The sequence below is a fragment of the Pantoea sp. X-Soil-ISGK-421 genome (assembly GCF_059730785.1).
This window is the reverse complement of record NZ_AP035979.1, coordinates 2,814,528-2,927,406: the sequence shown is the minus strand read 5'-3', so window position 1 is coordinate 2,927,406 and position 112,879 is coordinate 2,814,528. Positions and strand designations below refer to the sequence as shown.

At 54.9% G+C, this 112,879-nt stretch carries 107 protein-coding genes and 7 tRNA genes (1 of these 114 running past the window's edge); 64 read left to right on the top strand and 50 right to left on the bottom strand.

The window, feature by feature from the left end:
• Positions 1-10: 10 nt before the first annotated feature.
• The gene (ypfM, locus tag AC6I8K_RS13620; RefSeq protein WP_137386901.1) at positions 11-70 is read left to right on the top strand and encodes a protein YpfM; all 60 of its coding nucleotides are present in this window, start codon (positions 11-13) and stop codon (positions 68-70) included.
• A 177-nt stretch (positions 71-247) separates the two neighbouring features.
• On the opposite strand, the gene acrD is transcribed toward ypfM, so the two are convergent.
• From acrD to narQ, 3 genes are all read right to left on the bottom strand, one after another.
• Complete coding sequence (gene acrD / locus AC6I8K_RS13615; protein WP_483815942.1) at positions 248-3,364, bottom strand: multidrug efflux RND transporter permease AcrD; 3,117 nt, start codon at positions 3,362-3,364, stop codon at positions 248-250.
• A gap of 194 nt (positions 3,365-3,558) precedes the next feature.
• Complete coding sequence (locus AC6I8K_RS13610) at positions 3,559-4,191, bottom strand: response regulator (protein WP_064739510.1); 633 nt, start codon at positions 4,189-4,191, stop codon at positions 3,559-3,561.
• 163 nt (positions 4,192-4,354) lie between these two features.
• Positions 4,355-6,043 (bottom strand): nitrate/nitrite two-component system sensor histidine kinase NarQ, encoded by a 1,689-nt coding sequence (gene narQ / locus AC6I8K_RS13605; RefSeq protein WP_483817860.1) that lies wholly within the window; start codon positions 6,041-6,043, stop codon positions 4,355-4,357.
• A gap of 243 nt (positions 6,044-6,286) precedes the next feature.
• Here narQ and AC6I8K_RS13600 point away from each other — a divergent pair, with 243 nt between their 5' ends.
• The 8 genes from AC6I8K_RS13600 (at position 6,287) to nudK (ending at position 13,559) form a co-directional block, all read left to right on the top strand.
• On the top strand, positions 6,287-6,559 hold the full coding sequence (locus AC6I8K_RS13600) for a YdgH/BhsA/McbA-like domain containing protein (protein ID WP_064739508.1): 273 nt from the start codon (positions 6,287-6,289) through the stop codon (positions 6,557-6,559).
• Between the two features lie 278 nt (positions 6,560-6,837).
• Positions 6,838-8,340 carry an L-asparagine permease gene (ansP, locus tag AC6I8K_RS13595; protein ID WP_064739507.1) on the top strand — a complete coding sequence of 501 codons (1,503 nt, stop codon included), beginning with the start codon at positions 6,838-6,840 and terminating at the stop codon, positions 8,338-8,340.
• A 163-nt stretch (positions 8,341-8,503) separates the two neighbouring features.
• Positions 8,504-8,974, top strand: coding sequence for a ferredoxin-type protein NapF (gene napF, locus AC6I8K_RS13590; protein WP_483817859.1), 471 nt, complete (start codon positions 8,504-8,506; stop codon positions 8,972-8,974).
• Positions 8,964-9,242 carry a chaperone NapD gene (locus AC6I8K_RS13585; protein WP_483817858.1) on the top strand — a complete coding sequence of 93 codons (279 nt, stop codon included), beginning with the start codon at positions 8,964-8,966 and terminating at the stop codon, positions 9,240-9,242. Before napF ends, AC6I8K_RS13585 begins: the two co-directional genes overlap by 11 nt.
• Positions 9,239-11,725, top strand: coding sequence for a nitrate reductase catalytic subunit NapA (gene napA / locus AC6I8K_RS13580; protein WP_483817857.1), 2,487 nt, complete (start codon positions 9,239-9,241; stop codon positions 11,723-11,725). Before AC6I8K_RS13585 ends, napA begins: the two co-directional genes overlap by 4 nt.
• 11 nt (positions 11,726-11,736) lie before the next feature.
• A complete protein-coding gene (gene napB / locus AC6I8K_RS13575) occupies positions 11,737-12,168 on the top strand; it encodes a nitrate reductase cytochrome c-type subunit (protein ID WP_064739503.1) in 432 nt (143 codons plus the stop codon).
• 7 nt (positions 12,169-12,175) lie between these two features.
• A complete protein-coding gene (gene napC / locus AC6I8K_RS13570; RefSeq protein ID WP_064739502.1) occupies positions 12,176-12,760 on the top strand; it encodes a cytochrome c-type protein NapC in 585 nt (194 codons plus the stop codon).
• Between the two features lie 220 nt (positions 12,761-12,980).
• Positions 12,981-13,559: a GDP-mannose pyrophosphatase NudK gene (gene nudK, locus AC6I8K_RS13565; protein WP_064739501.1), complete on the top strand. Its 579-nt coding sequence runs from the start codon at positions 12,981-12,983 to the stop codon at positions 13,557-13,559.
• A gap of 95 nt (positions 13,560-13,654) precedes the next feature.
• On the opposite strand, the gene AC6I8K_RS13560 is transcribed toward nudK, so the two are convergent.
• From AC6I8K_RS13560 to AC6I8K_RS13525, 8 genes are read right to left on the bottom strand one after another with little or no spacing between them, the layout of a single operon-like run.
• Complete coding sequence (locus AC6I8K_RS13560; protein ID WP_064739500.1) at positions 13,655-14,617, bottom strand: ribokinase; 963 nt, start codon at positions 14,615-14,617, stop codon at positions 13,655-13,657.
• Complete coding sequence (gene alsK / locus AC6I8K_RS13555) at positions 14,617-15,510, bottom strand: allose kinase (RefSeq protein ID WP_064739499.1); 894 nt, start codon at positions 15,508-15,510, stop codon at positions 14,617-14,619. Before alsK ends, AC6I8K_RS13560 begins: the two co-directional genes overlap by 1 nt.
• Positions 15,507-16,199, bottom strand: coding sequence for a D-allulose 6-phosphate 3-epimerase (gene alsE, locus AC6I8K_RS13550; protein ID WP_064739498.1), 693 nt, complete (start codon positions 16,197-16,199; stop codon positions 15,507-15,509). Before alsE ends, alsK begins: the two co-directional genes overlap by 4 nt.
• Entirely contained in the window at positions 16,199-17,248 is a 1,050-nt protein-coding gene (locus AC6I8K_RS13545; RefSeq protein WP_497826896.1) for an ABC transporter permease, read from the bottom strand. The genes alsE and AC6I8K_RS13545 overlap by 1 nt, the downstream gene beginning before the upstream one ends.
• Before the next feature lie 17 nt (positions 17,249-17,265).
• Positions 17,266-18,255 (bottom strand): ABC transporter permease, encoded by a 990-nt coding sequence (locus AC6I8K_RS13540; protein WP_497826895.1) that lies wholly within the window; start codon positions 18,253-18,255, stop codon positions 17,266-17,268.
• A complete protein-coding gene (locus AC6I8K_RS13535) occupies positions 18,248-19,753 on the bottom strand; it encodes a sugar ABC transporter ATP-binding protein (protein ID WP_483817910.1) in 1,506 nt (501 codons plus the stop codon). The genes AC6I8K_RS13540 and AC6I8K_RS13535 overlap by 8 nt, the downstream gene beginning before the upstream one ends.
• 2 nt (positions 19,754-19,755) lie before the next feature.
• The gene (locus AC6I8K_RS13530) at positions 19,756-20,739 is read right to left on the bottom strand and encodes a substrate-binding domain-containing protein (RefSeq protein ID WP_064739495.1); all 984 of its coding nucleotides are present in this window, start codon (positions 20,737-20,739) and stop codon (positions 19,756-19,758) included.
• A 12-nt stretch (positions 20,740-20,751) separates the two neighbouring features.
• Entirely contained in the window at positions 20,752-21,582 is an 831-nt protein-coding gene (locus AC6I8K_RS13525; protein WP_064739494.1) for a DeoR/GlpR family DNA-binding transcription regulator, read from the bottom strand.
• Between the two features lie 491 nt (positions 21,583-22,073).
• Here AC6I8K_RS13525 and AC6I8K_RS13520 point away from each other — a divergent pair, with 491 nt between their 5' ends.
• Entirely contained in the window at positions 22,074-23,147 is a 1,074-nt protein-coding gene (locus AC6I8K_RS13520) for a DUF1176 domain-containing protein (RefSeq protein WP_497826894.1), read from the top strand.
• 88 nt (positions 23,148-23,235) lie between these two features.
• Here AC6I8K_RS13520 and ampH read toward each other — a convergent pair whose 3' ends face one another.
• The 3 genes from ampH to tal form a co-directional block, all read right to left on the bottom strand.
• Positions 23,236-24,405 carry a D-alanyl-D-alanine-carboxypeptidase/endopeptidase AmpH gene (ampH, locus tag AC6I8K_RS13515; RefSeq protein ID WP_064739492.1) on the bottom strand — a complete coding sequence of 390 codons (1,170 nt, stop codon included), beginning with the start codon at positions 24,403-24,405 and terminating at the stop codon, positions 23,236-23,238.
• Positions 24,406-24,551: 146 nt separating this feature from the next.
• A complete protein-coding gene (tkt, locus tag AC6I8K_RS13510; RefSeq protein WP_497826893.1) occupies positions 24,552-26,561 on the bottom strand; it encodes a transketolase in 2,010 nt (669 codons plus the stop codon).
• Positions 26,562-26,630: 69 nt separating this feature from the next.
• Positions 26,631-27,581, bottom strand: a complete 951-nt coding sequence (tal, locus tag AC6I8K_RS13505) for a transaldolase (protein ID WP_064739490.1) — start codon at positions 27,579-27,581, stop codon at positions 26,631-26,633.
• A gap of 341 nt (positions 27,582-27,922) precedes the next feature.
• On the opposite strand from tal, the gene maeB reads away from it, so the two are divergent.
• Positions 27,923-30,202: an NADP-dependent oxaloacetate-decarboxylating malate dehydrogenase gene (maeB, locus tag AC6I8K_RS13500; RefSeq protein ID WP_064739489.1), complete on the top strand. Its 2,280-nt coding sequence runs from the start codon at positions 27,923-27,925 to the stop codon at positions 30,200-30,202.
• Positions 30,203-30,707: 505 nt separating this feature from the next.
• On the opposite strand, the gene hemF is transcribed toward maeB, so the two are convergent.
• Positions 30,708-31,619 (bottom strand): oxygen-dependent coproporphyrinogen oxidase, encoded by a 912-nt coding sequence (gene hemF, locus AC6I8K_RS13495; RefSeq protein WP_497826892.1) that lies wholly within the window; start codon positions 31,617-31,619, stop codon positions 30,708-30,710.
• Between the two features lie 48 nt (positions 31,620-31,667).
• Positions 31,668-32,525, bottom strand: a complete 858-nt coding sequence (gene amiA, locus AC6I8K_RS13490) for an N-acetylmuramoyl-L-alanine amidase AmiA (RefSeq protein WP_497826891.1) — start codon at positions 32,523-32,525, stop codon at positions 31,668-31,670.
• Positions 32,526-32,736: 211 nt separating this feature from the next.
• Here amiA and AC6I8K_RS13485 point away from each other — a divergent pair, with 211 nt between their 5' ends.
• The 10 genes from AC6I8K_RS13485 (at position 32,737) to AC6I8K_RS13440 (ending at position 41,468) form a co-directional block, all read left to right on the top strand.
• Positions 32,737-33,162 (top strand): GNAT family acetyltransferase, encoded by a 426-nt coding sequence (locus tag AC6I8K_RS13485; protein WP_007889032.1) that lies wholly within the window; start codon positions 32,737-32,739, stop codon positions 33,160-33,162.
• Entirely contained in the window at positions 33,162-33,623 is a 462-nt protein-coding gene (locus AC6I8K_RS13480) for a DUF2919 domain-containing protein (protein WP_064739487.1), read from the top strand. The genes AC6I8K_RS13485 and AC6I8K_RS13480 overlap by 1 nt, the downstream gene beginning before the upstream one ends.
• Positions 33,624-33,686: 63 nt before the next feature.
• Positions 33,687-34,307, top strand: a complete 621-nt coding sequence (locus AC6I8K_RS13475) for an RpoE-regulated lipoprotein (protein WP_064739486.1) — start codon at positions 33,687-33,689, stop codon at positions 34,305-34,307.
• A gap of 192 nt (positions 34,308-34,499) precedes the next feature.
• Positions 34,500-35,516 (top strand): sulfate ABC transporter substrate-binding protein, encoded by a 1,017-nt coding sequence (locus AC6I8K_RS13470; RefSeq protein ID WP_497826890.1) that lies wholly within the window; start codon positions 34,500-34,502, stop codon positions 35,514-35,516.
• Complete coding sequence (gene cysT, locus AC6I8K_RS13465; RefSeq protein ID WP_064739484.1) at positions 35,516-36,349, top strand: sulfate/thiosulfate ABC transporter permease CysT; 834 nt, start codon at positions 35,516-35,518, stop codon at positions 36,347-36,349. Before AC6I8K_RS13470 ends, cysT begins: the two co-directional genes overlap by 1 nt.
• Positions 36,349-37,221 (top strand): sulfate/thiosulfate ABC transporter permease CysW, encoded by an 873-nt coding sequence (gene cysW / locus AC6I8K_RS13460; protein WP_497826889.1) that lies wholly within the window; start codon positions 36,349-36,351, stop codon positions 37,219-37,221. Before cysT ends, cysW begins: the two co-directional genes overlap by 1 nt.
• Complete coding sequence (gene cysA, locus AC6I8K_RS13455; RefSeq protein ID WP_483817848.1) at positions 37,211-38,299, top strand: sulfate/thiosulfate ABC transporter ATP-binding protein CysA; 1,089 nt, start codon at positions 37,211-37,213, stop codon at positions 38,297-38,299. Before cysW ends, cysA begins: the two co-directional genes overlap by 11 nt.
• 72 nt (positions 38,300-38,371) lie before the next feature.
• Complete coding sequence (gene cysM, locus AC6I8K_RS13450) at positions 38,372-39,253, top strand: cysteine synthase CysM (RefSeq protein ID WP_497826888.1); 882 nt, start codon at positions 38,372-38,374, stop codon at positions 39,251-39,253.
• Between the two features lie 176 nt (positions 39,254-39,429).
• The gene (locus tag AC6I8K_RS13445; protein WP_483817846.1) at positions 39,430-40,110 is read left to right on the top strand and encodes a response regulator transcription factor; all 681 of its coding nucleotides are present in this window, start codon (positions 39,430-39,432) and stop codon (positions 40,108-40,110) included.
• On the top strand, positions 40,107-41,468 hold the full coding sequence (locus tag AC6I8K_RS13440) for an ATP-binding protein (RefSeq protein WP_483817845.1): 1,362 nt from the start codon (positions 40,107-40,109) through the stop codon (positions 41,466-41,468). The genes AC6I8K_RS13445 and AC6I8K_RS13440 overlap by 4 nt, the downstream gene beginning before the upstream one ends.
• Positions 41,469-41,588: 120 nt before the next feature.
• Here the strand turns inward: AC6I8K_RS13440 and crr are convergent, their stop codons facing one another.
• The 5 genes from crr to cysZ form a co-directional block, all read right to left on the bottom strand.
• Positions 41,589-42,092: a PTS glucose transporter subunit IIA gene (gene crr, locus AC6I8K_RS13435; RefSeq protein ID WP_007889056.1), complete on the bottom strand. Its 504-nt coding sequence runs from the start codon at positions 42,090-42,092 to the stop codon at positions 41,589-41,591.
• Positions 42,093-42,133: 41 nt separating this feature from the next.
• A complete protein-coding gene (gene ptsI, locus AC6I8K_RS13430; RefSeq protein WP_497826887.1) occupies positions 42,134-43,861 on the bottom strand; it encodes a phosphoenolpyruvate-protein phosphotransferase PtsI in 1,728 nt (575 codons plus the stop codon).
• A gap of 157 nt (positions 43,862-44,018) precedes the next feature.
• Positions 44,019-44,276 (bottom strand): phosphocarrier protein Hpr, encoded by a 258-nt coding sequence (gene ptsH / locus AC6I8K_RS13425; RefSeq protein WP_007889063.1) that lies wholly within the window; start codon positions 44,274-44,276, stop codon positions 44,019-44,021.
• Between the two features lie 388 nt (positions 44,277-44,664).
• Positions 44,665-45,636 carry a cysteine synthase A gene (gene cysK / locus AC6I8K_RS13420; protein WP_064739477.1) on the bottom strand — a complete coding sequence of 324 codons (972 nt, stop codon included), beginning with the start codon at positions 45,634-45,636 and terminating at the stop codon, positions 44,665-44,667.
• A 140-nt stretch (positions 45,637-45,776) separates the two neighbouring features.
• Positions 45,777-46,535: a sulfate transporter CysZ gene (gene cysZ / locus AC6I8K_RS13415; protein WP_483817843.1), complete on the bottom strand. Its 759-nt coding sequence runs from the start codon at positions 46,533-46,535 to the stop codon at positions 45,777-45,779.
• 217 nt (positions 46,536-46,752) lie between these two features.
• On the opposite strand from cysZ, the gene zipA reads away from it, so the two are divergent.
• The 3 genes from zipA (at position 46,753) to AC6I8K_RS13400 (ending at position 50,031) form a co-directional block, all read left to right on the top strand.
• Positions 46,753-47,724, top strand: a complete 972-nt coding sequence (zipA, locus tag AC6I8K_RS13410; protein WP_497826886.1) for a cell division protein ZipA — start codon at positions 46,753-46,755, stop codon at positions 47,722-47,724.
• Positions 47,725-47,792: 68 nt separating this feature from the next.
• Positions 47,793-49,811 carry an NAD-dependent DNA ligase LigA gene (gene ligA / locus AC6I8K_RS13405; protein ID WP_497826885.1) on the top strand — a complete coding sequence of 673 codons (2,019 nt, stop codon included), beginning with the start codon at positions 47,793-47,795 and terminating at the stop codon, positions 49,809-49,811.
• A gap of 1 nt (position 49,812) precedes the next feature.
• Complete coding sequence (locus AC6I8K_RS13400; RefSeq protein WP_497826884.1) at positions 49,813-50,031, top strand: DUF3820 family protein; 219 nt, start codon at positions 49,813-49,815, stop codon at positions 50,029-50,031.
• 31 nt (positions 50,032-50,062) lie between these two features.
• Here AC6I8K_RS13400 and AC6I8K_RS13395 read toward each other — a convergent pair whose 3' ends face one another.
• The gene (locus AC6I8K_RS13395) at positions 50,063-51,064 is read right to left on the bottom strand and encodes a bile acid:sodium symporter family protein (protein WP_064739473.1); all 1,002 of its coding nucleotides are present in this window, start codon (positions 51,062-51,064) and stop codon (positions 50,063-50,065) included.
• Between the two features lie 102 nt (positions 51,065-51,166).
• Here AC6I8K_RS13395 and AC6I8K_RS13390 point away from each other — a divergent pair, with 102 nt between their 5' ends.
• On the top strand, positions 51,167-52,087 hold the full coding sequence (locus AC6I8K_RS13390; protein ID WP_064739472.1) for a LysR family transcriptional regulator: 921 nt from the start codon (positions 51,167-51,169) through the stop codon (positions 52,085-52,087).
• Here the strand turns inward: AC6I8K_RS13390 and AC6I8K_RS13385 are convergent.
• The 5 genes from AC6I8K_RS13385 to AC6I8K_RS13365 all read right to left on the bottom strand — a co-directional run bounded on the left by AC6I8K_RS13385 (position 52,084) and on the right by AC6I8K_RS13365 (position 53,081).
• Positions 52,084-52,416 carry a FlxA-like family protein gene (locus AC6I8K_RS13385; RefSeq protein WP_483817840.1) on the bottom strand — a complete coding sequence of 111 codons (333 nt, stop codon included), beginning with the start codon at positions 52,414-52,416 and terminating at the stop codon, positions 52,084-52,086. The two genes, AC6I8K_RS13390 and AC6I8K_RS13385, sit on opposite strands and share 4 nt — an antisense overlap.
• Positions 52,417-52,681: 265 nt before the next feature.
• Positions 52,682-52,757, bottom strand: a tRNA-Lys gene (locus tag AC6I8K_RS13380).
• A gap of 4 nt (positions 52,758-52,761) precedes the next feature.
• Positions 52,762-52,837 (bottom strand) — tRNA-Val (locus AC6I8K_RS13375).
• Between the two features lie 41 nt (positions 52,838-52,878).
• Positions 52,879-52,954 (bottom strand) — tRNA-Val (locus AC6I8K_RS13370).
• Between the two features lie 51 nt (positions 52,955-53,005).
• Positions 53,006-53,081, bottom strand: a tRNA-Val gene (locus tag AC6I8K_RS13365).
• A gap of 273 nt (positions 53,082-53,354) precedes the next feature.
• On the opposite strand from AC6I8K_RS13365, the gene gltX reads away from it, so the two are divergent.
• A complete protein-coding gene (gene gltX, locus AC6I8K_RS13360; protein ID WP_497826883.1) occupies positions 53,355-54,776 on the top strand; it encodes a glutamate--tRNA ligase in 1,422 nt (473 codons plus the stop codon).
• A gap of 35 nt (positions 54,777-54,811) precedes the next feature.
• On the opposite strand, the gene AC6I8K_RS13355 is transcribed toward gltX, so the two are convergent.
• Both AC6I8K_RS13355 and AC6I8K_RS13350 read right to left on the bottom strand, forming a co-directional pair.
• Positions 54,812-55,165 (bottom strand): YfeC-like transcriptional regulator, encoded by a 354-nt coding sequence (locus AC6I8K_RS13355; protein ID WP_064739469.1) that lies wholly within the window; start codon positions 55,163-55,165, stop codon positions 54,812-54,814.
• A 111-nt stretch (positions 55,166-55,276) separates the two neighbouring features.
• Entirely contained in the window at positions 55,277-56,065 is a 789-nt protein-coding gene (locus tag AC6I8K_RS13350) for a formate/nitrite transporter family protein (protein WP_497826882.1), read from the bottom strand.
• A gap of 363 nt (positions 56,066-56,428) precedes the next feature.
• Here AC6I8K_RS13350 and AC6I8K_RS13345 point away from each other — a divergent pair.
• Together AC6I8K_RS13345 and AC6I8K_RS13340 are read left to right on the top strand one after the other, a co-directional pair.
• A tRNA-Ala gene (locus AC6I8K_RS13345) sits at positions 56,429-56,504 on the top strand.
• A gap of 45 nt (positions 56,505-56,549) precedes the next feature.
• A tRNA-Ala gene (locus tag AC6I8K_RS13340) sits at positions 56,550-56,625 on the top strand.
• A 145-nt stretch (positions 56,626-56,770) separates the two neighbouring features.
• Here the strand turns inward: AC6I8K_RS13340 and AC6I8K_RS13335 are convergent.
• The 4 genes from AC6I8K_RS13335 to AC6I8K_RS13320 all read right to left on the bottom strand — a co-directional run bounded on the left by AC6I8K_RS13335 (position 56,771) and on the right by AC6I8K_RS13320 (position 61,447).
• The gene (locus tag AC6I8K_RS13335) at positions 56,771-58,387 is read right to left on the bottom strand and encodes a rhodanese homology domain-containing protein (RefSeq protein WP_497826881.1); all 1,617 of its coding nucleotides are present in this window, start codon (positions 58,385-58,387) and stop codon (positions 56,771-56,773) included.
• Positions 58,380-58,970, bottom strand: coding sequence for a cysteine dioxygenase family protein (locus tag AC6I8K_RS13330; RefSeq protein WP_497826880.1), 591 nt, complete (start codon positions 58,968-58,970; stop codon positions 58,380-58,382). Before AC6I8K_RS13330 ends, AC6I8K_RS13335 begins: the two co-directional genes overlap by 8 nt.
• A gap of 5 nt (positions 58,971-58,975) precedes the next feature.
• A complete protein-coding gene (locus AC6I8K_RS13325; protein ID WP_497826879.1) occupies positions 58,976-60,064 on the bottom strand; it encodes an LLM class flavin-dependent oxidoreductase in 1,089 nt (362 codons plus the stop codon).
• A 192-nt stretch (positions 60,065-60,256) separates the two neighbouring features.
• On the bottom strand, positions 60,257-61,447 hold the full coding sequence (locus AC6I8K_RS13320; protein WP_064739464.1) for a NupC/NupG family nucleoside CNT transporter: 1,191 nt from the start codon (positions 61,445-61,447) through the stop codon (positions 60,257-60,259).
• A gap of 369 nt (positions 61,448-61,816) precedes the next feature.
• On the opposite strand from AC6I8K_RS13320, the gene AC6I8K_RS13315 reads away from it, so the two are divergent.
• On the top strand, positions 61,817-63,058 hold the full coding sequence (locus tag AC6I8K_RS13315; RefSeq protein WP_064739463.1) for an Nramp family divalent metal transporter: 1,242 nt from the start codon (positions 61,817-61,819) through the stop codon (positions 63,056-63,058).
• A 45-nt stretch (positions 63,059-63,103) separates the two neighbouring features.
• On the opposite strand, the gene AC6I8K_RS13310 is transcribed toward AC6I8K_RS13315, so the two are convergent.
• Together AC6I8K_RS13310 and mgrA are read right to left on the bottom strand one after the other, a co-directional pair.
• The gene (locus AC6I8K_RS13310; RefSeq protein WP_064739462.1) at positions 63,104-63,460 is read right to left on the bottom strand and encodes a DUF2502 domain-containing protein; all 357 of its coding nucleotides are present in this window, start codon (positions 63,458-63,460) and stop codon (positions 63,104-63,106) included.
• 159 nt (positions 63,461-63,619) lie between these two features.
• Entirely contained in the window at positions 63,620-64,609 is a 990-nt protein-coding gene (gene mgrA, locus AC6I8K_RS13305; RefSeq protein ID WP_497826878.1) for an L-glyceraldehyde 3-phosphate reductase, read from the bottom strand.
• A 214-nt stretch (positions 64,610-64,823) separates the two neighbouring features.
• On the opposite strand from mgrA, the gene AC6I8K_RS13300 reads away from it, so the two are divergent.
• Both AC6I8K_RS13300 and glk read left to right on the top strand, forming a co-directional pair.
• Positions 64,824-66,476 (top strand): thiamine pyrophosphate-binding protein, encoded by a 1,653-nt coding sequence (locus tag AC6I8K_RS13300; RefSeq protein WP_497826877.1) that lies wholly within the window; start codon positions 64,824-64,826, stop codon positions 66,474-66,476.
• 160 nt (positions 66,477-66,636) lie between these two features.
• Positions 66,637-67,602 (top strand): glucokinase, encoded by a 966-nt coding sequence (gene glk / locus AC6I8K_RS13295; RefSeq protein WP_483817833.1) that lies wholly within the window; start codon positions 66,637-66,639, stop codon positions 67,600-67,602.
• 31 nt (positions 67,603-67,633) lie between these two features.
• Here the strand turns inward: glk and AC6I8K_RS13290 are convergent, their stop codons facing one another.
• Together AC6I8K_RS13290 and AC6I8K_RS13285 are read right to left on the bottom strand one after the other, a co-directional pair.
• Positions 67,634-68,359: a LytR/AlgR family response regulator transcription factor gene (locus tag AC6I8K_RS13290; RefSeq protein ID WP_497826876.1), complete on the bottom strand. Its 726-nt coding sequence runs from the start codon at positions 68,357-68,359 to the stop codon at positions 67,634-67,636.
• Positions 68,356-70,047 carry a LytS/YhcK type 5TM receptor domain-containing protein gene (locus AC6I8K_RS13285; RefSeq protein WP_497827249.1) on the bottom strand — a complete coding sequence of 564 codons (1,692 nt, stop codon included), beginning with the start codon at positions 70,045-70,047 and terminating at the stop codon, positions 68,356-68,358. Before AC6I8K_RS13285 ends, AC6I8K_RS13290 begins: the two co-directional genes overlap by 4 nt.
• 316 nt (positions 70,048-70,363) lie before the next feature.
• Between AC6I8K_RS13285 and AC6I8K_RS13280 the strand changes: the two genes are divergently transcribed.
• Entirely contained in the window at positions 70,364-70,888 is a 525-nt protein-coding gene (locus AC6I8K_RS13280; protein ID WP_064739456.1) for a GNAT family N-acetyltransferase, read from the top strand.
• Positions 70,889-71,006: 118 nt separating this feature from the next.
• The gene (gene alaC / locus AC6I8K_RS13275; protein WP_064739455.1) at positions 71,007-72,245 is read left to right on the top strand and encodes an alanine transaminase; all 1,239 of its coding nucleotides are present in this window, start codon (positions 71,007-71,009) and stop codon (positions 72,243-72,245) included.
• Between the two features lie 41 nt (positions 72,246-72,286).
• Here the strand turns inward: alaC and ypdK are convergent, their stop codons facing one another.
• The 3 genes from ypdK to AC6I8K_RS13260 form a co-directional block, all read right to left on the bottom strand.
• Positions 72,287-72,358, bottom strand: a complete 72-nt coding sequence (gene ypdK / locus AC6I8K_RS13270; RefSeq protein ID WP_099686956.1) for a membrane protein YpdK — start codon at positions 72,356-72,358, stop codon at positions 72,287-72,289.
• 202 nt (positions 72,359-72,560) lie between these two features.
• Positions 72,561-73,589, bottom strand: a complete 1,029-nt coding sequence (locus AC6I8K_RS13265; RefSeq protein ID WP_064739454.1) for an HlyD family secretion protein — start codon at positions 73,587-73,589, stop codon at positions 72,561-72,563.
• A gap of 5 nt (positions 73,590-73,594) precedes the next feature.
• Complete coding sequence (locus AC6I8K_RS13260) at positions 73,595-75,196, bottom strand: MFS transporter (RefSeq protein ID WP_497826875.1); 1,602 nt, start codon at positions 75,194-75,196, stop codon at positions 73,595-73,597.
• A 150-nt stretch (positions 75,197-75,346) separates the two neighbouring features.
• Here AC6I8K_RS13260 and AC6I8K_RS13255 point away from each other — a divergent pair, with 150 nt between their 5' ends.
• From AC6I8K_RS13255 to AC6I8K_RS13240, 4 genes are all read left to right on the top strand, one after another.
• Positions 75,347-76,132: an IclR family transcriptional regulator gene (locus tag AC6I8K_RS13255; RefSeq protein ID WP_483817829.1), complete on the top strand. Its 786-nt coding sequence runs from the start codon at positions 75,347-75,349 to the stop codon at positions 76,130-76,132.
• Positions 76,133-76,139: 7 nt separating this feature from the next.
• Positions 76,140-76,592, top strand: coding sequence for a universal stress protein (locus tag AC6I8K_RS13250; RefSeq protein WP_064739451.1), 453 nt, complete (start codon positions 76,140-76,142; stop codon positions 76,590-76,592).
• A gap of 9 nt (positions 76,593-76,601) precedes the next feature.
• Positions 76,602-77,405 carry a hypothetical protein gene (locus AC6I8K_RS13245; RefSeq protein ID WP_064739450.1) on the top strand — a complete coding sequence of 268 codons (804 nt, stop codon included), beginning with the start codon at positions 76,602-76,604 and terminating at the stop codon, positions 77,403-77,405.
• A 254-nt stretch (positions 77,406-77,659) separates the two neighbouring features.
• Positions 77,660-77,941, top strand: coding sequence for a membrane lipoprotein lipid attachment site-containing protein (locus AC6I8K_RS13240; protein WP_064739449.1), 282 nt, complete (start codon positions 77,660-77,662; stop codon positions 77,939-77,941).
• A 512-nt stretch (positions 77,942-78,453) separates the two neighbouring features.
• Here AC6I8K_RS13240 and AC6I8K_RS13235 read toward each other — a convergent pair.
• Positions 78,454-79,671, bottom strand: a complete 1,218-nt coding sequence (locus AC6I8K_RS13235) for an L-lactate MFS transporter (protein WP_497826874.1) — start codon at positions 79,669-79,671, stop codon at positions 78,454-78,456.
• A gap of 269 nt (positions 79,672-79,940) precedes the next feature.
• On the opposite strand from AC6I8K_RS13235, the gene AC6I8K_RS13230 reads away from it, so the two are divergent.
• Entirely contained in the window at positions 79,941-80,180 is a 240-nt protein-coding gene (locus AC6I8K_RS13230) for a hypothetical protein (RefSeq protein WP_007889156.1), read from the top strand.
• A gap of 38 nt (positions 80,181-80,218) precedes the next feature.
• Here the strand turns inward: AC6I8K_RS13230 and AC6I8K_RS13225 are convergent, their stop codons facing one another.
• On the bottom strand, positions 80,219-81,118 hold the full coding sequence (locus AC6I8K_RS13225; protein WP_483817826.1) for a DMT family transporter: 900 nt from the start codon (positions 81,116-81,118) through the stop codon (positions 80,219-80,221).
• Positions 81,119-81,298: 180 nt separating this feature from the next.
• Here AC6I8K_RS13225 and AC6I8K_RS13220 point away from each other — a divergent pair, with 180 nt between their 5' ends.
• Positions 81,299-82,168 (top strand): helix-turn-helix domain-containing protein, encoded by an 870-nt coding sequence (locus tag AC6I8K_RS13220; protein WP_064739446.1) that lies wholly within the window; start codon positions 81,299-81,301, stop codon positions 82,166-82,168.
• 186 nt (positions 82,169-82,354) lie between these two features.
• On the top strand, positions 82,355-82,606 hold the full coding sequence (locus AC6I8K_RS13215; RefSeq protein WP_483817825.1) for a hypothetical protein: 252 nt from the start codon (positions 82,355-82,357) through the stop codon (positions 82,604-82,606).
• Between the two features lie 19 nt (positions 82,607-82,625).
• Here the strand turns inward: AC6I8K_RS13215 and AC6I8K_RS13210 are convergent.
• Both AC6I8K_RS13210 and AC6I8K_RS13205 read right to left on the bottom strand, forming a co-directional pair.
• Positions 82,626-82,700, bottom strand: a tRNA-Arg gene (locus AC6I8K_RS13210).
• An 87-nt stretch (positions 82,701-82,787) separates the two neighbouring features.
• A complete protein-coding gene (locus AC6I8K_RS13205; protein WP_497826873.1) occupies positions 82,788-83,708 on the bottom strand; it encodes a formate/nitrite transporter family protein in 921 nt (306 codons plus the stop codon).
• A gap of 243 nt (positions 83,709-83,951) precedes the next feature.
• Between AC6I8K_RS13205 and ccmA the strand changes: the two genes are divergently transcribed.
• Genes ccmA through mlaA form a run of 10 tightly spaced genes read left to right on the top strand, consistent with a single transcriptional unit; the run spans position 83,952 to position 91,711 of the window.
• Positions 83,952-84,566: a cytochrome c biogenesis heme-transporting ATPase CcmA gene (gene ccmA, locus AC6I8K_RS13200; protein WP_497826872.1), complete on the top strand. Its 615-nt coding sequence runs from the start codon at positions 83,952-83,954 to the stop codon at positions 84,564-84,566.
• A complete protein-coding gene (gene ccmB / locus AC6I8K_RS13195) occupies positions 84,566-85,225 on the top strand; it encodes a heme exporter protein CcmB (protein WP_008101298.1) in 660 nt (219 codons plus the stop codon). The genes ccmA and ccmB overlap by 1 nt, the downstream gene beginning before the upstream one ends.
• A gap of 58 nt (positions 85,226-85,283) precedes the next feature.
• Positions 85,284-86,024 carry a heme ABC transporter permease gene (locus AC6I8K_RS13190; RefSeq protein WP_497826871.1) on the top strand — a complete coding sequence of 247 codons (741 nt, stop codon included), beginning with the start codon at positions 85,284-85,286 and terminating at the stop codon, positions 86,022-86,024.
• The gene (gene ccmD / locus AC6I8K_RS13185; protein WP_064739375.1) at positions 86,021-86,254 is read left to right on the top strand and encodes a heme exporter protein CcmD; all 234 of its coding nucleotides are present in this window, start codon (positions 86,021-86,023) and stop codon (positions 86,252-86,254) included. Before AC6I8K_RS13190 ends, ccmD begins: the two co-directional genes overlap by 4 nt.
• Complete coding sequence (gene ccmE, locus AC6I8K_RS13180; protein ID WP_497826870.1) at positions 86,251-86,736, top strand: cytochrome c maturation protein CcmE; 486 nt, start codon at positions 86,251-86,253, stop codon at positions 86,734-86,736. The genes ccmD and ccmE overlap by 4 nt, the downstream gene beginning before the upstream one ends.
• The gene (locus tag AC6I8K_RS13175; protein WP_497826869.1) at positions 86,733-88,691 is read left to right on the top strand and encodes a heme lyase CcmF/NrfE family subunit; all 1,959 of its coding nucleotides are present in this window, start codon (positions 86,733-86,735) and stop codon (positions 88,689-88,691) included. The genes ccmE and AC6I8K_RS13175 overlap by 4 nt, the downstream gene beginning before the upstream one ends.
• Positions 88,688-89,245: a DsbE family thiol:disulfide interchange protein gene (locus AC6I8K_RS13170; RefSeq protein ID WP_483817820.1), complete on the top strand. Its 558-nt coding sequence runs from the start codon at positions 88,688-88,690 to the stop codon at positions 89,243-89,245. Before AC6I8K_RS13175 ends, AC6I8K_RS13170 begins: the two co-directional genes overlap by 4 nt.
• Positions 89,242-89,697, top strand: coding sequence for a cytochrome c-type biogenesis protein (locus tag AC6I8K_RS13165; protein ID WP_483817819.1), 456 nt, complete (start codon positions 89,242-89,244; stop codon positions 89,695-89,697). The genes AC6I8K_RS13170 and AC6I8K_RS13165 overlap by 4 nt, the downstream gene beginning before the upstream one ends.
• Positions 89,697-90,908, top strand: coding sequence for a c-type cytochrome biogenesis protein CcmI (ccmI, locus tag AC6I8K_RS13160; protein ID WP_497826868.1), 1,212 nt, complete (start codon positions 89,697-89,699; stop codon positions 90,906-90,908). The genes AC6I8K_RS13165 and ccmI overlap by 1 nt, the downstream gene beginning before the upstream one ends.
• A 35-nt stretch (positions 90,909-90,943) precedes the next feature.
• Entirely contained in the window at positions 90,944-91,711 is a 768-nt protein-coding gene (gene mlaA, locus AC6I8K_RS13155; protein ID WP_064739369.1) for a phospholipid-binding lipoprotein MlaA, read from the top strand.
• A gap of 50 nt (positions 91,712-91,761) precedes the next feature.
• On the opposite strand, the gene fadL is transcribed toward mlaA, so the two are convergent.
• Positions 91,762-93,045 carry a long-chain fatty acid transporter FadL gene (fadL, locus tag AC6I8K_RS13150; RefSeq protein WP_497826867.1) on the bottom strand — a complete coding sequence of 428 codons (1,284 nt, stop codon included), beginning with the start codon at positions 93,043-93,045 and terminating at the stop codon, positions 91,762-91,764.
• Between the two features lie 359 nt (positions 93,046-93,404).
• Between fadL and AC6I8K_RS13145 the strand changes: the two genes are divergently transcribed.
• The 4 genes from AC6I8K_RS13145 to sixA all read left to right on the top strand — a co-directional run bounded on the left by AC6I8K_RS13145 (position 93,405) and on the right by sixA (position 97,985).
• Complete coding sequence (locus tag AC6I8K_RS13145; RefSeq protein WP_073991668.1) at positions 93,405-93,701, top strand: YfcZ/YiiS family protein; 297 nt, start codon at positions 93,405-93,407, stop codon at positions 93,699-93,701.
• Between the two features lie 166 nt (positions 93,702-93,867).
• Positions 93,868-95,178 carry an acetyl-CoA C-acyltransferase FadI gene (gene fadI / locus AC6I8K_RS13140; RefSeq protein ID WP_483817817.1) on the top strand — a complete coding sequence of 437 codons (1,311 nt, stop codon included), beginning with the start codon at positions 93,868-93,870 and terminating at the stop codon, positions 95,176-95,178.
• Entirely contained in the window at positions 95,178-97,295 is a 2,118-nt protein-coding gene (gene fadJ, locus AC6I8K_RS13135) for a fatty acid oxidation complex subunit alpha FadJ (RefSeq protein WP_497826866.1), read from the top strand. The genes fadI and fadJ overlap by 1 nt, the downstream gene beginning before the upstream one ends.
• Positions 97,296-97,502: 207 nt before the next feature.
• Positions 97,503-97,985 (top strand): phosphohistidine phosphatase SixA, encoded by a 483-nt coding sequence (sixA, locus tag AC6I8K_RS13130; protein ID WP_483817815.1) that lies wholly within the window; start codon positions 97,503-97,505, stop codon positions 97,983-97,985.
• A gap of 156 nt (positions 97,986-98,141) precedes the next feature.
• Here sixA and smrB read toward each other — a convergent pair whose 3' ends face one another.
• Positions 98,142-98,690 (bottom strand): endonuclease SmrB, encoded by a 549-nt coding sequence (gene smrB, locus AC6I8K_RS13125; RefSeq protein ID WP_483817814.1) that lies wholly within the window; start codon positions 98,688-98,690, stop codon positions 98,142-98,144.
• Between the two features lie 158 nt (positions 98,691-98,848).
• Here smrB and prmB point away from each other — a divergent pair, with 158 nt between their 5' ends.
• The 6 genes from prmB (at position 98,849) to AC6I8K_RS13095 (ending at position 103,602) form a co-directional block, all read left to right on the top strand.
• Entirely contained in the window at positions 98,849-99,781 is a 933-nt protein-coding gene (gene prmB / locus AC6I8K_RS13120) for a 50S ribosomal protein L3 N(5)-glutamine methyltransferase (RefSeq protein WP_497826865.1), read from the top strand.
• Positions 99,782-99,827: 46 nt separating this feature from the next.
• Positions 99,828-100,913: a chorismate synthase gene (gene aroC / locus AC6I8K_RS13115; RefSeq protein ID WP_497826864.1), complete on the top strand. Its 1,086-nt coding sequence runs from the start codon at positions 99,828-99,830 to the stop codon at positions 100,911-100,913.
• An 8-nt stretch (positions 100,914-100,921) separates the two neighbouring features.
• Positions 100,922-101,746, top strand: a complete 825-nt coding sequence (mepA, locus tag AC6I8K_RS13110; RefSeq protein ID WP_483817908.1) for a penicillin-insensitive murein endopeptidase — start codon at positions 100,922-100,924, stop codon at positions 101,744-101,746.
• Between the two features lie 133 nt (positions 101,747-101,879).
• Entirely contained in the window at positions 101,880-102,677 is a 798-nt protein-coding gene (locus AC6I8K_RS13105; protein WP_064739671.1) for a sulfite exporter TauE/SafE family protein, read from the top strand.
• Positions 102,678-102,744: 67 nt separating this feature from the next.
• Entirely contained in the window at positions 102,745-103,290 is a 546-nt protein-coding gene (locus tag AC6I8K_RS13100) for an elongation factor P hydroxylase (RefSeq protein WP_497826863.1), read from the top strand.
• 30 nt (positions 103,291-103,320) lie between these two features.
• Positions 103,321-103,602 (top strand): YfcL family protein, encoded by a 282-nt coding sequence (locus tag AC6I8K_RS13095; RefSeq protein WP_008101252.1) that lies wholly within the window; start codon positions 103,321-103,323, stop codon positions 103,600-103,602.
• Between the two features lie 29 nt (positions 103,603-103,631).
• On the opposite strand, the gene mnmC is transcribed toward AC6I8K_RS13095, so the two are convergent.
• Positions 103,632-105,644 (bottom strand): bifunctional tRNA (5-methylaminomethyl-2-thiouridine)(34)-methyltransferase MnmC2/FAD-dependent 5-carboxymethylaminomethyl-2-thiouridine(34) oxidoreductase MnmC1, encoded by a 2,013-nt coding sequence (gene mnmC / locus AC6I8K_RS13090; protein WP_497826862.1) that lies wholly within the window; start codon positions 105,642-105,644, stop codon positions 103,632-103,634.
• 154 nt (positions 105,645-105,798) lie between these two features.
• Between mnmC and fabB the strand changes: the two genes are divergently transcribed.
• Together fabB and AC6I8K_RS13080 are read left to right on the top strand one after the other, a co-directional pair.
• Positions 105,799-107,019 carry a beta-ketoacyl-ACP synthase I gene (gene fabB / locus AC6I8K_RS13085; RefSeq protein WP_064739360.1) on the top strand — a complete coding sequence of 407 codons (1,221 nt, stop codon included), beginning with the start codon at positions 105,799-105,801 and terminating at the stop codon, positions 107,017-107,019.
• Between the two features lie 260 nt (positions 107,020-107,279).
• Positions 107,280-108,461 carry an MFS transporter gene (locus AC6I8K_RS13080; RefSeq protein ID WP_497826861.1) on the top strand — a complete coding sequence of 394 codons (1,182 nt, stop codon included), beginning with the start codon at positions 107,280-107,282 and terminating at the stop codon, positions 108,459-108,461.
• Here the strand turns inward: AC6I8K_RS13080 and pdxR are convergent.
• Positions 108,424-109,860, bottom strand: a complete 1,437-nt coding sequence (pdxR, locus tag AC6I8K_RS13075) for a MocR-like pyridoxine biosynthesis transcription factor PdxR (protein WP_483817809.1) — start codon at positions 109,858-109,860, stop codon at positions 108,424-108,426. The genes AC6I8K_RS13080 and pdxR overlap by 38 nt on opposite strands.
• Before the next feature lie 86 nt (positions 109,861-109,946).
• Here pdxR and AC6I8K_RS13070 point away from each other — a divergent pair, with 86 nt between their 5' ends.
• Entirely contained in the window at positions 109,947-110,390 is a 444-nt protein-coding gene (locus AC6I8K_RS13070) for a rhodanese-like domain-containing protein (protein ID WP_497826860.1), read from the top strand.
• On the opposite strand, the gene flk is transcribed toward AC6I8K_RS13070, so the two are convergent.
• Positions 110,387-111,418, bottom strand: a complete 1,032-nt coding sequence (gene flk / locus AC6I8K_RS13065) for a flagella biosynthesis regulator Flk (RefSeq protein WP_497826859.1) — start codon at positions 111,416-111,418, stop codon at positions 110,387-110,389. The two genes, AC6I8K_RS13070 and flk, sit on opposite strands and share 4 nt — an antisense overlap.
• A gap of 112 nt (positions 111,419-111,530) precedes the next feature.
• Positions 111,531-112,436, bottom strand: coding sequence for a DMT family transporter (locus tag AC6I8K_RS13060; RefSeq protein ID WP_064739355.1), 906 nt, complete (start codon positions 112,434-112,436; stop codon positions 111,531-111,533).
• Positions 112,437-112,530: 94 nt separating this feature from the next.
• On the opposite strand from AC6I8K_RS13060, the gene AC6I8K_RS13055 reads away from it, so the two are divergent.
• Positions 112,531-112,879 carry the start of an AraC family transcriptional regulator gene (locus AC6I8K_RS13055; RefSeq protein ID WP_497826858.1) on the top strand. Its footprint extends 431 nt past the window's final position, so 349 of the gene's 780 nt are visible here — the first part of the coding sequence; its start codon is at positions 112,531-112,533; its stop codon lies beyond the right edge, outside the window.

The window sequence follows — 112,879 nt, the reverse complement described above, 5'->3', positions numbered from 1 at the left end:
AGAGGGTTTTATGGTCGACACCGAAATGGGAAACTGGAAAGAATTCATCGAAGCGATGTTACGTAAGTAACGCGTGAAGAGAAAAGCAGGGCATTTCCCAACTTGCTGTAATTCTTACCACACACAACAATAAAGCCGCCTGGCATGCTATGGCGGCTTTTTTATTACGTCGTCACCGCGGCTTTAAAACGGTCGCCATAAATGGCGACCCTACATTCTTTCATATTGCACGGTGCGGAATGGCAGGTTAATCGTGCGGCTTCTCCTTCAGCGGGAAGCGGCGACGCACCACCACAAAGAACAGCGGGACGAAGAAGATCGCCAGCACGGTGGCCGAGATCATCCCGCCCATCACGCCAGTGCCCACCGCGTGCTGGCTGCCGGAACCGGCGCCGCTGCTGATGGCCATTGGCAGCACGCCGAAGATAAATGCCAGTGAGGTCATCAATATCGGGCGCAGACGCTGACGAGAGGCTTCCAGCGTCGATTCCAGCAGTTCGCGACCTTTGCTGTTGATCTCATTGGCAAACTCCACAATCAAAATGGCATTCTTCGCCGACAACCCGATTACCGTTAGCAAGCCAACCTGGAAATAGACATCGTTTTCCAGCCCGCGCATCCAGGTTGCCACCAGCGCGCCGACTACACCGAGTGGCACCACCAGCATTACGGAGAACGGAATTGACCAGCTCTCGTACAATGCCGCGAGGCACAGGAACACCACCAGCAGCGAAATGGCGTACAGCGCCGGCGCCTGCGAACCGGACAAGCGCTCCTGATAAGATGCACCAGTCCACTGGAAGCCGACGCCAAGCGGCAGTTGCCCCACCAGTTTTTCCATCACATCCATCGCCGTACCGCTGCTGACACCGTTCGCCGCTTCACCCACAATCTCCAGTGCAGAGTAACCGTTATAACGCTCCAGACGCGGTGAACCGGTTTGCCAGTGACTGGTGGCGAACGCGGAGAACGGCACCATACCGCCGCTGTTGTTGCGCACGTACCATTTATTCACGTCTTCCGGCAGCATGCGGAATGCGGCGGCAGCCTGTACGTAGACTTTCTTGACGCGGCCGCGATCGAGGAAGTCATTGACGTAGGTTGAGCCCCACGCGGTGGTTAAGGTGTCATTGATGGTATCCAGCGACACCCCAAGTGCCTGTGCTTTGCGCTGATCGACATCAATCTGCAACTGCGGACTGTCGTCGAGGCCGTTGTGACGCACGCGCGACAGCGCCGGATTGCTGTCAGCCAGCTCCAGTAATTTATCGCGCATCGCCATTAATTGCGTATGGCCGATGCCGCCGTGATCCTGCAGCTCCATATCGAAGCCCGACGAGCTGCCCATGCCGGTAATCGCTGGTGGACTGCTGGCGATAACGCGCGCTTCGTTGATCTTATGGAAGGCTTTGGTCGCGCGCTCAATGATAGCGAAGGAGGTGCGATCACTGCCCGGACGCGCTTCCCAATCTTTCAGGCGCACGAACAGACGCGCCACGTTCTGCCCGTTGCCGCCGGGGCCAGCACCGATAGTAGAGAATACCGAGACCACATTGTCTTTCTCCTGGGTCATATAGTAATTCTCGACCTTCGCCACCACGTCCGAGGTTTGTTGCAGCGTTGAGCCGGCGGGTAGTTGCACCTGCGTCAGGAACACGCCGCGATCCTCCAGCGGCAGGAACGAAGTGGGCAGACGGATAAACAGGAACGCCATCAGGCCGATAATGGCGAGATAGAGCAGCAGCCAGCGGCCGCCTTTGCGTAAAATTTTGGCGACGCCACGTTCATAGCGTTCGGCGCTGGCGTTGAAGGTACGGTTAAACCAGCCGAAGAAACCACGACGGCCGTGATGATGTCCTTGCTCCAGCGGTTTCAGCAGCGTGGAACAGAGCGCGGGCGTCAGAATCATCGCGACTAATACTGAAAGCACCATTGCCGAAACGATAGTGATCGAGAACTGACGATAAATGGCACCGACGGTGCCGCCGAAGAAGGCCATCGGCACAAACACCGCCGACAGTACCAGCGCAATGCCGACCAGCGCGCCCTGAATCTGGCCCATCGATTTGCGCGTGGCAGCGCGCGGCGACAAACCTTCCTCACTCATAATGCGCTCGACGTTTTCTACCACCACGATGGCGTCATCCACGAGCAAGCCGATGGCGAGCACCATGGCGAACATCGTTAAGGTGTTGATGCTGTAGCCAAAGGCATACAGCACTGCAAAGGTGCCGAGCAGCACCACCGGCACCGCAATGGTCGGAATCAGCGTGGCACGGAAGTTTTGCAGGAACAGATACATCACCAGGAACACCAGCAGGATCGCTTCCAGCAGGGTTTTCACCACGTCTTTAATCGAGGCCTTAACGAACGGCGTGGTTTCATAGGCGACTTTGGCTTCCAGCCCGTGCGGGAAATAGTGCGACAGCTCAGCAATTCGCGCACGCACCAGTTTGTCGGTGTTCATCTCATTGGCGCCGGAAGCCAGCTTAATGCCGAGCCCGGAGGCCGCCTGGCCATTGTAGCGGCTGAGGAAGTCATATTTTTCCGCGCCCATCGCGACATCCGCCACATCGCCAAGCGTCACCACCGAGCCGTCGCTGTTGGTTTTCAGCGTCACTGCTTTGAACTGCTCGGGGGTTTGCAGCATTGACTGCGCATTCACCGTGGCGTTAAGCGCTTGCTTGTCCACCGACGGTAATCCACCCACTTGACCGACCGCCACTTGGGCGTTCTGCGATTCAATGGCGCTGACCACGTCTTCGGTGGTCAGCGCGTAGGCAATCAGCTTGTTGGGATCGAGCCAGATGCGCATAGCATATTGCGAGCCGTAAGCATCAACCTGGCCGACGCCATCAATACGGCTGAGCGGATCCTGAATGTTACTGGCGACATAATCTGAAATATCCTGTTTGTCCATACTGCCGTCGGTCGAGACAAAGGCAATCATCAGGATATTGCTATCACCGGTTTTATTAACCGTCACGCCTTGTGACTGTACCGCAGCGGGCAATTTACGCAGCGCACTCTGCAGCTGGTTTTGCACCTGCTGGCGCGCTTCATCGGGATTGGTGCCAGCGGTAAAGGTGAGGGTGATTTGTGCCTGGCCGGTATTACTGCTGTTGGAGGACATGTACATCAAATTATCGATGCCGGTCATGTTCTGTTCGATAACCTGCGTAACGGTATTCTCCAGCGTTTCCGCGGATGCGCCGGGATAATTGGCGGTGATACGTACGTTAGGCGGCGCGAGGTCAGGATACTGCTCAATCGGTAGCGAGATGATCGCCAGCGTGCCGCATAGGCAGAGCAGAATAGACAGCACCCAGGCAAAAATAGGGCGGTCGATAAAAAAATTCGACATGGAACCGACACTCCTCAACTGCGTATTTTTTACTTTTATTATGATGAGCGCGATGCGCGGACGGCGTCACGCTGGCGGAGTGCAAGGTGCTCTCTCGAAAACTCCTGCTGCCGTTACTCTACGCGGCACAAATTAGAGAATCGTGAGTAAATTATGGAGAAAGTGTAAATATGGTGTCGGTTTTTTGTGCGCCACTACACATGACGGCTCTCTAGCCACAACACCGTGGCGGCAACGCGCGAACGTACATCCAACTTGCGCAGCAGATTACGAATGTGCACTTTTACCGTCTCTTCAGAGATATGCAAGGTGGCGGCGATCTCTTTATTAGATAAGCCGCGCGCCACTTCCTGCAGCACATCCAGTTCACGTTCGGTCAGCTGTTTGAACGGATTCGACGTCGGCTGACGCGTAGCGAGATAATGGCTCACCGCTTCGCTAAACACGTTTTCACCCTTAGCGCCGCGCATCACTTGCGCGAGCAGCAGTTCGGGTTCGCTGTCTTTCAGCAGGTAGCCGTCGGCACCCGCATCCACCATCGCATAAATATCATTGCGCGCGTCGGAAACGGTTAACACCAGAATGCGCGCGGCGATGCCTTCGTTGCGCAGCGCTTTTAGCGTATCCAGCCCGGACATGCCTTTCATGTTGAGATCCAGCAGGATGACATCTGGCGACAAACGACGCGCTTCAGCCAGCGCTTCGGTGCCGTTATTGGCTTCGGCCACCACTTCCAGCCGAGGCTCCAGTGCCAGCAACTGGCGAATGCCACGGCGCATCAGCGGATGATCGTCAACAATCATAAGGGTTAGGGTTGGGTTAGCCATAACATCTCCAGTATCAAATTTCGTAAGGGCGCCATTTATGGCGTAATGCCGCTCACTTAGGCAATTAATTGCGTATCTATGCAGGTGCGCATGAATGCGCACCCTACGAAAATCCAGCGCAATAAATGTAGGGGCGCCATTTATGGCGACCTCATGTGCATTGTTAATTCAGCCGATGTACCGGGCGGGGCGGAAAACGCAGCGTGACGCGCGTCCCTTGCGCCTGCGGGGTAATCAAAATCGTCCCGGAGAGCCGCGCGGCACGTTCCGCCATAATAGTCAGACCGTAATGTCCCGGTGGCTCTTCGAGGCTGCTAATACCACAGCCATCGTCTTCGATTGTCAGCAAGTGGTCCTCATCAGCGACACGCTGATAGTGAATCTGAATATTCTGCGCCTGCGCATGGCGAATCGCGTTGAGTAACGCTTCGCGCGCAATCTGCAGCACATGTACTTGCTGCTGGGCATCCAGCATCTGCAGACCAGGCTGATAATTGAAGTCGATTGCCGCCTGCGACTGCTCCTGCAGCGGCGCAATCATCGCCTGCATCGCCTGCACCAAATCGGCCTGTTCAATAGTCAGGCGGAAGGTGGTCAACAGTTCACGCAGTTGCTGATACGCTTCGGCCAGCGCGCGATCAAAGTCAGCGATAATCGCCAGCGCCTGCGGTTGCGATTCATCGACATTCCGTCGTAACAGCGTCAGCTGAATGCGCAGGAAAGAGAGCGACTGCGCCAGCGAATCGTGCAGTTCACGCGCAATGGTGGCGCGCTCTTCTATTAATAGCATCTGCTGATACTGCTTTTGCGTCTGCCAAATCCACAGGGCGCGCGCCAGCATATTCGCCAGGCTCTGCATCAGTTCGTCGGCAGGCGGTGCGCGGCGAGTTTGCCAGCTTAGCTCGCCCAGTTGCTGCTCTTCCTGCATCAACGGCAAACGCTGCCAGTTCACATCATCCGCCGCCACACCGGCCTGAAACTCAATACCCTCGCTGGCAATGTGCAAAACCGTCAGCGCTTCGCGCTGCTGTACCAGACGCAGCAATCCCTGAAACAGTTCGGGATTGGGCGGGCTGCTGGTGAGAATTTGTGAGCTTTCATACAGCAGGGATAGCGTGCGATTGGCTTGAGTGAGATCTTCAGTTTTCTCGCGCACCGCGCACTCCAGCAGGCGATAATGCGAATGCAGCCGTTCTGCCATGGTAGTAAAGGCTTGCGCCAGCACACCGAGTTCGTTCGGCTGTTGCACCGGCAACGGTGGAAAAGCGAAATTTGCCTGCTCAACGTATTGGCTGGCGGTCACCAGCGCGTTGAGCGGTCGCACCACGTTGCGGCGGATAAAAAGAATGGTCCACAGCGCCAGCGCCACGATCGCCAGAAAACCAAACAGACTGCTGGCGGCCACCAGATGCATTTTCAGCTCGGCGTAATGTTGCAATGCCAGCACAAAGCGGTCGATCTCGCTGACGTAACCCGCGACGCGTTGCTGGTAGATTTGTGCCCGTTCGGGCTGCAGAGTCTCTTGCAGCATTGGCCAGCTGTCACGCAGATAGCGATAGCGGCTGCTCACTTCAACCGGCACCCACACCCGCTCCAGATGCTGCAGCGCCGGCGATTCCAGCGTTTGCCGGTAGAGCTGCATATGATGTTCCAACTGCTGTGGATCGCGCGTGCTGTCCCACGCCAGACGATAGATTTGCATGCGCAAAGAGCCAGCGACATTCACCGCTTCGGCATCGCGCAGGCTGCTGGAGAGCGTCATCAACGCCAGCCCGGTGGTCAACAGCGACAGCAGCACGATCGCACTGAGTGCGCGAGCAATGGTGCGCGTAACGGGACGTTTCACAATCACAGTAATAACCCTTTTAAGAGCGGGGATTATAAGGCAGCCGTGTGCTTACGGCGAGTTAGATCTCGTCACATCAAGTTACTTTTAACAGAGAAATCCATTTCCCTTTACCTTTCCCTAAATAACCCGTGATGAGCTGGCGAATTATTAAACGGCTTTACGGCTTGCTCAGCCTGGTTTTCATTCCCTGCGTGATAATAAGTTTCGTCACGCTTAACCCTTAACGGAAGACAACAGGAGCATCACATGAAGACACGTTATGCCGTTCTGACTGCTGCACTGCTGGCCACCGCAAGTTTCTCAACGTTGGCCGCTGAGCCTTTAAGCGCTGCACAAGCGCAAAACCTGCAAAGCGCGGGCACAGTTTCAATCAGCGGCGTACGCGGCTCGCTGGATGATGCAACCCGCCATCTGTCGCAAAAAGCGCAAGAGCAAGGTGCCAGCAGCTATCGCGTTATCGGCGTGCAAACCCCGGGTGATTCCAGCCTGTGGAGCGGCACCGCAGAGATTTACCGTTAATTCCCTCCAGTAGTTATCCCTGTAGCAATCCCTTTACCGGTCAGCCCTCTGGCCGGTTTTTTTGTGCACCGCGACGGATTATTACAATTCATGTTGTGCAGCCTGGCGGTATTTTTTGCTTCGTTCTTGCAGAACGGGTAGGATTCATCGCCGTAAATTCCCACCCCGCCACGCGACATCGTTCCGCTGCGTGACACCGGGTTTTTACCCCATTTCGCACCGCCATACGCAATCGTTTGGTTACGCGGTGATTGATGGTCAGGACAAACAGGATAGCTATGAAATCAACTAAAAAAACCGCAGCCGAACAACGCGCTGCGAAAAGACGCTGGCTCAACTCGCACGACAGCGGTTACCACAAAGCAATGGGTAATCGCCAGGTACAAATGATCGCCATCGGCGGTGCTATCGGTACCGGTCTGTTCCTCGGTGCTGGCGCGCGCCTGCAAATGGCCGGTCCTGCACTGGCGCTGGTTTATCTGGTGTGCGGTATCTTCTCCTTCTTTATCCTCCGTGCGTTGGGCGAACTGGTGTTACACCGTCCTTCCAGCGGCAGCTTTGTTTCTTATGCACGTGAATTCCTTGGGGAAAAAGCGTCTTATGTGGCGGGCTGGATGTACTTCGTTAACTGGGCGATGACCGGTATCGTCGATATCACCGCCGTAGCGCTTTACATGCACTATTGGGGCGCGTTTGGTGATGTGCCGCAGTGGGTGTTTGCCCTCGGCGCACTGGCGATTGTCGGTACCATGAACATGATCGGCGTGAAGTGGTTCGCCGAGATGGAGTTCTGGTTCGCGCTGGTAAAAGTGCTGGCGATTGTGGTGTTTCTGATTGTTGGCGTGGTGTTCCTCGGCAGCGGCAAGCCGCTGGACGGCAATACCACCGGCTTCCATCTGATCACCGATAACGGCGGTTTCTTCCCCCACGGCTTGCTGCCGGCGCTGGTATTAGTGCAGGGCGTGGTATTCGCCTTCGCCTCGATTGAGCTGGTAGGCACGGCGGCAGGGGAGTGTAAAGATCCTAAAACCATGCTGCCAAAAGCCATCAACAGCGTGATCTGGCGTATCGGCCTGTTCTATGTCGGTTCCGTGGTGCTGCTGGTGCTGCTGCTACCGTGGAATGCTTATCAGGCGGGGCAAAGTCCGTTCGTGACCTTCTTCTCCAAACTGGGCGTGCCTTATATTGGTAGCGTGATGAATATCGTGGTGCTGAGCGCCGCGTTGTCGAGCCTCAACTCGGGCCTTTACTCGACTGGCCGAATTCTGCGTTCGATGTCGATGGGCGGCTCTGCGCCACAGTTCATGTCGAAGATGAGCAAGCAGCAGGTGCCGTTTGCCGGCATTCTGGTGACCATCGCCGTGTACGTTATTGGTGTGGTGCTGAACTACTACGTGCCGTCGCAGGTGTTCGAAATCGTACTTAACGTGGCGTCGCTCGGCATCATCTCGTCGTGGGGCTTTATCGTGGTGTGCCAGATGCGTCTGCGTAAAGCGATCAAAGAAGGCAAAGCGGAAGATGTCAGCTTCAAGCTGCCGTGGGCACCGTTCACCTCATGGTTGACGCTGCTGTTCCTCGTGAGCGTATTGGTGTTGATGGCGTTTGACTATCCGAACGGCACTTATACCATCGCGTCGATTCCACTGATTGCCGTGGTGTTGGTTCTGGGCTGGTTTGGCGTGCGTAAACGCGTCAATGCCGAAGCGATGAAAGAGCATGAGCATCATGCTGACGATGAGGATGATGCACCGCACACGCTGGCGGACGATAACGCGCGTTAATCTTAGCGATTCTCATCTGCGGGGGCCTTTTGGCCCCCGTTTTTATTTCAATTCCCCTTCACTTGATCCCACGTCGGGATTTACCCCTTTGGGGTGATATAGCCCTCATTAGCGTCAGGTTATTTTACGCACCATCTCTCTTTCCCCCGTATAAGGTGAACCGATGGCGCTGTCGCGACGTGAACTCTTTACCGGGCAGCGCGTAGCGTCTGCTGACGGCATCGCTTTGCCCTGGTGGCGAGGGGAACACGGCTGTGATGGTTGTGGTGAATGCGTAGCGGCCTGCGAAACGCAGATCATCCGTCTGCGAACGGGGGAAGTGCCGCAGCTCGATTTTCTGCAGGGCGAATGTACTTTTTGCGGCGCCTGCGCGGAGAGCTGCCCGCAGTCGCTGTTTCACGCGCGCGATACCCAGCCTTTTCCACAACGCATTCGCATCGACAACCGCTGCATCACTTTTCTCGGCGTCAATTGCCGCAGCTGTCAGGAGAGTTGTGAGCAGCAAGCTATCCGTTTCCATCTGATGCCCAACGGCATCGCTCAGCCTGAAACCCTTCCGCAGCATTGCACCGGTTGCGGCGCATGCATCGCGCCTTGTCCGGTCTCAGCCACAGGATTACACCATGAACCATGAAAGCAGTTGGCACGTCTGCGGCCTGGTGATTCAGGCGCGACCGGCCTCGATTCCCGCCGTGAAAAGTGCGTTGCTGACCTTTGCCGATTGCGACATCGCAGCCGAAGACGCCGCACGCGGCACGCTGGCCGTGACGCTCGGTGCGGCAGATAGCGCTGCACTGCTGCGCAATATTGAAGAGACCCGCAACATCGCTGGTGTGTTGGCGGTATCGCTGGTTTATCACCAGCAAGATGAAATTGAAGAACCTTGTAAGGAAGCATCATGAGTATAAGTCGTCGTGATTTTATGAAGGCCAATGCGGCGGCTGCTGCTGCAACGGCTGCAGGACTCACCATTCCCACCGTCACCCAAGCCGCGACCTCGCTGGCTGCGCCGATTCGCTGGGAAAAAGCGCCGTGCCGCTTCTGCGGCACCGGCTGTGGCGTGCTGGTTGGCACCCAGGATGGCCGCGTAGTGGCGTCGCAGGGCGATCCGCAGGCAGAAGTGAACCGTGGTCTGAACTGTATCAAAGGCTATTTCCTGCCGAAGATCATGTACGGAAAAGATCGCCTGACGCAGCCGCTGCTGCGCATGACCGACGGTAAATATGCTAAAGAGGGCGAGTTCACGCCAGTCAGCTGGGATCAAGCCTTCGACATCATGGAAGAGAAGTTCAAAGCGGCGCTGAAAGCCAACGGTCCGGATTCGGTCGGTATGTTCGGTTCCGGGCAGTGGACGGTATGGGAAGGCTATGCGGCTTCCAAGCTGATGAAAGCCGGTTTCCGCACCAACAACCTCGATCCGAATGCGCGTCACTGCATGGCGTCAGCGGTGGTGGGTTTTATGCGCACCTTCGGCATGGACGAACCGATGGGCTGCTATGACGATATCGAGCAGGCTGATGCGTTCGTGTTGTGGGGCTCGAACATGGCCGAGATGCACCCGATTCTCTGGTCGCGCATTACCGCGCGGCGTCTCAGCAATGAAAACGTTAAAGTCGCGGTGCTTTCAACCTATCGCCATCGCAGCTTTGAGCTGGCGGATAACGGCATGGTGTTCACGCCGCAGAGCGATCTGGCAATCCTCAACTTCATCGCCAACTACATTATTCAGAACAACAAGGTCGATAAAACCTTCCTGCAGAACCACGTAACGTTGCGCAAAGGTGTGACTGACATCGGTTACGGCTTGCGTCCCACCGATCCACGTCAGGCTTCGGCGAAGAACCCGGACAGCGGCGAATCCACGCCGATGAGCTTCGACGAGTTTGCGAAGTTTGTCTCTGAGTACAGCGTGGAAAAAGCCAGCGACATGAGCGGCGTGGAAAAAGATCAACTGATCGCGCTGGCGGAGCTGTATGCCGACCCAAAAATTAACGTGGTGTCGTACTGGACCATGGGCTTCAACCAGCATACGCGCGGCGTGTGGGCCAACAACCTGTGTTACAACCTGCATTTGTTGACCGGCAAAATTTCGCGTCCGGGCACCGGTCCGTTCTCGCTCACGGGGCAGCCGTCAGCGTGCGGTACGGCGCGAGAAGTCGGCACGTTCTCACACCGTTTGCCGGCGGACATGGTGGTCAACAATGACAAACACCGCGCCACCGCGGAGAAACTGTGGAAGCTGCCGCAGGGCACGGTGCCGGCCAAAATTGGTTTGCATGCGGTCGCGCAGGATCGCGCGTTGAAAGATGGCAAGCTCAACGCCTATTGGGTGATGTGTAACAACAACATGCAGGCCGGTCCAAACCTGACGCAGGAGCGGATGCCGGGCTGGCGCGATGAGCGCAACTTTATCGTGGTGTCCGATCCTTATCCAACCGTTAGTGCTTTATCGGCTGACCTGATTCTGCCAACCGCGATGTGGGTAGAGAAAGAGGGCGCCTACGGCAACGCTGAGCGTCGCACCCAGTTCTGGCATCAGCAGGTGAAAGCGCCGGGCGATGCGAAATCCGATTTGTGGCAGCTGGTGAATTTCTCCAAACGTTTCAAGGTGGCGGAAGTGTGGCCGGAAGCGCTACTCGCGCAGCATCCTGAACTGCGCGACAAAACGCTGTTTGATGTGCTGTACGCCAACGGCCAGGTCAACCAGTTCCCGCTGAGCGAAGTGGCGGATGACCAGTTGAATGATGAAGCGCGTGAGTTCGGCTTCTATATTCAGAAAGGCTTGTTCGAGGAGTACGCCAGCTTTGGTCGCGGCCACGGTCACGATCTCGCGCCGTTCGATGTCTACCACCAGGCGCGCGGTTTACGCTGGCCAGTCGTTGATGGCAAAGAGACGCGCTGGCGCTATCGCGAAGGTTACGACAGCTACGTTAAAGCCGGTGAAGGCGTGCGTTTTTACGGCAAGCCGGATGGCAAAGCGACCATCTTCGCGCTGCCCTACGAAGCGCCAGCCGAATCGCCGGATGAAGAGTATGACCTGTGGTTCTGTACCGGTCGCGTGCTGGAGCATTGGCACACCGGTACCATGACGCGTCGCGTGCCGGAGCTGCACCGCGCGGTGCCGCAGGCGCTACTCTATATCCATCCGCTTGATGCCAAAGATCGCGATTTCCGCCGCGGTGAAAAGGTCCGCGTGGTGTCACGCCGCGGTGAAACCATTGCCACCGTAGAAACGCGCGGTCGCAATCAGCCGCCAAAAGGTCTGGTGTTCATGCCGTTCTTTGACGCGGGCGTGCTGGCCAACAACGTTACGCTGGACGCGACCGATCCGCTGTCGAAGCAGACCGATTACAAAAAATGCGCCGTCAAGCTGGTTAAAATTTAAGGCAGGATGCAATGAAACCCTTAATCACACTCATTACCTTGGCCGCCCTGATGCTGGGCGGCGCGGTTTACGCTAATAACGGCGTCGATCTTAATCAGTCACCGGAAGTGACGGCTACGCAGCAGGGCACCATTCATCAGCCCAAAGAGCAGAGCCGCAAGCCGTTGAACTACGTAAACCAGCCGCCGGTGATCCCGCACAGTGTGGATGGCTATCAGGTAACGAAAAACGTGAATCGCTGCTTGCAGTGTCACGGCACGCAGAGCTATCTCACCACCGGCGCGCCGCGCGTCAGCCCAACGCACTTCACCGATCGCGATGGTCTGGTGAGCAGCACCGTGTCGCCGCGTCGCTACTTCTGCCTGCAGTGTCATGTGCCGCAAACCGATGCCAAACCGGTGGTGGAAAACACCTTCAAACCGGCTGACGGCTTCGGTAAGTGAGGAAAAGATGAAAGAGAAACTTCTGCGCATCTGGCGCTGGTGGCGACGTCCAAGTCGCCTGGCGCTCGGCACCTTGCTGATTGCCGGTTTTGCCGCGGGTATTATTTTCTGGGGCGGCTTTAACACCGCGATGGAGATGACTAACCGCGAGCAGTTCTGCATCGGCTGCCATGAGATGCGCAATAACGTCTATCAGGAGTATATGCAGACGGTGCATTACAACAACCGCAGCGGCGTACGCGCCACCTGCCCGGATTGTCATGTGCCGCATGAATGGGGCCCGAAAATGCTGCGTAAGATCCAGGCGAGCAAAGAGGTGTATGCCAAAATTTTCGGCATCATTGATACGCCGCAAAAGTTCGAGGATCACCGTATTGAGCTGGCGCAAAACGAGTGGCGCAGGATGAAAAACAACAATTCGCAGGAGTGTCGTAACTGCCACAACTTCGATTATATGGATTTCACCGCGCAGAAAACCGTGGCGGCCAGGATGCACAGCAAAGCGATTGAGGAAGGGAAAACCTGTATCGATTGCCACAAAGGCATCGCGCACCATTTGCCGGATATGAAAGATCAGCCAAACGGTTTTTGATAGGTAAACCGGTCGCCATGCATGGCGACCTACATCGGGGCACGTCTCAACGTAGGGTCGCCATTTATGGTGACCTGGTTTTTATCAAACGTCCCAATGTAGGGTCGCCATTTATGGTGACCTGGTTTTTATCAAACGTCCCAACCTCACAATTCAGATAGTTTTCCCTGCCGCTTCGGCCTATTATCTCAGGCTCCCTCAAATAAGCAGCGGAGCGGCTATGTCGTTAAAGATCAACATCATCAAAGATAAGTTGCTGTCAGAGAACTGGTTTGTACTGCGCAACTTCACCTACGAACTCACCCGCAATAACGGCGAAGTGATACGCCACAAGCGCGAAGTCTATGATCGCGGCAACGGTGCCACCATCCTGCTGTATAACACTGAAAAAAATAGCGTTTTGCTGGTGCGTCAGTTCCGCATTGCCACTTATGTGAATGGCAACGAAACTGGCGAGCTGATTGAGACCTGCGCAGGACTGCTGGATGATGATTCGCCGGAAGATTGCATCCGCAAAGAAGCGATTGAAGAGACCGGCTATCAGGTAGGCAAAGTGGAGAAGATTTTCGAAGCTTATATGTCACCGGGCGGCGTGACGGAGCTGATTCACTTCTTCGCGGCGGAATACAGCGATGCGCAGCGCGCAAATAACGGCGGCGGCGTTGAGGATGAAGAGATTACCGTGCTGGAGCTGAGTTTCCCTGAAGCATTGGCGATGGTGAAAGATGGTCGTATCCGCGACGGTAAAGCCATTATGCTGCTGCAGCACGCGCAGATCGCCGGTTGGTTGCAGGCGTAATTCTGGCTTGGTCGCCATGAATGGCGACCCTACAGCGTGGGCGTTTTAATCGTAGGGTCGCCATTCATGGCGACCTGGTCAATCCCCGCACGACATCAAACACACTCCCCCAACGCTTCCGGCACGCACTCCGGATACGCCTGCAATCTTGCCAATGCTTCGGCATAAGAAGGCATCGAGTGTGCCGCGCCGGATCGTTCCACACACAGCGAAGCGTAAGCTGAAGCAAACAGCGCCGCCTGCGGCAGTTCATCGCCAGAAGCCAGCCGTGCCGCCAATGCGCCGTTAAATGCATCGCCCGCGCCGGTGGTATCCAGCGGCTGAGCCGGGAACAACGGGATGCGCAGCGGTGTCTGGTCTGCTACCGAAAGCAACGCCCCGGAAACGCCCAACGTAATAATGACCTGCCGCGCGCCTTTGCGGTGCAGCTTTTCAGCGGCGTGCTGCGCGCTGGCGAAGTCGGTAACCTTCACGCCGGTCAACTGCATCGCTTCAGTGCTGTTCGGCGTTAGCAGATCCACTTTTGCCAGCAGCGCATCGGTGACTTTCTGCCACGGCGCGGGATTCATAATCACAAACGTGCCGCCGGCGCGCGCATTATCAATCATGCGCTGAATGGCGCTGAGATTGTTCTCCAACTGCACCAGCAGAATATCAGCAGCGGCGACGGTAGGTTGGCAGCGCGTCACCTCGGCAGCGGTCACGGTGGTGTTAGCGCCGGGATAGACCGAAATCATGTTTTCGGCATCGTCACCGGCAACATAAATCAGCGCATTGCCGGTCGGTTTCTCCTTGCAAGTAAACAAGGTAATCGCGTCGAAACCGGTCTTTTCCAGATGGCGACGTGCAAACATGCCGAAGTCGTCATTACCAATCTTACCAATGTAGTGCACGCGCGCCCCGGCACGCAGCGCGGCCGTGGCCTGGTTGGCGCCTTTGCCGCCCGGTCCCATCATGCTGGTATGGGCGGTGAGCGATTCACCCGGCATCGGAAAGCGGTTCATCACCGCAACCACGTCGAGGTTAAACGAGCCAAACACACACACTTTTCCTTTCATCATGCACTCCTGAACAGACGTTCGGCGGCTAAACAGGCTCCGCGACAACCGGTGTGATCGGTGGATTGGCTAAACACGATCTTCAAACCGTCACGCGTGGCGGGTGGACGTAAATGCTGTTGGATCTGGCTGCGTAACTGTGCCAGCGGAAAGTCTGCCATCGCCAGCACGCCACCGCCCAGAATCAGGTATTGCGGATCGAGGATATTCATCTCGGTGGCAATCAGCTGCGCCAGTCGCTGCACAAAAGCCTGCAGCTCCGGATGTTCGCGATGCTGGGTAAACAGCGCCGACATGCCGGTTTCCGGCACGTTCGCGCTCGCCCAGCGGCTTAGCCAATGGCCGGACGTCACGGTTTCCGCACAACCACGATTGCCGCACGGGCAGGGCAGATCGTTGCCGGCAATCGGCACATGGCCGAGTTCACCAGCGCCGCCATGCTGACCATGATAAAACTGGCCGTTAAGCCACAAGCTGTTGCCCATGCCAGTGCCGGGATACAAACCGACAGCGCTGTCCGGCAGCTGTTCCAGTTGCAGTAAATCCCACAGCATCAGATGGTTAACATCTTTGTCCATCGCCACCGGCACGCCAAGACGTTCGGTGAGCAGTGCGGCAACCGGTTGCTGATCCAGCGCCTGAATAAACGGCAGCGAAATCACCTGCTGGCGGTCGCGGCTGAGAATGCCCGGTAATCCCAGCATCACGCCGCTAACCGGCTGCTGCTCCAGCGTTTCGCTGATTAACTGGCCTAAAGCGCTTAACGCATCAGGCTGCTGCGCCCAGCTGGCCGTCGGCACTTTACGGAAGCTCGACCATTCGCGGCCATCTTCCATCAGCTGCAGACGTGTGCCGGTGCCGCCAATGTCGATACCGAGCCAGCATTTTTTCATGCGGATACCTGCGCCAATCCCTGAGCTTCGTCGATGCTTTCACGCATCATGTTCCACGCGGTTTCCAAATCATCATGAATATTGAATAGGCCGGAGGTGCCGACAATCAGCACTTCTGCGCCCGCGCCAACCAGTGTGTTGTAAGTGCGGGTGTTGCAGGAGCCGTCAATCTCAATCAGGTAGTGATAACCGTTGGCCTGCTTCAGCGCTTTCAACTCCTGCACCTTTTGCACCATTTCCGGAATAAACGGTTGTCCGGCATAGCCCGGATCCACCGTCATCACGGTGATCTTATCCACCAGATGAATGTAATGATGAATAAAGGAGACCGGCGTCGCGGGGTTGAGTACCACGCCCACTTTCTTGCCGAAGCTGCGGATCATATTGATCACGCGGAACGCATCGCGATTGATGGTTTCGGCGTGCGGACAGATGTAGTCGGCACCGGCTTTAGCAATCACCTCGATGAAATCAGTTGGCTGCTCGACCATCAAATGCACATCCAGCGCCACCTGGGTAAACGGGCGGATCTGCTCAATAAAGAACGGCGACAGCGTGATATTTTTCACGTAGTGACCATCCATAATATCGATGTGCAGGAAGTCGGCGCGGGAGTCCAGCACGGCGAGCTGGTGCTTGATCTCCATCAGATTCATACACATCAACGACGGGGAGACTTGAATACGCATCATACTTCCTTTTTTTCGGTCAAGGGGTTAAGCGCCGCAGCCAGCTTGCTGAGCTTGACGGCGCGATGTTCGTTAAAGCGGGTTTTAAATTGTTTGAAGGCCAGCACCACAATCAGTACCGCGCCCCACATCGCCAGGCTGACGTGCTGGCTGATGTTCATCAGGTTGAAACCGGTGGAGAGCACCTGCAGCGCGATCAGCGCCAGCACCACGCCGGTGACGCGACCAAATCCGCCGTTGGGATCGGTGCCGCCCAGAATGATCGCCAGCACCGTCAGCAGCAGATACGCATCGCCGTAGCCCATGCGCGCCGAGTTGAAGCGCGCCATCATGATCAATCCGGCTAACACGCACAGCAGGCTGGAGATGACGTACACCAGAATCACCATGCGATGGGTGTTGATGCCGCTGAACCAGGTGGCGTTGATGTTGCTGCCGCCCATGTAGATGCATTTACCGGCGCGGGTTTTGCCAAGGAACAGCGCCAGCAGCGCGGCGGCAAACAGGAACACCCAGAGCGGCAGCGGCACGCCAAGCAGCGTATCGGAGCCGAGCGCCTGCACTACCGAAGGCATGCCGCTGACCGCCGCACCTTTGGTCAGCCAGATACCGATACCGTTGAGCGTCATCATGGTGGCCAGCGTCACCAGAATCGGGTGCGCACCGATGCGCGTCACCATCACGCCGGTAATCACGCCAATCACTGCGGCGATCAACATCGCGCCGATAATTGCTATCAGCAGCCACAGCAGTTGCATGCCGGTGCCGGCATCCGCGGGCAGGGCGCTCATCAGTGTCCAGGCGATAAACAGCGCCGTCAGGTTGGCGGTGGCGATGATCGCCAGATTAAGGCCGCCGCTGAGAATGGCGATAAACATCGCTAACGTCAGCAAGCCCAGTTCGGGTAGCTGGAACGCCATGCTCATAAAGGTTGAATCAGTGAGAAAGCGGCCCGGCAACATCACGGTGAACAGCGCCAGCGCCAGTGCAATCAGCAGCATCAAACCGATATTGGTGCCGTCAGGACGCAGAGCAGAGAGTGATTTCATATTTTTTGCCCCTTCGGTCATACGAAACTGACGTCAGTTTCTTTACGTTTTTTGTAGTGAGTCACGGCGATAGCCACCATGATCACGCCGCCCACCACGATGTTCATGAAGTAGTTGGAGACGCCAATCAGGTTGAGGCCGTTCTTCAGGATGGCGATAAGGAACACGCCCATCAGCGTACCGCTCACTGTGCCTTTGCCGCCCATCAGGCTGGCGCCGCCCAGCACGGTGGCAGCCAGCACATCCAGCTCGCCGCCGACCAGCGCATTCGGTACCACTTCACCCATGCGATACACCTGCACCAGTCCGCCAATCGCGGCCATCGCGCCCAGCCAGCCGTAGGCAAAGAGATTAATCAGACCCACGCGAATACCAATACGGCGCGCCGATTCCGCATCGCCGCCCACCGCATACAGCTGACGGCCGAGATTGGTTTTGTTCAGTAGCAACGCGGTGAGTCCGGCAATCACCAGCATGGTCACCAGCGGCAAACCCAACTGGAAGCTGTTGCCTTGCCAGGTAAATGGCAGCACGCTGCGCAAGGTGATCCACCAATCCGGCAGCGAATAGAGGCTTTTGCCGCCGGTTACCCACATCAGCAGACCAAACAGCAGCGACTGCATGCTAATGGTGATGATGATCGACACCACCCGCAGCGTGGTGATCAGTAGGGCGTTAATCACGCCAAACAGCGTGCCGCACACCACTGCCAGCAGAATGCTGAGCAGGGCATTATCAAACTGGAATTGCACAAACAGCGACGCGATCAGGTATTGCACCACCGACGCCACCGCGGCAAAGGAGATATCAATGCCGCCGGTGACCAGCACCACAAACAATCCGAGCGCAAAGATGCCGGTCACGGCGTAGCTTTCCGCCAGATCCAGCAGGTTTTGTACCGTCAGGAACTGGTCGCTGGCGGTAGAGAAGAACAGGATAAAAGCCAACAAAACCCAGGCGAGCCAGCCCTGGCTGGAGTGCGGCCGTAAACGAGAGAAGTCAGGCATTGATCACCTCCGCCAGCTGGTGTTGCTCAACGGTATCGGGTTGGTATTCGGCATGAACGGTGCCATCACGGAAGTGCAGGATGCGGTCGCAGTTGTACCAAACCTCGGGCACTTCATCGGAAATCAGGATGATCGACAGACCTTCTTTCGCCAGCGCATGAATAAGCTGATAGATGCTGGCTTTAGCGCCGACATCCACGCCGACGGTGGGCGAATCAAGGATCAATATGCGCGGCTGGGTCAGCACCCACTTCGCCAGCACGATTTTCTGCTGGTTGCCGCCGGAGAGCGTGGAGATCGCCAGATTGGGATCGGCGACGCGCACGCCAAGCTGCTGAATCCATTGCAGGATAAGCTTGTTCTTGCGGTATTCATCGATGATGTGAAAACGGTTTTGCAGCTTGTCGAGGATCGGCAGCACCATGTTGTCGGCCACCGATTGCTGCTGCACCAAACCCAGGGTTAAGCGATCTTCAGAGACATAGCCAATGCCCGCTTTGATGGCATCTTCGTGTCCACGAAAGCGCACCGGCTTGCTGTCGAGCCAGATCTTGCCGCTATCCGGTTTGGTCATGCCAAACAGCGACAGCGCCAGTTCGGTACGGCCAGAGCCAAGCAGGCCGCACAAACCCAGTACTTCGCCCTGATAGAGTTTGAAATTAACGTCGTGATATTGGCCGGCACGCGTCAGTTTCTCGACTTCGAGAATCAAGCGATCGTCATTGCGCGTCGGCGTTTTCAGCTGATAGTCGAGCTTCAGCCCGGTCATCAGTTCGGTGAGATGGTGCGGCGTCATCTCTTTAGCGGGCCAGCAGCCCATTTTGCGCCCATCGCGGATTACCGTAACGCGGTCGGAGATCTCCAGCACTTCATCCAGACGGTGACTGACAAACACCACGCAGATGTTTTTGTCTTTCAGATAACGCACGGTACGCAGCAGCTGATTCACTTCGGTACGCGTCAATGAAGCCGTTGGCTCATCCATAATCACCAGTCGCGCATCGGCCACCAGGGCGCGGCAAATCGCTACCTGCTGACGCTGCGCAATCGACAGCGACGCCACTTTCGCGTCGAGATCGAGTTCAAACATCAGTTCGTCAATAATGCGCTGTGCGGTTTCACGCAGTTTGGCTTTGCGGTGCCAGCCGAGCAGACTACTCAGGTTGTGCTCGAAGGCGATGTTTTCCGCCACGCTGAGATTGGGGAACAGCGACAGATCCTGGTAAATCACCTGAATGCCGAAGTCACGCGCCTGACGAGTGGTCAGACGCGGGAAGCTCGGGCCTTCACCTAGCGTGATACGGCTGCCGCTGTCCGGGGCATGCACCCCAGAAATGACTTTGATTAAGGTGCTTTTGCCACAGCCGTTGGTGCCAGCCAGACAGTGCACTTCGCCAGCCAGTAAGGTTAGCGAGATATCGCTCAGTGCGCGGTTACCACCAAATGTTTTCGACAGATTGTCGAGCGCTATCAGCGTCTGTGGGATCACCTCATTCATCATCACAGCCCCATTTTCACCAGTTTTGGCAGGTTCGCTTTGTCCAGGCTTTCGGTGTTGTTACCGAGGATGGTGTGGGTCGCCTCGTCAACTTTCACTTTGCCCAAACCTTCGATGGTCATTCCGTCGGTGATGGGCTCTTTCTTCTGCATCATGTCGGCGATACGCACGAACACTTCACCGGCGGTCTGTGGATTCCAGATATAGCCGCCTTTTATCGCGCCGCGCTGCACCAGCGATGCGCCCTGGCCAGGACTGAAGGCACCAATTACGCACACCTGGTCAATCTTGTTGCGGTTCATCACCGCGCGACCGGCACCAATCGGACCTTGCGAACCGAAGGCCATAATCCCCTTCAAATCCGGATACTTAGACATCAGCTCGTTGGTGGTGCGAATCGAGTCATCCAGCGATTCGCCGACGCCAAATTTGTCGGTGACCATTTGCATCTTCGGATAGTGTTCTTTCTGATAGTTCAGTGCGGCGTCGGTCCACTGCTGATGCAGCGGCACGGTCAGGCTGCCGACGTACATGGCGTATTTGCCCTCTTCATGCATGCACTTCGCCAGCGCCTTCATATGGTTGATGCCGTGCGTGGGCGCATCCACCAGTTCGAAATCCCAGTTGGCACCTTTCTGATCTGGCGATTCGTGGGTGATCACTTCAATGCCAGCATCACGCGCGCGTTTCAGCACCGGTTCCAACACTTTCGGGTCATTGGGCACCACGCCAATGATGTCGACCTTCTGGGCAATCAAATCTTCGATAGCACGCACCTGCAAAGCCGGATCGGCCGCCGTTGGGCCAACCATCCACGCATCAATGCCGCGTTTTGCTGCTTCACTCTTGATGCCCGCTTCCATGGCGTTGAACCACGGAATACCGCCAATTTTTACCACGATGCCCATGCGTAATTTATCAGCAGCGTGCGCGCCGGTGGCGGCAAACAGCGCGAGTAGAGAACAGGCGATAAGATGTTTTTTCATAAAGACTCCGATTTAATTTTTTATTAGCTGCATAGAATGGCTGCGCTGGGAGCAATCAATGATATTGACGCCGTTCCACGCTAATTCTTGTTCCAGCTCTTTGTCTTTTAATTGGTCAGTAATGAGAAAGTCCACATCGCGATAATGACAAATACGTGCGAATGAGGGCTGCAGAAATTTACTTCCGTCCAGCAGTAGATGTTTTCTTTCTGCTGCTAATAACATTTGTTGTTTTAGATGTGCGTTGTTTTCATTACCTTCACGTAAATAGCCGTCATTACCTAAACTGCTACAGGAAAAAAATATCTTATTAATCTGAAATTCCCTGAGCGGTTGCTCGGCGACGACACCATGGAAATCTTCATAACGGTCTGAATATTCTCCCCCCAGACAGATGGTGCGGATACTGCCGCGTGCCGCAAGGGTTTGCACTATCCTGATAGAATTAGTTAATACCGTTAATTCAATATCCGGGAGTTGTCGCGCTAAATACCAGCATGTAGTGCTGCTGTCGAGTAATATACAATCTCCGGGACTAATGAAATCGAGTGCGCGTTTGGCGATAGCCATCTTTGCATCAACATTTTCATTTATTCTCTGGCGAAATGATAATTCATACTCGTTAATGCCTCGTGTATTTCCCTGAATGTTGGCGGCCTGTCGCTTTGCTGGAACCGCACCACCATGACTGCGTTGTAACAGACCACGTTTCTCCAGTTGCGTTAAATCACGCCGTATAGTTTCTTGTGAAACCTGACATAACGTGACTAATTCAGCGACAATGACCCGACCATTTAAATTTAATTCGTCAATAATTCGCTGCTGTCTTTCAATCGGCAACATAACTCACCTCCGATGGATATAAATTACTGGATAGCGCAATGAGAAAGTGTGGGCTGCGCACGAGTCCACAGTCGCCAAAACGCCGTAACTGATTAGAGTGATTTGGATCTGTCTTTGATGTAAATGAGATGTCTGGTTATCAAAATTAAGTGATCTGTATCACGTAAAAGGGCGTGTGGCAGCGACTTCCCCGTTCTACGCGCGTTGAATAAGCGCAACATGGATTTAACCTAGCATGACCGAGTGTGACCGTTTGTGTGTATTTGACCGTTTTGTGATTAGGCATCAAGAGTCCGACGAATCCGATTGAGCCGCTATCGGCCAAAACGGATGATGGAGCTAATGCGCCATCCAGTACCCGATCGCCACAAGGTGACTGCTTTTTAAGCAGTTAACCCCGCTTTTAGGGCCGGCTCACAGTTTAGGCCTGCTTACAGCGTTCCCGTTGCGCTATCATTTTCTTTCCAGGAATTTGGGGACCGATTTTTTTAATGTCGTATTGGATGAAGTTACTGCTTTTATTGCCCTTTCTTTTTGTCGCGTGCGTACAGGCTCAGCCACTGCAAAAGTCATTTTCTGACTGGCAACTGACCTGTAACAATGCGGCTTTTTGTGTGGCACGCAGTTTTCCCGGAGATAACGGCTTAGTGATGACGCTCTCACGTCATGCTGGCGTCAACGATCGACCCTTGCTGCGTATTGATTACGGCAGCGGCTATAGCGGGGAGCTGCCGGGCGCACCGCTCAAGGATAATCTGCTGCTCGACCAACGCCGTCTGACGCCTGACCTCAAACACTGGACGGTGGAACCCCATCATCTTGCGACCAGCAATGCTATCGCCATCGACGAGTTTCTGGCGCAGACGCTGGATGCGCAAAATCTGCAGCTAACCTATAAAGCCGACGCCACCATCCCGCTCAGCGGCATGAAAGCGGCGTTATTGTTAATGGACGATGTGCAGGGCAGGGTGAACGGTGCCAGCGCTTGGGTAAAACGCGGGGATCGCGTGTTATGGGATGTACCGCCGCAGCCAGCGTTGCCGACGTTACCTGCGCCGTTACCCTCGCCGCCACCGCTAACTCAGGAAGAAACCAGCGGCTTAATCGATTTCGGCACCTGGCGCGTGAACACCGATAACTGCTCGCTCGATCCGCTGCGGCGTGAAGTGAGCGTATCGCCGCTGACCGACAGCAAGGCGCTGCTGCTGATCAGCTGTGAAACCGGTGCCTATAACGTTATCGATCTGGCATTTGAAGTGACGCGCAGTGCGCCTTATGTGTCGCGAGGTTTGAGTTTGACGTTGCCGTTTACCCCCGCATCACGCAGCGATAATCAGCTGGAGTTGGTGAACGCGGAATTCGATGCCAGCAATGGATTGCTCTACACCTTCAGTAAAGGACGTGGGTTGGGCGATTGCGGCGTGGCGACGCGCTGGCAGTATGACGGCAGTGAGTTTGTGCTGGCAGAATATGCGGAAGAGAAAACCTGCGATGCCTGGCACAGCAGTGACGACTGGCCAACCCTTTGGGTTAGCCAGTCACAGAATGCAGTGCAATCGCGTTAAGGTCATGCACAGAATCCAATCATCGCACATTCCGTAGCGGCGCGATTTATCGCGCAATGAATTGCGCCGCTACGATCTGTGGCACTGATTACCGAATCGCTTGCACCGTCATTGGTGAACCGGACTGATTGCCCACCAATTCTGTCAGCATATTATTCACGCCATCACTCATCGGGGTGAAACGCGTTAACGGCGATCGCGTGACCACCACAAACACGCCGACGTTATGCTGCGGCACCATTGCCATATAGGTAATGAAGCCGCCGCCGCCGCCGGTTTTCTGAATAATCCCCGGACGACCTTCCTTCGGCCCCATATACACCCAACCCATGCCCAACGCATCAGCGCGGCCCGGCACATCCATGCCTTCCACTTTGGTCAGCTGATCGCGACGGTAAATCAGGGTTTGCAGGCGATCAATTTGCGGCGTGCGATGACTCACCGCCGAGTTAAGGAACTGCTGCATCCAGCGGCCCATATCGTCTGGCGTTGAGTAAACGCCGCCGCTGCCGATGGCGGCCAGCGTGTTGTTACATGGACTGGCGCCTTTCTCCGCAATCATCAAACGCTGACACTGATCGGGTGATGGCGTGAAGGTGGTGTCTTTCATGCCCAGCGGACGTGTTACCAGTTGCTGCAGCAGCGCGGGATAAGGCGTACCCGCCGCTTTGGCTAACGCATCGCTCAGCAAATCAAAACCGAGATTAGAATAGGCGGCGCGCGAGCCGGGCGTCGCTTTTAACTGCGCGCCGCTCAGCCACTGCCAACGATCGGATTTGGTCGGCCAGACAAACACCGGACGATGCGGTTTCCCGCCCGGCTGCTCGCGCGGCAGGCCGCTGGTGTGCGTTGACAGGTTAATCAGGCGAATCGGTTGACCGTTATAACTCGGCACGCGTGCGCCAGGCGGCGCGTATTTGCTGAGTGGATCGTCAAGACGCAGTTGACCGCGTTCAGCCATCTTCACCATCACTTCGCTGGTCATCAGCTTGCTGAGCGAGGCAATACGGATCACCGAGTCGGGCTGCGGACGCACGTTGTTGCCAGGGCGCGTATCACCAAAGCTGGCGAAGACCCGCTGATTGCCATCAATCGCTACCAGCGCCATGCCGGTTGCGCCGCTGCCATAGAAAATATGCTCGGCATAGCGATCGACGATTTGCGATGCCAGCAGCGGATCGGGCGACGACTGCGCCATGCTTTTTAATGGAAGCACTGTAACCATTAAGGCCAGTAAAAAAGGAGTACGTTTTTTCAACGGGAAAGCGTCCGCTATAAGAATCGGAGGAAAGCTTATAGTAATCAGTTTGAGCGAGGCGTGAAGGGGGCAGGGCGGATTTTTTTCTGTATCAGGCTGTGATCAAAAAATGGCCCTTACGCCAAAAAGACGCAGGGCCAGATCGATTAGTGCGGCTTGAGTAAGGCTTCAGTGTGGCTGACGATGTTCTCGACGGTGAAACCGAATTCCGGGAACAGTTTGCCGGCCGGTGCAGACTCACCAAAGGTGGTCATACCGACGATCGCGCCATCCAGCCCGACATATTTGTACCAGTAATCAGCAATACCGGCTTCAACCGCCACGCGCGCTTTCACGCCGGATGGCAGCACAGATTCGCGATAGGCGGCATCCTGCTTATCAAACACGTCAGTGCTCGGCAGCGAAACCACGCGAATTTTATGGCCGCCGGCGGTGAGTTTATCCGCCGCGCCCAGCGCGATTTCAATCTCTGACCCGGTGGCGATGATGATCGCATCCGGCGTGCCATTGCTGTCCTGCAGCACATAGCCACCGCGCGCGATATTCGCGACCTGCTCTTTGCTGCGTTCCGGCTGCAGCAGATTCTGACGCGACAGGATCAGCGCCGTTGGCCCATGATGGCGCTCAACGGCAGCTTGCCACGCCACGGCCGTTTCGACCTGATCGCACGGACGCCACAGGCTCATGTTCGGCGTGAGGCGCAGGCTGGCAATCTGCTCAACCGGCTGGTGGGTCGGACCATCTTCGCCGAGGCCGATGGAGTCATGCGTATACACCAGCACCTGACGTGCTTTCATCAGCGCCGCCATACGTACCGCATTACGCGCGTACTCGACGAACATCAGGAAGGTGGCGGTGTACGGTACGAAGCCGCCGTGATGCGCGATGCCGTTACCGATCGCCGTCATGCCGAACTCACGCACGCCGTAGTGAATGTAGTTACCGGCGGTATCCTCTTTGATCGATTTGGAGCCCGACCAGATAGTGAGGTTACTTGGTGCCAGATCGGCAGACCCGCCAAGGAATTCCGGCAGCAATTTACCGAACACTTCCAGCGTATTTTGCGACGCTTTACGGCTGGCGATTTTCTGTGGATTAGTCTGCAGCTCTTCAACAAATTTCTGCACTTCGCTGTTCCAGTTCGCCGGCATTTCGCCATTCAGACGACGCTTAAACTCTTGTGCCAGTTCGGGATGCGCCTCGTTGTATGCGGCAAATTTCTCATCCCAGGATTTCTCACGCTGCGCGCCCGCTTCTTTGGCATCCCACTGCTGATAAATCTCTTTCGGGATCTCAAACGGCGGATAGTGCCAGCCCAGTTTCTGCCGCGTCAGTGCCACTTCTTCTTCGCCCAGCGCCGCGCCATGCGACTCCTCTTTACCGGCTTTATTCGGCGAGCCGAAGCCAATAGTGGTGCGACAGATAATCAGTGACGGTTTGTCGGTGACGCTTTGCGCCTCTTTAATCGCGGCAGCGATCGCTTCAGAATCATGTCCGTCGATACCTTCCGCGCTGCCCACGACGTGCCAGTTATAGGCTTCGAAGCGTTTATGCGTGTCGTCGGTGAACCAGCCTTCGGTTTCACCATCGATAGAGATGCCGTTGTGATCGTAGAAACCAATCAGTTTGCCGAGACCGAGCGTACCGGCCAGCGAGCTCACTTCGTGCGAGATGCCTTCCATCAAACAGCCATCGCCCATAAACACGTAAGTGTGGTGATCGACGATGTCATGTCCGGGACGGTTAAACTGCGCCGCCAGCGTGCGTTCGGCAATCGCTAAACCCACTGCGTTGGCTAAACCCTGACCGAGCGGACCGGTAGTGGTTTCCACGCCTGGCGTATAACCCAGTTCGGGATGTCCTGGCGTTTTTGAATGCAACTGTCGGAAGTTTTTCAGCTCTTCCATCGGCAGGTCATAGCCGGTGAGATGCAGCAGGCTGTAAAGCAGCATTGAGCCGTGACCGTTGGAAAGAATAAAGCGGTCACGATCGGCCCATGCCGGGTTGTTCGGGTTGTGTTTCAGGACATCGCGCCACAATACTTCGGCGATATCTGCCATGCCCATCGGCATGCCGGGGTGGCCGGAATTTGCTTTTTGTACCGCATCCATGCTGAGTGCACGAATTGCGTTAGCCAACTCTCTGCGTGAAGACATAAGGTTCTCCCTTGTGATTTGGCGATAGCGGATGAGGCAATGCCCATCCGCCATAAGAGTGATTGCGGATTACAGACGTGACGAGAGGACGTCTTCCAGCTTCTGCTGGTCAATGGCGAACTGGCGGATGCCGTCTGACAGTTTTTCTACTGCCATCGGATCCTGATTATGTTCCCAGCGGAATTCGGCTTCTGACAGTGACGCCGGCTGATGGAAACCTTCGGTTGATGGCTCCAGTTTGCGTTCCAGCGGCGCATCGCTGTTCGCCAGCTCTTCCAGCAGGTTTGGCGAAATGGTCAGGCGGTCGCAGCCGGCCAGCGCCTGGATTTGTTCCACTTTACGGAAGCTGGCGCCCATGATGACGGTGCTATAACGGTGCTTCTTGTAGTAATCGTAGATGCGACGCACAGATTTTACGCCCGGATCTTCATCCACCACATACGGGTCAATCGGCTTACGTGAGTTGTACCAGTCATAAATACGGCCAACAAACGGTGAAATCAGGAACACACCGGCTTCGGCACAGGCTCGCGCCTGGGCGAAGGAGAACAGCAGCGTCAGGTTGCACTGAATGCCATTTTTCTCCAGCTCCTCGGCGGCTTTGATGCCTTCCCAGGTGGACGCCAGTTTGATCAGAATACGTGAGCGATCGATGCCGTTCTCTTCGTACATACGTACCAGTTTCTCGGCTTTGGTGACACACATGCCACGATCGAAGGAGAGGCGCGCATCCACTTCGGTCGAAACACGGCCCGGCACGCTTTTCAGAATTTCCATACCGAGGTTGATCGCCACTTTATCGCTGGCGTTAATGATTTGCGTCTCTTTGCTGCCGCCCTGTTTTTTCGCGTAGTCGATGGCGTCATCAATCAGGTGCTTATAAGCGTCGAGACCGGCGGCTTTGAGAATCAATGATGGGTTAGTGGTCGCATCTTCGGGATGGTAATGGCGAATAGATTCGATATCGCCGCTGTCGGCCACCACGGTGGTGTACTGTTTTAATGCATCTAGCTGGTTCATCGCTTAACTCCTTGATGAGCAATAATGTGGGCAAGGGTGTTGCACCCATTCCTGTTAAGTTGTGGTCCAACACAGTGCTACAGACGTTGCACGAAGAAAATGCGTTTTCTCTGATTGTGCCGTCGTGGCGCTTAAGAGGTGCGATAGTGAAAGGAGGACTTGCCTAAACGGTTCAGCTACGCTTTTTGCCATCAATAAGGATAGCAGGCTGTGGCAAAGCCGCAGGCGAAACGGTAGCAATCCGTGCCTTTCAGACTGTGCGTTCTTTGAGCGCCTTCACCCTCTTTTATGCTGCACATTCCTATACTGAACGCTCATTTAGCGGCGCCAAAGGATGCCTAATGGACGATCAACTCAAGCAAAGCGCTCTCGATTTTCACCAATTCCCCACTCCCGGAAAAATTCAGGTTTCCCCCACCAAGCCGTTAGCCACACAGCGTGATTTGGCGCTGGCTTACTCGCCTGGCGTGGCCGCGCCTTGTCTGGAAATTGCCGCCGATCCGCTGGCGGCACGCAAATACACCGCGCGTGGCAATCTGGTGGCGGTGATCTCCAACGGCACCGCGGTGCTTGGTCTCGGCAACATTGGCGCGCTGGCGAGTAAGCCGGTGATGGAAGGCAAAGGCGTGCTGTTCAAAAAATTTGCGGGTATTGATGTATTTGATATCGAAATCGATGAACGCGATCCCGACAAGCTGATTGAAGTGATTGCCGCGCTGGAACCCACTTTTGGCGGCATCAATCTGGAAGATATCAAAGCGCCCGAGTGTTTCTATATTGAGAAAAAGCTGCGCGAGCGCATGCAGATTCCGGTGTTTCACGACGATCAGCACGGCACCGCTATCATCTGCACTGCTGCGGTACTCAACGGTTTAACCATCGTCAAAAAAGCCATCGGCGATGTGCGGCTGGTGGTATCCGGCGCGGGCGCCTCGGCGATTGCCTGCCTGAACCTGCTGGTGGCGCTCGGTATGCAGAAGCACAACATTGTGGTGTGCGATTCCAAAGGTGTGATTTATCGCGATCGCGAGCCGAATATGACGCCGACCAAAGCCGAGTACGCGGTGGCCGACAGCGGCGCACGCACGCTGGACGAGGTGATTGGCGACGCGGATATCTTCCTCGGCTGTTCCGGTCCCAAAGCCTTAACACCGGAGATGGTGCAGAAGATGGCGCAAGACCCGCTGATTCTGGCGCTCGCCAATCCCGAACCGGAAATCATGCCACCGCTGGCCAAACAGGTGCGGCCTGACGCAATTATCTGTACCGGGCGTTCCGATTTCCCCAATCAGGTAAACAACGTGCTGTGCTTCCCGTTTATTTTCCGCGGTGCGCTGGACGTGGGTGCGACAGCGATCAACGAAGCGATGAAGCTGGCGGCGGTGCACGCGATTGCGGCGCTGGCGCAGGCGGAACAAAGCGATGTGGTGGCCTCGGCGTATGACGATCAGGACCTGAGTTTCGGCCCGGAATACCTGATCCCTAAACCCTTCGATCCACGTTTGATTGTGCAAATCGCGCCGGCGGTGGCCAAAGCGGCGATGGCATCGGGCGTTGCCACGCGACCGATTGAAGACTTTGATGCCTATCGTGAGCAGCTCACCGAGTTCGTCTATAAAACCAACCTGTTCATGAAGCCGATCTTCTCGCAGGCGCGCAAAGATCCGAAACGCGTGGTGCTGGCCGAAGGTGAGGAAGTGCGCGTACTGCACGCCACGCAGGAGCTGGTGACGTTGGGGCTGGCGAAGCCGATTCTGATTGGTCGCCCGAATGTGATCGCCATGCGCCTGCAAAAACAGGGTTTGAAGATCGAGGCGGGCAAGGATTTTGAGATCGTCAATAACGAGTCCGATCCGCGTTTCAAGGCGTACTGGAACGAGTATTACCAGATCATGAAACGGCGCGGCGTGACGCCGGAAACTGCCCAGCGCGCGGTGATTGGTAATCCCACGCTGATTGGCGCGATCATGGTGCATCGTGGTGAAGCCGACGCGCTGATCTGCGGCACCATCGGCGATTATCAGGAACATTACGACGTGGTGGAGAAAGTGTTTGGCCTGCGCGATGACGTGAAGGTGGCGGGCGCGATGAATGCGCTGTTGCTGCCGAGCGGCAATACCTTTATTGCCGACACGTATGTCAATGAAGATCCCAGCGCGGAACAGCTCGCGGATATCACGCTGCTGGCGGCGGAAACGGTGCGGCGCTTCGGCATTGAACCGCGCGTGGCGCTGCTATCGCACTCCAGCTTTGGCACCTCGAACGCGCCGGGCGCCCGTAAAATGCGCGAAGTCCTGGCGCTGATTCAGCAACGCGCACCCGATCTGGAGATCGATGGTGAGATGCACGGCGATGCGGCGCTGGTCGAGAGCATTCGCCGTGAATTGATGCCGGACAGTCCGCTAAAAGGCACCGCGAATTTGCTGATTATGCCCAACGTCGAAGCGGCGCGTATCAGCTATAACCTGCTGCGCGTTTCTTGTTCCGAAGGTGTGACGGTGGGGCCGGTGTTGATGGGGATCAGCAAGCCAGTGCATGTGTTGACGCGCATCGCCTCGGTGCGGCGCATTGTGAATATGGTGGCGTTAGCGGTGGTAGAGGCGCAGACCGAGCCGTTGTAATACCAGGTCGCCATGAATTGCGCCGCTACAATGTGTGCGCTCGGTAATTAGGGTTTTCATCTCTTAAATGACGAGGATTAGCCATTTATGGCGACAAGGACATCACTATTGTGCGGCCCTCGAAACGGTCGTCATTAATGACGACCCTACAATTCAGGCAGCGATTACACGGTTTAATATGCACTGCCGTAGCAGCGTGGGTGTTGAGGCGACATCCTAACCCGCTGAGCGAGAGAGGGATTCCAGGGCGAACCGCAGGGATGCGGTGAGAGGCGGCGCTGAGCAGGAGCGAATCGCCGCCGGTCCGTCAGGAATCGCGATCGAGTGAAGGCACCGCGCAGCGGCGGGTTGGGCTGGCGCAGGGCCCGGGAGTGAAGAGGGCGTGGCCAGACGCCCTCTTCTCGGTCGCCGCACGGCTGAACTGCAACTGCCACAGCCAATGGCGAACGAAAGTCGCTTTGCGCTCAACTGATCGGCATTACGCCATAAATGGCGCCCCTACGTGTTATTTCAACCAATCCTTCACCGGCAGGAAATCGCGGTACAACGCGGCTTCGGGCGAGTCGGGTTCTGGCTGATAATCGTATTCCCAACGCACCAACGGTGGCATCGACATCAAAATGGACTCGGTGCGACCGCCGGTTTGCAGGCCAAACAGCGTGCCGCGATCCCACACCAGATTGAACTCGACATAGCGACCACGACGGTAAAGCTGGAACTGACGCTCGCGATCGCCCCACGGCAGCGCTTTGCGCTTTGCCACAATCGGCAGATAGGCTTGGGAAAAACCATTGCCGATGGCTTGCATGAAATCGAAGCAGTAATCGAAATCGGGCGTGTTCAGGTCGTCGTAGAACAGACCGCCGATGCCGCGCTGCTCGTCGCGATGCTTCAGATAGAAGTAATCGTCGCACCACTTTTTGTAGCGCGGATAAACGTCTTCACCAAACGGCTGGCACAGATCGTGAGCGGTTTGATGCCAGTGCAGCGCATCCTCTTCGAAACCGTAATAAGGCGTGAGATCGAAACCGCCGCCAAACCACCATACCGGGTCGGCACCCGGTTTTTCCGCAATAAAGAAGCGCACGTTGGCATGGCTGGTTGGTACGTAAGGATTGGATGGATGTACTACCAGCGACACGCCCATTGCTTCAAAACTGCGGCCGGCCAGTTCGGGACGATGCGCGGTAGCGGAAGCAGGCATTTGATCGCCGTGGACGTGCGAGAAGTTTACGCCAGCCTGTTCAAACACCGCGCCATCACGCAATACGCGACTGCGTCCGCCGCCGCCGCCGGGACGCTGCCACTCATCTTCGGCAAAGCTCGCCTTGCCATCTTCCGCCGCTAATTGGGCGCAAATATCATCTTGCAGCGCCAGCAAAAAGGCTTTGACGCGGGAAATATCGGGATTGCTCATCTGTCACTCGTTCCGGAAATTTGCCGCGATTCTACCACAGGATAAAGCCTATGCTTCGCGGCGATCGACCTCATCAAAGTAGCGGGCGATACCGTCGGCAATGGCGCTGGCAATTTTCTGGCGGAACGCCTGTGTGCCGAGCAACTGTTCCTCACGCGGATTGGTAATAAAGGAGGTTTCCACCAGTACCGAAGGAATCGACGGCGATTTCAGCACCGCAAACGCCGCCTGTTCGGTGTGCTGGCTGTGCAGATGATGCACCGGACGAATCTGGTCCAGCACGTGTTTACCGAGCGTCAGACTGTTGCGGATGGTATCGGTTTGCACCAAATCGAACAGAATCTGGTTGAGATAATGATCTTTATCCTGCACCTCGGCGCCGCCCACTTTGTCGGCGTCGTTTTCGCGTTGTGATAAATAGCGCGCCATCGCGCTGCTGGCACCGCGATTGGAGAGGGCAAACACCGATGCGCCGTTAGCATCCGGGCTGGTATAGCCGTCGGCGTGGATCGACATAAACAGGTTAGCGCCGTGCTGGTGGGCAATTTCGACGCGCTGATAGAGCGGAATAAAGTGGTCGCTGTCGCGCGTCAGGCGCACTTCAATGCGCGGATGCGACTGCAGCAACGTCTTCACGGTGTTGGCGATAGCCAGCACGATATGTTTCTCTTCCGAACCCTCTTCGCCCACTGCGCCGGAATCGATGCCGCCGTGGCCAGGATCGATCATTACGATGCGTTTGCCGTTGGTAGACGGTTTCGGTGGCGTGTGGCGTGGGCTGACACGCACATCGTTATTTTGCTCTTTAGCCTGCACGGCGCGCGGTGACAACACCGCCAGCGCTAAACCGGAAAGAATCAGTTGGCGACGATTGGTAAGGCGCTTTAGCAGTGAAATCTTCTTCATTAACGGGTCCATGGCAGGTAAATCCTGCCCAGTGTTATAGCGTAACAATCGCAAGGCGGCGACCTCGTAACTATTTCAAGTGTTTACTTTCTATTGCAACTGACTAACAACCCTGTCGCGCTTTTTTTGCACCGTTGTCGCGCGTGAGGGTTGCGCCTGGCAAAGAATGCGTGATAATCAGCGAATTGTGCCAAACAGCAGGGTAACGTCGATGGAAATCCGTTCTTTCCGCCAGGAAGATTTTGAAGAAGTGATCACGCTCTGGGAGCGTTGTGATTTGTTACGTCCATGGAACGATCCCGAGCTGGACATCGAACGCAAAATGAATCACGACCCGGAACTGTTTCTGGTGGCGGAAGTTGGCGGTGAAGTGGTCGGTACGGTAATGGGCGGCTACGACGGCCACCGTGGTTCAGTCTACTATCTGGCGGTGCATCCTGATTATCAGGGACGTGGCTTTGCCAATGCACTGATGAATCGACTGGAGAAAAAGTTGATTGCGCGTGGCTGTCCCAAAATTAATTTGATGGTGCGCGAAGAGAACGATCAGGTCGTCGCGTTTTATGAAAAGCTTGAATACGAGCCGGTGGATTCACTGCTGCTGGGTAAGCGTCTGATTGAAGATCGCGAATATTAATGGTCGGTTTGAAATACCTTCCCGAAGAGTACGATGCGAAAGGGCAGCTGCGGCTGCCGTTTCTTTTCTGGCTGATCCTGTTGTTGCAGGCGCGCACCTGGCTGCTGCTGGTGATGGCGGGAGCATCGCGTCAGCAGGGCAATGATTTGCTGGCGCTGTTCTATCCCGATCGCCAAAGCTTCTGGCTGGGACTGGCGTTAGGCATCCCTGCGGCGATGGGGATGTTGCTGACCGGCTATCGTCAACGCTGGCCGCGTCTGTGGCAAAACTGGCGCCATGTGTTAAGTGCATCGCTGCTAGTCAGCCTACTGTGGCAAGGTTCCAGCCTGCTGCAAGGTGCTTTTCCTGACTCGCCGCTGCCGCTGTTATTGACGCTGTTTGACCTGCTGGCCTTACTCTGGCTGCTAACCCAACATCGGTTACGCGACTGCTTTCTGCCGGAACATCAGCACTTCGAATAAACTTTTTGCCGGTTTGCGACTCCAACAGGCACGCCAATCGGCTTAGCAGATCAAGGAGTTTTCATGAAAGTTGTTCGTCACGCACTGCTGGTTAGCAGCATGGTCCTGGCCGGCTGCGCCAGTTCGGGTTCCTCTACCAGCGCGAGCGATAGCGAAAGCCATTGGTACAATCCGCTTAGCTATCACTGGTCAGCGCTCAATCCGCTCGGTTGGTTTGGTGGATCGCTGGAGGTAACCGAGCAAGGCGTTGCGGGCCTGACGAGCACGACCTCGATGTCGGAAGAGGCCATCAATAAAGCGCTTAACGGCGATTACAAACTGCGTCAGGGGATGCGCACGCAGGAGGGTAAGGTGGTGGATTTCTGGCAGGCGCTGGACGGCGACAAGGTCAAATTGGTGATTAATGGCAGCACGAGCGTTGAACGCATTGAAGTGCAGGACGCTGAGGCCAAAGCGGCAGACGGCAGCAAAATCGGCGATCTGTTCAGTGATAAGTTCAGCAAAGCCTTTAATAACTGCAAAATGGTCACCGGTCTCGATGCCCGTGATGTGGAGTGCCGTGCGCCGGGCAGCCAGCATATCGCCTACATATACAGCGGTGAATGGCACGGACCAGAAGGCTTAATGCCGTCAGACGATACCTTAAAAAGCTGGAAAATCAGCAAGATTGTTTGGCAGCGCTAAGCAGCACGCGGACGGCTACGCGGCCGTCCGTATTATTCCCATTCATCACATAAACTCTCCCACCGTCTTATGCTTTTTTAGACTTTGAAATCCCTAAACGATATATAAAACCGTTACAGCTTTCCCCTGAGTTATAAATACACTGACTGCATCTAATGGCATTGGCTTAATCGCCGTCTTTCTGGGTGCAGCATGACACTTCCGATTTCGAAAAAATGGCTTGGCGGTATCGCGCTTTCGTGTGCTTTAGCAAGTGCGGCGCAAGCGACCGAGTTGCTGAATAGCTCTTACGACGTTTCACGCGAACTGTTCGTTGCCCTGAATGCGCCATTTGAAAAGCAATGGGACGCTGCACACCCCAATGACAAGCTGACCATCAAGCAGTCGCACGCGGGTTCTTCCAAACAGGCGCTGGCGATTCTGCAAGGTCTGCGCGCCGATGTGGTGACCTACAATCAGGTGACTGATGTGCAGGTGCTGCATGACAAAGGCCAACTGATTCCCGCTGACTGGCAACAACGTTTGCCCAACAGCAGCTCACCGTTTTACTCCACCATGGCGTTTCTGGTGCGTAAAGGTAACCCGAAGCAGATTCACAGCTGGGCCGATTTGGCGCACGACAACGTGAAGCTGATTTTCCCTAATCCTAAAACCTCGGGTAATGGGCGTTATACCTATCTGGCCGCGTGGGGCGCTGCCGATCAGGCTGATGGCAAAGATAAAGCCAAAACCGAAGCCTTTATGGCGAAGTTCCTGAAGAACGTCGAGGTGTTTGATACCGGCGGTCGCGGTGCCACCACCACCTTTGCTGAGCGCGGCTTGGGCGATGTGCTGATTAGCTTTGAATCGGAAGTGAATAATATTCGCAATCAGTACGGCAAAGATGAGTACGAAGTCATCGTGCCGAAAACCAATATTCTGGCGGAGTTTCCGGTGGCGTGGGTCGATAAAAATGTCGAGCACAATGGCACCGTCGATGCCGCGAAAGCGTATCTGAATTATCTCTATACGCCTGAAGCGCAGAAAATTATCACTCATTACTACTATCGCGTGAACAACCCACAGCTGATGGCGGAGCAGAAGGATCGCTTCCCGCAAACCGAACTGTTTAACGTTAACGACGCATTTGGCGGCTGGGAGAAGGTGATGAAAACCCATTTTGCCAGCGACGGTGAGCTGGACAAATTGCTGGCTGCGGGGCGCGGGTAATGTTCGCGCTTGCTCAAAAACGTGTATTGCCGGGCTTTGGCTTAAGCCTTGGCACCAGTTTGCTGTTCACCTGCCTGATTCTGTTGCTGCCGATCAGCGCGTTGCTGATGCAACTGTCGCAGATGACGCTGGCACAATACTGGGCTGTGATCAGTCATCCGCAGCTGATCGCCGCGTATAAAGTCACGATTCTGGCGGCGGGCGTTGCCTCACTGTTCAATGCAGTGTTCGGCATGCTGATGGCGTGGATTTTAACGCGCTATCGCTTCCCGGGACGTACGCTGCTGGACGGTTTGATGGATTTACCGTTTGCGCTGCCTACCGCGGTAGCCGGTTTAACGCTGGCAGGCCTGTTTTCGGTTAACGGCTGGTACGGTCAGTGGCTGGCGCATTTTGATATCAAAGTCTCTTACACCTGGCTCGGCATCGCGGTTGCCATGGCGTTTACCAGCATTCCGTTTGTGGTGCGTACCGTGCAGCCGGTACTGGAAGAGTTAGGGCCGGAATATGAAGAAGCAGCCGAAACCCTTGGCGCCACCCGCTGGCAGAGTTTCCGTCGCGTGGTATTACCTGAAGTGGCGCCGGCATTGCTGGCCGGTACCGCGTTGTCGTTTACCCGCAGCATCGGTGAGTTCGGTGCGGTGATTTTCATTGCCGGTAACATCGCGTGGAAAACGGAAGTGACCTCATTAATGATTTTCGTGCGACTGCAGGAGTTCGATTATCCGGCAGCAAGTGCTATCGCGTCGGTGATCATGGCGGCTTCCTTGCTGCTGCTTTTCGCCATTAATACCTTGCAGAGCCGCTTTGGCCGTCGTTTAGGAGGCCACTGATGGCGGAGATTTCACACATCAATCACGCCGATCGCCAACCCATCAACTGGGGCAAGTGGCTGCTGATTGGCATTGGCGCGCTGGTTTCTATCCTGCTGTTGGTGGTGCCGATGGTCTCCATCTTCTGGGAAGCACTTAACCAGGGTCTGGTCGCCTCGCTGAGTAACCTGAAAGATGGCGACATGATGCATGCTATCTGGCTGACCCTGTTAGTGGCGCTGATTACCGTGCCGGTAAATATGGTGTTCGGTACGCTGCTGGCGTGGCTGGTGACGCGCTTTACCTTCCCGGGTCGCCAACTGCTGTTGACGCTTTTTGATATTCCCTTTGCCGTGTCGCCGGTGGTTGCCGGTTTAATGTATCTGCTGTTCTGGGGCGTTAATGGCCCGGCGGGTGGCTGGCTGGATGCACACAATATTCAGGTGATGTTCTCCTGGCCTGGCATGGTGCTGGCCACTATCTTCGTGACCTGTCCGTTTGTGGTGCGTGAATTGGTGCCGGTGATGCTGAGCCAGGGCAGTCATGAAGATGAAGCCGCGGTGCTGCTAGGCGCATCTGGCTGGCAGATGTTCCGCCGCGTGACGTTGCCGAATATTCGTTGGGCACTGATGTATGGCGTGGTGCTGACCAACGCACGTGCGATTGGTGAATTTGGTGCGGTCTCGGTCGTGTCGGGATCGATTCGCGGCGAAACCTATACCTTGCCGCTTCAGGTTGAATTACTGCATCAGGATTACAACACCGTGGGCGCCTTTACCGCCGCCGCGCTGCTGACCCTGATGGCAATTGTAACGCTGTTTCTGAAAAGCGTGGTGCAGTGGCGATTAGAGCATCAGCAGAAGCGCCTACAGGAGGAAAATCATGAGCATTGAGATTAAACACATTAACAAAGCGTTTGACCGCACATCGGTACTGAACGACATCTCTCTGGATATTCCTTCCGGCAAGATGGTGGCACTGCTGGGCCCCTCCGGTTCCGGGAAAACCACGCTGCTGCGCATTATCGCCGGGTTGGAGCATCAGAATAGCGGGCAAATCCATTTTAATGGCAAAGACGTGAGCCGCATCCATGCACGCGATCGTCAGGTTGGCTTTGTGTTCCAGCACTATGCGCTGTTTCGCCATATGACGGTGTTCGACAACATCGCCTTTGGTTTAACGGTGTTGCCGCGCCGTGAGCGACCAGGTGCCGCAGAGATCAAAAAACGCGTAACGCGTCTGCTGGAGATGGTGCAGCTGGCACATCTGGCAAACCGTTTCCCGGCGCAGCTTTCGGGTGGACAGAAACAGCGTGTGGCGTTGGCGCGTGCGTTGGCCGTTGAACCGCAAATTCTGCTGCTGGACGAACCGTTTGGTGCGCTTGATGCGCAAGTGCGTAAAGAACTGCGTCGCTGGCTGCGTCAGCTGCATGAAGAGTTGAAATTCACCAGCGTGTTCGTCACTCACGATCAGGAAGAAGCGATGGAAGTGGCGGACACCGTAGTGGTGATGAGCCAGGGCAATATTGAACAGGTGGGTACGCCAGATGACGTATGGCGCGATCCATCGACGCGCTTTGTGCTCGAATTCCTGGGTGAAGTAAATCGCTTTGACGGTGAAGTGCATGGATCGCAGTTCCATGTTGCTGCGCATCGCTGGCCGCTGGGTTATACGCCCGCGCATCAGGGCGAGGTTGAGCTGTTCCTGCGTCCGTGGGAAATCGATATATCGCGCCAGAGCAGCCTCGAAACCCCGCTGCCGGTGCAGGTGCTGGAGATCAGCCCGCGCGGCCACTTCTGGCAGCTGGTAGTGGAGCCGAGCGGCTGGCAAGGTGATGTGTTCTCCGTAGTGTTCGATGGCGATCATAACGCGCCGATTCGCGGTGAACGCCTGTTCATTGGCCTGCAACAGGCGCGAATTTACCATGGCACTACGCCGCTGCGCCCGGTTGCCTTTGCCGAGAGCGCCTGATATTTTTGACACTCCTTCGGGCGGGACTTTCCCGCCCGTTTTATTTGCCCCTCTTTCGTCTGGAATCAAACCGTGACCACACTGGAAAACACCATCGGCAACACGCCGTTGATTAAGTTGCAGCGCCTGACGCCTGATAACGGCAGCGAGATCTGGCTAAAGCTGGAAGGCAACAATCCAGCCGGTTCAGTGAAAGATCGCGCGGCCTGGTCGATGATTAATCAGGCGGAGTTGCGCGGTGACATCAAACCGGGTGATACCTTAATTGAAGCCACCAGCGGCAACACCGGTATTGCGCTGGCGATGATTGCGGCGATGAAAGGCTACAAGCTGCGCTTGCTAATGCCCGAGAACATGAGCCAGGAGCGCCAGGATGCGATGCGCGCATACGGCGCTGAATTGTTGCTGGTGACGCGCGAGCAGGGCATGGAAGGGGCGCGTGACATGGCGCAGGCGATGGCCGATCGCGGTGAAGGGCGGGTGCTGGACCAATTTAACAATCCCGATAATCCGCTGGGCCACTATCTCACCACGGGCCCGGAAATCTGGCGGCAAACGCATGGACGCATGACGCATTTTGTCTCCAGCATGGGCACCACCGGCACCATTAGCGGCGTGGGGCGTTATTTAAAAGAGTTCGCGCCAGCGGTGCAGGTGATTGGTCTGCAGCCGCAAGAGGGCAGCAGTATTCCCGGTATACGGCGCTGGCCTGAGGCGTATTTGCCCGGCATTTTTCGTCCAGACTTAGTGGATGAAGTGATCGATATGGCGCAGCACGAAGCCGAAGAAACCATGCGTGCGCTGGCGCAGCGCGAAGGGGTTTTCTGTGGCGTCAGCTCTGGCGGCGCGGTTGCTGGCGCCTTGCGCATCGCGACAGCACAGCCTGGCAGCGTGGTGGTGGCGATTGTTTGCGATCGCGGCGACCGCTATCTCTCCACCGGCGTTTTCCACTGATTCCTCTTTCCTGCAGATTCTCTGGCCTGTGCGTATTGTGATAGTACGCCCAGGCCATTTTTGTCTATAGTCTTCGTAATAATCGTCTGGCGGTAGCAACGTAAGGATCGCGTAAAACCGGCTGCGTTCGTTGCGGAGTCAGGACAAAATAGCGGCAATTTACGCGAGAGATAAAGATGAAAATTCTGCTGGTAGATGATGATGTAGAACTTGGCACCATGTTGAGCCAATACCTGATTGGTGAAGGTTTTGAGACACAACTGGTTTTAACCGGGAGCGCCGGTGTGGAAGGCGCGTTATCGGGCAACTATACCGCAATGATTCTCGACATCATGCTGCCTGATATGAGCGGTATCGATGTGCTGCGGCAGGTACGGCAGAACAGCCGTTTACCGGTGATTATGCTGACCGCTAAAGGCGATAACATTGATCGTGTGATCGGCCTCGAAATGGGGGCGGACGATTATATGCCGAAACCGTGCTATCCGCGTGAGCTGGTGGCCCGTCTGCGTGCCGTGCTGCGTCGTTTTGAAGATCAAATCCCGCTGCCCGATAAGAAAGAGCTGCTGCGTTGGGGCGATCTGAGCCTCAATCCCGCCACGCGCATTACCGAGTGGCAGGGCAAAGCGTTCGATCTGACGGCTTCGGAGTTTAATTTGTTGGATCTGCTGCTGCGCGCGCCGGATCGCGTGGTGTCGAAAGATGAGCTATCGGAAAAAGGGTTGGGCCGCCCGCGCGAAGCCTACGATCGTAGTGTCGATGTGCATATCAGTAACATCCGTCAAAAACTGGCTGCGTTAACCGCTGACAGCGTCAACATTGAAACTGTGCGCAGTATTGGTTATCGCATTCGATGAAACACAGCTATCGCGGCCGCATGTTCTGGAAGATTTTGCTGGGCTTCTGGATTGTGTTCGTCATCATTAGCCAGCTTTTGTGGCTGGGCTTTACGCTCTCCGGTAATCGTCATGAGCCGCCTGAACTGGTAGCAACTCGTCGCATCGTTAATCTGCAAATGGCGTCTGCGGTTTCAGTGCTGGAGCGCGGTGGGCCCAGCTCACTTGATGACATGATGGCCGACTGGGAACCGAACGATCGGCAATTCTTCTCGGTGATCCAGCACGATAAACCCGCTGCAACGCCCAATAACGCGCCGCCAGAAAGCATCATTGAACCGTTCCAGGGGCCTTTTCCCGATGTGATTGTGCGTTGGGTAAAAGGGCAAGATGGTAAACAGTACGAACTGCGTTACGACGTCAAAGGCCTACGTGAAGACAGCTCAATGGGCGGTGGCCGACCGCGCCGCATCCTCAATATTCCTGAACCCATGTTCACTTTCGCTGGCGCGCTGGGGCTGCTGTTTAGCCTGCTGCTGGCGTGGAATCTGACACGGCCTATGAGGCAGCTACGCGAAGGCTTTGCGCGTGTCTCCAGCGGCGACCTGTCGGTGCGGCTCTATCCGGTGATGCGTAAACGTCATGATGAGCTTTCGAACGTTGCGCAGGATTTTGATGCGATGGTGGAGCGCCTTGATACATTGGTGAAAGCGCGTGAGGAGCTGCTGCATGATATTTCGCACGAGCTGCGCTCGCCGCTGGCGCGATTGCAACTGGCGACCGGCCTGGCGCGCCAGACGCCGGAATCAGTGGAATCCTCACTTAATCGCATTGATGAAGAAGCACGACGCCTTGATAAGATGATTGGCGAGCTGCTGACGCTTTCGCGTGCCGAGCACGAGAGTATGCCAGGCGAACAGTATTTTGACTTAACCGGCCTGCTGCATGCAGTGGTGACCGATGTACGCTATGAGGCACAAATTCCGGGCGTGAAAGTCGATTTTCAGGTCGATGAGAATGCGGATTATACCGTTCACGGCAATGCGGAGCTGATTCGCCGTGGCGTGGAGAATGTGTTGCGTAATGCGCTGCGTTTCTCGCATAAAGGGCAGCATATCAATGTGCGCTTGCAGGCAGAAAATCAATGGCTAGCGATTAGCGTGCGCGATCAGGGACCGGGCGTTGACGATGAGAAGCTCTCCAGCATCTTCGATCCTTTTGTCCGCGTGAACTCTCCGCTAATGGGTAAAGGGTACGGCTTGGGGCTGTCTATTGTGCGGAAAGTGATTCTGGCGCATCACGGTGAGGTTCAGGCGGTCAATCGCCCGGAAGGTGGGTTGGAGTTGACGTTGAGGCTGCCGCGCTGGAAGCAGGAGTGATCGCCGTGAGTCTTAAAGCGCAATATTGCGCCGCTACCATTTTGCTCCGCTTGTGAGACCGAAACAAAAACGGCACCCATTGTGGGTGCCGTTTTACCATTCTCACGAATGGGCTAAAGCTTACTTCCTGATGCGGATAACCGGCGTCTCGCCCACAGTTACCTGACCGGAGAGTTTGATCAGGTCTTTAATCTCGTCCATGTTCGAGATCACAACCGGCGTTAGCGTAGATTTAGCTTTCTCTTCCAACAGTGCCAGATCAAACTCGATCACCACGTCGCCTTTCTTAACCTTCTGGCCTTCTTCAGCGATGCGTTTGAAACCTTCACCTTTGAGCTCAACCGTGTCGATACCGAAGTGAACAAACAGTTCGATGCCGTTATCAGACTCGATTGAAAATGCGTGGTTAGTTTCGAAAATTTTGCCGATCGTCCCATCAACCGGTGCAACCATTTTGTTGCCGGTTGGTTTGATTGCGATACCGTCGCCAACAATTTTCTCAGCGAATACCACATCAGGTACGTCTTCGATATTTACGATTTCGCCTGACAGAGGCGCAACGATATCAATAGTACCTGACGCGCTCTCTGATTTTTCGCCAAAAAGTTTAGAAAACAAACCCATGATCTTCTCCTAAGCAGTAATTTGAGGCTAGCGTCCGTGGATCAGCAGAGCGTTTTTTCTTTAATGAACTTGTTAACCAAATTCATCAAATCATCCGCTGTCGGTTGATCCAGAGCCTGCTCCGCCAATGCCTTCGCATCTTCGAAATTAGTATTACGAATGATTTTCTTGATGCTAGGGATTGAAATGGCGCTCATGCTGAATTCGTCCAGCCCCATTCCCAGTAACAATAGTGTAGCACGTTCATCACCAGCCAGCTCACCACACATGCCGGTCCATTTCCCTTCGGCATGTGATGCGTCGATCACTTGCTTAATGAGGCCAAGCACAGACGGCGTCATTGGGTTATAGAGGTGTGAAATCAAATCATTACCACGATCGACCGCCAGAGTATACTGCGTCAGGTCATTTGTCCCAATACTAAAGAAGTCGACTTCTTTCGCCAGATGGCGAGCAATCACTGCCGATGCTGGCGTTTCCACCATGATGCCCACTTCAATGGTCTCATCAAAGGATTTACCTTCTTCACGCAGTTGCGCTTTCAGCAGTTCCAGCTCGCCTTTCAGAATGCGAACTTCTTCAACTGAAATAATCATTGGGAACATGATGCGCAGTTTACCGAAAGAGGAGGCGCGCAGAATCGCGCGCAGCTGCGCATGCAGAATCTCTTTACGGTCCATTGCGATACGAATCGCGCGCCAGCCGAGGAACGGGTTATCTTCTTTCGGCAAGTTCATGTAAGGCAGATCTTTATCGCCACCGATGTCCATGGTACGCACGATAACGGCCTGCGCACCCACAGCTTCAGCAACCGCTTTGTAAGCCTGGAACTGCTCTTCCTCGGTTGGCAGGGAGTCGCGGTCCATAAACAGGAATTCAGTACGATACAGACCAACGCCTTCAGCGCCATTGCGCTCTGCACCAGCGACATCGCGCACGGTACCGATGTTAGCGCAGACTTCAACCTGATGGCCGTCCAGCGTAATCGCCGGCAGGTCTTTGAGTTTCGCCAGTTCATGTTTTTCAGACAAATATTGGGTCTGAATTGCTTTCAGTTCTTCAAGGACGTCATCGGTTGGATTGACGTAAATTTTATTGTTCACGCCATCAATGATCAGGAAATCACCGTTTTTCACGGTTGCGGTCACGTTACCGGTGCCGACAATCGCAGGCAGCTCAAGTGAACGCGCCATGATTGAGGTGTGAGAAGTACGTCCACCCAAATCGGTAATAAAGCCCAGCACCTTTTTCAGGTTCAGCTGTGCGGTTTCTGACGGCGTTAAGTCTTTCGCCACCAGAATAGATTCTTCAGCAATCGCGCTCAGATCGACAATGTGCAGACCGAGAATGTTCTGCAGCAAACGCTTACCGATGTCACGCACGTCAGCCGCACGCTCTTTCAGGTATTCATCGTCCAGTTCTTCCAGTGCAACGGCCTGGCCTTCAATCACAGTGTGAGCAGCGGCGTCAGCGGTGGCGTGGTCTTTCTTGATGAGGTCGATGATTTCCTGCTCAAGCTCTTCGTCTTCGAGCAGCATGATGTGACCTTCAAAGATCGCAGCTTTCTCTTCACCGAAGGTTTCACCGGCCTTAATGCGAATGGCTTCGAGCTGTGTAGCAGCTTTGCTGCGTCCATCGAGGAAGCGCTGAACTTCCTGCTCAACCTGATCGTCAGTAATTTTTTTACGGCTGATGACGATCTCATCTTCCTTCAGCAAAAGTGCGTTGCCGAAAGCGATACCCGGTGATGCTAAAATGCCTGAAATCATAACCCTACCTTTTTATCACGATGGCTCATTGACCCGATGCGTCGCCACTGTCGCGGAGCAGTACTCTAAAGATGCAATAACGCGGACAGGTTGTCCGCGATCAAGATATTTGCACTCAATGGGGCAAAGGGATTGGTTTAGTTGCGAACTGAGCCGGTTACTCCAGCTCAGCCATCAGCTTGACCAGATGCTCAACCGCTTGCTGCTCGTCTTCACCTTCAGCAGACAGCGTAACAACCGTACCTTGAGTCAGACCCAAAGTCTGCAGTTTGAACAGGCTTTTCGCGCTGGCAGATTTGCCATTGGAGGTCACAGTGATTTCTGACTGGAAAGCCTTTGCTTCTTTAACGAACTGGGCTGCAGGACGAGTATGAAGACCGTTAGGTGCGGTAATGGTAACTTCTTGCTGGAACATTCTATTTCCCCAACTTTATCAGGTTTGGTGTTATGGATCTAAAGTCTAGCCTGGAGCCGTAACTTTAGCCTGTGTAGGTGCGCTGGTATGGCATGAAGCTCACCACAAAATGCGCTTGAATGAGTACGTCATTAACAGTGACAGATCAAAAACTGCACGAATGCGCCACTCTTCTCATTATGCCGTGATTCGCCGTTTCGCCAAATCAGTAAATCGATTCAGCTTGATCCACTTCAAAGGCAGATTAATTTCAGGCACTGAAATAATTGGAAGCTTAAATACCAGAGCCCCATCACTGAAAGCAATCTGTCTGGTGACAAAAGTGAGATCTACACCACAAAAAAGCACCCATTCGGGTGCTTTTTTCGTCAGTTTCAGACTTAAGGCATCACTGTTGCAGCTCTTTCTCAGTGAAAAGATCGGCAAACAGCGCGGTACTTAAATAGCGTTCGCCGGAGGAGGGCAGAATCACCACAATGTTCTTATTGGCGAAGGCTTCGTCTTCCTGCAGCTTCAGCGCGGCTGCCACGGCAGCACCTGAAGAGATACCGGCAAGAATGCCTTCTTCTTCCATTAGTTGGCGTGCGGTGCTGATAGCTTCTTCATTGGTGATCGCCACGACGCGGTCAATCAATTGCAGATCAAGGTTACCGGGAATAAAGCCGGCGCCGATACCCTGAATTTTATGCGGGCCTGGCTTGATCTCTTCGCCCGCTAAAGCCTGAGCGATGACCGGTGAATCAGTCGGCTCCACGGCCACGGTAATCAGGTCTTTCTTGCCTTTGGTATTCTTGATGTAGCGGCTCACGCCAGTCAGTGTACCGCCGGTGCCCACACCTGCGATAAACACGTCTACTTCGCCATCGGTATCTTCCCAGATTTCCGGGCCGGTGGTTTTCTCGTGGATTTCTGGATTAGCCGGGTTGCTAAATTGCTGTAACAGCACATATTTGTCGGGATCGCTGGCAACAATCTCTTCCGCTTTCGCGATGGCACCTTTCATGCCTTTAGGCCCTTCGGTCAGCACCAGATTGGCACCCAACGCTTTAAGCAGTTTGCGGCGCTCAATCGACATCGTTTCTGGCATCGTCAGTGTCAACTTGTAACCGCGCGCAGCGGCCACATAAGCCAGCGCAATCCCGGTGTTACCACTGGTGGGTTCAACCAGCTCAACACCCGGCTTCAAAATACCGCGTTTTTCCGCGTCCCAAATCATATTGGCACCGATACGGCATTTGATGCTAAAGCTCGGGTTACGTGACTCGACCTTAGCCAGAATGCGGCCGTTACCGATGCGGTTCAGTCGAACCAGCGGCGTATGACCAATTGTCAGAGAGTTGTCTTCATAGATCTTACTCATAGCTCGTCCTTAACTGTATGAAATATTGGGAACCCTCAGAGCATACCTTTTCTGCTGATGTGCGGAAGGAAAGAAATCGTATATCTATATAGCGCACAACCATAAGCCTTACGCAAAAATGCATAAGGCATTTTAAAGCATTAACGGCGTGCATGTTGTGCGTAGTAACGATCCACCCACATCGCCGTAGCACCGCATACCGCAACCGGCAGGATTGCCAGATTGATAATCGGAATCATGGTGAACAGGCTAACCAGCGCGCCAAATTGCATATTTGCGCTCTTGTGCTGACGTAATGCCTGCCGCATCTGCTGAAAACTCACCTTGTGATTATCAAACGGATAGTCGCAATACTGCACTGAAAGCATCCACGCGCTGAATAAAAACCAGAGAATGGGCGCCACGATTTGTCCAAATCCGGGAATGAAGTGCAGCAACAACAAGCCTAGCGCCCGCGGCAAATAGTAGCCGAGCTTTTGTAACTCTCGCTTCATGATGCGCGGCACATCTTTAATCAAGCCCATCCAGCCGCTATCGGGCAGCGGTGTTCCAGTCAATCGGCCTTCAAGTTGCTCAGCGAGCAAGCCACAAAAGGGCGCGGCAATGAGGTTCGCAAGAGTCGAAAAGAAGTAACTGAACACCAAAACAATCGAAATCACCGACAGCGGCCACAACAAATAGCTTAGCCACTGCAGCCAGTCGGGGATATATGACATTAATGCCGGGATCCACTGCCCCAAACGCTGAAACAGCCAGATAAAAGCACCGCCAAGCAGCAAGATGTTGATCAGTAGCGGCATGATGACATAGCGACGAATTCCGGGCAGGCGCACCAGTTTCCATCCTTCAGCGAAGTAGTGAACACCATTAAAAGTTGAGACCGAATTTCCAGCGGGCATAGCGAGCCTTTCTCCTAAATATAGCGGCGCGACCATCATAACCTGGCTTTTTATCGGCTACAGGTATGGTTTGCGCGAAAAAACAGCAAAAAAGCGTGGGGCAGCTATCTAATTTGTCAGAAAATACTGCACGGACTTGCACTTGTTTAGCTGGGCAAATACAGTTAGAGGATAAAGTTTGCCGTGGTGGCAAGGTATTGGAACAACAGAGAATACAATGATGCAGGATTTGCGTCTGATATTAATCGTTGTTGGCGCGATCGCCATAATAGCGCTGCTACTTCATGGACTGTGGACCAGCCGTAAAGAGCGCTCCTCCGTGTTTCGTGATCGCCCGCACAAACGTCTGAAACAGCGCGAAGAAGCCGATGAAGATCTGCTGAGCGAAGAAGATGATGGCGTCGGCGAAGTCCGTGTACGTCGTCATCACGATGCTGATGAAGAACCTGAATTCACCCCACGTCCAGCGAGTGCGCCACGTGCGCCTGAACCTGTGCGTCAACCGGCATCACGCCAGGCCGATCCACTCTTAGGCGATCCTCTGCTGGATGATGAGCCGGAAGTGCGCAAGCCGGTTGCCCCGCAAGCGCCCATGCGGAAGCCAGCGCCTGCACCACAACCGATTCAAGCCGACCCGCTGCTGGATAATGAGCCGCTGTCCGCGACGCAGCCTGCGCCAGAATTCCTGGCAGCTGAAGAGCCAGAGTTTGAACCTGAAGCGCCGGTCGCGCATCAACCTGAAGCGCCACAGCCAGCGGCTGCTGCGCCGGGCAGCAAAAAAGAGACCGTGTTAGTGCTGCATGTTGCTGCACATGCGGGCGGCGAACTGAACGGTGAAGCGCTGTTGCAGGGTATTCTGCAAGCGGGTTTCCAGTTTGGTGAAATGAACATTTTCCATCGCCATCTCAGCCCTGCGGGTAGTGGCCCGGTGCTGTTTAGCCTGGCGAACATGGTGAAGCCGGGTTCATTCGATCCGGATCAGATGGGGAATTTCTCTACGCCAGGCATCTCCATCTTTATGATGGTGCCGTCGTATGGCGATGCGAACCAGAATTTCAAATTGATGCTGCAATCCGCGCAACGCATTGCTGATGATGTTGGCGGCGTGGTGCTGGATGATGAGCGTCGCATGATGACGCCGCAGAAGCTGGAAACCTACAAAACGCGTATTCGCGAAGTTATCGGTTAATCGCCGCTAACTGCGTCAAAACATATACAACCCCCGCATGTCGGGGGTTTTTTATCGGATAAGAGACTATGAAATCGGTTCAGGAGCAGATCACCGCGCTGCGCACCACGTTACGTCACCACGAATATCTCTACCACGTGATGGATGCGCCGGAGATTCCGGATGCAGAGTATGACCGATTGATGGTTCAGCTGCGCGAGCTGGAAAGTGTTCATCCTGATTTGATTACGCCTGACTCACCGACACAGCGCGTGGGCGCGAAACCGCTGGCCGCTTTTGAACAAGTGCGCCATGAAGTGCCGATGTTGTCGCTGGATAACACTTTTGACGAAGCAGGCTTCCTTGCCTTTAACAAACGCGTGCAGGATCGCCTTAAAAGCACTGACGAACTGACTTATTGCTGTGAGCTGAAGCTGGATGGCTTAGCGGTGAGCTTGCTGTATGAAGATGGCTTGCTGGTGCGGGCGGCGACGCGCGGAGATGGCACCACCGGCGAGAATATCACGGCGAACGTGCGCACCATTCACGCCATTCCGCTGCGTCTGCATGGCGATAACATTCCCGCCCGCGTTGAAGTGCGTGGCGAAGTGTTTATCACCGAAAGCGGTTTTGAAAAGCTAAATGAAGAAGCGCGTCGTACCGGCGCGAAAGTTTTTGCTAACCCACGTAATGCGGCGGCGGGCTCACTGCGTCAGCTTGATCCGCGCATCACGGCCAAACGTCCGCTAACCTTCTTCTGCTACGGTTTTGGCCTATTGGAAGGCGGTGAAATGCCCACCAGTCATTGGCAACGTCTGCAGCAGTTTAAGGCGTGGGGACTGCCGGTCACCGATCGTATTCGTCTGGCACATAGCGCTGAGGAAGTGCTGGCGTTTTATCGTCAGGTTGAACAGGAGCGTCCATCGCTCGGTTTTGATATCGATGGCGTAGTTATCAAGGTCGACTCACAGGCGCTGCAGGAGCAGCTCGGCTTCGTCGCTCGCGCGCCGCGCTGGGCAGTCGCATTTAAATTCCCGGCACAGGAACAGATGACCTTCGTGCGCGATGTCGAATTCCAGGTGGGCCGCACCGGAGCAATTACGCCAGTGGCACGCCTCGAGCCGGTACAGGTTGCAGGCGTCATGGTGAGTAACGCCACGTTGCATAACGCCGATGAAATCGCCCGACTGGGTTTGCGCATTGGTGACAAAGTGGTGATTCGCCGCGCCGGTGACGTGATTCCTCAAGTGGTAAATGTGGTGGAATCGGAACGTCCAGCAGAGACGCGTGAAATCGTCTTCCCCAGCCAATGTCCGGTCTGCGGTTCAGACGTTGAGCGTGTAGAGGGCGAAGTGGTCACGCGTTGCACCGGCGGCCTGATTTGTGGCGCACAACGCAAGGAAGCGCTCAAACATTTCGTTTCGCGTCGTGCGATGGATGTCGATGGCATGGGCGACAAAATTATCGATCAGCTGGTAGAGAAAGAGTATGTCTTAACGCCTGCCGATCTGTTCCGCCTTACTGCCGGTAAGCTGACCGGGCTGGATCGCATGGGGCCGAAATCGGCACAGAACGTGGTTGATGCGCTGGAAAAGGCCAAATCCACAACCCTGGCGCGTTTCCTCTATGCGCTGGGTATTCGTGAAGTAGGGGAAGCCACTGCCGCCAACCTTGCTAATCACTTTGGTGAGCTGGAAAAAGTGATGAATGCCGATCTTGATGCGCTGATTGCAGTGCAGGATGTGGGCAAAGTGGTGGCGACTCACGTGCGTAACTTTATGGATGAAGAGAGCAATCGCGCCGTTATCCGCGAACTGGTTGAAGAGATCGGTGTGCACTGGCCGCAGGTTGCAGTGGTTAATGTTGATGAGATTGATAGTCCATTTGCGGGCAAAACCGTGGTACTGACTGGCTCTCTGTCGCAGATGAACCGCGATGATGCCAAAGAGCGTCTGGTGGCGCTGGGTGCGAAAGTGAGCGGTAGCGTGTCGAAGAAAACCGATTTGCTGATTGCGGGTGAAGCGGCCGGTTCCAAGTTGGCGAAAGCGCAGGAGCTGGGCATTCCGGTGATCGACGAAGCGGAAATGATTCGCCTGCTCGGAGCTTAATGTGGATAAACAGCAGCTGGTTGAAATCGCCAATACTGTGATGCCCTTCGGTAAATACAAGGGCAGAGTGCTCGTTGACGTGCCGGAAGAGTATTTGCTCTGGTTCGCGCGCAAAGATGAATTTCCGGCCGGTAAGTTAGGCGAACTGATGCAGTTGACGCTGACGATTAAGATTGAAGGGTTGGAAGGTTTAATCAAACCGCTTAAGCGTAATGAATAACAAAACGGCCCGCATTTGCGGGCCGTTTTACTTAGGATTTCTGCACTTCAACTTGCTGCTGTGCTAGCCGTTTTTCATTTCCGGCTTTATAGCGCTGGGCAATGAATGAACACACCATCAATTGTACCTGATGGAAGATCATCAGCGGCAGCACGATAATCCCCACGGAACTGGCCGGGAACAGAATGTTGGCCATCGGCACACCGTTCGCCAGGCTCTTTTTCGAACCACAGAACAGCACCACAATTTCGTCTGCACGGCTAAAGCCAAACAGGCGCGATGCCGCCAGGTTAATCGCCAATGCGATAAACAGTACCAGCACGCTACCGACCAGAATCCACAACAACGTGTCCACGCCCACGCGATGCCAGATGCCATTCACTACCGCTTCACTGAAGGCGGAGTAAACCACCAGCAGAATCGAAGTTTGGTCGGTTTTACCAATCAGGCTGCGATGCTTCTCGACCCACGCGCCAATCCAGCGACGCGACAAATGACCCAAAACAAACGGCACCAGCAGCTGCAGCATAATTTTGCCAATTTGCTCCAGGCCGTTGCCCGGCATTTGGCTGTGAACATTCATCACCAGATTCACCAGCAAGGGCGATACAAATACGCCGAGCAGGCTGGATGCCGAAGCCGCACATACCGCGGCGGCGACGTTACCGCCCGCCATTGAGGTGAAGGCGATAGAGGACTGCACGGTCGCTGGCAGAATACACAGATAGATAAAGCCTGTGTAAATCTCCGGGCTGACGTTAACCGGATGCCACCAGACGATCAGCAAACCAATGATCGGGAAGATGACAAAGGTGCTGCACATAATCCACAAGTGCAAACGCCAGTGGCTGCTCCCGGCGATGATCTTCTCGCGCGACAGTTTAGCGCCGTGCATAAAGAACAGCAGGGCGATGGCGGCGGTGGTCAGATATTCAAAGATGTCGACAAACACGCCTTTGGCAGGAATGAAGCTGGCCAGCAGCACGGTGATGATGAGTTTAATCATCATCGGATCAAGACGTAAAAATCCCATTGTTAAAATCCGGTTAAATTTAAAAAAATGATGGTGCTGATTGTGCGCTCGCGGGGTTTAGAAATAAAATTGATTTATTGCATCAATCTATGAGCGATATCGATGAATTACACCTTACGTCAATTGCGAACCTTTGTGGCAGTGGCGCATCACGGCAGCTTCAGCTTGGCTGGGCAAGCGATTGGTTTGAGTCAGTCGGCGGTCAGCCACAGCATCAAAGAGCTGGAAGCGGAAATGGGCGTGCGCTTGCTGGATCGCACCACGCGTGAAGTGATGTTAACGGAAGCAGGACAGCAGCTGGCCACACGGCTTAATCGTCTGCTGGACGATCTCAACACCACGGTATTGGATGTGCGCAGTTATGGTGAACAGCGCAGCGGCACAGTACGCGTCGCTGCCAGCCAAACGCCTTCCGCGCATCTGATGCCGCAGTGTCTGGCCAGCAGCCAGCAGCGCTATCCGGATATCCGTGTCATCCTGCATGACAGAGTGCAGCAGTGGGTGCTGCAAAGCGTACGCAATGCGGAAGTGGATTTTGGCATTGTGATTGGCCCACTCAATGATACTGATTTCGATAGCGAAGAGATTCTGCAGGAGCCTTTTTTACTGCTATGTCATGAAGATGACGCGCTGGCGCAAATTGAACAAGCGCAATGGTCGATGCTGGCCGGACGCAATATGGTGCTGCAGGATTATGCTTCCGGCAGTCGCGTATTAGTCGATGCCGCGCTGCAACAACTGGCGTTGAGTGTGAATGTGGTGCAGGAAATCGGGCATCCCGCCACACTTTATCCGATGGTGGAAGCGGGGATTGGTATCAGTATCTTGCCAGCGCTGGCGTTGCCGTTGCCATCAGGGCGTAAACTCACGGTGCGACGTCTTTACCCGGAAATTAATCGCAGCCTGATGCTGATAAAACGTAAGAACCGCTCGCTGACACCGGCCGCAGAAGCGATCTGGCAGGAAGTGCGTCAGCAGGCTGCCCTGCTAACGCAACAACGCATGCTGAAGCCGGCGTTTTAAACGTACACGTTGATCTGATTGGAATCGGTGGGGCGGTTAATTCCGTCGGCTTTGGCCGCCGCAGGTTGCTGTGCTTCCTGTTTCTGCTGCGCTTTCTCGGCTTGCTGTTGCTCAATCTGCGCGATTTGCGCTTCAATCATTTGAATTTGTGATTGCAGCATCTGCTCCTGTTCAGATTTTTGTTCATCGGTGAGCGTATCGTCGCTGGAAAGATCTTTCAGCTGTTTGGTGATGGTTTGAATCTGTTTATTAAGACTGGCGATTTCTGAGGTAGAACCGCCACCGCTACTTGCGGTGCTGATACTACTTACGCTTGAGATAGTCGACATGGTTTTCTCCTTGCAATAGACCATTATCGTTATCGGCCAAAGGGTAAGGAGGCTTGAGGGTAGGGAGTGTTAAGCTTGCGAAAAGGTTTGGTTGGGATTTGGTGAGCGACGAAGAGTAATTTTTGCATTGGTGGGTCGTGCAGGATATGCCTCGGCCCATCCCGGGCCTCGCCCTTCGGGTGATGCGTAAGCAGGTTCTCACCCTGCACGTGAACCTTCTGAGCACAGAAACGAAAAAAGCGCCAATAGGCGCTTTTCTCTGAATTGGTGGGTCGTGCAGGATTCGAACCTGCGACCAATTGATTAAAAGTCAACTGCTCTACCAACTGAGCTAACGACCCGAAGTGGTGGGTGATGACGGGCTCGAACCGCCGACCCCCTCCTTGTAAGGGAGATGCTCTACCAACTGAGCTAATCACCCACTTCGGTACTGCTTAACAAGAGCGTCATCTGACTAAGATATGGTGGGTGATGACGGGCTCGAACCGCCGACCCCCTCCTTGTAAGGGAGATGCTCTACCAACTGAGCTAATCACCCATATCTTATCTCTTGTTCACTGCGGGCCAACTCTACAATCTTCATTAAGAGTGGTGGGTGATGACGGGCTCGAACCGCCGACCCCCTCCTTGTAAGGGAGATGCTCTACCAACTGAGCTAATCACCCCCGCTGTGTGGAGTCGCATTATAGGGATCCTTCAAAGTGAGTCAACGGTTTTTAAAACTTAAATGTGCGTTCGCTTTAAAAATAATCATCGTGAAGCGCTTTTAGCCAATGTGCTGGTTTTATTAGCAGAAAAGCGCACAGCAAACCGGGATGCCGCCGCGACAATCATTGAGGAATCAGCCTCACCTGCTAGAATGTGCGCACTGTTTTTTCGCGTTAACCCGTTTTTTTGTCATCCAGACAATGAAACCTGCGCATTTAAGGCAATGCTGAATGAAAATCAAAACTCGCTTCGCACCCAGCCCAACCGGCTATCTGCACGTAGGCGGTGCTCGTACTGCTCTTTACTCCTGGCTTTATGCTCGTCATAACAAGGGCGAATTTGTTCTGCGTATCGAAGATACCGATCTGGAGCGTTCCACACCGGAAGCCATCGAAGCCATTATGGATGGTATGAACTGGCTGAGCCTTAACTGGGATGAAGGTCCGTATTATCAGACTAAGCGTTTTGATCGCTACAACGCGGTGATTGACGACATGCTGGTCGCGGGCACGGCCTATAAATGCTATTGCAGTAAAGAACGGCTTGATGCACTGCGTGAAGAGCAGATGGAGAAAGGCGAAAAGCCGCGTTACGACGGCCGCTGCCGTGACAGCCATGAGCATCACGCCGCTGATGAGCCTTGCGTGGTGCGTTTCCGCAATCCGCAGGACGGCTCTGTCATCTTTGATGATCAGATTCGTGGTCCGATTGAATTCAGTAACCAGGAACTGGATGACCTGATCATTCGTCGTACCGATGGTTCGCCAACCTACAACTTCTGCGTTGTAGTAGATGACTGGGATATGGGCATTACCCACGTGATTCGTGGTGAAGACCATATCAATAACACACCACGCCAGATCAACATCCTTAAAGCGATCGGTGCGGAAGTACCAACCTACGCACACGTATCCATGATCCTGGGTGATGACAGTAAGAAGTTATCTAAGCGTCATGGCGCTGTGGGTGTCATGCAGTATCGCGATGACGGTTACCTGCCGGAAGCGCTGCTCAACTATTTGGTGCGCCTCGGCTGGTCACACGGCGATCAGGAAATCTTCAGCGTGGCGGAAATGGCAGAGCTGTTTACGCTTGATGCAGTGAGCAAATCAGCCAGTGCTTTCAATACTGAAAAACTGCAGTGGCTGAATCATCACTACATTAATACGCTGCCGCCGGAATACGTAGCGACGCAGTTGCAATGGCACATTGAGCAGCAGAAGATTGATACCCGCACCGGCCCGGAATTGGCTAAGCTGGTCACGTTGCTGGGCGAGCGCTGCAAAACCTTGGTAGAGATTGCGGCATCTTGCCGTTACTTCTATGAAGAGTTTGCAGCCTTTGATGCGGATGCGGCGAAGAAGCATCTGCGTCCGGTAGCGCGTCAGCCGCTGGAGCTGGTGCGCGATAAGCTGACTGCGATTAGCGACAGTGAGTGGAATGCAGAAAATGTGCATCATGCCATTCAGTCTGCCGCAGATGAGCTGGAGCTGGGCATGGGCAAAGTCGGGATGCCGCTGCGTGTGGCCGTGACCGGTTCAGGTCAGTCTCCCGCATTGGACGTGACGGTGGAAGCGATTGGCCGCAGCCGTAGCGTAGCGCGTATTGAGAAAGCGCTGGCATTCATCGCTGAACGTGAAGCAAACGCATAATATTAAAAAGCCGGAAGCATCTGCTTCCGGCTCTCTTATTCTTCCTGAATTCCCAGTCTCTCCAGTACGCCTCGAATTCCCTCCCGCAATAATAACGCCGCCAATTGCTCTTGCTCCGCCGTTGTCATTTGCTGGACAGAATTTATTAATAACGCAGGTAACGTATTTTGCTGTGCACCGTAATTAGCTGTCGGTTCGTTCGCATGTCGAGTGGATTGAACAAAGCTCTTAACGCGCTCATCAATATGTATCAATCGTGCTTTACCGCCCTGAACACCGGGCTTCGGCGTGGTTGTCCAGTTTTCCCGCTTGATCCATTTATTCACCGTTTGCCGACTGTAGCCCGTCTCCAGCGCGAGCTCCTCCGGGGTAAGCCATTCCTTTTTCACGATGCTGTCCCTGTTAAATACATTAGTTCTACATATTACAACAAAACGTAACGGGGAAAAGTAACCTGGGTAGAAAATGCCATCTGCTTTCCAGCAAATGGCATAATTTAGTTATTTAGCTTCGCTTATTTCGGATTGTTCTGAACCAAAAGCAATAAAATAAGTGAGACCAACAAAAATTGCACCGCCAACACCATTACCGAGGAATACCGCAATCACGTTTGGCGCAAATTCCGCCCAGCTCATCTGGCCGGCAAAAATTGCTGCAGGGACAATAAACATGTTGGCGACAACGTGCTGGAAGCCAATCGCGACAAACGCCATCACCGGGAACCACATACCGAAGATTTTACCCACCACATCTTTACTGGCGAAGGCCAGCCACACCGCCAGGCACACCAGCCAGTTGCAACCCACACCGGAAATAAAGGAGTGCAGGAAGTCGGCATTGACTTTAGCGTGCGCAATCGCCACTGTTTTCTTTAAGAAATCGCCTTCGGTCATGCCTAGCATATGACCAAAAAACCATGCTACCGCAACGCTGCCCATAAAATTGGCGACGGTAACCCAAAACCAGTTACGCAGCACGCTAAAGCCACTGATGCGGCGTGCAAACCAGGCAATTGGCATTGTCATCATATTGCCGGTCAGCAGTTCACCGCCCGCTAACACCGTCAAAATTAAACCAACCGGGAAGACGGCAGCACCCAGTAGCACGCCGAATGAACCCCATTCAGCAGGTAGTTGGTTAATAACATGCAGATCGAGCAGGAAGCCTGTGGCGATAAATGCACCCGCCATAAAGCCGAGGATTAACAGGGTGGAGATAGGAAGGCGGCTTTTAGCCACGCCAGCTTGAATCGCCAGTTGAGCGATCTCTTTAGGTGTATGCAGCGACATAGTTCACTTTTCTTTTATTGATTAATGGGGACGTTGCTGGCCGGTCATTGAGAGAACACCCTGGTAGGATGACCGGTTAATTAGCGCGCTAAGTTTTACACGCACCATTAACGAAAACAAGGCTGTTAATAACATCTTTAACCTTGAGTTAACGCTCGGTTGAGGTGGAGTTAGAGCAGTCAACGCGGGATGGCGCATATCAAGAGTCGTCATTCGCAATGTGGTGTGGATAAAAAAGCCATACTGATGCGGGGTTGACGCCTTTTTCAGCGATCAAACACAGAACGATAATTTGACGTTGACACTCAAGAGGCGGTTTCATATTATCCCGTCCGTCGAGTTTACTCGGCAGTTTTTCGGTTCGGGGGTATAGCTCAGCTGGGAGAGCGCTTGCATGGCATGCAAGAGGTCAGCGGTTCGATCCCGCTTATCTCCACCAAACAAACCCTTCCCAAGGTTTGACCGAAAAATGATTTCCAGATGTGGGGGTATAGCTCAGCTGGGAGAGCGCTTGCATGGCATGCAAGAGGTCAGCGGTTCGATCCCGCTTATCTCCACCAAATCTCTGTTCGTTCTGAACGCATTTTAAAATCACCACAAAGAACCTGTAGCGGTGCAATTCATTGCGCAGTTTTGCTATTTCAAATTCCAAATGTGCAATAAATTGCGCCGCTACCAATAATGTAAACAGCGCATTTTTATTTATCAGACGGTTGCTAGCTGCGGCTGTAACTGCAGCACTCGAAAACTGTGCGTGCCATCGCGATCCAGCTGCGCCACCAAACCGTACTCCCAGTCCAGATAAGCTTGCATCACGCCGGGTTCGATATCGGTGCCTTCATACGGGCGGCGATAACGATCGATGGCCGGTGACAGCAGTTGCTGCTCTCCTTGCTCCGTAGGTAAACCCGCGCCGCGCCATGCCGCGTTCCCCCCTTCCAGCACAAACACCGGCTTGCCCGTCAGCTCAGCCACGTGTTCCACCGCATAACCGGCCAGCAGGCTGCTGCCGCAGGTTAATACATAGCGCCGTGCCTCCGGCAACAGCGCTTTGCCTTGCTGCAGAAGGGTAGATCGCAGCAACCAGGCCGCGCCCGGAATATGGCTGTTGAGGTGATTCGCGTGGGTGGTGAAATCCAGCACCTGCGTATGGCCATCCTGCAGCCATTCCGCCAGCTGTTGCGGCGATACAAACGCCGGGGCTGTAATCAGCGGCACTTTCGCCTTCCAGTTTCCCGTTGAACTGAAATCGCTGGCCTGCAACTCTTCCAGCACTGAAACCTGCCAGCCAAGCTGTGCCAGCCAGGAGGCGGTCATATTGGCGCGCACGCCATCATCATCAATCAGCACGATGCGCGCACCACGCACGCTGGCGTAATGATCGGTTTCCTGCACCAACTGACCTCCGGGGACGTGACGACTGCCCGGCAGATGTCCGGCGGCGTACTCTTCTGCATCACGCACATCAAACAGATAAGTGGTGCGCGACTCCTGCTGCCAGCGTTTAAGCGTGGCGAGTGGGATGCGTTCTACGCCTGCACGATCGGCGATGTTGCGCGCATGATTTGCCGCCTGACGCTGAGCCGTTTCGCTGGTCTCGCCGTAACGGCGCGACTGGCCTTTATCCAGTGCATATCCGGCTAGCGTCCAGCCGATGGTGCCATTACGCAGCGCGAATACCGGATTGCGAATTCCAGCATTCACCAGTGATTGGGTGCCAATGATGCTGCGCGTGCGTCCGGCACAGTTCACAATCACCGTGGTCTCCGGTGAGGGGGCGATATCACGCACGCGCAGCACCAGTTCACCGCCCGGTACGCTGGTCGCGCCTGGAATGCTCATGGTTTGATACTCGTCGAAACGGCGTGCATCAAGCACTACCACGTTAGCATCGCTATGAATCAGCTGATGGACTTCGTCCGCTGACAACGACGGTGTGTGAGTGTGATGCTCAACCAACTCGCCAAACGCTTTGCTGGGTGAGTTGACGTCAATAAACAGTTCGCCGCCCGCCGCTTGCCAGCCCGCTAAATCATCTGCCAGCAGCGCGACATTGGTGTAACCCAGGGCGGCAATACGCTCGGCAGCGGTTTGTACCAGACCTTCACCGTTGTCATACAGCGTAATGGCGGTGGTGCGCTGCGGAATGCGATCCAACAGCTCAAGTTCCAGTTTCGATAGCGGAATATTCACCGCAAACAGCGGATGTGCAGTAGCAAACAGCGCTTCATCGCGCACATCTACAATTGCCACTTCCTGCCGCTGACGCAGGGCATGAATAATGTCCGCCGCCTGGCGTAAAGGGAAAACCGGTTTAGTCATGTGAAAGGTCCCAAATGTTCGGTAAGTAACGGTTGCTGTAACCCGAAATAAACACGTTTTCGCTGCCATCTTCGCGGTAGACCGCGCGTTTTACCGCGCCAATGTTGGCGCCATAAACGTGAATGCTGATGGAGACGCGGTCGTCATAGGCATTGCTAACGCGATGAATGTCGCCCACCGTCGGCGAAACCGCTTCGACGCTGCCAGGATCGAGCCGTACAGGTGCGCCTTCAGGCTGCAGTCCATTTGGGCCCGCCTGCCACGATTGCGAAATTTCCGCACCGCGCAGCATGCCGATCAATCCCCATACGCGATGGTCATGGATCGGCGTATGTTGGCCAGGTCCCCACACAAAGCTCACCACGGAGAAACGCTGCTGTGCATCGGCGTGCAGCAGATATTGTTGATAATGTTCCGGATGGGGCTGGGTGAAGGCGTCGTCCAGCCAGTCGTCGTGACGAATTAACTCGCCAAGCCATTCGCTGCCTTGCCGTAGAACCGTGGCTTCCTGCGGCTGCGTATCCAGCAGGTTGGCAAGATTGGCGACAAAATCGCGCAGGCGATGGTGCTGGTAATGGCTCATGAGATTCAGGCGCTCCTTTTATCGGCGGCTGAGATCGCATCCACTTTCTCGCGCGTCAATGGAATCAGCTCGCGGCCATATTCCACCGCATCATTAAGTGGGTCGAAGCCGCGAATCAGCACGCTGTGAATGCCCAGGCGATAATATTCCAGCAGTGCATCGGACACTTGCTCCGGTGTTCCCACCAGCGCGGTAGAGTTGTAGCCGCCCTGAACCAGTTTTGCTACGCCGGTCCACAACACTTTATCCAGACGATCGCCTTCATTGGCGGCGGCAAGTAAACGCTGTGCACCGACGCTTTGCGGCTTAGCCTTACCAAAAGCAAAGCCGCTTTCGTTAAGCTGTTTCTCGGCTGTGGCGCGAATGTGTTCTGCGCGTTCCCATGCTTCTTTTTCCGTTTTGCCCAGAATCGGCCGGAACGAGATGTTGAAGTTGATTTCGCGACCCTGCTGAGCGGCGGCAGCACGCACATTGCGTACCGTCTCTTCCGCGCCTTTCAGCGGCTCGCCCCATAAAGCAAACACATCGGCATGACGGGCCGCGACATCAATCGCTTCCTGCGACGATCCACCAAAGTAGATCGGCAGTTTTTTCTGTAACGGTTTGATGGCTGAGAATGCCTGTTCGGCCTGATAAAACCGGCCTTGATGATCGTACGGTTGTGAAGATTCCAAGCTCTGCTTCAAAACGGTGAGGAACTCATCGCTACGTGCATAGCGCTCGGCTTTATTGAGGAAATCACCGTCGCGGCGCTGCTCGACATCGCTGCCGCCGCTGATGATATGCACCGCTAAACGGCCGTCGGTTAAGTGATCAAGCGAAGCCAGTTTGCGCGCCGCCAGGGTCGGTGAGACAAAGCCTGGGCGATGTGCCAGCAAGAACTTCAGCGTTGAGGTGTGCGCCGCAGCGTGGGCCGTAACCAGAAAGCCATCCGGTTGATCCGACCAATAGCCCACCAGAATGCGATCAAAACCGGCTTCTTCGTGCGCGCGTGCGAACCGGGCAATGTAATCTTTATCGAACAGCGGGCCGCTGGCCGGAATGATTTCTGAGGCGAGGCGGTGGCCGATCATGCCAAGGAATTGAATGCTCATGCGGTTCTCCTGAAGTGATGTCATGGAGAAAAACTACGGGCGCAGGTGGTGTGAACGGAAATTCAATATTGTGCATAGGTTTTGCGTTTAACGGTGAAGCGGGTGATAGCGGGGGAGAAGCAGAATCGATGCGGGATAGAACCGATGGGAATAATTAAGAAGAGAAGGGCGAGCCGCAGCTCGCCCTCTTTATCAGAAGGCCAACACCAGACCAGCGATAGCGGCTGACAGCACGCTCACCAGCGTTGAACCGTACAGCAATTTCAGGCCGAAGCGCGAAACCACGTTACCTTGCTCTTCATGCAGACCTTTAATCGCACCCGCCACAATCCCGATAGAGGAGAAGTTAGCAAAGGAGACGAGGAACACAGAGAGAATACCTTCTGAGTGTGGCGACAGCTGACCGGCGATTTTCTGCAGATCCATCATCGCCACGAATTCGTTGGAAACCAGTTTGGTTGCCATAATGCTGCCCACTTGCAGCGCTTCGTGCGCCGGCACGCCCATCACCCAGGCAAATGGATAGAACACATAACCCAGCACGCCCTGGAAGCTGATGCCGAAAATCAGATCGAACAGTGCGTTCAGACCTGAAATCAGCGCGATGAAACCAATCAGCATCGCGGCAACGATAATGGCAACTTTGAAACCGGCGAGAATGTATTCGCCCAGCATTTCGAAGAAGCTTTGGCCTTTATGCAGATCCTGCAGTTGCAGATCTTCTTCGCTATCGACGCGATAGGGGTTGATCAGCGACAGCACAATAAAGGTGCTGAACATATTCAGTACCAGCGCGGCAACCACATATTTTGGCTGCAGCATGGTCATGTAGGCGCCGACAATCGACATAGAAACAGTCGACATAGCGGTCGCAGCCATGGTGTACATGCGGCGCTGTGACATCTTGCCGAGGATATCCTTATAGGCGATAAAGTTTTCTGACTGTCCCAAAATCAGAGAACTCACGGCGTTAAAGGATTCCAGTTTGCCCATACCGTTCACTTTTGACAGCACGGTACCAATGCCGCGAATCACCCATGGCAAGATGCGGAAGTGCTGCAAAATACCGATCAGTGCGGAGATGAAGACAATCGGGCAAAGAACATTGAGGAAGAAGAAGGCGAGGCCTTTTTCACTCATATTGCCGAACACGAAGTTGGTCCCTTCGGCAGCATATTTGAGCAGATGATCAAACAAACCGGCAAAGCCCTGTACGAAGCCGAGGCCAGCGGTTGAGTTCAGGAAGAACCAGGCCAGCAGAACTTCGATCACCAGAAGTTGAACGATATAGCGAAGACGGATGCTTTTACGATCGTTGCTAACCAGCAAGGCCAGCACCGCTACCACCACTAGTGCTAAAAGAAAATGCAAAACATGGGACATGTCGGCTCCAAATTTGAGGAGGGTTGTATTTTGTTGCGTATTCTATGTAACGCGTTACTTAAAAACGAGATCAAAACCACATTATAAGTATTCGCTATCGTGATTTTTCTCAGATAACTCTGACCGATCACAACCTTATTACAAAGCATTCACAAGAAAAAACCACAAAAACATTGTCTATAAAATGACCCAAGAGTAGAGTCATTTGCGTTGCACTTATTTTTGGCAGGAACTGGCTTTACCGGAATGTATAGCAATGGCTATACTTCATAGCACCATCTATTAATACGATAACTATAACCAAATTTCATCTGCCTTGAATGCCCCTTAAGCTGAGCGGGTCAACAAGCGTTAAGACAGGGTAAAACTATGCTAGAAAGTCGCACCGCCGAGCGCGCCGCTCGCGGAGCCAGAAAGATCAAACTCGCGCTGCTCGGGCCCGCCTTTATTGCGGCGATTGGCTATATCGATCCCGGCAACTTCGCGACCAACATTCAGGCCGGCGCCGCCTACGGCTACAAGCTGTTGTGGGTAGTGGTGTGGGCCAACATCATGGCGATGCTGATTCAGCTGATGTCCGCCAAGCTGGGTATTGCGACCGGCAAAAATCTTGCGGAACACATCCGCGATCGCTTCCCGCGGCCGGCGGTGTGGTTCTATTGGGTGCAGGCGGAAATCATCGCCATGGCCACCGATCTCGCTGAATTTATTGGCGCAGCGCTTGGCTTTAAACTGCTGCTCGGCATCTCGCTGTTGCAGGGCGCGGTGCTAACCGGCATCGCGACCTACCTGATTTTGATGCTGCAAAGTCGCGGACAGAAGCCGCTGGAGCTGGTGATTGGCGGACTGCTGCTGTTCGTGGCGGCGGCTTATATTGTTGAGCTGTTTTTCTCCCAGCCGAAAGTGAGTGAGCTGGTGGTCGGCATGGCGCTGCCATCGCTGCCGACGTCGGATGCGGTATTCCTTGCCGCTGGCGTGTTAGGCGCCACTATCATGCCGCACGTCATTTATCTGCACTCCGCACTGACACAGCACGGTAATAAAGGTAGCAAGGCGCAACGTTACTCTTCAACCAAGCTGGATGTGGCGATCGCCATGACCATCGCCGGGTTTGTTAATCTGGCGATGATGGCCACGGCAGCTGCGGCGTTTCACTTCAGCGGCCATTCCAAAATTGTCGATCTCGATCAGGCGTATTTAACGCTGCAACCGCTGCTGGGCCAGGCCGCTGCGATTGTGTTTGGTTTGAGTTTGGTGGCTGCCGGTCTCTCTTCTACTGTGGTCGGTACGCTGGCGGGACAAGTGGTGATGCAGGGCTTTATCCGCTTCCATATTCCGCTGTGGTTCCGTCGCACCATCACCATGTTGCCGTCCTTTATTGTGATCTGGGCCGGCTGGGATCCGACGCGGATTCTGGTGATGAGTCAGGTGTTGCTGAGTTTTGGTATCGCACTGGCGCTGATTCCGCTGTTGTCATTTACCGGCAACCGGGAATTGATGGGGGATGAGATGGTGAACTCGCGCCTGATGCAAAACGCGGGTCGGCTGATTGTGGTGCTGGTGATCGGCCTTAATCTCTACTTGCTGGTGGGTGAAGCGCTGGGCTGGTAACGCCGTTATCAAACAAAAAGCCCGCCAGTGAGCGGGCTTTTTTGTTTAGTGATGATGGTGATCGCGATGACCACGACGATCATCATGACGATGGTCGTGCCGATGATGTTCACGACGTTCGCGTTCATGCCAGCGACGTTCACGCTCACGTTCATAGGCACGATGACGTTTCCACTCTTCATGGCGCCACCAACGGTTGTCGTTGTACTGATAACGATCGTTCCACCAGCGTGGCTCGCGCCAGCGTCCGCCGTCCCAGTAATTACCGCGACGATCGCGATCGCCGAGATGCAGCGTAACGCCCGGACCCAAATTGATGGTGGCACTGTCGGCTTGTGCTGTGCTGATAGCCAACGGGGATAAAGTCGCCAGCAAGGCGGCGAACAAAATTGCACGTTTCATAACTTCTCCTTTTCAGTAGCTTATAGCTGCCACCGTGGCGCTAGTGTGCCACATCGGACCAGGTAAGCCTTGAGAATCAGTCTTAAAACGCTGAGGGAAATCTGAATTGAGAATTTTCTGCTGCGGAAAACGCCCGACAAATGCCGGGCGGGTAAACGCTTACACCAAGATAGCGTGGATAGCGTCGATCTCGTCCTGGCTCAGCACCGGCTGGCTCAACATCTCAACCGCATCATCAATCTGCGCAGTTTTACTGGCACCAATCAGCACCGAGGTGACACGCGCATCGCGCAGCACCCAGCTCAGCGCCATCTGCGCCAGCTTCTGGCCGCGCTGTTGAGCGATCGCCTGCAACTGACGTACTTTTTTCATCTTCTCTTGCGTCAACTGGGCTTCATTCAGGAACTTACTGCCGCTGGCGATGCGGGAATCCTCTGGAATGCCCTGCAAGTAACGATCGGTTAACACGCCACCCGCCAGCGGCGAGAAGGCGATGCAACCGACGCCGTTGTCGCCCAGCACATCCAGTAAACCCTGCTCTGGCGTACGTTCAAACATCGAATAACGCGGCTGATGGATCAGGCATGGCGTGCCGAGGTCGCGCAGAATCGCAATCGCTTCGGCGGCTTTATCTGCCGGATAGTTTGAGATGGCGGCATACAGCGCCTTACCCTGACGCACCACCTGATCCAGCGCGCGCATGGTCTCTTCCAGCGGCGTTTCGGGATCGGGACGATGATGATAGAAGATATCGACGTATTCCAGGCCCATCCGCTTTAGACTTTGATCGAGACTGGAAATCAGGTACTTACGTGAACCCCAATCGCCGTACGGGCCGTCCCACATGGTGTAGCCGGCTTTAGTCGAAATCACTAACTCATCGCGCAATCCATGGAAATCTTCACGCAGAATGCGACCAAAATTAGATTCTGCCGATCCCGGTGGCGGACCGTAATTATTCGCGAGATCGAAGTGAGTAATGCCGCGATCAAAGGCGTGGCGCAGCAGTTCACGGCTGTTATCGACGCGTGTACTGTCGCCAAAGTTATGCCACAAACCCAGCGAAATCGCCGGTAACTTTAGACCGCTACGGCCACTGCGACGATATTGCATCTGTTGATAACGTTCGGGATGGGGAAAAGCAGTCATGCAGCGTTCCTGTCTCAAGAGGGGAGAAAGTGACATCAGCTTAGCAGTGTATGCGTTTACACTAAGGCGAAACGGGCCGAAGATCGCAACTTACAGAATTATCTGTCGTCGTAACGTATGCTTGCCACGATTCACCACGCCACAATGGTGAAAATCTCGCCAATTCAGCCACATCGCTAATACTCCTGATCATCCCCTTAACAAGGAGCTACCGATGAAAACCCTTAACGTTGGCGATTATTTACTGCACCGATTAAATCAAGCCGGCATTCGTCATTTGTTTGGCGTGCCGGGTGATTACAACCTGCAATTCCTCGACAGCGTGATTGCGCATCCCGACATTGCATGGGTGGGGTGCGCCAATGAATTGAATGCGGCCTATGCAGCAGATGGTTATGGCCGCTGCAACGGCGCGGCGGCACTGCTGACCACGTTTGGCGTCGGCGAGCTCAGTGCTATCAACGGCATCGCTGGCAGTTATGCCGAATATGTGCCGGTGATTCACATTGTCGGCGCGCCCGCCAGTCAGGCGCAGCAGCAGGGTGATTGCGTACACCATTCGCTAGGCGACGGCGATTTTGGTCACTTTCTGCGTATGGCGCAGGAAGTGAGTGTGGCATCGGCAGTATTGACGGCGGAAAACGCGGTGACCGAGATCGACCGCGTTATCAGCGAGGCGCTGAAACAACATCGCCCAGGCTATTTGCTGCTGGCGGTCGATGTGGCGGCGGCTGAGGTTGTCATGCCTGCCGAAGCTGACTCAGTGCCAGATCACCATCATCAGGTCGCTGCGGCTTTTGCCGATGCGGCTGAACGTCTGCTTGCACCGGCGCAGCGCGTGGCGCTATTGGCGGATTTCCTTGCCTCACGCTGGCAATTGCAGCCACAGCTTGCGGCGCTGCGTCAGCTGCGCGCGATTCCTGCCGCCACCTTATTAATGGGGAAAGGCGTTCTGAACGAGCAGCAGCCGGGTTACGTCGGCACTTACGCGGCGGAGGGCAGTAGCGACGCGGTGCGCCAGGCGATTGAAGATACTGACGTTACCTTGTGCGTTGGCGTGCGATTTACCGATACCTTAACCGCAGGCTTCACACAGCATCTGCCTGCCGAACGCGTCATCGACCTGCAGCCGTTTCAGGCCACGGTGGCGGGCGAGGTGTTTGCTCCGCTGAACCTGCAACAGGCGCTGGAGGTGCTGATGCCGATTTATCAGCGTCACTGCGCACACTGGCGGCTAGCAGAGGAAGCTGAGTGCGAAAAAAGTGAGCAAACTGCTGCGGCGGTAATCAGTCAGCAGGCATTTTGGCAGGCGATGCAGCGCTTCCTGCGGCCGGGTGATATTATCCTTGCCGATCAAGGCACTGCGGCCTTTGGTGCGGCCGCGCTGCGTTTACCGCAGGACGCACAATTGCTGGTGCAACCGTTGTGGGGATCAATTGGCTATACTTTACCCGCCACCTTTGGTGCGCAGACCGCGCAGCCCGATCGTCGGGTCATCCTGATCATTGGCGATGGCTCTGCGCAGCTGACGATTCAGGAGTTGGGTTCAATGCTACGCGACGGCCAGCAGCCGATCATCTTTCTGATTAATAATGATGGCTACACGGTTGAGCGCGCGATTCACGGTGCTGAGCAACGTTACAACGATATTGCGCAGTGGAACTGGACCGCGTTGCCGCAGGCGATGAGCCAGCAGTGCGCGGCGCAGAGCTGGCGCATCAGCGAAACCGTACAACTGGCGGCGGTAATGGAGCAATTAATGCTGAATCGGCGTTTGTCGCTGGTGGAAGTGGTAATGGACAAACAGGACTTGCCGCCGTTGCTGCGTAAGGTCACCGCCGCACTGCATCAGCGTAATCGTGGCTAAATTTCGGAAAGTTGCCGCTGTGCAGTGATGCAGTCGATCGGTAGGCTGTGCAGCATCTTTGAATGGATTACGCCCATCAAGCAGGTGGGCGTTGTTGTTTTATTGGCAGGCTTTTATAGTGTCCTGCAATTGTTTATGGCCCAAGCGGAGCAGCAGAAGAATGACAATATACGCCCTGGTCGGCGATGTGGGCGGTACCAATGCCCGTCTCGCATTGTGTGAGGTAGAAAACGGTGCTATCTCGCAAGCCCAAACCTTCTCAACATCAGACTACGACAATCTCGAAGCGGTGATTCGTCATTATCTCGACGAGCAAAAGCAGGACATCAAACACGCCTGTATCGCCATCGCCTGTCCCATCACTGGTGACTGGGTGGAAATGACCAACCACGATTGGGCCTTTTCGACTAAAGCGATGAAAGAGCATTTGGCTTTTGAAAGCCTTGAAATCATCAATGATTTCACCGCGGTTTCAATGGCCATTCCGATGCTGAGCGAAAATGAAGTGATTCAGTTTGGCGGTAAAACAGCGGTTGAAGGTAAACCTATTGCAATTTATGGTGCCGGCACTGGCCTTGGCGTGAGCCACTTAGTTCATGTCGATAAGCGCTGGATTAGCTTGCCGGGCGAGGGCGGTCACGTTGACTTCGCGCCAAACAGCGAAGAAGAGGGTGAGATTCTCGAGGTGCTGCGTGCTGAGATCGGCCACGTTTCGGCTGAACGCGTGTTATCCGGTGCGGGGTTGGTGAATCTTTATCGTGCCATCGTCAAGTCTGATGAGCGTGAGCCAGAAAACCTGAAGCCAAAGGATGTCTCTGAGCGTGCGCTGAAAGACACGTGTATTGATTGCCGTCGCGCACTGTCACTCTTCTGCGTCATCATGGGCCGTTTCGGTGGCAACCTGGCGCTGAATCTTGGCACCTTTGGCGGCGTTTATATCGCTGGCGGCATCGTGCCACGCTTCCTCGACTTCTTCAAAGCGTCCGGTTTCCGCGCAGCGTTTGAAGATAAAGGCCGCTTCCGCGATTATCTGGTCGATATTCCGGTCTATATGATCACCCACGATCAGCCGGGCTTGCTGGGCGCTGGTGCGCATCTGCGTCAGGTGCTGGGCCGCGAAATTTAAGTCTGTTGGCGAGCGGCGTCCGCCGTTCGCCTTATAACCTCATCAACAGCCGAAAGGCTTTCACCTTGCTGCGACTCACCGGCACCTGCGCATCCAAATCGCGCAATTTCACCAGATAGGTATTGTTGAACCAAGGTTCTATTTCACGAATCTTGCTCAGGTTAACGCAATATGAACGATGGCAGCGGAAGAACAGCTGCTCTGGCAAACGACTGCAAAACTCACTGATCACCATCGACATGACATAGGCTTCACGCCGCGTATAGACAAACGTCAATTTCTCATGCGCTTCAACATAATAGATCTCGTTGATATCGGTGACGATAATGCGCTCATCTTTCACTAAATTGACGGTCAGCGGTGAACCCGCGGAAGCATTATGCGGTTGCGACTGCTGCTGGGCGCTGGCTTCCAGTTTCTGCAGCATCGTCATAATGCGCGATTCATGATACGGCTTAAGAATGTAGTCAAACGCATCCAGCTCAAACGCCTCAACCGCATGCTCTTTCCACGCGGTGATAAACACAATTAACGGCTTATGGGCAAACTGATTGATATTCTGTGCCAGCAGCATGCCATCCAGGGACGGAATGTTAATGTCGAGGAAAATGACATCAACACGATGGTTTTGCAGATATTTCAGCACCTCCAGCCCATCATCAAAGCAGGCCTCAACGCTGATTTGGCTATGTTGCTGGATCATCCAGCTTAACTCTTGCTGGGCGAGAAACTCGTCTTCAACGATGATGGCTTTCACGTAGCGGTTTCCGTGGTGTGGCGCAGCGGCACAGACAGTTGCTGACCATTTTTGCTTAGAGTAAAGGCGATTTCGGTGCCGGGATGATGACGGGTGATAATCAGGCCCTGGCCGGAGAGCAATTTCACCCGATGATGCACATTCAACAGACCAATTTTGTTGCCGGGCATCTCATTACGTGCCACGCGGCTTATCACATCGTCGCTGATGCCGTCGCCGGTATCACGCACCGCCACGCGCACGCGATCGCCTAAATCTTTTACGCTCAGCGTCACCACGCCTTTGCCGCGACAGGGCTGAATACCGTGCACAATGGCATTCTCCACCAGCGGCTGAATGAGCAGGCTGGGCAGCGTGAAGTGCAGATCTTCATCCACGTCGTAAATCATCGAGAGCTTGTCGCCGAAACGCGCCTGCTCAATCGCGATGTAATCTTTCACCTGCCATAACTCTTTCTTGATGTCGATAAGCTCATCATCGTTGAGTTCGAGGTTATAGCGCAGGTAACGCGACAGATTGATCACCAACTGGCGCGCGGTGTCTGGATTAAGGCGAATCGAGGAGGAGATAGCATTGAGGGCGTTAAACAGGAAATGCGGGTTAATTTTGCTTTGCAGCGCGCGCAACTCAGCCTTGTTCGCCATCTCACGTAACTGCTCAGCTCGCGAGACTTCCAGCTGCGTTGAGATAATTTGCGACAGACCAATTGCCATCTCTTTTAACGAACCGGTGATGCGATGTGCGCGACGATAATAGATTTTTAGCGTGCCGGTCACTTCCCCTTTTTCCCAAAGGGGAATAACCAACATGGAGTGAATATCTTTGGTGCGATGCGCCTCATCATTGTTCTTAATGATGATCTTGCCGCTGGCGATTGACTGCGCGGTCGTCGGGCTGATGGCATCATCGCCGTTGTGATAGTTTTGCTCGCCGTAACCGACGTAGGCGAGGATTTGCTTGTTGTTAGTAATGGCGACCGCGTCGGCGTGAATGTCGGTGCGGATGATGTCACACACTTTATGCAGCGACTGGCTATCAACCTGGCGAAACAGCGGCAACGTTTTATTCGCGATTTCCAGCGCCAGCTTGGCCTGACGCGCCGCAATCGCCTCTTTTTCGCCCTCGACGCTTTGCACCAGCAGCACGATCAAACCGATACTTGAGGCGCCCAAAATCATGGGAAGCGCAATCTCGGAAACAATCGCCAACCCAAGCCCCATCGGCTTGGCCCACAGCACAATCAGCAGCATGGTCAGGCTTTCGCACAACATACCGCCGAGAATACCGGCGCGCCAACGTTGCTCTTTGCTCACCCTGCGATTAATCATGCCCGAAGCGATGCCGGCGATGATACTGGTGATTAAACAGGGCACGGCCGTGACGCCATCCATATCAATCAGATAGCGGTGCAAACCGGCAATCACACCGGTGGCGATGCCGACCCACGGACCAAAAAGAATACCGCCGGACATCACTGCAATCACACGCACATTGAGCAGCGAACCGTCGACGTTAATGCCTGACCAGGTACTGAACAGAGCAAATAGCGAGAAAATCGCCGTCACCACCACCTTTTCGCGTACCGAATGCTCATCTTTTTGCAGCAGTTGACGAAAAACCCGCGTGCGAGTGAGGAAGAACAGGCAAATCAGCATCAGCGCCGCGCGGTCAAATACCGCCAGCAGCATGTCGAAGTGGGAAGGCAAGGGCATCTCTCAGGCAAGGAAAGGGAGGACATGATAAAAAATGTGATCGCGATCCGCCAGCGCTACTGCGATCTACAGGCCTTTCTCGTAGTCAGGATCAATTAAATCGATTTGATCGCCATAAATGGCGCCCCTACATGCCCCAGTCCGTAGGGTCGCCATTCATGGCGACCAGGCAAGCTCGGCAAAAAGAGGAAAGCTTGAGTGCTAAAAAGAGGATTAGCCAAACCGTGCGCCAATCGCTGGTTGTCGCTAACCCGGTTTGCTATGTTGCCGTTTAAAAAATCGGAGCTCAGCCATGCAATTACTCACCCCGCGTTTGTCCCTCAGTCGGCTTCAACCTGAAGACTGGCAGATTTTCAAAGCGGTGCATCAGGACGCCGCAACCATGACGTGGGTCAGTGAAATCCCGGATGAAAACGATATCCGCCAACGCTTTACCGAGCGTCTGGCGCCGTGGCAGGCGAGCAGCTTCCATATGCTGTGTCTGGTGGCGCGCATTCGGGAAACCAACGAACCGATTGGCCTGTTTGGCTGCAGCGCCGAATGGCATCCGTATCGGCAGGCCGAAGTGGGTTACATGCTGCGCGCGGCGTTTACCGGCTTGGGTTATGGCAGTGAAGCGCTCGAGGCGCTCTGCACGTTTTTGCTGCAGGCAGAATTTCACAAGCTGAAAGCGATGGTGATCGAGGGAAATTGGCCATCGCGCCGCATTCTGGAGAAAAATGGTTTCGCCCTTGAGGGCACACTACGGGATAATTATCTGCTAAAGGGCCAATGGGTAAGCGATTGGGTGTTTGGCCGCCTGAATCCAAATAATTAAAATTATTTTATTCCGCTCTCGACAATCTTGTTATCAGCGCGTTATGTTCTTGATGCGGTCACCACAGTGACCCACGTCGCTCGGACGGTCCGGGCGCTTACGTAAACCAGAGGACATCATGGCTGATAACAGCACACCCCGTCGTTTCTCGCGTATTGAACGCCTTCCCCCGTATGTTTTTAACATTACCGCTGAATTGAAGATGGCTGCGCGTCGACGCGGCGAAGACATCATCGATTTTTCGATGGGAAATCCGGATGGCCCCACACCGCCGCATATCGTTGAAAAACTCTGCCAGGTGGCGCAGCGCGAAGACACACACGGTTATTCAACTTCGAAAGGCATTCCCCGTTTGCGTCGCGCGATTTCGCGCTGGTACGCAGACCGTTATCAGGTAGAAATCGATCCCGAATCGGAAGCGATTGTCACCATCGGCTCCAAAGAGGGGTTGGCCCACTTAATGCTGGCCACGCTCGATCACGGCGACACCGTGCTGGTGCCCAATCCCAGCTATCCGATTCACATCTACGGCGCGGTGATTGCTGGTGCGCAGGTGCGTTCTGTACCGCTGGTGGCGGGCGTTGATTTTTTCAACGAGTTAGAGCGAGCGATTCGCGAAAGCTATCCAAAACCGAAAATGATGATTCTCGGCTTCCCGTCGAACCCGACGGCGCAATGCGTTGAGCTCGATTTCTTCGAACGCGTCATCGCGCTGGCCAAGCAGTACAATGTGCTGGTGATCCACGATCTCGCCTACGCCGACATCACGTACGATGGCTGGAAAGCACCGTCGATTATGCAGGTGCCGGGCGCGCGCGATGTGGCGGTGGAATTCTTTACCCTGTCGAAAAGCTACAACATGGCGGGCTGGCGCATCGGCTTTATGGTCGGCAACAAAGAGCTGGTGTCCGCGCTGGCGCGTATCAAGAGTTATCACGATTACGGCACGTTTACACCGTTGCAGGTGGCGGCGATTGCCGCGCTGGAAGGTGATCAACAGTGCGTGCGCGATATCGCTGAGCAGTACAAACGTCGCCGTGATGTGCTGGTGAAAGGCTTGCATGAGGCGGGTTGGATGGTTGATTTGCCGAAGGCGTCAATGTACGTCTGGGCGAAAATCCCCGATCACTATGCGCATCTTGGCTCGCTGGAGTTCGCCAAATTACTGATGCAGGAAGCCAAAGTGTGTGTATCGCCGGGCATTGGTTTTGGTGATTACGGGGATACCCATGTGCGTTTCGCGCTGATTGAAAACAGCGATCGTATTCGTCAGGCGGTACGCGGGATCAAAGCGATGTTCCGTGCCGATGGCATTTTGCCGGGAACAGTGAAAGCGCTGGAAGAAGAAGAGGAATAACCATTAAGTGGGGCGACTGACTGTCGCCCCGCCTGGCGGATCTACAGCATCAGTACAAAGGTACCGACCCAAAGCAACAGGAAGAAAGAAATTCCCATCAACGCGTATCTCACAAAACAACTCCTCTGAGCGGTTACCCGGCGGGCGATCCCAAACCCGCGTAACCCGAACAGAATAAGAGAAAGGTGGAGTTCATCACCGCTACACGCTTTCTTCTCAGGTCGCTCCAGGCAAGCCCAGAACAGGATCGAGCGCTAATTTACGCGGATTTGTCCCAAAAATAAATAGGTCGCTTCTGGGATATTGCTCACATTTTCAGCGGGTCTCAATTTCCGGTATTGCTGACATGCCCACGCGCAGTTTAGCCAGATCTGGCTGGTTGGTATCCAGCACAATTTTCACCGGTAAACGCTGCACCACTTTGGTGTAATTGCCGGTGGCGTTGTCAGGTGAAATGGCGGAAAAGGTTGCCCCAGTCGCTGGGGCAATGCTGTCTACGTGACCGCTAAACACCTTGCCCGGCAAAGCATCAACTCTCACGCTCACTTTCTGCCCTTGTTGCACATCCGCCAACTGCGTTTCCAGATAATTAGCGGTGATATAAGTTTGCTGCAGCGGCACCACCGCCAGCAAACGCGTCCCCGCGCTGACGTAGGCGCCGAGGCGCACGGAACGCTGACCGACCATGCCATCCACCGGTGCCACGATGCGCGTATAGGAAAGATTAAGCTGCGCCTGATCGACGCTGGCCTGCGCGGCAGCGACATCGGCGGCGGCCTGACGCACCGCAGCTTGCAGCACGCCCACTTGCTTGACGGCGGAAGCCAGTGCCGCTTCGCTCTGACGTACGGTGGCAGAAGCCGAACGCTGCGTCGAGTTGGCTTTTTGCTGATCGTCCGCCGCGATGGTGCCACTTTTATACAGCTGGTTGTAACGCGCGGCGCTCTGTCCGGCGTACTGCGCAGAAGCCTGGCTCGCTGCTAACGTGGCTTTCGCCTGATCGATAGTGGATTGCTGCTGTTCCAGCTGCGCCTGGCTGCTCAGGCGTTTCGCCTCGCTAACCTGCAGATTGGCCTGTGCGGTTTCAAGCGCCACACGGTAATCACGATCGTCGAGCGTGGCCAGCAATTCACCGGCCTTTACGCGTTGGTTATCCTGCACGTTGACGCTGGCGATGTAGCCGGAAACTTTCGGCGCGACCAAGGTGTAATCAGCATTCACATACGCATCGGTGGTGCGATGATCGTTGCTGGTCATTGATGACCAGACAAAAAAGGCCATCGCTAATAACACCAGTAATAAGGCGCTCAACAGCACCGTTCTTTTCAGAGCAAAAGCTTGCATATCAATTATCTCGACGTCGTCGTAACAGGTTGAATCAGAGTTTGTGGTGGCCAGACACGCTTCGGCAGCCAGGCGGTTAACAATAAAAGCAGGGCGGCGAAGGCAATCAGCATTTGGTAGCAATCACTCAGGCTCAGCACCATCGCCTGATGTTTTAGCAAGGTGGCGAAGCCGCTGAGGTTTTCCGCACTGCTGGCGCTGCCATCGGGCAGCAACGGCAAGCTGCTGCTGGATTGCGCGCTGTTCGGTGCGGTCATCAACCACGCACGACTGGCGGCGCTATCGACTAACACGTTGGAATGGAATTTCTCCCGGTGGCTGATAAACCATTCAACCAGCGTGCTGGCAGCGATGCTGGAAAAACCGCGTACGGTGTTGAACATCGCCGAGGCAAACGGGCCTTCCGGCGGCGCGACCACGCTGGTGGCGCTCATCAGCACCGGCAAAATCACCATCGGCTGACCGAACGCCTGCAGAATCTGAATTATCCAGAAATTCTGCCGCGCCCAATCGGTGGTGATATGCATACCCATCAAGCAGGACGTGACCAGCAGCGCCACACCCGCCGTTAACATCCAACGGCAATCTACCCAGCGAATATTTAGCAGCGCGGCGACAAAAGGCGCGATCAGCAACTGCGGCAAGCCAATAGTCAACGCCAGCGGGGCGAACTGCAGCGTGCGAAAACCTTGCACCTGTGCCAGATAGGCCGACGGCAGCGCCGAACCTGAGAGCGACAGAATCAGCACGCCCGCCAGCACCAGCAAACCATGCGCGAGATTGCGTCGTCCCAGCATCTGCAACTTGAACAGCGGCAGCGGGTGAAACCATTCATTAATAAAGAACACAGTCAGCAACGCCAGCGCGCTGAATAATAGGCCGCAGAATAACGATGATTCGAGCCAGTCAAGACGCTCGCCCTGCGTCAGCGCCAGAATCAGCAGCGCCATACCGGAACAGCCGGTTAGCATGCCGAACAGATCGATCTGCTTAAACCGTTCAAGGCGCAGCGGATCCTGCGGCAAACCCCAGCCGATCAGTAGCATGGCAATCAGCATGGTGGGCACCACTTGCCAGAAGACAAACAGCCAGCTGACCTCATCGGTCCAGAACGCCGCCAGCGAGGCGGCCATATTTGGACCAAAGGTCGCGGTCAGCGCATAACCGGCTAAACCGTATAATTTCATCGGTGGCGGTAGAAAGCGCAGCGCAACGGTCATCAGCATCGGTGGCAGCGCACCGCCAAACAATCCCTGCACCACGCGCAGAGCGATAAATAGCGTGGCATTGGGCATCAGCGGCAGCAGCAAGCCGCTCAGCATAAAACCGGCGGAGACGATGAGTGCAAAGCGGCGCAGGGAAAAGGTCACGGCGAACCATGGCGCGATCATCATTGCTGCTACTTCAGCGGCCTGATAAGCAGAGATGATCCAGCTACCTTGATCGTAACTGATACCGATGGCGGCGCGGATATCCGCTAACGCGATATCAGTGACGCGATCGTTTAATCCCGACGTAAGCGCGGCGATTAACACGCCAACCAGTCCTAGCGCGAGGCGCAGAGTAAACGGATGGGGTGCCGGGGCCGCAATGGGCTGGGCATTCATAGCAGGCTTCTCGTTATATTGTTGATGCAGTGTATTGCGATGTGATACAGATGGCATCTTACATATCGATATACTGTATTGCAATGTGATACAGGGTGTAAAAGTGCGATCATTCGCGCTAAAGTAGGGCAGGCCAAAAAGGAACGCATCATGGTTGAACTTCCCTCAAGCCGTGAGGATGAAAAAGCGGGTGGCATTCAAGTCATCGCGCGTGCGGCAAAAATTCTGAATGCGCTGGGTGAACATCCTGGCGGCATGAGTTTGGGTGAAATTGCCCAGGTGGTGGATCTGCCGCGTTCAACGGTCCAGCGCATCATTGCGGCGCTGGACAGTGCACAGCTGGTGCGCAGCAGCGGCGCGGGCGGTTTACGCCTTGGTCCGGCGCTGCTCAAACTGATCTCCAGCGTGCACAGCGACGTGGTGGAAATCGTGCGTCCTTATCTCGAACAGCTCTCCGGCGAAATCAATGAAACCGTATCGCTGGCGCGTGCCAGCGGGACGCAGTTGGCGATCGTGCATTATGTGGTGGCGTCGCGCGAACTGCGCGTGGTGCCGCGCATCGGATTGAATCTGCCGCTTTACAGCACGTCCGGTGGACGTGCTTTGCTGGCGCTGGAAAGCGATGACGATGTGCGCGTGATGGTGGGCGAAGCCTATAAAGAGTTGACCGAAATGACGGTGAAAACGCTGCCACAATTGCTGGAGCTGATAGCCGAAGTGCGCGCCAGCGGATTGGCGATTGATCGCGGTGAGACGCTGGAGGGCATTTCAACCATGGCGGTGGCCATCGATACGCTGTTTGGTCGCTTCTCCATCTCATTACTGGTGCCGACGGCGCGTTTTCATAAGCAGGAAGCGCACTATCGGGAGCAAATCATCAAGTGCAAAGATGCCTTGATTCGTGAAATTGGCAAAATGACCGCTGTGGAAGGATAACCAACTGATGAAAACCTTGCTGATGGCCATCGATAACTCACCGGTGGCGGAAAAAGTGATTGCGTTAACCATTGAACAGGCGCTGGCGCATAAGGCGGAGGTCACGGTGCTGTGCTGCGTTGATCCGGCATACTCTTCCTGCAATCAACCGATTGAGATTGATGCCGGGGAAGATCCAGATGATTTTGTCTTGGCGAAAGATGAGCAGAACACCGCTGAAATGGTGGTGCGTCATGCGCTGGCACCATTGCTACGCGCAGGCATAACGGCGAAGGGATTGATTCTGGCGGGTGAAGCGGCGGAAACTATCGTCGCACAATCTGCCAGTCTGAAAGCCAGTATGATCATCATGGGACGCCGTCATCTGTCACCGTTTAACCGCCTGTTAAAAGGTTCGGTCAGCGCGACAGTGATTGAACGCGCCAATTGCCCCGTTTTAATAGATGTACGTAAGGATTAACCCCGCTCGATGCTCTCGCTTTTTCCGATTACGCTAGCGGCGTTCGCGCTGCTGGCGATCATTATTATTCTGCTGGTGCGCACCACTTCATTACGACTGTGGCAAGGCGTGTTGCTGTTTCTGTTGCCGCTGATGCTGGCGAATATTCTGTGGTTCAGTTGGCTGCATCCGCGTCAGGAGCGTCAGGCGCTGGTGGAAGAGGTGACAACCCAGCTCAGCCTCGCGCCCGGCTATCGGCTGTTAAAAATTCAGGAGCCTGTGCTGTGGCAGTTGCTCAATCGCGAACTGCTGCATAAACGGCTGGAAGGCGTTCCCGCCGATCAGGCGCTGGGTGATATGCGTGGCTGGCTGATGGATTTTGTGAATAAACGGCTCACGCGCGCTCCGGATGCGGCAATTCTCAACTATGTGCGCGTATCGGTAGAGGAAATGCGGGCGTTGCAGCAGCAGGAACCGCAGCGCTGCTTCCGTTTCCTCTACCCGCAGGTGAATGGTGGCGTCAACCTGCAACAGGTATTGTCACCGGAATTGAATCAGCGCGATGCCGAGGCACTCGAAACGCTGCTGCAGCAGAGTACCGGTAACGAACTGCCGTTGGATCAAACTGCGGCGCAGCGCGATCTGCAAAGTGTGGTGGAAAAGCTGTATAGCAAGTGGGGCGATCGGCTGCAACAGCTGAATATGCCGGCAGACACCGCCGTTGATCGCAGCGCAATGTGCGCGATGTCAATTGACCTCTACAGCGGCATTCTCGCATTGCCTGATAAACAAGCAGCCAATCTTTTACGTAAGATGGTCAGCCTTACCGGGTAGCGGGCGAAAAAAAAGCCCGCTCAGCGCGGGCATGAAGGTCACTTATCGATCTATTTTCTTATTAACTCACCTGGTGTGGTGCAGACTTCGTTTTGTCTGGAGGCATCATCGCACCGCAGATTTGATAAGGGAAACCGTTTGGTTTTATCGATTTAATTGGTAAAAGCTTTTCAATATGCAGACATTTCGCGCTTCATTCCTATAGATAAGCGCGGCATTGCATTTTAGACTGCAATGCTTGAGAGGAAACACTAATGAATAAAATGCTTATTAGCGCATTGGCGCTATTTATGCTGGCGGGTTGTAGCGTCAGTAAACCGGGGGGATTTGAGCGCGTTGATGAAGATACCCGCTCAAATACCGTGCAGTATCGTTACGATCCGCAAACGTTGAATAAAGACGCCATGGAGATCGACCTTGCGAATTATTGCAGTCAGCGTGGATTTGATAAGGTGGAATCGCTGCCGTCGCAAAACAGCAATTTGCCTGGATTAAAAAAAGCCTGGTACCAATGTAATTACGCAGTTAAAAGCTAAAAAAATAGGGCGGGATAAATTCCCGCCCTTGTTACTTTCTTATTATTTGCTGTGTGTGCTTTGCCCAACTATCTGCGGTGTCCATAACCGCCATGCCCATGATGCCAGCCTCCGCCACCATGATGGCCCCAACCCGGGCCGCCGCCTCCACGATGGTGATCGATAATACAGCCACTCAACATCGTCATAATGGCTACAACCGATGCAACCTTAATAAGCTTCTTCATGGAGAGTCCTCCTCTGTTCCAATGACGCCAGATTACAGGGGAATAGTGGAGTGAAGATGCAGGAAATGTAGAGTTATTGCAGAATGTATTACGGAGTATGTCAATTAAATGCTAAAAAAGGCGGGGAGTAAAATATGCCAATCAGAATAAGCTGAATGCCTGACTATATTAACGCGATTACTCTGAAAGGCAAGGCTTAATAATAGCGGTTCTCAATTAAAAGCGTAATGTGAATAAAGTATGGAGAAAAGGGATGCCGCGCATTAATGCGGCATCCACGTTGCTTTAATTATGCAATAAAGGTTCAGCCACGTTTTGGCGATGTGGCAGACGGATGCTCAGTGATAGCACCAGTGAAATCACCAGCAAGGTCATAATCAGGCTGAACGTCACAGTGAAGCCGCCAAAAGTAGACGCGACCAGCGAACCCAGCACGCTGCCGATGCCGAAACCGAGGTAAATCAGGCCATAGTTTTTGGTCAGATTGTTCAGGCCGAAGAAATCGCTGACCAGCGACGGGAACACGGTGATGGTGCCACCAAAGCTGAATGCGACGCAGGCTAAGGAGAGGAAGAAGCTTGCTTCGTTCATGTGAGTAAACAGCAAAATGCTCATCCCCACTAGCGATACAATTTGCGCCAGCGTGATGACGCGGATACGCGCCATTTTATCAGACAGCACGCCAAGAATAAGGCGGCCGCTGAGGTTGGCAATCGCAATCACCGTCACCGCATTGGCTGCTGTCTGCGCGCTAAGATGAACCATGCCTTCGCCAATATCCTTCGCCACGCCAATCACGTACAGGCCGCTCATGCAGGCAGTAAGGAACATCAGCGCCAGCATCCAGTACTGCGGTAAACGCACCGATTGTGCCAGCGTGTAATCTTTCGCCTCACGTTGCGCATTGCCGCCGCTCTTTTGTATCGGGGCATCACGCATCAGCAAAGCGCCCACGATGATCATGCTCATCGCCAATACGCCCCAGATCATGAAGGTGTTCTCCAGACCTTGTGCGCTGAGCAGGGCGCCGCAAATAAATTTGAAGCCGAGGCTACCTAAACCGTAAGCGCCGATGGAGCAGGCCGAAATTAGTCCTTTACGCTCCGGGAACCACTTCATGCAGTTAGAGAGCGTCATCAGATAACCGGCACCATCGGCCAGACCCACCAGAATCCCCGCGCTGAGGTACAGCATCATCAGATTGTCGGCATGGGCGGTCAGCCAGAAACCTACCGCCATCAGAATGCCCGCGCCGATGGTGACGTTGCGCACACCAAAGCGCTCCTGCAATTTCCCGGCAAGCGATGATGCGATTGCCAGTCCAAGACTAAGTAAACCGAACGAGAAAGCCACTTCACTGATGGGCGCATCCAGCTTGTTCGCCAGCGGGCCGTTAAACAGGCTCCAGGTATAAACCGAGCCTAGAGCAAACTGCGTGATGATGGTGCCAATAAGGGTAAGTATGCGGGTACGTTGGTCATTCGCCGTGGCTACTGTTTTCATTTTTATCTCTCACTCGAGAAAGCGGAATCTGTGGAGATAATAAGTGGCTCTCGCGCGTGCGGGGGAAGCGAGGGCGTGAATCGACGGGACAACGGAATGAAATGCAGCGAACTGGGCATGAATGACATTGTGATGACAGCGAGTGATGTCATTTTAACCCTGGCGGTTGCTATGGGTAACCATGTGTAACCACTTGTATCGATCGCGCCTTATTGCCTGCAAAGTTGGGGATGTTTGCCAGGCTTATAATTCATTCAAGAGGAGGAAATATGAAAGACCGAGCATATGAATCCGCGTCAAGCGAGGATGAGGTTTGCTGCATTATCGGTCAGGCGGTGATCGAGTTAAGCGATGAGCATCAACCAGTGAACAAATCCACGTTGTCGCTGAAATTACTGGCAATGGCCGACCGCGACAAAGATGATGAACGCGTCCTGCTTTACTGGATTGCCAGAAAAGCCATAACTAAACCTCACCAGCTCAATATCGGCGTTCAGGGCTGGCGCTAGAGGAGCAAAAGAGCGGGCGCAATGCCCGCTCTGGTTATTTAGGCCGTACGCAAATGGCCCATTGTCGGCCAGCGGACAAACATCACCATATTTCCCGTCAGAATCATCACCAAACCCACAATCGCATTACTGTGCCACTGATAACCTTCGTAAAGCGTGGAGAGCGTAAGTGCCACCAACGGAAACAGCAAAGTACTGTAAGCGGCCTGACTGGCACCAATACGTCCCACCAGCGTGAAATAGGCACCAAATCCCACTACCGAACCCAATATCGCCAGGTAGCTCATGGCGCCTAACCACTGAATATTCAGGGCTGGCGCGAGTGCATCGCCATTAAGCAAGGCCAGTGCGGCCATCACCAATGCGCCATACAGCATGGCGTAGCTGTTCGTGGTCAATACATCACGCTGACGACGCTGGTGGCGCAGTGAAATCATATTGCCAAAGGAGAAGCCTAAGGTGCCGAGCGCGCTCAGGCCAACGCCCCACAACAATTGCGGCGCAGGATGCGCAGCCTGAATATCGTTCCAGAACAGCGCGACAATGCCGCCAAGGCCAAGTATGGCGGCCGGTAACAGGCGAAACGATGGACGCTGACGGAAGAAAATCCAGCTGTTAAGCGCGTTATAAAGCACGGCCATCGAGAAAATCACCGACTCCAGCCCGCTGCTAATCCACGCGGCAGCATGATAGAAGCAGACAAAGTTGAAACCAAACACGCAGCAGCCCTGCAGCAGGCAAAACAGATGATCGCGCTTATCCAGCGCTCGCAGCCTGCGCAGCAGTCTAAGGATGACAAGCATCACCAGTGATGCCAGTAAGAAACGCCAGAAAACCGCCACCAAAACTGGCGTATCAGCCGCTTCCTGCTGCAGGAAAATGGCGATCCAGGTGGTGCCCCAAATCATTACTACGGCAAGGTATAACATCACATTCATAACGCGCTCTCCGACACAATCTGGCTCGCAGTGTGGCGTGAATAGCCATGCGCCGCTTGCACGCTTTTGCGCGGCAATTGCAAAATCTTGCGCTTTTTCCTTTTGCGTCCCGCTGTGACCTGTTTTCTGTCCGCTGAGATCCGTACACTGAGCACTAATGAATTTCGAGTGATATGAATCATGGCCGATTACCAGACTTTCAACATGCTACAGCGCCACAAAGCGCAACTGCGCGACAGCGTGCAGTTGTCGAGCGGCATTAAACTGGCGGCCTGGTTTAACAGCGGCGATCGCGTCACCAACCTCAGCAATCACCACACGTTGAGCCTATATACCGCCGACGGCTATGAAACCTGGCATAAAACCCCGCATGGCTGGCGCAACGGCGGCGGCCCGGATCGTTTTTGCCTGATGCCCAGCGGCGTAGAGTCGGTGTGGGATATTCGTGCTGATTTATGGTTTGTGCATCTTTATTGCACCGATGAACATCTGCGCCATCTGGGCGAACAGATCTGGGATCGCAGTCCATCGCGGCTCAATCTGCATGAAAAGATCTTTTCTGCGGATGACCGCATTACGCAACTCTATCGCCACTTCTTGCTAAGTAGCGACTGGCAACAGCCGGCGAACCAATTGATGCTTAGCAGTGCGTCAACATTACTGGTGACGCATCTGTTGCAACGCTACAGTGATGTGCAATGGCACGCGCCGCAGGTGCGTGGCGGTCTGGCACCCGCCGTGTTGCGGCGCGTAATGGCGTATATTGATGCGCAGCTCGATCAACCGTTAACGCTGGCGCAACTGGCAGCCGAAGCGGCGCTGAGCGAATACCATTTTGCACGCATGTTCCGTAGCAGTGTGGGCGAGGCACCGCATCAATATGTGATGCGCCGCCGCATGGATGCTGCGCTGCAGTTGCTGAAATTCAGCCGTTTGCCGCTCACCGAAATCGCACTGCGCTGCGGTTTTCACTCTTCCAGCCACTTCAGTAACCGCTTCCGTCAACTGCATGGTGTAACGCCCTCAGCATGGCGACAAGATCAGGGCTAATGACGATCTCACTCGTAAGCGTTGTAATTGTCCGCAACAACCCGTCTTTTTTTCTGAACCCATCTCCCAATTATGCATTTTCAAACGTTGTGACGCCTGTTTTTTATTCGTTTTAGCGTAGGATGCTTTGCAGGAAATTGAAGGTATCACATTGATTAAAATGATAAGTTACACGAGGGCGTAATAATGGAAAAGCGCGTTTCTAAGCTGGAAGCGGATATCCTCAAAATCAAAACAGACATGGCTTTAATGAAGACGGACATTGCGTTTATCAAATCCAATTACGTCACCAAAAGCGATCTTTACCAGGAGATCGGCAAAGTGCATCAGGATATAGGCAAAATTCATCAGGAATTGAGCAAACAGACGAAATGGATAGTTGCTGGCATGATGAGTACTGCAGGCGTGACGCTGGGTCTGGCGAGGTGGCTGTTTTAAGCGGCAAAAGAGTAAAATCTGGTGTCCCCTGCAGGAATCGAACCTGCAACTAGCCCTTAGGAGGGGCTCGTTATATCCATTTAACTAAGGAGACGCCGGGCGCGCAGTATAGCGCACTGCGCGCCTGATTTTAACTATGCAGCGGTTGTTTGCTCAATCTATCAGCAATTTAAGACCAACCTCAGCGCTGTTTTTGATTCAGCTTCTCTTTCCGCTTCTGCTCGGCCCGCGCTTTGGCTTTCGCCGCTTCACTCATATCATTACGGATCTGAGCATGGCTAATCAGGGCGAAAATCAGCGTACCGCCTGTGATGTTGCCCAGCAGCGTAGGCAGAGCAAATGGCCAGAAGAATTCGTACCACGGCAGCGTACCCGCAAACACCAGATACAGCACTTCGACCGAACCGACCACGATATGTGCCAAATCGCCCAACGCCACCAGCCAGGTCATCATCACAATCACCACGATTTTCGCCGCGCCCGCATACGGGAACATCCATACCATGGTGGCGATAATCCAGCCGGAGATCACGGCATTAGCGAACATTTCACTCGGTGGGTTCACCATCACTTTTTCACTGATGGCGGTAAACGCCTGACGCGTAGCATCGTCGAAAATCGGCATATGATTGAAGGCTAATGCGCCTAGCGCAGTCCCAATCAAATTGCCGAGCAGCACCACACACCATAAACGTAACAGCAGCGCAAAGTTGCTGGCGGTGGGTTTGTGCATCACTGGTAAAACGGCGGTGACGGTGTTTTCAGTAAACAATTGCTGGCGCGCCATAATCACAATGACAAAGCCAAACGTATAACCCAAATTCTCCAGTAAAAACGCCCCCGGCACGCCTTTCAGATGGACCTGAAAAATGCCTTTCGCCATGAGCGATGCGCTCATCGACAGTCCGGCGGCAACCGCTGACCAAAGCAGCGCCATACCGTCGCGCTCTAACTCCTTTTCTCCGTCGTGACGAATCTCCTCGTGAATCGCCGCAGCCTGCGAGGGCAGGGCGTCTTCATCAACTTCGATCTCCTTGCCCTGATCCTTCTCATCACTCTCTACATCGTTGTCACTCTTTGAAATCGATGGTGATTGTTTCATGTTTTCCTCTGGTGATAATGCCAATGCGTAATAAGCGTAGCTGGTTTTAGCAAGGTCAATTTGTTACGAGGATTCAAATTAAGAGTAACGAAATTTTAACTGAGATGGTTTTTTGAGCGATTCCTTGATCTGATGCGCACGAATACCCCATTTGGGGTAAGTGCAGGCTGGCTCACAGACTTCGGCCCACAGATTCATTGTGGTATTATCGCCGCCTCATTCATTGCTGTGATTCTCCCTTCTATGCTCGAAGTCATTAATCTCTCATGCGTTCGTGATGATCGAACTCTGTTTCATGGGTTGAGCTTCTGTGTGCAACCGGGTGACATTGTGCAGATTGAAGGGCCTAACGGTGCCGGGAAAACCTCGCTGTTGCGCCTGTTGGCGGGATTAAGCCGGGCGGAAGAGGGCGACGTGCTGTGGCAAACACAACCTATTCGCCAACAGCGCGAAATATGGCAACAAAACCTGCTCTATCTCGGCCATCACCCGGGCGTTAAATCCGTACTCTCGCCGTTAGAGAATCTGCATTTCTGGCACGGCAGCAGCAATGAAGACGCGATTTTTGCTGCACTTGAGCAGGTAGACCTGCTGGGTTTTGAAGAGGTGCCAGTGGCGCAACTCTCTGCGGGACAACAACGCCGCGTGGCATTAGCCCGACTGTGGCTCAGCCCGGCGTCCGTATGGATCCTCGATGAACCCCTGACCGCTATCGATAAAGGCGGTGTGGAAAAATTAATGGCGCGATTTACCGCGCATGCCGATAACGGCGGAGCGGTGATTTTGACCACGCATCAGGATCTGCCCGACCACCGTTCTCGCGTGCGTAAAATTCGTCTTACTTCGGAGTGGGCTTGATGTTAGGCCGGGTCATTCAGCGTGAATTAAAAATTGCCTTTCGCAGCGGCGCGGAAGTGATCAATCCGCTGTGGTTTTTCCTGATTGTTATCACGCTGTTTCCGTTAGGTATCGGACCGGAGCCGCAACAGCTGGCGCGCATTGCGCCGGGTGTGGCGTGGGTTGCCGCGTTGCTGGCCTCATTGCTGGCATTGGAACGGCTGTTTCGTGACGATTTTCTTGATGGTTCGCTTGAGCAACTACTTCTGTTGCCAACGCCGCTGCCGGTCACCGTGCTGGGTAAAGTGATTGCGCACTGGCTGATTACCGGGCTGCCGCTGATTTTATTGTCGCCGCTGGCGGCCTTGTTGTTGTCGCTGGATTTTGCCGGCTGGCGCGCGATGGCATTGACGCTTCTGCTGGGCACACCAACGCTGAGTTTTCTCGGCGCGATTGGGACTGGATTGACCGTTGGGCTGCGGCGCGGCGGCGTATTACTGAGTTTGCTGGTATTGCCGTTGTCGATACCGGTGTTGATATTCGCCAGCGCGGCGATTGATGCCGCCGGGATGGGATTGCCGATCGGTGGTTATCTGGCGATTCTTGGCGCGATGCTGGCCGTAAGCGCAACGCTGTCGCCGTTTGCGACGGCTGCAGCCTTGCGTATCAGTCTGCATTAATTCGTGTCGCCCCAGAGCGGCCGAAACCTGAATTCTGTTTATTGTGAGCGATGCAAAAATGTGGAAATGGTTACACCAGTGGGCAAAGCCTGAACGGCTTTACCAGCTATGCGGGCGCGTGATTCCCTGGTTCGCGGTGCTGGGCGTTGGCACGCTGTTACTTGGTTGGGGGTGGGGCTTCGGCTTTGCACCGGCGGATTATCAGCAGGGCAACAGCTTCCGAATTATGTACATTCACGTGCCTGCGGCGATGTGGTCAATGGGTGTATATGCATCAATGGCGATTGCCGCGTTTATCGGTCTGGTGTGGCAGATGAAGATGGCCGATCTGGTTTCAGCCGCGATGGCGCCCATTGGCGCGGTGTTCACTTTTATCGCGCTGATCACCGGTTCGGCCTGGGGCAAACCAATGTGGGGGACCTGGTGGATCTGGGATGCGCGCCTGACATCGGAGTTGGTGTTGCTGTTCCTTTATATGGGCGTCATCGCCCTCTATCACTCCTTTGACGATCGCCGCACTGCCGGTCGCGCTGCCGGGATTTTGATTCTGGTGGGCGTAGTCAATCTGCCGATCATTCACTTCTCGGTGCAGTGGTGGAACACGCTGCATCAAGGTTCATCAGGTATTCTGCAACAGGCCATTGATCCGAGCATGCGCACACCGCTGCGCTGGTCGATTCTCGGCTACTTGCTGGTGTTCGGCGCGCTGACCTTAATGCGTTTGCGTAACCTGATTCTGTTTACCGAGCGCCATCGTCCGTGGGCGATTGATGTTGCACAGGGAGGACGCAAATCATGACGCCAGCCTTTGCATCGTGGAGCGATTTCTTTGCCATGGGCGGCTATGCCTTTTACGTCTGGCTCGCCGTCATCCTCACGTTGATCCCCTTATTGGGTCTGGTGCTGCACACTGTGCTGTTCCGCCGCCGTCTGCTGGCGGAAATTCGTCAGCGTCAGTCGAGAGAGAGCCGTATTCGCGCGGCTAAATCGAAAAAAGCTGCCAGTGAAGCAGCGGGAGAATCCGTGTGAATATCCGTCGTCGTAACCGTCTGTATGTGGCGGTCGCGGTGTTGATCGGGCTTGGCCTGGCGACCGCGCTGGTGATGTACGCGCTGCGTTCCAACATCGACCTGTTTTATACCCCAAGTGAAATTTTGAACGGCAAGGGCGAAGATCATCAGAAGCCTGAGCCGGGCCAGCGCTTGCGCATTGGCGGCATGGTGATGCCGGGCAGCGTCAAGCGCGATCCGAAAACCCTCGCCGTTTCTTTCAAACTGTATGACGCCAACGGCGTGGTCAGTGTCACCTACGAAGGTATTCTGCCAGACCTGTTCCGTGAAGGGCAGGGCGTCGTCGCGCAAGGCGTGCTGGAGGAAGGCAATCTGGTGAACGCCAAAGAAGTGCTGGCGAAGCACGATGAAAAATATACGCCACCTGAAATTGAAGATGCGATGAAGAAGAATCACACAGGACCAACGTCCGCTTATCAGCAGTCGGGTGCGCAATCATGATGCCGGAAATTGGTAGCTTCTTGCTGTGTCTGGCGCTGGGATTGGCGCTACTGTTGAGTGTTTATCCGTTGTGGGGCGCGGCACGTCAGGATGCGCGTTTGATGGCGATGGCGCGTCCACTGACGTGGGGCATGTTTGTCTGTGTCGCCGCCTCTTTCCTGGTGTTGGTACACGCCTTTGTAGTGAATGATTTCACCGTCGGCTATGTCGCAACCAACTCCAACACCTTGCTGCCGGTTTACTATCGTGTCGCGGCCACCTGGGGCGCACACGAAGGTTCACTGCTGTTGTGGGTGCTGCTGCTCAGCACCTGGACGTTAGCGGTGGCGATCTTCAGTCGCGGAATGCCGCAGGATGCGCTGGCGCGCGTGCTGGCGGTGATGGGCATGATTAACCTCGGCTTCCTGCTGTTTATCATCCTCACCTCGAACCCGTTTACCCGCACCTTGCCAAACTTCCCGATTGACGGGCGTGACCTGAACCCAATGCTGCAGGATATCGGTCTGATCTTCCATCCGCCGCTGTTATACATGGGTTACGTTGGCTTCTCGGTGGCGTTTGCGTTTGCCATTGCCTCGCTGATGGCCGGACGTCTGGATACCGCATGGGCGCGCTGGTCACGCCCGTGGACCACCGCCGCGTGGGTGTTCCTGACTATCGGGATTGTGCTCGGTTCGGCGTGGGCGTATTACGAGCTCGGCTGGGGCGGCTGGTGGTTCTGGGATCCGGTCGAAAACGCCTCCTTTATGCCGTGGCTGGCTGGCACAGCGCTGATGCACTCGCTGGCGGTGACGGAAAAGCGCGGCAGCTTTAAGTCGTGGACGGTATTGCTGGCGATTACCGCGTTCTCGTTAAGTCTGCTTGGCACCTTCCTCGTGCGCTCCGGCGTGCTGGTTTCAGTACACTCGTTCGCGTCCGATCCGGCGCGCGGTATGTTTATTCTCGCCTTCCTGGTGATTGTGATTGGCAGTTCACTGCTGCTGTATGCGCTGAAAGGCGGCCAAGTGCGCAGTCGCGTGCAGAGCGAAGCCTGGTCACGCGAATCCTTCCTGCTGGGTAACAACGTGCTGCTGATTGCCGCGATGCTGGTGGTATTGCTCGGTACGCTGCTGCCGCTGGTGCATAAACAGCTGGGTCTCGGCAGCATCTCGGTGGGTGAACCCTTCTTTAATACTATGTTTACCTGGCTGATGGCACCGTTCGCGCTGATGCTCGGCATTGGCCCGCTGGTGCGCTGGCGTCGCGATCAGCCGCAAAAGCTGTGGAAACGCCTTGGTGTTGGCCTGCTGGTGACGCTGATTCTGTCAATCGCGCTACCGTGGGTGCTGCAGGATCGTATTGAGGCCATGACGGTAATCGGCCTGCTGATGTCGATTTGGGTAATCATGCTGACGCTGATGGAACTGCATGAGCGCGCCACCCATCGTCACTCCTTCTTCAAAGGTTTACGTCATCTTTCGCGCAGCCATTGGGGCATGGTGCTGGGCCATCTTGGCGTGGCGGTGACCGTTGTCGGGATCGCCTTTAGTACCCAATATAGCGTTGAGCGTGATGTCCGTATGAAGGCGGGCGATAGCGTCGATATCCACAGTTATCATTTCACTTTCCATGGCGTACGTAACCTGCAAGGGCCGAACTACAGCGGCGGCGTGGCGGTAATCGAAGTGACGCGTGACGGCAAACTGGAAGCGGTGATGCAGGCGGAGAAACGCTTCTATGCAGCAGCGCGCACCATGATGACGGAAGCAGCGATCAGCGGCGGTTTCACCCGCGATCTTTATGCGGCACTCGGTGAAGAGCTGGATGATGGTTCCTGGGCGGTGCGTATTTACTACAAACCGTTTGTGCGCTGGATCTGGTACGGCGGCGTGTTTATGGCGGTGGGCGGTTTATTCTGCCTGTTCGATCCGCGCTATCGCTCACGTAAAAAAGAAGAGCGCGAGGAGCTGGCATGAACAAAAAAATCCTGTTTATCCCGTTAGTTCTTTTTCTGTTATTAGCGGTGGCGCTGCTGTGGCAGCTGTCGCGCAACGCCAACGGCGATGATCCGACGCGTCTTGAGTCGGCGCTGATCGGCAAGCCGGTGCCGGTGTTTAAACTTGAAGCGCTCGATCAGCCGGGCAAAATTTACGATCAACATGTTCTGACCGACGGCAAGCCGATTCTGCTGAATGTCTGGGCAACATGGTGCCCGACCTGCCGCGCTGAGCATCAATATCTCAACACGCTGGCGGAAAAAGGCATTCGTGTGGTTGGCCTGAATTATAAAGACGATCGCAACAAAGCCGTGACCTGGCTGAACACGCTGGGCAATCCATATGCGCTCAGCCTGTATGACGGTAACGGCATGCTCGGTCTGGATCTCGGCGTTTACGGCGCCCCGGAAACCTTCCTGATCGATGGCAAAGGCATTATTCGCTATCGCCACGCTGGCGACATGAACGATCGCGTCTGGCGCGAAGAAGTGAAACCGCTGTGGGATAAATACAACAAGGAGGCGGGCGTATGAAACGGCTGCTTCTCCTCTTTGCGGGCATTCTGCTCAGCACCAGCCTGTGGGCGGCGATTGATACCTATCAGTTCGATTCGGTGCAGCAGGAAGAGCAATACCGCGATCTCACAGCATCGCTGCGTTGCCCAAAATGCCAGAACAACAGCATTGCCGATTCCAATGCGATGATCGCCGCAGACATGCGTCTCAAAGTCTACGAGTTGATGAAGCAGGGTGAAAATCGTCAGCAAATCATCGATTACATGGTGGCGCGTTATGGCAACTTTGTGACCTATGAGCCGCCGGTAACCCCTTCCACGCTGATTTTGTGGGTAGGGCCAGCGCTATTTGTGGTGCTGGGGGCGCTGATCATTATTCTGCGCAATCGTCGCGGTAGAGCGCGTAGCGAACTGGACGATAGTGAACAACAGCGCCTTGCGGCGTTACTCAAGCGTGACGGGAAGCCGTAATGACTGGATTCTGGATTACCCTGATTATTTTACTGCTGGCGGCCATCGCGCTGTTTCTGCGTGCCGGCTGGCGTCAGCGCGAGGCCAGCAGTGGCGATCGCGATCGTCTCAACACCCATTTCTACCAGCAACGCCTGCGCGAGCTGGAACGTGATGAAGAAGAGGGCGTAGTGGCTGAACGCCCGGAAATGGTGCGCGAGCTGCAACAAACGCTGTTAACCGATGTGCCGCAGCAGGATGCCGCTACCCTTCATCGCAGCAGCCGCTGGGTATTACTGCCAGGCGTAATTGTGTTGGTGGTGGTGTCGGTTGGCATGTATCTGAAAACCGGCGGACTCGCGCAGCAGACCGCATTTGTCAGCGTAAAGCAGGAATATCCTGCGTTACGTGCGCGCGTGATGGATCCCAAAGCTCAACCGCTGACCATGGAAGAGCTGGCGCGTCTGCAGCTTGGTCTGCGTAACTCGCTGCAGAACGACGCTACTAACCTCAACGATTGGGCGATGCTGGGCCGCTTAGGCATGGTGCTGAATAACGCCACCGATGCCAGCCAGGCGTTTGAACATGCGCTGCAGCTGGCGCCAGACAATATCGAACTGCAGCAGGATTACGCCGAGGTGCTAACGCGCTCCAGCGATCCGCAGGATAATCGTCAGGCCAACGTATTGCTGAAAGAGCTGCTCAAACGCGATCACAGCGATGTGCGCACGCTGAGTCTGCTGGCGTTTAATGCTTTCGAACAGCAGCAGTACAATGAAGCAATGGGTGCCTGGCAGGTGATGTTGAAACTGTTACCGGCAGGCGATCGCCGCATCACCATGATCGAACGCAGTATTGAACAAGCGAAAACCGCCGCGGGACAGCAAAATAGCAACCTGGCATTGACGGTGAGTTTGACGCCACAGGCAGAAAAAATGTTACCGCAAGGCGGACTGTTGTATATTTCTGTGTCTGACGGTGTTTCACCGGTGCCTGTGGCTGTGAAGCGTTTACCGCTGAGCCACTTCCCGTTATCGCTTACGCTGGATGACAGCAATGCCATGATGCCCGATCGCCTGCTTTCGGCGCAGCATCAGGTGCAGGTCAGGGTGCGCATTTCGCGCGACGGCAGTGCCAATCCTCAGTCTGGCGACTGGTTTGGTTTAAGCGCGGTCACACCCTGGAATGGTCATCAGCAGCTGGCTGTGGAAATTAATCAACAGCAGCCCTGAAGCGATACCTTACTGTTCCGCACAGGGAGAGAAGAATGAATAACCGCCTGACCGGTTTGGCGTTAGCCAGTTTACTGTTGGTGGGTTGCGCCAGCTCAAAACCGGCCGACAATACGGAACCTGCGCAGCGCAGCGATCCGCTGGAAGGCTTTAACCGCACGATGTTTAACTTCAACTATAACGTGTTGGATCCGTATGTTCTGCGCCCGGTGGCGGTAGCCTGGCGTGATTATGTGCCGGTGCCGGCACGCAGCGGTATCAGCAATGTGCTCGGTAACCTTGAAGAGCCTGCCAGCATGGTCAACGCCATCCTGGTGGGTGAACCTCGCCAGGCCGGCGTCCACTTCACCCGCTTCTTCCTGAACACCGTGCTAGGGCTGGGTGGTTTTATCGACGTGGCGGGCAAAGCCAATCCGGAGCTGGCGCGTGAAGTGCCGCATCGTTTTGGTAGCACGCTGGGACGTTACGGCGTCGGTTACGGCCCGTATGTTGAATTACCGGCTTACGGTAGTTTCACTGTTCGTGAAGATGGCGGTGATTTCGTCGATACCCTCTATCCGGTTCTCAGCTGGTTGAGCTGGCCGATCTCGGTGGGTAAATGGACGCTGGAAGGTATTGAAACGCGTGCGCAATTGCTGGATTCCGATGCCATCCTGCGCCAGCAGCAAGATCCTTACGCCTTTATTCGTAATGCCTACTTCCAGCGGCATGACTTTATCGCCAACGGCGGTAAGCTGAAGCCGGAAGATAATCCGAATGCCAGTGCGATTCAGGATGATCTCAAGGATATCGATTCCCAATAAAAGAAAACGGCGACATAACAGTCGCCGTTTTTTTCACGTCTGGCAAGACATCAGAACTTATAGTTGAAGTTCGCGCCGTACAGCCAGGCTTTACCTTCTGAGTTAAAGGTATAGGGGCCTTCTTTGACGGTAACTTTTTGGCCATGCATGTAAGAAACACCCACGTCTACAGATGCATCTTCATTAAACGCGTATGACGCACCGGCGCTCAACCACAGGCGATCCTGATCCGGGATGGAGATAGAGCGCTTATCGGCCGGAACCGGGCTGTCATCAAAGGCGATACCGCTGCGGAAGGTCCAGTTATCGTCATAGAAGTACGTAGTACCCAACGCAATTCGATAGGCATCGTGGAAGCCTTCATCCTTGTAGAACAGCGTCTGGCCATTGCTGCCGGTGGCTTTAAGTTCCTGGAACTGACTCCAGCTGGTGTACGCCAGGCTATAGTGCACGGCCCATTGCGGCGCTACTTTATGCCAACCGGAAACTTCCCACATCTCAGGCAGATTTAAGGTCAGAGAACCCGGGATAGTGGTGCCGCTTGTGCCGTAAGGCAGACCTAAAGCAAGTGCCTGCGGCGTACCATTGAAGGCGGTGGGGATGTTGCTCTTATAGTCACCGTCAAAGTCCACTTTGACTTCTGAACGGTAGGTAAAGCCAAAGCGGTTGTCTTTATCCACTTCGTACAGGATGCCGGCGTTCCAGCCGTAGCTCCACTCATCACCTTTTAAATGCGCAATCTGGGTATCGGCGGGTAATCCAGCTACTGCACCTGCTTCACCGGCATAACGCTCAATTTTCGCTTTGGCGTAGACCGCATCAAATCCGATACCGAAACTGAAGTGTTCATTCAGTCGATAAGCCGTGCTGACATTAAAATTACCGGTCATCAGGTCGGTTTTGCCGCCGTAACCGCCCGCGGTATAACCATCATTAAATTCGGTTGCCAGACCATAATTCGAGGTGGCTGAAGCGCCAATCCACCATTGATCGTTAATCGGCTGTACATAGTGGATATTGGGAATCCACTGGTTTGGGGCAATATTTTTTGAATCAAGGCTGCGACCAGATGGGCTCTGACCGCTGATATCCACTTCAGGATCAATATACACCGCGCCGATGGAGAAAGAGGGGCGATCCATTAACGCCATGGTTGCCGGGTTGCGGCTGGCAGAGGCGGCGGTATCACCCATCGCACCCTCACCGGAATAAGCACGACCTAAACCAATTGCTGAGAATTCATTAAGTTGAAAGCCCGCGGCGTAAACATGAGAACAGACGAGCGTTACTGCAGCTGCCACAGCTGACTTTGCAAACAGGTTTTTATGGTTCATGACCACAACCTCATCTAGATTTATTATTTAACGTTGTTACGTCGCGTAACAAAGAGCGGCGAATTGTAGGGACTGATGGCAAAACCACATATCAGACCAGTGCGACGAGTATAGGTCCGACCTGTGTATTTGTTGCAATAATGTTTTTGAGATATTTCCAATTTGATTGATAAAATCAGATCTGCTTAACAAAATCTTAGCGGTTCACTGACGACAGCGCTTTCAATTTTGTTCTGGATCAATTTTTAGTGTGATATTCGTCACTTAGCGGCGTGATCGTGGATGTGAAAACGCAGCAGGCGTACACTTTGCGGCAGAAAATGATCCGATCATGTTGAATTTATCGTCAGGAGAAAACCATGACTGATGCCATTAAAAAGTGTAGTGCTAACGAAACGGCGGCCTGTTGCTGTGTAGATGTGGGTACCGTTATGGATAACACCGATTGCACCGCAAGCTGGTCTGGTGTATTTGCCGATCGTCATGCGGCGGATGCGATGCTGGCGCATTTGACTGAACGCGCGCGTCAGGTGGAATCCGATCCTTGCGAAATTCGCGCGGATTTTGCCAATGAAGGCGACGCTGTGCGCCTGACTATCGACTTCACCTTTGCCTGCCAGGCTGAAACCCTGATTTTCCAGCTCGGCTTACGTTAATCCCGCCGCTGCCGAACTCCCTTCGGCAGCGTTAACTCTTTTTCGTGTATTCCCTCGCACTTTTTTCCTCTGGTTATTGGCTACTTAGCAACACTTAGTTAACACTGATGATCAGGTCAGACCTGTTTGGCAATGATGCCCCGGTCGAAAATTACAGGTGATTGCAATGAGCAAAGCGCAGCCGCTGCTGACGCGTCAGGGCGAACGTATCGCCATAACCCACGGATTACGAACCCCTTTTGCCCGTCAAGCGACCGATTTTCACGGCATTCCCGCACTGGAGTTGGGCCGCATGGTGATCAGCGAACTGATGGCGCGCAGCGAATTACCGGTCGACGTCATCGACCAACTGGTGTTTGGTCAGGTGGTACAGATGCCGGAAGCGCCCAACATTGCGCGTGAAATTGTCCTGAGCAGCGGACTAAGCGTGCATACCGATGCGTACAGCGTGAGTCGCGCCTGCGCCACCAGCTTTCAGGCGGTGGCAAACGTGGCGGAAAGCCTGATGGCAGGCACCATTGATGCCGGTATTGCGGGCGGCGCGGACTCATCGTCAGTGCTGCCGATTGGCGTCAGTAAAACCCTGGCGCGTGCGCTGGTGGATCTGAATAAAGCCCGCAGCTTCAGCCAAAAACTCAGCATCCTGCGTCGTTTACGCCCCCGCGATCTGATGCCGGTGCCACCGGCAGTCGCGGAGTATTCCACCGGGTTGCGCATGGGCGATACCGCCGAGCAGATGGCGAAAAGTCACGGCATCACACGTGAGCAGCAAGACGGGTTAGCGCTGCGTTCGCACCAGCATGCTGCGCGCGCCTGGCAGTCGGGCGTACTAACGCAGGAAGTCATGCCAGCGTTTGTCCCGCCGTGGAAAGCACCTATCGAGCAGGACAACAATATCCGCTTCAACGCCAGCGCTGCCGATTACGCTAAACTGCGTCCGGCATTTGATCGCCGCCACGGTTCAGTGACCGCCGCCAACAGCACGCCGCTGACCGATGGCGCCGCGGCAGTGATCCTGATGCGCGAAGGGCGCGCGCGTGAGCTTGGCATTCAACCTTTGGGCTATCTGCGTAGCTACGCTTTTACCGCGATTGATGTCTGGCAGGACATGCTGTTGGGTCCCGCTTACGCCTCGCCGCTGGCACTGGATCGCGCCGGCATCACGCTTAACGATCTGACGCTGATTGATATGCATGAAGCCTTTGCCGCACAGACCTTAGCGAACTTAAAAATGTTCCGCGATGAACGTTTTGCGCGCGAGGTGTTAAATCGTCCTCATGCGCTGGGCGAAGTCAATGAAGAACGCTTTAACGTGCTCGGCGGATCGATTGCTTATGGACATCCGTTTGCCGCCACCGGCGCACGCATGATCACGCAAACGTTGCAGGAACTGCGGCGGCGCGGCGGCGGTTTAGGATTGGTCACCGCCTGCGCGGCGGGAGGCCTGGGCACGGCAATGGTTCTGGAGGCCGAATAATGAGCGAATCTGCCTTTCATTTACATATGCGTCTCGACCATGTTGGTGTGATCACCCTCGACGTACCGGGCGAGAAGATGAACACGTTGAAGGCCGAGTTTGTGCCGCAGATTAAAGCGGTGCTGGATCAAGCGCGCAGCCATAAGGATTTGGTCGGATTAGTGTTGATCTCCGGTAAACCGGACAACTTTGTTGCCGGAGCAGATATCAGCATGATCGCCAACTGCAAAACGGCGCAAGAAGCGGAGGCGCTGGCAAAACAGGGACAAGAGGTGATGGCGATGATTGCTGCGCTGCCGTTTCCTGTCGTGGCAGCGATTCACGGTGCCTGTCTTGGCGGCGGTCTGGAACTGGCGCTGGCCTGTGATGCTCGCATCTGTTCGTTGGATGACAAAACGCGTCTCGGTTTGCCGGAGGTACAACTCGGTCTGCTGCCGGGGTCCGGCGGTACGCAACGGTTGCCGCGCCTGATTGGCGTGCAGCAGGCGCTGCCGCTGATCCTCACCGGTAAACAGCTGCGTGCTAAGCAGGCGCTCAAGCTCGGGATTGTGGATGACGCGGTGCCGCAATCGATTCTGCTGGAAACGGCGATAGCACGTGTACATAAAGGAAAAGGCGCACGCCGGGAGCTATCGCGCCGCGATCGTTTACTGCAGGGGCCGATTGCGCGTCAGGTGCTGTTTTCGCTGGCGCGGCGTCAAACCCACAGCAAAACCCAGGGTAACTATCCTGCGGCCGAGCGTATTCTTGACGTGGTGCGCATGGGTCTGGAGCAGGGCAGCAGCGCCGGGCACGAAGCGGAAGCGCGCGCCTTTGGCCAATTGGCGATGACACCAGAATCGGCGGCGTTGCGCAGCCTGTTCTTCGCCTCAACCGCTTTAAAGAAAGAGGCGATGGCCAGTGTTGAGCCGCAAGCGCTGAAGCAGATTGGCGTGCTCGGCGGCGGGTTGATGGGTGGCGGCATCGCCAGCGTCACCGCGCTGAAAGCCGGTTTGCCGGTGCGCATTAAAGACATCAATCTCAACGGCGTGAATCATGCGCTGCAATACAGCTGGGATCTCCTGAGCAACAAGGTGAAGCGGCGCCAGCTAAAGGCGGCCGAACGTCAGCAACAGATGGCGCGCATCAGCGGCGGCATCGATTATCAAGGGTTTAGTCAGCGCGATCTGGTGATTGAAGCGGTATTTGAGGATCTGGCGCTCAAGCAGCAGATGGTCAACGAAATCGAAAGCCATTGCCAGCCGCATACCATTTTCGCCTCCAATACCTCGTCACTGCCGATTGCGGAGATTGCCGCTAACGCGCAGCGACCGGAAAATATTATCGGGCTGCACTACTTCAGCCCGGTGGACAAAATGCCGTTGGTGGAGGTCATTCCTCATGCCAATACCTCGGCGCAAACGCTGGCGAATACGGTGCAGTTGGCACGTCAGCAGGGCAAAACTGCAGTTGTCGTGGCGGATCGTCCCGGCTTTTACGTTAACCGCATTCTCGCGCCTTATATAAATGAAGCGATGCACTGCTTGCAGGAAGGTGAGCCGATTGAGCATATCGATCGCGCTTTAGTGAAATTCGGTTTCCCGGTTGGACCGCTGCAGCTGCTTGACGAAGTGGGAATTGATGTCGGTAGCAAAATCAGCCCGATTCTCGAACAGGCTTACGGTTCACGTTTCAGTGCACCCCCAGCCGCGAACGCAATTCTGGCCGACGGTAGAAAAGGGCGCAAAAACCACCAAGGTTTCTATCTTTATCATCGCTCGCGCTGGCCGGGCAGGCGTAAAGCTGATGCGTCCCTCTACACGTTGTTGAACATCAAACCGCAGGCGAAGCAGAGTGAAGCGCAGATCGCCGAGCGCTGCGTGTTGATGATGCTGAACGAAGCGGCACGCTGCCTGGATGAAGCGGTAATCCGCAGCGCGCGTGATGGTGATATCGCGGCGGTATTTGGCATCGGTTTCCCACCGTTCCTTGGCGGTCCGTTTCGCTATATGGATCAGCGAGGCATTGGCGATATCGTCAACGCATTAAGGTCATTAATGCAGCAGCACGGCGATCGTTTTACGCCGAGTGAGGCGCTGATCGCAATGTCAGAAGAGCAAACGAATTTTTACACTTAAGCACAATCGTGAATAGGCACAGAGATTCAGCGGGTTAGTCAGAGAGCCGCGCAGCGGTAAGCGCGGCACCATTCTGAGATTTGCTTATTTAATAAACAACCGGTTGACTATACTCAAGCCATTGGGGTAAAACACACCGTTCATTCGCAGAATGAAGCGTCTGGTGCTGTGGTACCGGGCGATATCGACAAACAACAGCGGTGCTTTATGCAAGTTTTTATCATGCGTCATGGCGACGCAGCTCTGGAAGCAGCGAGTGATTCTGTTCGACCTCTCACACTCTGTGGCTGTGATGAATCGAGAGCGATGGCGAGTTGGCTCAACGGCAAAACGCCAGATATCGATCGGGTATTAGTCAGTCCCTATCTGCGTGCCGAGCAAACGCTCGCAACGGTGCGCGAAACCTTGAAGCTGCCGGAAGGGCAGGATGTGTTACCGGAACTCACGCCGGGCGGCGATCCGGGCATGGTGGCTTGTTATCTGCAGGCGCTGGCACAAAAAGGGATCAAGTCGGCGCTGGTGATTTCGCATCTGCCGCTGGTGGGATATCTGGTGTCTGAACTCTGCCCGCAGGAAGCGCCGCCGATGTTCGCGACTTCAGCAATAGCCTGCGTGAACTTTGATGCAGATGCCTGCGAAGGCAAGCTGGAGTGGCAGGTCAGCCCATCAAAACTGGCCAAAGCAATCTAATTTCTCTGAGATTTATACTCTCTCAGTGGGCCGCAAACGCGGCCCTTTCCTTTTCTAGCCGCCATACTTCAAGCTGCAGGTGCGTTGGCTGCACTTGCTCACCCAGTCACTGACTAAAGTCAGCATCCTGGGGATGTATGTTGGCTGGATGCCTTATTAAGGCAGTTCTGGCGGTTGCCACTCTTCCACTTCTATCAACACCAGCAGCGCGGCGTCGCCGCCAAACATTTTCGGTGCCTGATGAAACGCCATCACATGCGGATGCTGTGCCAGCCACAGCGGCGTCTGCTGCTTGAGGATATGTTTACCGTGTCCTGTCATTACGCTGGCGCAGAACAGATGCTCACGGCGACAGGCGGCGATAAGCGCGCCGAGCTCCTGCTTGGCCTGCATCTGCGTTAAGCCGTGCAGATCGAGAAAAATTTCTGGCGTGTAATCGCCGCGACGCAATTTTTTCTGCTCGTAATGGCTGACGTCAGCACGCACGTAACGCATCGGTCCTTCGCTGGACAACAGTGGCTGAAACTCGTCAGAGAAGTAATGGCTGTTATCGGCTTGTTCTGAAATCAGGCGTTTTAACGGCAGTTCACGCGTTTTTACCACCGGTTTGTGCACAATGGTGTCCTGTTTCAACTTGCGCGTCCCACTCATCAACTGGCGGAACATCTGCTGATCGTCCTGGCTTAGCGGCGTTTTCTTACTCATGGCTCTGTAATAGGTCAGAAAAGGCTGGTTAACAGCCGGTGGCATACCTTAACCGTTAGCGTTAACAAATGTCAGCTTTTTCGCCTCGCTGCGCTGAATTCTGCCCGGCTTCGTGGCACACTATCGGCCGATTGATTTTATGGCCTGCGGAGGGCTACGTGGACAAGATTTTCGTCGATGAGGCAGTGAATGAACTGCACACCATTCAGGACATGCTGCGCTGGGCTGTCAGCCGCTTTTCGGCGGCAGGCATTTGGTACGGCCACGGCACGGATAATCCCTGGGACGAAGCAGTCCAACTGGTTCTGCCAACGCTGTGGCTGCCGCTGGATATTCCAGAAGATATGCGCAATGCGCGCCTCACTGCCAGCGAGCGTCATCGCATTGTTGAGCGCGTGATTCGCCGCGTCAACGAGCGCATTCCAGTGGCTTATCTCACCAATAAAGCCTGGTTCTGCGGCCACGAATTTTACGTTGATGAACGCGTGTTAGTACCGCGTTCACCGATTGGTGAACTGATTGAGAACCGATTTGCCGGTTTGATCAGCGATGCGCCTAATCACATTCTCGATATGTGTACCGGCAGCGGCTGCATCGCCATTGCCTGCGCATATGCCTTCCCGGAAGCGGAAGTGGATGCGGTGGATATCTCCACCGATGCGCTGGCTGTTGCCGAGCAAAACATCGAAGAGCATGGGCTGCTGAACCACGTTACGCCTATCCGCGCCGATCTGTTCCGCAACTTGCCGCCGGTGAAATACGATTTGATCGTCACCAATCCCCCTTACGTGGATGCGGAAGATATGGACGATCTGCCGAATGAATACCGCCACGAGCCGGAACTCGGTCTGGCAGCGGGCAGCGACGGCCTGAAACTGGTACGCCGCATTCTGGCCTGTGCCCCCGATTACCTCACCGAGCAAGGCGTGCTGATTTGCGAAGTCGGTAACAGCATGGTGCATATGATCGATCAGTATCCAGACGTGCCGTTTACCTGGCTGGAGTTTGATAACGGCGGTGACGGCGTATTTATGCTGACGCGCGAGCAAATCGTCGCGGCACAGCATCACTTCTCATTTTACAAAGACTAAATAAGAGGGCGAGCGCTCGCCCGCAACATCGCAACAAGGAACCAGCATGGCCGGAAACAGCATCGGACAAGTTTTTCGCGTAACCACTTTTGGCGAGTCGCATGGTATTGCGTTGGGCTGCATCGTTGATGGTGTGCCGCCCGGCATTCCACTAACGGAAGCCGACATTCAACACGATCTCGATCGTCGTCGTCCTGGCACTTCGCGCTACACCACGCAGCGCCGTGAGCCGGATCAGGTGAAAATTTTGTCCGGCGTGTTTGAGGGCGTCACAACGGGGACGTCAATCGGTCTGTTAATTGAGAACACCGACCAGCGTTCACAGGATTACGGCGCGATCAAAGATCTGTTCCGCCCTGGCCATGCCGACTACACCTACGAGCAGAAGTACGGTCTGCGTGACTATCGCGGCGGCGGACGCTCGTCTGCGCGTGAAACCGCCATGCGCGTGGCGGCAGGTGCGATTGCCAAGAAGTATTTGCAGATGAAGCACGGCATCGTGGTGCGCGGCTATCTGGCACAGATTGGCGACGTGGCCTGCGAATTGAAAGACTGGAGCATTGTGGAAGAGAACCCGTTCTTCTGCCCGGATGCCTCTAAGCTGGAAGCGCTGGATGAACTGATGCGCGGCCTGAAAAAAGAGGGCGATTCCATCGGCGCCAAAGTCACCGTGCTGGCAGAGAACGTGCCGCCGGGCTTGGGTGAGCCGGTGTTTGATCGTCTGGATGCCGATTTGGCACATGCGCTAATGAGCATCAACGCAGTGAAAGGCGTGGAGATCGGCGACGGTTTCGCCGTGGTCAGCCAGCGCGGCAGCCAGCATCGCGATGAAATTCGCGCCAACGGTTTCCAGAGCAACCACGCGGGCGGTATTTTGGGTGGCATCAGCAGTGGCCAAACCATCAGCGCCAACCTGGCGATGAAACCGACCTCCAGCATCACCGTGCCGGGTAACACCATTACGCGCGACGGCGCTGAAGTGGAGATGATCACCAAAGGTCGTCACGATCCTTGCGTGGGCATCCGCGCCGTGCCGATTGCCGAAGCGATGATGGCCATTGTGTTGATGGATCACCTGCTGCGCCAGCGCGCGCAAAATGGTGACGTCAACAGCAGCGTTCCGCGCTGGTAAGCCGGATGATGCGCCGTCTGCTTATCACCTGTGCCGCGCTGTTATGCAGTGCGGCGGCCGTTGCCGCTACGCCGTGGCAGCAAATCCATCAGCCCATTGCCGGAAGCCCGCAGTCGATTGGCGGCTTCGCCAACGGCTGTATTGTGGGCGCGCAGCAGCTGCCGCTTAACTCACCGAATTATCAGGTGATGCGTCAGGATCAGCGCCGCTACTTCGGTCATCCTGATTTGATCGCTTTTATTCAGCGTCTCAGCACCCAGGTTCATCAGCTTCAGCTGGGACAAGTGTTGATTGGCGATATGGGCATGGCGGCGGGTGGCCGTTTTAGCAGTGGCCACGCCAGCCATCAAACCGGTTTGGATGTTGATATCTGGCTCCAATTGCCAAAAACCCGCTGGACGGCGCAACAATTGCTCAAGCCGCAGCCGCTCGATCTGGTTGCTGCCGATGATAAGCAGGTGATTGCGCGTCACTGGCAGCCGCAAATTGATAGCCTGATTAAGCTGGCGGCGAAAGATGATGAAGTGACACGTATTTTTGTTAATCCGGCGATTAAAAGACAGCTGTGTGCTGATGCTGGTAGCGATCGCGCATGGCTGAATAAAGTGCGTCCGTGGTTTGCCCATCGCGCGCACATGCATGTGCGTTTGCGTTGCCCAGCAGGCAGTCTGGAGTGTGAAGACCAGGCACCTCAACCTGCGGGCGATGGCTGTGGCGCCGAGCTGGACAGCTGGTTCCTGCCAAAAAAACCAGGCAGTACGCCGCCGGTGAAAAAAACGCCGCCGCCGCTACCGTCTTCCTGCCAGGCATTATTAGACCGCCATTTGTTATAACCGTGAGAATTTGAGTTGCGGCAAGGCGGCAAGTTCGTTCATCTCCAGGAGCTTACTTAAGTAAGTGACTGGAGTGGGCGAGCGCAGTCAACGCAGCTGCAGCTCAAAAGATCGCGGTTATTTGAGGAATAAAATGGATCTTTTTGTTGTCAGCCCGCTGGTCATTGGCGTGCTGTTTTTTGTGGCGATGCTGGCGGCATTTATCGACTCCATTGCCGGAGGCGGTGGCTTGCTCACCGTGCCTTCATTGCTGGCTGCCGGGCTGTCGCCTGCACAGGCGTTAGCCACCAATAAGCTGCAGTCGGTCGGCGGATCCTTCTCCGCCAGCCTCTATTTTATCCGTCGCGGTGCGGTGAATCTGAGCGAGCAGTGGCTGAATATCGCCATGACCTTCCTCGGCGCGATAGCCGGCACCCTTCTAATCCAGCACTTACAAGCGGATGTGCTGCGCCAAATCTTACCGCTGCTGCTGATCTGTATCGGCTTGTGGTTCCTGCTGATGCCGCGTTTGGGTGAAGCGGATCGCGAACGTCGTCTGCACGGTTTACCCTATGCGCTGGTGGGCGGTGGCTGCGTCGGTTTCTACGACGGCTTCTTTGGTCCCGGCGCCGGCTCATTCTATGCGTTGGCGTTCGTGACGCTGTGCGGTTTCAACCTGGCGAAAGCCACCGCCCACGCCAAAATCCTAAATTTCACCTCGAATTTTGGCAGTTTGCTGTTTTTTATGTTCGGCGGAAAAGTGGTGTGGGGCACCGGAGCGATTATGCTGCTCGGCGCCGTTATCGGCGCACGCCTTGGTGCCAAGCTGGTGCTGAGCCGCGGTCAGAAACTGATTCGCCCCATGGTGGTGACCGTTTCTGCGGTGATGAGCGCCAAATTGTTATGGGACAGTCACGGCGGGGAATTGATGGCCTGGCTGGCAACGCTGTAATCCAACACTCGTCAAGACCGGCTGCCAATGCGACAATAGCGCCGGTTTTTTTTAAAGATTAAAAATTATGAGTACAACACACCATTACGATCAATTGATTGCCATCTTTGATGGCTGCTTCGTTGACGATTTTCAGACCCGTCTAATTAAAGGCGACGACGAACCTATTTATCTTCCAGCGGATGAAACCTCACCGTGGAATCGCGTGGTGTTCGCGCACGGCTACTACGCCAGCGGACTGCATGAAATTTCCCACTGGTGCATTGCCGGGGAAGCGCGCCGCAAGCTGGTGGATTTTGGTTATTGGTATTGCCCGGACGGACGCGATGCGCAAACGCAGAGCCAGTTCGAATCGGTTGAGGTAAAACCGCAGGCGCTGGAGTGGTTGTTCTGCGTTGCGGCGGGCTTTCCCTTCAACGTAAGTTGTGACAATCTCGAAGGCGATTGTGAGCCAGATCGCATCGCGTTTCAGCGTAAAGTTCATGCACAGGTGATGACGTATCTGGATCAGGGGATTCCGGCACGACCAGCCCGTTTCATTGATGCACTGACGACTTATTACGGCACGCCGCCACTGACGGCGGCACAATTCCCTTGGCCGGAAGATCTATAATCCGCGAAGGTTATAAGAAGAGAGGAAGAGATGATCGTAGAATTTGAAACCCGCATTCTGGCCCTGATTGATGACATGGTCGATCACGCCAGCGATGACGAGCTGTTTGCAGGCGGCTATCTGCGTGGTCATCTGACCCTGGCAGTGGCGGAGATTGAGCTAAGCGGTGAACACACGCCGGAAGCGCTGCAAACTCATGTCACCAACAGCTTGCAAAAAGCCATTGCAGCCGGTGAACTGTCGCCACGCGATCAGGCGCTGGTAACAGGCATGTGGGACAATCTGTTCCTGCAGGCTCGTCAAACCGCTTAACCGCTCGGGGCGATCGCTCGCCCCGCAGATTATCGACCCGCTTTTTTTCCCTTCAGCAGTTTTCGTACCCAATAGCGATTCGGATTCATCGCCGCCAGCGTGGCTGCATCCAGCGGCTGTGGTTCGCCGCTCATCTGCGCCGCCAATACTTCAGCCGCCAACGGTGCGCTGCACAAACCCCGCGATCCTAACGCGCCCAACACAAATAAAGCTTGATGTACTGGCGCATCGGCAACGTCAGCGCCGCGCATGCGTTGCTCCGGCAAATCGGCATAGTGCGTAAGCGTTGCTTCATAATCTGGCGCGCTGCCGCTCATCGGTAGGTGATCGCGCGTGGCACAGCGCACCCCGTTGCGCGCCTGGTTATCTGACACATCAACCTGCTGCGGCCATTGGCTCTCCGGCAGACAGTGAATCAGCCGCTGACGATTCTCCTGCTGATCGTCGGCACGGAAATCCGTCGCAGTATCGCCGCGATGATAACTGGCGCCGATGCAATGGGTGGCGAAATTCGGGCTGACCGGAGTGAGATAGCCGTCGTAGCACAGCACGGTGCGCAGCGCACCTAACGCCGGATTGGTCGGCACGTGGCTCACTTGTCCTGCCACCGCATACACCGGCAGCGTTTTGCTCTGCTCGATTTCCAGCAACGCATGGCCATTCGCCAACACCACGTGTTGATGCTGCACCGGCGGTTGCTCGCTAAAGTGCAGGGTCCAATGCTCTTCATTACGCGTTAGCTGTGTGACGCGATGCAGCCAGTGAAGGCGTAATCCCAGCGATTGCGCGTATTCCAACAGATTGCTGGTCAGCTGTGAAGGCGACAGCCATCCGCCTTGCGGATAGAAAATGCCGCCGACGTCGAGGTCGACACCCGCCAGCTGCTGTGCTTCTTCTTTATTAACGCCGTACGCGATGTCGTGCGGCAGTTCCATGTTGAGCATCTGCGCGATTTTGTCCGCGCTTTTGCCATCCCAACCCAGTTGCAACACGCCGCTCCAACTGTGCTCAAACTCCACTGGCAGCCGATCGTACAGACGTCGGGCAAAGCCAAAAGCCGCTGGGAAGAAGGTCGCCAGCGCCGGATCATGCTGATTTAGCAGCGGATAAAGCGCGCCCTGACGGTTACCGGAAGCACCCAGCGCGGGTGCATCATCGGCACAATAGAGTGTCACGCGCCAGCCGCGTCGCAGCAGCGCCAGTGCTAATACTGCGCTGGCAACGCCGCCGCCAATCAGTGCCACATCCTGGCTGCTCGCCGGCGGGCGCGCATACCACGGCTGGCTGTGCGGCAATGCAACCGCGTGCTCAAGCGAACCAACCAGCATTTCACGCTTATGACCAAATCCCTTGCGCTTCTGCATGCTGAAACCGGCGTCCTGCAAGCCTCGGCGTACAAAACCGGATGCAGTAAAGGTTGCCAGCGTGCCACCAGGACGGGCGAGGCGTGCCATTGCGGCGAACAGCGCTGGCGTCCACATCTCCGGATTTTTGGCGGGTGCGAAACCATCAAGGAACCACGCATCTACCTGACGATTGAGACTGTCATCAAAGGTGTGAATTAACGCGTTAATATCACCAAGCCAGAGGTCCAGCGTCACTTCACCGCCGTTAAATAGCAGGCGCTGACAGCCCGGTAACGCTTGCGGCCACTGCTGTTGCAGCTGTTCAGCCCAAGGCTGTAGCTCCGGCCAATGGGCATGCGCGGCGATCAGATCGGCGTGCGTCAGCGGGAATTTTTCGCAGCTGATAAAGTGCAGGCGCTGCAAAGCGGCGTTGGGTTGCTCATTTCGGAAGCGATCGAAGGCTTGCCACAGGGTAAGAAAGTTCAGACCAGTCCCAAAACCGCTCTCAGCGACAATAAATAAATCGCGCGAATGATCGGCAAAACGGTGCGGAATATGGTTGCCATCGAGGAACACATAGCGCGTTTCCTCCAGTCCATTGTCGTTGGAGAAATAGACGTCGTCGAACGCTCGGGACACAGGTGTACCCTGTTCATTCCAGTTTATTTGGGCATGTTCAACCGGGGTTAATTTCACGGGGAAAGGCTCATATTTCAGGCAGTGGCGCGAGTTTAGCGACAGACGTCACATGACGCAAATTTACAAAACGAAATGGCTGATCGGACTTGTTCGGCTTACAACTGTACGCTAGAGTGCACGTCATCCAAATATGTGGAACGAGGATTATTGAATGAAACGTGCAGTGATTACGGGCCTGGGTATTGTTTCCAGCATTGGTAATAACCAGCAAGAAGTGCTGGCTTCTCTGCGTGAAGGCCGTTCCGGTATTACTTTCTCAGAAGAGATGAGAGATGCCGGTATGCGCAGCCATGTATGGGGCAACGTCAAACTGGATACCAACGGGCTCATCGATCGCAAAATCGTGCGTTTTATGAGTGATGCCTCTATTTATGCCTACCTTTCAATGGCCGAAGCGATCAAAGATTCGGGCCTGACTGACGAGCAGTATCAGCAAAACCCACGTGTTGGCCTGATTGCCGGTTCTGGCGGCGGTTCTCCGCGTTATCAGGTGTTTGGTGCTGACGCCATGCGTAGCCCACGCGGTCTGAAAGCGGTGGGTCCTTATGTGGTGACCAAAGCGATGGGTTCAGGCGTTTCGGCTTGCCTGGCAACCCCGTTCAAAATCCACGGCGTGAACTACTCCATCAGTTCAGCGTGTGCCACCTCTGCACACTGTATCGGAAACGCGGTCGAGCAGATTCAGCTGGGCAAACAGGACATCGTATTTGCTGGCGGCGGTGAAGAGCTGAGCTGGGAAATGGCCTGTGAGTTCGATGCCATGGGCGCACTGTCGACCAAATACAACGAAACGCCAGAAAAAGCCTCACGTACTTACGATACCAACCGTGACGGTTTCGTCATTGCAGGCGGCGGCGGTATGGTGGTGGTTGAAGAGCTGGAGCACGCTCTGGCACGTGGCGCACATATCTACGCCGAAATCGTCGGTTACGGCGCAACGTCAGATGGCGCAGATATGGTTGCGCCTTCAGGCGAAGGCGCAGTGCGCTGCATGAAGATGGCGATGCAAGATCTGGATACCCCCATCGATTACCTCAACACGCACGGTACCTCTACCCCAGTTGGTGATGCGAAAGAGTTGGGCGCGATTCGTGAAGTGTTCGGCGACCATTCACCGGCCATTTCTGCTACCAAAGCCATGACCGGTCACTCACTGGGTGCGGCAGGCGTGCAGGAAGCGATCTACACCTTGCTAATGCTGGAGCACGGTTTCATCGCGCCAAGCATCAACGTGGAAGAGCTGGATGAAGCGGGTAAAGGTCTGAACATCGTGACCAAGCCGACTGAAAAAGCGCTGACCACCGTGATGTCGAACAGCTTCGGTTTCGGTGGCACCAACGCCACGTTAACCATGCGTAAGCTGCCTGCATAATTGCATATGTTACAAGGTGCGCATGAATGCGCCCCCTACGAAAACCACGTTATGCTTTCGTAGGGGCGCCATTTATGGCGACCACCTGATGCAAAGGGCCGGTTATCCGGCCCTTGTTGTTTTTGACAATCAGCCTGCGGCTTGCCTACACTCTCTCCATCCGAAACAAAATTATCATTTCTTGATAATATGAACCAAATGTCCCGTTTCTGTTACCGCAGCAAGCGTGAGTCTGGTTATGACAAGGAGTTCGCATCACCATGGCCACGACTGCCGAAACGCAGACGCAATCCGTTTTGCCGTTAGCCTGCACCTCATTTGCCGTCTTCCTCACCTACCTCACAGCAGGTTTGGCGCTGCCGGTCATCCCGCTGTATGTCCATCAGGAACTTGGCATGAGCAACCTGATGGTTGGTGTAGCGGTAGGAATCCAGTTTTTTGCCACGCTGCTGACGCGCAGCTTTGCCGGGCGACGTGCCGATCAGCACGGTGCGAAACTCACCACACAATACGGCATGCTTGCCATCGCGTTGGTGGGCATCGCTTATCTGGCGGCGGCGTTACTGCCGGTTTCACCCTGGACGAAATTTGCTTTACTGGCGGTAGGGCGCCTGTTGTTAGGGTTTGGTGAAAGCTTGCTGCTCACCGGTAATCTGACCTGGGGCATGGGTCTGGTGGGCAGTAAACGATCCGGTTTAGTGATGTCATGGAACGGTATGGCGATTTATGGATCGCTGGCGGCGGGCGCACCACTTGGCTTGCTGATTAACCAGCACGGCGGTTTTGCGGCCCTCGGCGCGGTTGCGCTGCTGTTGCCGCTGCTGTCGCTGGCGATTAATGGCTGGATCCGTAAAGTGCCGGTGGTTGGTGGCGAGCGCCCATCGCTGCTTAGCGTGGTGAAAACCATCTTCCAGCCGGGACTGGCGTTGGCACTGCAGGGTACCGGTTTTGCCGTTATTGGCACCTTTACCTCGCTCTACTTTGCCGCAGAAAACTGGGGCAATGCGGGGTTCGCGCTGACCGCGTTCGGCTGTGCGTTTGTGCTGGTGCGCGTATTCTTTGGTGGCTTGCCGGATCATCACGGGGGCATAAAAGTGGCGATGGTGTCCCTGCTGGTCGAAGCCGTCGGTCTGCTGCTGCTGGCGTTTGCCAGTTCCAGCGGCATGGCACTAATTGGCGCGGCTTTGACCGGCTGCGGTTGCTCGCTGATCTTCCCGGCGCTGGGCGTCGAGGTGATCAAGCGTGTATCGCCGCAGATTCGCGGCACCGCGCTCGGCGGCTTCTCTGCGTTTCAGGATATTGCGTACGGTGCCAGCGGCCCGTTGACCGGTTTACTGGCGACAGCGCTGGGTTACGGCTCGGTGTATGTCGCGGGTGCCTGCTGCGCTGCGCTGGGCATTCTGGTCACCTGGACGTTTGCGCGGGCGGCGACAACAGCGTAACCAACTTATCGCAGGCGCTGACAATCTCACCCGGGGTTAGCGCCGCAAAGCCCAGCAGCCAGCCCGGTTGCTGGACCGCACCGGCATAAAGCGGCGACAGCCGCGGCAGTAACAATCCCATGGATTTAGCCTGTTCGGTTAAGCGCGCTTCATCGCCGTGCATTAGCTGCACCGTTAACTGTAAGCCTCCCGCCGCCGGCAGCGCTTGCAGCCAGGGTTGCAGTCGCGTGTTGAGTTGTTCAAGCAAGCAATCACGACGACTGCGATACAGTTGGCGCATCAAGCGCAAATGGCTGGCGAAATGGCCTTGTTGCAGAAACTCTGCCGTAATCGCCTGCGGCAGCAATGCGCTGTGACCATCCATTACGCTACGCGCGCGTCCCAATGGCTCAACCAGCTGCGGCGGTACCACCATCCACGCCAGCCGCAGCGACGGGAATAATGTTTTGGAAAAGGTGCCGAGATAAATTACCCGACCATCAGCTTCTAATCCTTGTAGCGCCGGAGCGGGGCGATCGTCGTAATGAAATTCGCTGTCGTAATCATCTTCAATCAGCCAGCTATCATGTTGCCGCGCCCACGCCAGCCACTGTAGACGGCGCGCCAGGCTCATTGGCGTGCCGGTCGGATAGTGATGTGCGGGTGTCAGATACACCAGTTTCGCGCTGCCGCTGAGTGGCGCGGCGCCTTCCGCATCCAGCGGCATGGCGTGACAGCGTGCGCCGGCCGCCAGAAACGCGTTGCGCGCACCGGGATAACCGGGTTCTTCCAGCCAGACGTCGTCACATGCATCAAGGAACATCAGCGCCAGTAATTGCAGCGCTTGCTGCGAGCTGGTGAGCATCACCACCTGATCCGCCGAACAGCGGACGCCGCGCGATAGCGCCAGATAATCCGCTACCGCTTGCCGCAGCGACGGCAGCCCAAGCGGATCGCCATAGCCCATCACTTTACTGCCCAGCGTGCGTTGCATCTGATTGCTGATGCGGCGCCACTGCGTATGCGGGAACGCGCGCAGTTCTGGCGAACCGGCGGCAAAGGCATGTGGAAACGGCGGATCCTGACAGCCGCCGGTTGCCAGCACCTGTTGACCACGCAGGGAAAAGAGTGGCGAGCGGTCGATGCGGCTTTTCTGCGTGGGTAACGCCATGCGAATCGAGACAAAAGTACCGCGCCCACCGTGACGCTGCAGATAACCTTCGCTCTCTAATTGCGCATAAGCCGCCTCAACCGTGACGCGCGACAGCGATAAGTCCGTTGCTAACTGGCGACTGGACGGCAATTTTTGCTCATGCCGCAAATGCCCATCAGCGATCGCCTGACGCAAAGTATTGCACAGCCGCTCACGCAAACCGCCCTGGGTTTGATGGCTAAACAGCGCGAGAAACGAGGTGCTCATATTGGTCTTATCACTCGATGGAAAGTGGTATCAGCATGCAGACCACTTTGCCGTAAACTTGGGGGAAATCACAACAGGAGAATACGATGTCAGCGGTGTTAAAATTTGCCCCAGCCTGTGCCAGCGAAAGCCTGGCTTATCTGCAACATAAACTGACCTACTACACCGATGCGTGGGATCTCGCGGCAGATCTGGCGCAGGGAGTTTCGGCGATTACGGTGATCGATGCACGTTCTGAAGAGGTTTATCAGGCCGGACATATCTGCGGTGCCCTCTCATTTCCCCATCGCAGCATGAATGTGGAATCCACTGCACATCTCGATCGCAGCAACGTTTACATCACCTATTGCGACGGCATCGGCTGTAACAGTTCAACCAAAGCCGCGCTCAAACTGGCGTCGCTGGGGTTTCAGGTGAAGGAGTTAATTGGCGGACTGGATTTCTGGAAGCGCGATGGTCATCCAATGGCGTGGGGCGCGGCAGCGGGTGAATGGCCACTCGCCACGCCCGCTGCACACTGCGGCTGTTAGATAAACAGCCACAGCAGGAAGATGAACACGAAAAGCGCGCCTATCAGCGTCAGTGCCGGGCGCTGAGCCAGCGGCTGCGGCAGCATCTGAATAAACGGCGACCAAATCGGCTGCGGGCGAATTGCACTCTCCGCCAGCGGTTGTTCGTGCAATTTCTCGGCACGGCGGCTAAACAGCAGATTCAGCAGATCCTGCGTCTGCGCGGGCGTCAGCACCGTATTCGGCAGCGCCTGGAAGCGCTGTTGGCTGTAATCTTCCAGCAGTCGCTGCTCATCATGCGTAAGTGGCTGCTTCAGCGAGTTTTCCAGCATTTGCAAAGTTGGCGCGCTGTGTTGGCCCAACGTCTGACGAACCTGCAAATATTGCGTCAGCAGCGGGAAGTGGCGTGAGGGAATTGGATCGCCACTTTTCAGGTTCACCAGCTTCAGCGTATCAGTCAGCAATTTCACTGGGGATTCACCGGTGGTGGCAGCAAGCCGCGTGACCTGCTGGTTGAGCGATTGCTGCTCTGCCGGCAACAAACTGCGATCGGAAACGCGCGTTTGCTGCGGCTGCGGGATCGCTATCTGGCCGTTCTGCAGCATCGTCAACACCTGACGCAGTTGATCCTGTGACAACGCGCTCAACACCGTTTGGTTAAACTGCTGACGAATAAAATCACTCACCGCCTGGCGATTATTGCCCTGCGGCAGTTTCTCCAGCAGCTGTTGTAGCAACTGGCGCGTGGCGAGACTGTTTTGCACCTGGGTTAAGCGACCATTGAGATGCTGTTCCGCCGCCGGGAAGTGGCGCGATTGCAGCTCAGCTTCACTTTTCACACCGACTTCATGACGCACGCCAGCCCACAGTTCGGGCGCTTTCAGGGTACTTAACGACATGATGCGTACAATCAGACGTTCCAGCGTGGTGCGCTGGGCAGGCGATAGCGGCTGCTCACCAACTGGACCACCAGGACGCGTCGGGCCAGTAGCCTGAGATAAAGGGGAACGATCGCCCGCGGGCACACCGGGACCGCTGAGAGGTTGCATGGCGGAATCCTTGAAAACGGGTCAGATCCGGGTGCGCCGGAAAAAAGAGGCCACATGATAGCAAAAGCCCCCAGGAAATCCACGGGGGCTGCGGCCTTTCCGGAGAATAAACTCAGGCAGCGGGATCGGGAAGGGTGACATTGCGCGGCTTGCGTAACGGGGTTTTCAGACGTTGCGCCAGAATAACGCCGACTAACGTCATGCCGCCACCAATCCAGTGATAGGCATGCAACTGCTCATGCAGGAACATCACGGCAATAATGGCAGTAAATGCCGGTACGAAATTCATAAAGATGCTGGTGGTGCTGGCACCCAAACGCTGCACGCCAAGGATCCACAGAAACGGCGCGATAATCGACGCAAATAGTCCGGCATACAGCACCAGCGGCAGATTGTGCAGGTTCAGCGTGACATCCGGTGCGCGCAGGAAGCCGGGCAGCAACAGCAGCACGCCAAAGAAAATCTGCACATACAGGCTTTGCCAGGTCGGCAGCGGAATTGCCCAGCGCTTGGTCAGCACGCCGTACAAGGCGTAAGAGGTTGATGCCGCCAGCATCATCAATTCGCCATTGCCAAGGCGTTGGTTCAGCAACTGCGCCGGGTTGCCTTCGCTCACCAGCCATACCAAACCGGCGAACGACAGCGCGCCGCCAATCAGGATGCCGCGTGTTGGCGCGAGGCGCAGCACAATAAGGCTGAGCAGAATGGTCAGCAGCGGAATGGTCGCGCCGAGGATACCCATCATCACTGCGGAAACGCTGTGCGCCGCGTAATAGGCAAGGCTTTGATACAGCACCATGCCGAGCAAGCCGAGAATCAGCAGCCGCCAGCCGTTCGTTTTAATGGTGTGACGATGACGCCACACGCCTGGCAGGCAGAACGGTGCCAGCACCACCAGCGCCAGTAGCCAGCGATAAAAAGAGATCGCCGCAGGATCGATACTTCCCGCCGAGAGTTTGCTGACGATAGTGTTGATCGACCAAATCAGCACCGCGATCAGCGGAAACAGTAAATTCATGATACAGCTCCTCAAATAATCGCGAATAGTTTACGTTTGACCGGTTTAAAGTAGATAGTTAAAATCGGACAATATTCGTTAGTGACCGGACAGAATGAATCTTCAAGTCGAATACCAGCCGCCAATTGATGCGCCCTTATTGCGCTACTTCATGCGTTACGACGAGGTCAACGCCAAAACCGAATATCTCGCGCACGCGCATGATTGGGGGCAGGTGATCTTCGTCACCCGTCACGTGCTGGAGATGGAAGTGGAAGGCGAACGTCTGCTGACGCCCGCCGATATTCCGATCTGGATTCCTGCCGGGCATCGTCACAGCAGCTATAACCATAACGATGCGCGCTTCCGTACTTTCAATCTTGCCGCCGATCGCTGTGCGGGCCTGCCCGATAAAGCCTGCTTATTACATGTCGATGCCATCGTGCACGCCATCATGAATGACT

What these genes read in the sequence shown, in the direction of transcription:
- AC6I8K_RS13540 (WP_497826895.1), bottom strand. Translation starts at nt 18,255, where the DNA reads ATGCCTGACTTCTCTCGTTTACGGCCGCACTCCAGCCAGGGCTGGCTC.
- AC6I8K_RS13385 (WP_483817840.1), bottom strand. Translation starts at nt 52,416, where the DNA reads ATGTCGACTATCTCAAGCGTAAGTAGTATCAGCACCGCAAGTAGCGGT.
- acrD (WP_483815942.1), bottom strand. Translation starts at nt 3,364, where the DNA reads ATGTCGAATTTTTTTATCGACCGCCCTATTTTTGCCTGGGTGCTGTCT.
- AC6I8K_RS13095 (WP_008101252.1), top strand. Translation starts at nt 103,321, where the DNA reads ATGATCGTAGAATTTGAAACCCGCATTCTGGCCCTGATTGATGACATG.
- AC6I8K_RS13320 (WP_064739464.1), bottom strand. Translation starts at nt 61,447, where the DNA reads ATGTCCCATGTTTTGCATTTTCTTTTAGCACTAGTGGTGGTAGCGGTG.
- alsK (WP_064739499.1), bottom strand. Translation starts at nt 15,510, where the DNA reads ATGAAAAAATGCTGGCTCGGTATCGACATTGGCGGCACCGGCACACGT.
- AC6I8K_RS13310 (WP_064739462.1), bottom strand. Translation starts at nt 63,460, where the DNA reads ATGAAACGTGCAATTTTGTTCGCCGCCTTGCTGGCGACTTTATCCCCG.
- AC6I8K_RS13485 (WP_007889032.1), top strand. Translation starts at nt 32,737, where the DNA reads ATGGAAATCCGTTCTTTCCGCCAGGAAGATTTTGAAGAAGTGATCACG.
- napF (WP_483817859.1), top strand. Translation starts at nt 8,504, where the DNA reads ATGGCGCTGTCGCGACGTGAACTCTTTACCGGGCAGCGCGTAGCGTCT.
- ccmA (WP_497826872.1), top strand. Translation starts at nt 83,952, where the DNA reads ATGCTCGAAGTCATTAATCTCTCATGCGTTCGTGATGATCGAACTCTG.
- AC6I8K_RS13070 (WP_497826860.1), top strand. Translation starts at nt 109,947, where the DNA reads ATGTCAGCGGTGTTAAAATTTGCCCCAGCCTGTGCCAGCGAAAGCCTG.
- sixA (WP_483817815.1), top strand. Translation starts at nt 97,503, where the DNA reads ATGCAAGTTTTTATCATGCGTCATGGCGACGCAGCTCTGGAAGCAGCG.
- alaC (WP_064739455.1), top strand. Translation starts at nt 71,007, where the DNA reads ATGGCTGATAACAGCACACCCCGTCGTTTCTCGCGTATTGAACGCCTT.
- fadL (WP_497826867.1), bottom strand. Translation starts at nt 93,045, where the DNA reads ATGAACCATAAAAACCTGTTTGCAAAGTCAGCTGTGGCAGCTGCAGTA.
- glk (WP_483817833.1), top strand. Translation starts at nt 66,637, where the DNA reads ATGACAATATACGCCCTGGTCGGCGATGTGGGCGGTACCAATGCCCGT.
- AC6I8K_RS13245 (WP_064739450.1), top strand. Translation starts at nt 76,602, where the DNA reads ATGCTCTCGCTTTTTCCGATTACGCTAGCGGCGTTCGCGCTGCTGGCG.
- AC6I8K_RS13230 (WP_007889156.1), top strand. Translation starts at nt 79,941, where the DNA reads ATGAAAGACCGAGCATATGAATCCGCGTCAAGCGAGGATGAGGTTTGC.
- AC6I8K_RS13470 (WP_497826890.1), top strand. Translation starts at nt 34,500, where the DNA reads ATGACACTTCCGATTTCGAAAAAATGGCTTGGCGGTATCGCGCTTTCG.
- AC6I8K_RS13330 (WP_497826880.1), bottom strand. Translation starts at nt 58,970, where the DNA reads ATGAGCCATTACCAGCACCATCGCCTGCGCGATTTTGTCGCCAATCTT.
- cysT (WP_064739484.1), top strand. Translation starts at nt 35,516, where the DNA reads ATGTTCGCGCTTGCTCAAAAACGTGTATTGCCGGGCTTTGGCTTAAGC.
- napC (WP_064739502.1), top strand. Translation starts at nt 12,176, where the DNA reads ATGAAAGAGAAACTTCTGCGCATCTGGCGCTGGTGGCGACGTCCAAGT.
- AC6I8K_RS13255 (WP_483817829.1), top strand. Translation starts at nt 75,347, where the DNA reads ATGGTTGAACTTCCCTCAAGCCGTGAGGATGAAAAAGCGGGTGGCATT.
- fadJ (WP_497826866.1), top strand. Translation starts at nt 95,178, where the DNA reads ATGAGCGAATCTGCCTTTCATTTACATATGCGTCTCGACCATGTTGGT.
- aroC (WP_497826864.1), top strand. Translation starts at nt 99,828, where the DNA reads ATGGCCGGAAACAGCATCGGACAAGTTTTTCGCGTAACCACTTTTGGC.
- napA (WP_483817857.1), top strand. Translation starts at nt 9,239, where the DNA reads ATGAGTATAAGTCGTCGTGATTTTATGAAGGCCAATGCGGCGGCTGCT.
- AC6I8K_RS13350 (WP_497826882.1), bottom strand. Translation starts at nt 56,065, where the DNA reads ATGTCGCTGCATACACCTAAAGAGATCGCTCAACTGGCGATTCAAGCT.
- AC6I8K_RS13175 (WP_497826869.1), top strand. Translation starts at nt 86,733, where the DNA reads ATGATGCCGGAAATTGGTAGCTTCTTGCTGTGTCTGGCGCTGGGATTG.
- AC6I8K_RS13525 (WP_064739494.1), bottom strand. Translation starts at nt 21,582, where the DNA reads ATGTTGCCGATTGAAAGACAGCAGCGAATTATTGACGAATTAAATTTA.
- AC6I8K_RS13105 (WP_064739671.1), top strand. Translation starts at nt 101,880, where the DNA reads ATGGATCTTTTTGTTGTCAGCCCGCTGGTCATTGGCGTGCTGTTTTTT.
- maeB (WP_064739489.1), top strand. Translation starts at nt 27,923, where the DNA reads ATGGACGATCAACTCAAGCAAAGCGCTCTCGATTTTCACCAATTCCCC.
- AC6I8K_RS13220 (WP_064739446.1), top strand. Translation starts at nt 81,299, where the DNA reads ATGGCCGATTACCAGACTTTCAACATGCTACAGCGCCACAAAGCGCAA.
- ansP (WP_064739507.1), top strand. Translation starts at nt 6,838, where the DNA reads ATGAAATCAACTAAAAAAACCGCAGCCGAACAACGCGCTGCGAAAAGA.
- tal (WP_064739490.1), bottom strand. Translation starts at nt 27,581, where the DNA reads ATGAACCAGCTAGATGCATTAAAACAGTACACCACCGTGGTGGCCGAC.
- mepA (WP_483817908.1), top strand. Translation starts at nt 100,922, where the DNA reads ATGCGCCGTCTGCTTATCACCTGTGCCGCGCTGTTATGCAGTGCGGCG.
- AC6I8K_RS13190 (WP_497826871.1), top strand. Translation starts at nt 85,284, where the DNA reads ATGTGGAAATGGTTACACCAGTGGGCAAAGCCTGAACGGCTTTACCAG.
- AC6I8K_RS13265 (WP_064739454.1), bottom strand. Translation starts at nt 73,589, where the DNA reads ATGCAAGCTTTTGCTCTGAAAAGAACGGTGCTGTTGAGCGCCTTATTA.
- AC6I8K_RS13395 (WP_064739473.1), bottom strand. Translation starts at nt 51,064, where the DNA reads ATGGGATTTTTACGTCTTGATCCGATGATGATTAAACTCATCATCACC.
- AC6I8K_RS13335 (WP_497826881.1), bottom strand. Translation starts at nt 58,387, where the DNA reads ATGACTAAACCGGTTTTCCCTTTACGCCAGGCGGCGGACATTATTCAT.
- AC6I8K_RS13600 (WP_064739508.1), top strand. Translation starts at nt 6,287, where the DNA reads ATGAAGACACGTTATGCCGTTCTGACTGCTGCACTGCTGGCCACCGCA.
- pdxR (WP_483817809.1), bottom strand. Translation starts at nt 109,860, where the DNA reads ATGAGCACCTCGTTTCTCGCGCTGTTTAGCCATCAAACCCAGGGCGGT.
- AC6I8K_RS13080 (WP_497826861.1), top strand. Translation starts at nt 107,280, where the DNA reads ATGGCCACGACTGCCGAAACGCAGACGCAATCCGTTTTGCCGTTAGCC.
- AC6I8K_RS13225 (WP_483817826.1), bottom strand. Translation starts at nt 81,118, where the DNA reads ATGAATGTGATGTTATACCTTGCCGTAGTAATGATTTGGGGCACCACC.
- AC6I8K_RS13100 (WP_497826863.1), top strand. Translation starts at nt 102,745, where the DNA reads ATGAGTACAACACACCATTACGATCAATTGATTGCCATCTTTGATGGC.
- AC6I8K_RS13445 (WP_483817846.1), top strand. Translation starts at nt 39,430, where the DNA reads ATGAAAATTCTGCTGGTAGATGATGATGTAGAACTTGGCACCATGTTG.
- AC6I8K_RS13560 (WP_064739500.1), bottom strand. Translation starts at nt 14,617, where the DNA reads ATGAAAGGAAAAGTGTGTGTGTTTGGCTCGTTTAACCTCGACGTGGTT.
- AC6I8K_RS13610 (WP_064739510.1), bottom strand. Translation starts at nt 4,191, where the DNA reads ATGGCTAACCCAACCCTAACCCTTATGATTGTTGACGATCATCCGCTG.
- mlaA (WP_064739369.1), top strand. Translation starts at nt 90,944, where the DNA reads ATGAATAACCGCCTGACCGGTTTGGCGTTAGCCAGTTTACTGTTGGTG.
- alsE (WP_064739498.1), bottom strand. Translation starts at nt 16,199, where the DNA reads ATGCGTATTCAAGTCTCCCCGTCGTTGATGTGTATGAATCTGATGGAG.
- cysZ (WP_483817843.1), bottom strand. Translation starts at nt 46,535, where the DNA reads ATGCCCGCTGGAAATTCGGTCTCAACTTTTAATGGTGTTCACTACTTC.
- AC6I8K_RS13215 (WP_483817825.1), top strand. Translation starts at nt 82,355, where the DNA reads ATGGAAAAGCGCGTTTCTAAGCTGGAAGCGGATATCCTCAAAATCAAA.
- AC6I8K_RS13480 (WP_064739487.1), top strand. Translation starts at nt 33,162, where the DNA reads ATGGTCGGTTTGAAATACCTTCCCGAAGAGTACGATGCGAAAGGGCAG.
- cysA (WP_483817848.1), top strand. Translation starts at nt 37,211, where the DNA reads ATGAGCATTGAGATTAAACACATTAACAAAGCGTTTGACCGCACATCG.
- AC6I8K_RS13475 (WP_064739486.1), top strand. Translation starts at nt 33,687, where the DNA reads ATGAAAGTTGTTCGTCACGCACTGCTGGTTAGCAGCATGGTCCTGGCC.
- AC6I8K_RS13240 (WP_064739449.1), top strand. Translation starts at nt 77,660, where the DNA reads ATGAATAAAATGCTTATTAGCGCATTGGCGCTATTTATGCTGGCGGGT.
- ligA (WP_497826885.1), top strand. Translation starts at nt 47,793, where the DNA reads ATGAAATCGGTTCAGGAGCAGATCACCGCGCTGCGCACCACGTTACGT.
- AC6I8K_RS13520 (WP_497826894.1), top strand. Translation starts at nt 22,074, where the DNA reads ATGTCGTATTGGATGAAGTTACTGCTTTTATTGCCCTTTCTTTTTGTC.
- AC6I8K_RS13145 (WP_073991668.1), top strand. Translation starts at nt 93,405, where the DNA reads ATGACTGATGCCATTAAAAAGTGTAGTGCTAACGAAACGGCGGCCTGT.
- crr (WP_007889056.1), bottom strand. Translation starts at nt 42,092, where the DNA reads ATGGGTTTGTTTTCTAAACTTTTTGGCGAAAAATCAGAGAGCGCGTCA.
- AC6I8K_RS13280 (WP_064739456.1), top strand. Translation starts at nt 70,364, where the DNA reads ATGCAATTACTCACCCCGCGTTTGTCCCTCAGTCGGCTTCAACCTGAA.
- cysW (WP_497826889.1), top strand. Translation starts at nt 36,349, where the DNA reads ATGGCGGAGATTTCACACATCAATCACGCCGATCGCCAACCCATCAAC.
- AC6I8K_RS13205 (WP_497826873.1), bottom strand. Translation starts at nt 83,708, where the DNA reads ATGAAACAATCACCATCGATTTCAAAGAGTGACAACGATGTAGAGAGT.
- AC6I8K_RS13060 (WP_064739355.1), bottom strand. Translation starts at nt 112,436, where the DNA reads ATGAATTTACTGTTTCCGCTGATCGCGGTGCTGATTTGGTCGATCAAC.
- AC6I8K_RS13535 (WP_483817910.1), bottom strand. Translation starts at nt 19,753, where the DNA reads ATGAATGAGGTGATCCCACAGACGCTGATAGCGCTCGACAATCTGTCG.
- ccmB (WP_008101298.1), top strand. Translation starts at nt 84,566, where the DNA reads ATGTTAGGCCGGGTCATTCAGCGTGAATTAAAAATTGCCTTTCGCAGC.
- AC6I8K_RS13235 (WP_497826874.1), bottom strand. Translation starts at nt 79,671, where the DNA reads ATGAAAACAGTAGCCACGGCGAATGACCAACGTACCCGCATACTTACC.
- AC6I8K_RS13325 (WP_497826879.1), bottom strand. Translation starts at nt 60,064, where the DNA reads ATGAGCATTCAATTCCTTGGCATGATCGGCCACCGCCTCGCCTCAGAA.
- ptsI (WP_497826887.1), bottom strand. Translation starts at nt 43,861, where the DNA reads ATGATTTCAGGCATTTTAGCATCACCGGGTATCGCTTTCGGCAACGCA.
- AC6I8K_RS13585 (WP_483817858.1), top strand. Translation starts at nt 8,964, where the DNA reads ATGAACCATGAAAGCAGTTGGCACGTCTGCGGCCTGGTGATTCAGGCG.
- cysK (WP_064739477.1), bottom strand. Translation starts at nt 45,636, where the DNA reads ATGAGTAAGATCTATGAAGACAACTCTCTGACAATTGGTCATACGCCG.
- zipA (WP_497826886.1), top strand. Translation starts at nt 46,753, where the DNA reads ATGATGCAGGATTTGCGTCTGATATTAATCGTTGTTGGCGCGATCGCC.
- AC6I8K_RS13440 (WP_483817845.1), top strand. Translation starts at nt 40,107, where the DNA reads ATGAAACACAGCTATCGCGGCCGCATGTTCTGGAAGATTTTGCTGGGC.
- smrB (WP_483817814.1), bottom strand. Translation starts at nt 98,690, where the DNA reads ATGAGTAAGAAAACGCCGCTAAGCCAGGACGATCAGCAGATGTTCCGC.
- AC6I8K_RS13530 (WP_064739495.1), bottom strand. Translation starts at nt 20,739, where the DNA reads ATGAAAAAACATCTTATCGCCTGTTCTCTACTCGCGCTGTTTGCCGCC.
- mgrA (WP_497826878.1), bottom strand. Translation starts at nt 64,609, where the DNA reads ATGACTGCTTTTCCCCATCCCGAACGTTATCAACAGATGCAATATCGT.
- ccmD (WP_064739375.1), top strand. Translation starts at nt 86,021, where the DNA reads ATGACGCCAGCCTTTGCATCGTGGAGCGATTTCTTTGCCATGGGCGGC.
- ptsH (WP_007889063.1), bottom strand. Translation starts at nt 44,276, where the DNA reads ATGTTCCAGCAAGAAGTTACCATTACCGCACCTAACGGTCTTCATACT.
- AC6I8K_RS13300 (WP_497826877.1), top strand. Translation starts at nt 64,824, where the DNA reads ATGAAAACCCTTAACGTTGGCGATTATTTACTGCACCGATTAAATCAA.
- ccmI (WP_497826868.1), top strand. Translation starts at nt 89,697, where the DNA reads ATGACTGGATTCTGGATTACCCTGATTATTTTACTGCTGGCGGCCATC.
- tkt (WP_497826893.1), bottom strand. Translation starts at nt 26,561, where the DNA reads ATGTCTTCACGCAGAGAGTTGGCTAACGCAATTCGTGCACTCAGCATG.
- napB (WP_064739503.1), top strand. Translation starts at nt 11,737, where the DNA reads ATGAAACCCTTAATCACACTCATTACCTTGGCCGCCCTGATGCTGGGC.
- gltX (WP_497826883.1), top strand. Translation starts at nt 53,355, where the DNA reads ATGAAAATCAAAACTCGCTTCGCACCCAGCCCAACCGGCTATCTGCAC.
- fabB (WP_064739360.1), top strand. Translation starts at nt 105,799, where the DNA reads ATGAAACGTGCAGTGATTACGGGCCTGGGTATTGTTTCCAGCATTGGT.
- hemF (WP_497826892.1), bottom strand. Translation starts at nt 31,619, where the DNA reads ATGAGCAATCCCGATATTTCCCGCGTCAAAGCCTTTTTGCTGGCGCTG.
- AC6I8K_RS13250 (WP_064739451.1), top strand. Translation starts at nt 76,140, where the DNA reads ATGAAAACCTTGCTGATGGCCATCGATAACTCACCGGTGGCGGAAAAA.
- AC6I8K_RS13165 (WP_483817819.1), top strand. Translation starts at nt 89,242, where the DNA reads ATGAAACGGCTGCTTCTCCTCTTTGCGGGCATTCTGCTCAGCACCAGC.
- fadI (WP_483817817.1), top strand. Translation starts at nt 93,868, where the DNA reads ATGAGCAAAGCGCAGCCGCTGCTGACGCGTCAGGGCGAACGTATCGCC.
- AC6I8K_RS13285 (WP_497827249.1), bottom strand. Translation starts at nt 70,047, where the DNA reads ATGCTGCTGGCGGTATTTGACCGCGCGGCGCTGATGCTGATTTGCCTG.
- AC6I8K_RS13390 (WP_064739472.1), top strand. Translation starts at nt 51,167, where the DNA reads ATGAATTACACCTTACGTCAATTGCGAACCTTTGTGGCAGTGGCGCAT.
- AC6I8K_RS13315 (WP_064739463.1), top strand. Translation starts at nt 61,817, where the DNA reads ATGCTAGAAAGTCGCACCGCCGAGCGCGCCGCTCGCGGAGCCAGAAAG.
- flk (WP_497826859.1), bottom strand. Translation starts at nt 111,418, where the DNA reads ATGCAACCTCTCAGCGGTCCCGGTGTGCCCGCGGGCGATCGTTCCCCT.
- AC6I8K_RS13260 (WP_497826875.1), bottom strand. Translation starts at nt 75,196, where the DNA reads ATGAATGCCCAGCCCATTGCGGCCCCGGCACCCCATCCGTTTACTCTG.
- AC6I8K_RS13170 (WP_483817820.1), top strand. Translation starts at nt 88,688, where the DNA reads ATGAACAAAAAAATCCTGTTTATCCCGTTAGTTCTTTTTCTGTTATTA.
- AC6I8K_RS13545 (WP_497826896.1), bottom strand. Translation starts at nt 17,248, where the DNA reads ATGAAATCACTCTCTGCTCTGCGTCCTGACGGCACCAATATCGGTTTG.
- amiA (WP_497826891.1), bottom strand. Translation starts at nt 32,525, where the DNA reads ATGAAGAAGATTTCACTGCTAAAGCGCCTTACCAATCGTCGCCAACTG.
- nudK (WP_064739501.1), top strand. Translation starts at nt 12,981, where the DNA reads ATGTCGTTAAAGATCAACATCATCAAAGATAAGTTGCTGTCAGAGAAC.